The sequence below is a fragment of the Mycolicibacterium sp. XJ2546 genome (genome assembly GCF_053483195.1).
Genome location: NZ_JBEFRW010000001.1, coordinates 625,089 through 718,323 on the forward strand (window position 1 = coordinate 625,089; position 93,235 = coordinate 718,323).

88 protein-coding genes and 3 pseudogenes (1 of these 91 running past the window's edge) are annotated in these 93,235 nt (G+C 66.7%); 51 read left to right on the plus strand and 40 right to left on the minus strand.

Translation table 11 applies throughout. The annotated features are described in order from the left end of the window. A protein-coding gene (locus tag ABQE44_RS03085; RefSeq protein WP_448393338.1) for a class I SAM-dependent methyltransferase crosses the window boundary here: on the minus strand, positions 1-527 show its 5' portion. It extends 301 nt beyond the left edge of the window; only the first 527 of its 828 coding nucleotides appear in the window; the start codon lies at positions 525-527; the stop codon falls past the left edge of the window. A 50-nt stretch (positions 528-577) separates the two neighbouring features. Here ABQE44_RS03085 and ABQE44_RS03090 point away from each other — a divergent pair, with 50 nt between their 5' ends. Then, positions 578-1,021: a PPOX class F420-dependent oxidoreductase gene (locus ABQE44_RS03090; RefSeq protein WP_448393339.1), complete on the plus strand. Its 444-nt coding sequence runs from the start codon at positions 578-580 to the stop codon at positions 1,019-1,021. Positions 1,022-1,061: 40 nt separating this feature from the next. After that, entirely contained in the window at positions 1,062-1,232 is a 171-nt protein-coding gene (locus ABQE44_RS03095; protein WP_448428204.1) for a DUF5302 domain-containing protein, read from the plus strand. Here the strand turns inward: ABQE44_RS03095 and ABQE44_RS03100 are convergent. Next, positions 1,151-1,424 (minus strand): annotated as a pseudogene (locus ABQE44_RS03100) (hypothetical protein); the annotation flags it as partial. The gene ABQE44_RS03095 and the pseudogene ABQE44_RS03100 overlap by 82 nt on opposite strands. Before the next feature lie 134 nt (positions 1,425-1,558). Between ABQE44_RS03100 and ABQE44_RS03105 the strand changes: the two are divergent. The 8 genes from ABQE44_RS03105 to ABQE44_RS03140 are packed head-to-tail and all read left to right on the plus strand — an operon-like array spanning position 1,559 to position 10,715. Beyond that, on the plus strand, positions 1,559-2,179 hold the full coding sequence (locus tag ABQE44_RS03105) for a TetR/AcrR family transcriptional regulator (protein WP_448428206.1): 621 nt from the start codon (positions 1,559-1,561) through the stop codon (positions 2,177-2,179). Continuing rightward, positions 2,176-4,230 (plus strand): hydantoinase/oxoprolinase family protein, encoded by a 2,055-nt coding sequence (locus ABQE44_RS03110; protein WP_448428208.1) that lies wholly within the window; start codon positions 2,176-2,178, stop codon positions 4,228-4,230. The genes ABQE44_RS03105 and ABQE44_RS03110 overlap by 4 nt, the downstream gene beginning before the upstream one ends. After that, positions 4,227-6,050 carry a hydantoinase B/oxoprolinase family protein gene (locus ABQE44_RS03115; protein ID WP_448393343.1) on the plus strand — a complete coding sequence of 608 codons (1,824 nt, stop codon included), beginning with the start codon at positions 4,227-4,229 and terminating at the stop codon, positions 6,048-6,050. The genes ABQE44_RS03110 and ABQE44_RS03115 overlap by 4 nt, the downstream gene beginning before the upstream one ends. Positions 6,051-6,081: 31 nt before the next feature. Then, on the plus strand, positions 6,082-6,291 hold the full coding sequence (locus tag ABQE44_RS03120) for a hypothetical protein (protein ID WP_448428210.1): 210 nt from the start codon (positions 6,082-6,084) through the stop codon (positions 6,289-6,291). After that, on the plus strand, positions 6,291-7,892 hold the full coding sequence (locus ABQE44_RS03125) for a class I adenylate-forming enzyme family protein (RefSeq protein ID WP_448428212.1): 1,602 nt from the start codon (positions 6,291-6,293) through the stop codon (positions 7,890-7,892). Before ABQE44_RS03120 ends, ABQE44_RS03125 begins: the two co-directional genes overlap by 1 nt. Further along, a complete protein-coding gene (locus tag ABQE44_RS03130; protein ID WP_448393346.1) occupies positions 7,889-8,656 on the plus strand; it encodes an SDR family NAD(P)-dependent oxidoreductase in 768 nt (255 codons plus the stop codon). Before ABQE44_RS03125 ends, ABQE44_RS03130 begins: the two co-directional genes overlap by 4 nt. Positions 8,657-8,671: 15 nt before the next feature. Beyond that, entirely contained in the window at positions 8,672-9,454 is a 783-nt protein-coding gene (locus tag ABQE44_RS03135; RefSeq protein ID WP_448428214.1) for an enoyl-CoA hydratase/isomerase family protein, read from the plus strand. Between the two features lie 4 nt (positions 9,455-9,458). Beyond that, positions 9,459-10,715, plus strand: a complete 1,257-nt coding sequence (locus ABQE44_RS03140; RefSeq protein ID WP_448428216.1) for a thiolase family protein — start codon at positions 9,459-9,461, stop codon at positions 10,713-10,715. Between the two features lies 1 nt (position 10,716). Here the strand turns inward: ABQE44_RS03140 and ABQE44_RS03145 are convergent, their stop codons facing one another. Continuing rightward, complete coding sequence (locus ABQE44_RS03145; protein ID WP_448428218.1) at positions 10,717-11,961, minus strand: PucR family transcriptional regulator; 1,245 nt, start codon at positions 11,959-11,961, stop codon at positions 10,717-10,719. Between the two features lie 204 nt (positions 11,962-12,165). Here ABQE44_RS03145 and ABQE44_RS03150 point away from each other — a divergent pair, with 204 nt between their 5' ends. Genes ABQE44_RS03150 through ABQE44_RS03170 form a run of 5 tightly spaced genes read left to right on the plus strand, consistent with a single transcriptional unit; the run spans position 12,166 to position 19,397 of the window. After that, complete coding sequence (locus ABQE44_RS03150) at positions 12,166-14,007, plus strand: hydantoinase/oxoprolinase family protein (RefSeq protein WP_448428220.1); 1,842 nt, start codon at positions 12,166-12,168, stop codon at positions 14,005-14,007. Continuing rightward, on the plus strand, positions 14,004-14,336 hold the full coding sequence (locus tag ABQE44_RS03155; protein ID WP_448393351.1) for an acetone carboxylase subunit gamma: 333 nt from the start codon (positions 14,004-14,006) through the stop codon (positions 14,334-14,336). Before ABQE44_RS03150 ends, ABQE44_RS03155 begins: the two co-directional genes overlap by 4 nt. A gap of 8 nt (positions 14,337-14,344) precedes the next feature. Next, entirely contained in the window at positions 14,345-16,480 is a 2,136-nt protein-coding gene (locus ABQE44_RS03160; protein WP_448393352.1) for a hydantoinase/oxoprolinase family protein, read from the plus strand. After that, positions 16,477-18,633 carry a hydantoinase B/oxoprolinase family protein gene (locus ABQE44_RS03165; protein ID WP_448393353.1) on the plus strand — a complete coding sequence of 719 codons (2,157 nt, stop codon included), beginning with the start codon at positions 16,477-16,479 and terminating at the stop codon, positions 18,631-18,633. The genes ABQE44_RS03160 and ABQE44_RS03165 overlap by 4 nt, the downstream gene beginning before the upstream one ends. Beyond that, entirely contained in the window at positions 18,630-19,397 is a 768-nt protein-coding gene (locus ABQE44_RS03170) for a hypothetical protein (RefSeq protein WP_448393354.1), read from the plus strand. Before ABQE44_RS03165 ends, ABQE44_RS03170 begins: the two co-directional genes overlap by 4 nt. On the opposite strand, the gene ABQE44_RS03175 is transcribed toward ABQE44_RS03170, so the two are convergent. Then, positions 19,384-20,355, minus strand: coding sequence for an AraC-like ligand-binding domain-containing protein (locus ABQE44_RS03175; RefSeq protein ID WP_448393355.1), 972 nt, complete (start codon positions 20,353-20,355; stop codon positions 19,384-19,386). The genes ABQE44_RS03170 and ABQE44_RS03175 overlap by 14 nt on opposite strands. 242 nt (positions 20,356-20,597) lie before the next feature. Here ABQE44_RS03175 and ABQE44_RS03180 point away from each other — a divergent pair, with 242 nt between their 5' ends. The 5 genes from ABQE44_RS03180 to ABQE44_RS03200 are packed head-to-tail and all read left to right on the plus strand — an operon-like array spanning position 20,598 to position 25,732. Further along, the gene (locus tag ABQE44_RS03180) at positions 20,598-22,190 is read left to right on the plus strand and encodes a class I adenylate-forming enzyme family protein (RefSeq protein ID WP_448393356.1); all 1,593 of its coding nucleotides are present in this window, start codon (positions 20,598-20,600) and stop codon (positions 22,188-22,190) included. Then, the gene (locus ABQE44_RS03185) at positions 22,187-23,377 is read left to right on the plus strand and encodes a lipid-transfer protein (RefSeq protein WP_448393357.1); all 1,191 of its coding nucleotides are present in this window, start codon (positions 22,187-22,189) and stop codon (positions 23,375-23,377) included. Before ABQE44_RS03180 ends, ABQE44_RS03185 begins: the two co-directional genes overlap by 4 nt. Beyond that, positions 23,377-24,156: a crotonase/enoyl-CoA hydratase family protein gene (locus ABQE44_RS03190; protein ID WP_448393358.1), complete on the plus strand. Its 780-nt coding sequence runs from the start codon at positions 23,377-23,379 to the stop codon at positions 24,154-24,156. Before ABQE44_RS03185 ends, ABQE44_RS03190 begins: the two co-directional genes overlap by 1 nt. Positions 24,157-24,158: 2 nt before the next feature. Further along, positions 24,159-24,953, plus strand: coding sequence for an SDR family NAD(P)-dependent oxidoreductase (locus ABQE44_RS03195; RefSeq protein WP_448393359.1), 795 nt, complete (start codon positions 24,159-24,161; stop codon positions 24,951-24,953). Continuing rightward, positions 24,947-25,732: an SDR family oxidoreductase gene (locus ABQE44_RS03200; RefSeq protein ID WP_448428310.1), complete on the plus strand. Its 786-nt coding sequence runs from the start codon at positions 24,947-24,949 to the stop codon at positions 25,730-25,732. The genes ABQE44_RS03195 and ABQE44_RS03200 overlap by 7 nt, the downstream gene beginning before the upstream one ends. Positions 25,733-25,737: 5 nt before the next feature. Here the strand turns inward: ABQE44_RS03200 and ABQE44_RS03205 are convergent, their stop codons facing one another. After that, positions 25,738-27,357, minus strand: a complete 1,620-nt coding sequence (locus ABQE44_RS03205) for an AMP-binding protein (RefSeq protein WP_448428312.1) — start codon at positions 27,355-27,357, stop codon at positions 25,738-25,740. Positions 27,358-28,206: 849 nt separating this feature from the next. On the opposite strand from ABQE44_RS03205, the gene ABQE44_RS03210 reads away from it, so the two are divergent. The 8 genes from ABQE44_RS03210 to ABQE44_RS03245 are packed head-to-tail and all read left to right on the plus strand — an operon-like array spanning position 28,207 to position 37,404. Next, a complete protein-coding gene (locus ABQE44_RS03210) occupies positions 28,207-28,920 on the plus strand; it encodes an MlaE family ABC transporter permease (RefSeq protein ID WP_448428314.1) in 714 nt (237 codons plus the stop codon). Further along, positions 28,917-29,771, plus strand: coding sequence for an ABC transporter permease (locus tag ABQE44_RS03215; protein WP_448393362.1), 855 nt, complete (start codon positions 28,917-28,919; stop codon positions 29,769-29,771). The genes ABQE44_RS03210 and ABQE44_RS03215 overlap by 4 nt, the downstream gene beginning before the upstream one ends. A 3-nt stretch (positions 29,772-29,774) precedes the next feature. After that, positions 29,775-31,184 carry an MCE family protein gene (locus ABQE44_RS03220; protein ID WP_448393363.1) on the plus strand — a complete coding sequence of 470 codons (1,410 nt, stop codon included), beginning with the start codon at positions 29,775-29,777 and terminating at the stop codon, positions 31,182-31,184. Positions 31,185-31,202: 18 nt separating this feature from the next. Then, positions 31,203-32,231, plus strand: coding sequence for an MCE family protein (locus ABQE44_RS03225; protein ID WP_448393364.1), 1,029 nt, complete (start codon positions 31,203-31,205; stop codon positions 32,229-32,231). Further along, on the plus strand, positions 32,228-33,538 hold the full coding sequence (locus ABQE44_RS03230; protein ID WP_448428316.1) for an MCE family protein: 1,311 nt from the start codon (positions 32,228-32,230) through the stop codon (positions 33,536-33,538). The genes ABQE44_RS03225 and ABQE44_RS03230 overlap by 4 nt, the downstream gene beginning before the upstream one ends. After that, positions 33,535-34,821, plus strand: coding sequence for an MCE family protein (locus tag ABQE44_RS03235; protein WP_448428222.1), 1,287 nt, complete (start codon positions 33,535-33,537; stop codon positions 34,819-34,821). Before ABQE44_RS03230 ends, ABQE44_RS03235 begins: the two co-directional genes overlap by 4 nt. A 41-nt stretch (positions 34,822-34,862) precedes the next feature. Continuing rightward, a complete protein-coding gene (locus ABQE44_RS03240) occupies positions 34,863-35,948 on the plus strand; it encodes an MCE family protein (protein ID WP_448393574.1) in 1,086 nt (361 codons plus the stop codon). A 1-nt stretch (position 35,949) separates the two neighbouring features. Beyond that, positions 35,950-37,404, plus strand: coding sequence for an MCE family protein (locus ABQE44_RS03245; RefSeq protein ID WP_448428224.1), 1,455 nt, complete (start codon positions 35,950-35,952; stop codon positions 37,402-37,404). A gap of 28 nt (positions 37,405-37,432) precedes the next feature. On the opposite strand, the gene ABQE44_RS03250 is transcribed toward ABQE44_RS03245, so the two are convergent. From ABQE44_RS03250 to ABQE44_RS03295, 10 genes are all read right to left on the minus strand, one after another. Continuing rightward, entirely contained in the window at positions 37,433-39,010 is a 1,578-nt protein-coding gene (locus ABQE44_RS03250; RefSeq protein ID WP_448393367.1) for a class I adenylate-forming enzyme family protein, read from the minus strand. 23 nt (positions 39,011-39,033) lie between these two features. Beyond that, positions 39,034-40,188, minus strand: a complete 1,155-nt coding sequence (locus ABQE44_RS03255; RefSeq protein WP_448393368.1) for a CaiB/BaiF CoA transferase family protein — start codon at positions 40,186-40,188, stop codon at positions 39,034-39,036. Positions 40,189-40,284: 96 nt separating this feature from the next. Then, a complete protein-coding gene (locus ABQE44_RS03260) occupies positions 40,285-40,872 on the minus strand; it encodes a TetR/AcrR family transcriptional regulator (protein ID WP_448393369.1) in 588 nt (195 codons plus the stop codon). A 71-nt stretch (positions 40,873-40,943) separates the two neighbouring features. Continuing rightward, positions 40,944-41,705: an SDR family NAD(P)-dependent oxidoreductase gene (locus tag ABQE44_RS03265; RefSeq protein ID WP_448393370.1), complete on the minus strand. Its 762-nt coding sequence runs from the start codon at positions 41,703-41,705 to the stop codon at positions 40,944-40,946. Positions 41,706-41,747: 42 nt separating this feature from the next. Beyond that, positions 41,748-42,548: an enoyl-CoA hydratase/isomerase family protein gene (locus ABQE44_RS03270; protein WP_448393371.1), complete on the minus strand. Its 801-nt coding sequence runs from the start codon at positions 42,546-42,548 to the stop codon at positions 41,748-41,750. A 31-nt stretch (positions 42,549-42,579) separates the two neighbouring features. Next, on the minus strand, positions 42,580-43,467 hold the full coding sequence (locus tag ABQE44_RS03275; protein WP_448393372.1) for an SMP-30/gluconolactonase/LRE family protein: 888 nt from the start codon (positions 43,465-43,467) through the stop codon (positions 42,580-42,582). A 14-nt stretch (positions 43,468-43,481) separates the two neighbouring features. Next, positions 43,482-44,387 carry an enoyl-CoA hydratase gene (locus ABQE44_RS03280; RefSeq protein WP_448393373.1) on the minus strand — a complete coding sequence of 302 codons (906 nt, stop codon included), beginning with the start codon at positions 44,385-44,387 and terminating at the stop codon, positions 43,482-43,484. Beyond that, positions 44,384-45,517: an acyl-CoA dehydrogenase family protein gene (locus ABQE44_RS03285; RefSeq protein WP_448393374.1), complete on the minus strand. Its 1,134-nt coding sequence runs from the start codon at positions 45,515-45,517 to the stop codon at positions 44,384-44,386. The genes ABQE44_RS03280 and ABQE44_RS03285 overlap by 4 nt, the downstream gene beginning before the upstream one ends. Positions 45,518-45,554: 37 nt before the next feature. Further along, positions 45,555-46,316, minus strand: a complete 762-nt coding sequence (locus ABQE44_RS03290; RefSeq protein ID WP_448393375.1) for an SDR family NAD(P)-dependent oxidoreductase — start codon at positions 46,314-46,316, stop codon at positions 45,555-45,557. Positions 46,317-46,409: 93 nt separating this feature from the next. Continuing rightward, a complete protein-coding gene (locus ABQE44_RS03295; RefSeq protein WP_448393376.1) occupies positions 46,410-47,594 on the minus strand; it encodes a thiolase family protein in 1,185 nt (394 codons plus the stop codon). 233 nt (positions 47,595-47,827) lie between these two features. On the opposite strand from ABQE44_RS03295, the gene ABQE44_RS03300 reads away from it, so the two are divergent. After that, positions 47,828-48,970: an acyl-CoA dehydrogenase family protein gene (locus ABQE44_RS03300; protein ID WP_448393377.1), complete on the plus strand. Its 1,143-nt coding sequence runs from the start codon at positions 47,828-47,830 to the stop codon at positions 48,968-48,970. A gap of 124 nt (positions 48,971-49,094) precedes the next feature. Next, a complete protein-coding gene (locus tag ABQE44_RS03305) occupies positions 49,095-49,778 on the plus strand; it encodes a DUF1028 domain-containing protein (protein WP_448393378.1) in 684 nt (227 codons plus the stop codon). On the opposite strand, the gene ABQE44_RS03310 is transcribed toward ABQE44_RS03305, so the two are convergent. The 4 genes from ABQE44_RS03310 to ABQE44_RS03325 all read right to left on the minus strand — a co-directional run bounded on the left by ABQE44_RS03310 (position 49,779) and on the right by ABQE44_RS03325 (position 53,413). Continuing rightward, positions 49,779-50,954, minus strand: a complete 1,176-nt coding sequence (locus tag ABQE44_RS03310; protein ID WP_448393379.1) for an MFS transporter — start codon at positions 50,952-50,954, stop codon at positions 49,779-49,781. 46 nt (positions 50,955-51,000) lie between these two features. Further along, positions 51,001-52,644, minus strand: coding sequence for a monocarboxylic acid transporter (locus ABQE44_RS03315; RefSeq protein ID WP_448393380.1), 1,644 nt, complete (start codon positions 52,642-52,644; stop codon positions 51,001-51,003). Then, on the minus strand, positions 52,641-52,991 hold the full coding sequence (locus ABQE44_RS03320; protein WP_448428226.1) for a DUF485 domain-containing protein: 351 nt from the start codon (positions 52,989-52,991) through the stop codon (positions 52,641-52,643). Before ABQE44_RS03320 ends, ABQE44_RS03315 begins: the two co-directional genes overlap by 4 nt. Before the next feature lie 125 nt (positions 52,992-53,116). Further along, positions 53,117-53,413 (minus strand): DUF732 domain-containing protein, encoded by a 297-nt coding sequence (locus ABQE44_RS03325; protein WP_448393382.1) that lies wholly within the window; start codon positions 53,411-53,413, stop codon positions 53,117-53,119. A gap of 116 nt (positions 53,414-53,529) precedes the next feature. Here ABQE44_RS03325 and ABQE44_RS03330 point away from each other — a divergent pair, with 116 nt between their 5' ends. Beyond that, entirely contained in the window at positions 53,530-54,111 is a 582-nt protein-coding gene (locus ABQE44_RS03330) for an HhH-GPD-type base excision DNA repair protein (protein ID WP_448428228.1), read from the plus strand. Here ABQE44_RS03330 and ABQE44_RS03335 read toward each other — a convergent pair. Further along, positions 54,108-54,494 (minus strand): recombinase family protein, encoded by a 387-nt coding sequence (locus tag ABQE44_RS03335; protein WP_448393384.1) that lies wholly within the window; start codon positions 54,492-54,494, stop codon positions 54,108-54,110. The genes ABQE44_RS03330 and ABQE44_RS03335 overlap by 4 nt on opposite strands. Positions 54,495-54,577: 83 nt before the next feature. After that, positions 54,578-55,264: a nitroreductase family protein gene (locus tag ABQE44_RS03340; RefSeq protein WP_448393385.1), complete on the minus strand. Its 687-nt coding sequence runs from the start codon at positions 55,262-55,264 to the stop codon at positions 54,578-54,580. Positions 55,265-55,313: 49 nt separating this feature from the next. On the opposite strand from ABQE44_RS03340, the gene ABQE44_RS03345 reads away from it, so the two are divergent. After that, positions 55,314-55,460, plus strand: a complete 147-nt coding sequence (locus ABQE44_RS03345; protein ID WP_064891404.1) for a DUF1059 domain-containing protein — start codon at positions 55,314-55,316, stop codon at positions 55,458-55,460. 24 nt (positions 55,461-55,484) lie between these two features. Here ABQE44_RS03345 and ABQE44_RS03350 read toward each other — a convergent pair whose 3' ends face one another. Beyond that, on the minus strand, positions 55,485-56,447 hold the full coding sequence (locus tag ABQE44_RS03350; protein ID WP_448428230.1) for an Rv1157c family protein: 963 nt from the start codon (positions 56,445-56,447) through the stop codon (positions 55,485-55,487). 57 nt (positions 56,448-56,504) lie between these two features. Then, complete coding sequence (locus ABQE44_RS03355; RefSeq protein ID WP_448428232.1) at positions 56,505-57,074, minus strand: hypothetical protein; 570 nt, start codon at positions 57,072-57,074, stop codon at positions 56,505-56,507. 204 nt (positions 57,075-57,278) lie between these two features. Here ABQE44_RS03355 and ABQE44_RS03360 point away from each other — a divergent pair, with 204 nt between their 5' ends. Further along, positions 57,279-58,436, plus strand: a complete 1,158-nt coding sequence (locus ABQE44_RS03360) for a mannosyltransferase (protein ID WP_448393575.1) — start codon at positions 57,279-57,281, stop codon at positions 58,434-58,436. On the opposite strand, the gene ABQE44_RS03365 is transcribed toward ABQE44_RS03360, so the two are convergent. Continuing rightward, positions 58,417-58,698 (minus strand): 4a-hydroxytetrahydrobiopterin dehydratase, encoded by a 282-nt coding sequence (locus tag ABQE44_RS03365; protein ID WP_448393388.1) that lies wholly within the window; start codon positions 58,696-58,698, stop codon positions 58,417-58,419. The two genes, ABQE44_RS03360 and ABQE44_RS03365, sit on opposite strands and share 20 nt — an antisense overlap. A 27-nt stretch (positions 58,699-58,725) precedes the next feature. Here ABQE44_RS03365 and ABQE44_RS03370 point away from each other — a divergent pair, with 27 nt between their 5' ends. Beyond that, positions 58,726-59,124 (plus strand): (deoxy)nucleoside triphosphate pyrophosphohydrolase, encoded by a 399-nt coding sequence (locus ABQE44_RS03370; protein ID WP_448393389.1) that lies wholly within the window; start codon positions 58,726-58,728, stop codon positions 59,122-59,124. Between the two features lie 13 nt (positions 59,125-59,137). On the opposite strand, the pseudogene ABQE44_RS03375 reads toward ABQE44_RS03370, so the two are convergent. Then, positions 59,138-59,328 (minus strand): annotated as a pseudogene (locus tag ABQE44_RS03375) (hypothetical protein). A gap of 47 nt (positions 59,329-59,375) precedes the next feature. Here ABQE44_RS03375 and typA point away from each other — a divergent pair. Continuing rightward, positions 59,376-61,283 (plus strand): translational GTPase TypA, encoded by a 1,908-nt coding sequence (typA, locus tag ABQE44_RS03380; RefSeq protein WP_448428234.1) that lies wholly within the window; start codon positions 59,376-59,378, stop codon positions 61,281-61,283. 2 nt (positions 61,284-61,285) lie between these two features. Here typA and ABQE44_RS03385 read toward each other — a convergent pair whose 3' ends face one another. After that, positions 61,286-61,936 carry a GntR family transcriptional regulator gene (locus ABQE44_RS03385; RefSeq protein WP_448393391.1) on the minus strand — a complete coding sequence of 217 codons (651 nt, stop codon included), beginning with the start codon at positions 61,934-61,936 and terminating at the stop codon, positions 61,286-61,288. A 76-nt stretch (positions 61,937-62,012) separates the two neighbouring features. Here ABQE44_RS03385 and ABQE44_RS03390 point away from each other — a divergent pair, with 76 nt between their 5' ends. Then, entirely contained in the window at positions 62,013-63,920 is a 1,908-nt protein-coding gene (locus tag ABQE44_RS03390; protein ID WP_448428236.1) for an ABC transporter family substrate-binding protein, read from the plus strand. 100 nt (positions 63,921-64,020) lie between these two features. Here the strand turns inward: ABQE44_RS03390 and ABQE44_RS03395 are convergent, their stop codons facing one another. Both ABQE44_RS03395 and ABQE44_RS03400 read right to left on the minus strand, forming a co-directional pair. Then, positions 64,021-65,268 (minus strand): hypothetical protein, encoded by a 1,248-nt coding sequence (locus ABQE44_RS03395; protein WP_448428238.1) that lies wholly within the window; start codon positions 65,266-65,268, stop codon positions 64,021-64,023. A 406-nt stretch (positions 65,269-65,674) separates the two neighbouring features. Continuing rightward, positions 65,675-66,907 (minus strand): chloride channel protein, encoded by a 1,233-nt coding sequence (locus tag ABQE44_RS03400; RefSeq protein WP_448428240.1) that lies wholly within the window; start codon positions 66,905-66,907, stop codon positions 65,675-65,677. Positions 66,908-67,310: 403 nt separating this feature from the next. Here ABQE44_RS03400 and ABQE44_RS03405 point away from each other — a divergent pair, with 403 nt between their 5' ends. From ABQE44_RS03405 to ABQE44_RS03415, 3 genes are all read left to right on the plus strand, one after another. Further along, entirely contained in the window at positions 67,311-68,648 is a 1,338-nt protein-coding gene (locus ABQE44_RS03405) for a hypothetical protein (protein WP_448428242.1), read from the plus strand. A gap of 448 nt (positions 68,649-69,096) precedes the next feature. After that, positions 69,097-69,972, plus strand: coding sequence for an N-acetyl-1-D-myo-inositol-2-amino-2-deoxy-alpha-D-glucopyranoside deacetylase (gene mshB / locus ABQE44_RS03410; RefSeq protein ID WP_448393396.1), 876 nt, complete (start codon positions 69,097-69,099; stop codon positions 69,970-69,972). A gap of 107 nt (positions 69,973-70,079) precedes the next feature. After that, the gene (locus ABQE44_RS03415) at positions 70,080-70,508 is read left to right on the plus strand and encodes a hypothetical protein (RefSeq protein ID WP_448393397.1); all 429 of its coding nucleotides are present in this window, start codon (positions 70,080-70,082) and stop codon (positions 70,506-70,508) included. On the opposite strand, the gene ABQE44_RS03420 is transcribed toward ABQE44_RS03415, so the two are convergent. Further along, positions 70,505-71,551, minus strand: a complete 1,047-nt coding sequence (locus tag ABQE44_RS03420) for a hypothetical protein (protein WP_448428244.1) — start codon at positions 71,549-71,551, stop codon at positions 70,505-70,507. The two genes, ABQE44_RS03415 and ABQE44_RS03420, sit on opposite strands and share 4 nt — an antisense overlap. 191 nt (positions 71,552-71,742) lie before the next feature. Between ABQE44_RS03420 and ABQE44_RS03425 the strand changes: the two genes are divergently transcribed. Continuing rightward, positions 71,743-74,322: a bifunctional FO biosynthesis protein CofGH gene (locus ABQE44_RS03425; protein ID WP_448393399.1), complete on the plus strand. Its 2,580-nt coding sequence runs from the start codon at positions 71,743-71,745 to the stop codon at positions 74,320-74,322. 87 nt (positions 74,323-74,409) lie between these two features. Here ABQE44_RS03425 and ABQE44_RS03430 read toward each other — a convergent pair whose 3' ends face one another. The 3 genes and pseudogenes from ABQE44_RS03430 to ABQE44_RS03440 form a co-directional block, all read right to left on the minus strand. Beyond that, entirely contained in the window at positions 74,410-75,021 is a 612-nt protein-coding gene (locus ABQE44_RS03430) for a DUF1353 domain-containing protein (RefSeq protein WP_448428246.1), read from the minus strand. Positions 75,022-75,135: 114 nt separating this feature from the next. Further along, positions 75,136-75,222 (minus strand): annotated as a pseudogene (locus ABQE44_RS03435) (hypothetical protein); the annotation flags it as partial. Next, complete coding sequence (locus tag ABQE44_RS03440) at positions 75,219-75,773, minus strand: PadR family transcriptional regulator (RefSeq protein WP_448393401.1); 555 nt, start codon at positions 75,771-75,773, stop codon at positions 75,219-75,221. The pseudogene ABQE44_RS03435 and the gene ABQE44_RS03440, both read right to left, overlap by 4 nt. A 212-nt stretch (positions 75,774-75,985) precedes the next feature. Here ABQE44_RS03440 and fdxA point away from each other — a divergent pair, with 212 nt between their 5' ends. Further along, positions 75,986-76,309 (plus strand): ferredoxin, encoded by a 324-nt coding sequence (gene fdxA / locus ABQE44_RS03445; RefSeq protein ID WP_069407480.1) that lies wholly within the window; start codon positions 75,986-75,988, stop codon positions 76,307-76,309. 47 nt (positions 76,310-76,356) lie between these two features. Next, the gene (gene dapC / locus ABQE44_RS03450) at positions 76,357-77,457 is read left to right on the plus strand and encodes a succinyldiaminopimelate transaminase (RefSeq protein WP_448428248.1); all 1,101 of its coding nucleotides are present in this window, start codon (positions 76,357-76,359) and stop codon (positions 77,455-77,457) included. A 20-nt stretch (positions 77,458-77,477) separates the two neighbouring features. Here dapC and ABQE44_RS03455 read toward each other — a convergent pair whose 3' ends face one another. The 5 genes from ABQE44_RS03455 to ABQE44_RS03475 all read right to left on the minus strand — a co-directional run bounded on the left by ABQE44_RS03455 (position 77,478) and on the right by ABQE44_RS03475 (position 80,345). Beyond that, complete coding sequence (locus tag ABQE44_RS03455; RefSeq protein ID WP_448428250.1) at positions 77,478-78,065, minus strand: MPT63 family protein; 588 nt, start codon at positions 78,063-78,065, stop codon at positions 77,478-77,480. A gap of 102 nt (positions 78,066-78,167) precedes the next feature. Further along, complete coding sequence (locus ABQE44_RS03460; protein WP_448428252.1) at positions 78,168-78,320, minus strand: helix-turn-helix domain-containing protein; 153 nt, start codon at positions 78,318-78,320, stop codon at positions 78,168-78,170. A gap of 313 nt (positions 78,321-78,633) precedes the next feature. After that, positions 78,634-79,137, minus strand: coding sequence for an Rv2253 family sensor-like surface protein (locus ABQE44_RS03465; protein WP_448428254.1), 504 nt, complete (start codon positions 79,135-79,137; stop codon positions 78,634-78,636). 281 nt (positions 79,138-79,418) lie between these two features. Next, positions 79,419-79,796: a VOC family protein gene (locus ABQE44_RS03470; RefSeq protein WP_448393406.1), complete on the minus strand. Its 378-nt coding sequence runs from the start codon at positions 79,794-79,796 to the stop codon at positions 79,419-79,421. Positions 79,797-79,853: 57 nt separating this feature from the next. After that, on the minus strand, positions 79,854-80,345 hold the full coding sequence (locus tag ABQE44_RS03475) for an NUDIX domain-containing protein (protein ID WP_448393576.1): 492 nt from the start codon (positions 80,343-80,345) through the stop codon (positions 79,854-79,856). 78 nt (positions 80,346-80,423) lie between these two features. Between ABQE44_RS03475 and ABQE44_RS03480 the strand changes: the two genes are divergently transcribed. From ABQE44_RS03480 to ABQE44_RS03490, 3 genes are read left to right on the plus strand one after another with little or no spacing between them, the layout of a single operon-like run. Continuing rightward, on the plus strand, positions 80,424-81,830 hold the full coding sequence (locus ABQE44_RS03480; RefSeq protein WP_448428256.1) for an acyl-CoA synthetase: 1,407 nt from the start codon (positions 80,424-80,426) through the stop codon (positions 81,828-81,830). After that, positions 81,821-82,180, plus strand: coding sequence for a VOC family protein (locus tag ABQE44_RS03485; RefSeq protein WP_448428258.1), 360 nt, complete (start codon positions 81,821-81,823; stop codon positions 82,178-82,180). The genes ABQE44_RS03480 and ABQE44_RS03485 overlap by 10 nt, the downstream gene beginning before the upstream one ends. A 58-nt stretch (positions 82,181-82,238) precedes the next feature. Then, a complete protein-coding gene (locus ABQE44_RS03490) occupies positions 82,239-82,772 on the plus strand; it encodes a M15 family metallopeptidase (protein WP_448428260.1) in 534 nt (177 codons plus the stop codon). A gap of 102 nt (positions 82,773-82,874) precedes the next feature. Here the strand turns inward: ABQE44_RS03490 and dapD are convergent, their stop codons facing one another. Then, positions 82,875-83,828, minus strand: a complete 954-nt coding sequence (gene dapD / locus ABQE44_RS03495; protein WP_448428262.1) for a 2,3,4,5-tetrahydropyridine-2,6-dicarboxylate N-succinyltransferase — start codon at positions 83,826-83,828, stop codon at positions 82,875-82,877. Between the two features lie 34 nt (positions 83,829-83,862). Between dapD and dapE the strand changes: the two genes are divergently transcribed. The 4 genes from dapE (at position 83,863) to ABQE44_RS03515 (ending at position 88,290) form a co-directional block, all read left to right on the plus strand. Then, a complete protein-coding gene (dapE, locus tag ABQE44_RS03500) occupies positions 83,863-84,930 on the plus strand; it encodes a succinyl-diaminopimelate desuccinylase (protein WP_448428264.1) in 1,068 nt (355 codons plus the stop codon). An 81-nt stretch (positions 84,931-85,011) separates the two neighbouring features. Further along, positions 85,012-86,619, plus strand: a complete 1,608-nt coding sequence (locus ABQE44_RS03505; protein WP_448428266.1) for an ABC-F family ATP-binding cassette domain-containing protein — start codon at positions 85,012-85,014, stop codon at positions 86,617-86,619. 66 nt (positions 86,620-86,685) lie between these two features. Further along, complete coding sequence (locus ABQE44_RS03510; RefSeq protein ID WP_448428268.1) at positions 86,686-87,798, plus strand: hypothetical protein; 1,113 nt, start codon at positions 86,686-86,688, stop codon at positions 87,796-87,798. A gap of 15 nt (positions 87,799-87,813) precedes the next feature. After that, positions 87,814-88,290 carry a hypothetical protein gene (locus tag ABQE44_RS03515; protein WP_448428270.1) on the plus strand — a complete coding sequence of 159 codons (477 nt, stop codon included), beginning with the start codon at positions 87,814-87,816 and terminating at the stop codon, positions 88,288-88,290. A gap of 34 nt (positions 88,291-88,324) precedes the next feature. Here ABQE44_RS03515 and ABQE44_RS03520 read toward each other — a convergent pair whose 3' ends face one another. Next, entirely contained in the window at positions 88,325-88,648 is a 324-nt protein-coding gene (locus tag ABQE44_RS03520; protein ID WP_448428272.1) for an ESX-1 secretion-associated protein, read from the minus strand. 43 nt (positions 88,649-88,691) lie between these two features. Further along, entirely contained in the window at positions 88,692-90,773 is a 2,082-nt protein-coding gene (locus ABQE44_RS03525; protein WP_448428274.1) for an ATP-binding protein, read from the minus strand. Positions 90,774-90,801: 28 nt separating this feature from the next. On the opposite strand from ABQE44_RS03525, the gene ABQE44_RS03530 reads away from it, so the two are divergent. Then, entirely contained in the window at positions 90,802-91,362 is a 561-nt protein-coding gene (locus tag ABQE44_RS03530; RefSeq protein ID WP_448393417.1) for a cytokinin riboside 5'-monophosphate phosphoribohydrolase, read from the plus strand. A 57-nt stretch (positions 91,363-91,419) separates the two neighbouring features. Beyond that, entirely contained in the window at positions 91,420-93,198 is a 1,779-nt protein-coding gene (fadD6, locus tag ABQE44_RS03535; protein ID WP_448428276.1) for a long-chain-acyl-CoA synthetase FadD6, read from the plus strand. The last annotated feature ends 37 nt before the right edge of the window (positions 93,199-93,235 follow it).

The following is a 93,235-nucleotide window of genomic DNA, read 5'->3' on the forward strand; positions in this document are numbered from 1 at the left end:
CATTCGGCGATCAGCCCCAGCGCGTCCTCGGGTTGCAGGTACATCAGCAGGCCCTCGGCGGTGATGAAGACGCCGTGCTCGGTGTCGACGTGGTCCATCCAGCTGCGCTCCAGCGCCGACTGAGCCAGCGTCACGATGCGTTCATCGTGGGGCAGCAGCTTGTCGCGCAGCGCGATGACGGCCGGCAAATCGATGGAATACCACGTCAACTCGTCGGCGACGCCGGTGCGCTCGAGCCGCCAGAAGCTGGTCTGCAGCCCTTCGGCCAACGCCACCACCGAAGCCTTGGGATGGGTGGTGAGGAAGTCGCGCGTGGCGGTGTCGAAGGCCACCGCGCGCAACGCGTGCGTCGGGTTGGGCTTGCCGAACTTGAGGTAGTCGTAGTCGATCGCATCGAACAGCGCGACCGCCCACGGGTCGCGGATCACGCCGTCGGACCGCTTCGCCTCGCTGGCGCGGTTGTGCAGCGTCCACAGCGTGGTGGCCGAGACGCCGTCGAGCACGCTGCCGTCGACAGAAGAAGTCATCGACTTCGATCGTAGAGACGTAGTCGTTCGTAGAGACGTAGGCTCAAACCATGGGACGCGACGTGTTCGACGACAAGCTGTTGGCGTTGATCGGCGGGAACTCGCTGGGCGTGCTGGCCACGATCAAGCGCGACGGCCGACCACAGCTGTCGAACGTGTCCTATTACTTCGATGCGCGCGCGTTGACGATCCAGGTGTCGATCACCGAGCCGCGGGCCAAGACGCGCAACCTGCGTCGCGACCCTCGGGCGTCGATCCACGTCAGCTCCGACGACGGCTGGGCGTATGCCGTGGCCGAGGGTGACGCGGTGCTCACCCCGCCGGCCGCCGCGCCCGACGACGACACGGTCGAGGGTTTGATCGCGTTGTACCGCAACATCGCCGGTGAACATCCAGATTGGGACGACTACCGCCGCGCCATGGTCGACGACCGACGCGTGCTGATGACGCTGCCCATCTCACACGTCTACGGGATGCCGCCCGGCAGGCTATAAACCGCGCGACGGCAGTCGGTGCCGCGCTAGGCTGCCAGGCATGGCTGACACGCCGCGCGAAGACGACACCAAACGTAAGTTCCGGGAAGCGTTGGAGCGCAAGAAGGCCAAGGCGGCCGGCGGCGGCAATCACAAGGACGGCGGCGCTAAGCAACCGCGGGCGCACGGACCAGTTGAGCATCGCCGGGAGTTCCGGCGCAAGAGCGGCTGATTCCGCGCGGCGATGAGCGCGGCAAACATCACCGCCACACGAAGCAGGCCCTGATCCTCAGCCCCGGCCCACCGAGGCCAGCGTGGCTGCGCCCGCGACGCAGAGCAGCGCGCCGACCGTCGCGCTACGGACGCCGGGCCGGTCGACGAATCCACCATCCATTAGCGGCAGCGGGTTGTTCTCCAGCGGGCGCGGCGTGGGTGGATAGACCCAAGACCCAGCGGTAACCGCGGTACGCCGACCTCTTGACACCGCTGCGGAGGGCGGTTAACGTCGTCGCAACTTGACCGGCCGGCCGGTAAAGTAAGGAAGGGAACAGAACGCACGTGACCGAGACCGACACCCCCGATCAGAAGCCCCCCATTCCGGAGCGAATCCTCGTCGCGGCCGCCCGAGTGATGGGGCGCGAAGGCTTTGCCAACGCCTCCCTGCGTCAGATCGCCGACGAGGCCGGCATGACCAAGGCAGGGCTGTACTACCACGTCGCCAGCAAGGAAGTGCTGCTGTTCGCACTACATGAGCGGTTCGCCGGCAGGCTTTCTGTTTACTCCGAACGGATCGCGGCCGCCGACCTGTCCCCGACCGAAAAGCTGCGCCAGCTGATCAAGCACACCATCGAGACGGCGGTCGTCTATCAATCCGAGGGCACCGTGTTCCTGCGGGAGTACACCCACCTTACCGGCGAGATGGCCGCGACCGTCTTCAAGCAGCGCGACCGCTTCCGGTCGGTCTTCGAAGAAGTGATCGACGAAGGCCTCGCCACCGGTGAATTCCGGCCGGGCAATACGCGTTTGGATGCGCTCGCGATTCTCGGCGCATGCAATTTCACGGCCTTCTGGTTCGACCCCGAGGGCGCGGCAAGCATCGATGAAATCGCCGAGACGTTCGCGGACCGGTTGATCTACGGCATGGGCGTGCGAGACAACGACAAAGGAGGACGGTCATGACCGGCAAACCGGCACTGCGGATCGGAATCGACACCGGCGGCACCTTCACCGACCTGGTGCTTGCCGAAGGTGAGAACGTGCGGATCGGCACCAAATCGTTGACGACGTACGACGACCTCGCCAACGGTCTGCTGCGCACCGTGGAGAAGGCCGGTCCCGGCGACACCCCGGTCGAGCAGATCGTGCACGGCACGACGGTCGCACTCAACGCGATCCTGACCCGACGCGGCGCCGACATCGGCATGGTGACCACCCGCGGCTACCGCGACCTGCTCGACATGGCCCGGGGCTGGCGGCCTTTCGAAGCGATGGTGGACCCGCGATGGCGCCGGCCCCATGAACTGCGCCCCATCGTCGAACGGTATCGCCGCCGCACCGTCGGTGAGCGGCTGATGACCGACGGCGGGGTGCTGATGACCCTTGACGAAGTGGGCCTGCTGCAGGAGGTGGAACGCCTGGTAGCCGACGGGTGCCGGGGCATTGCAGTGTGCTTCCTGCACGCCTACAAGCATCCGCAGCACGAACAGCGTGCGGCCGAACTCATCCGCGACCGGTTCCCCGGCATCAGCGTGAGCACCTCGGCCGAGGTTGCCCCGTTCCCCCGCGAGTACAACCGGTTCTCTACCTGCGTGCTCAACGCCTATGTCCAGCCACTGATGGAGTCCTACACCACGCGGGTCGAGGACAGGCTCCGCGAGGCCGGCGTGGAGGCTCCTTTGACGTTCATGACGAACGACGGTGGCCTGGTCACCGCGGAACAGGTGACGTCACGACCGGTGGTGACGCTCAACAGTGGACCCGTCGGCGGAGTGATGGGTGTGCAGGCCTACGCCGAACGGCTGGCGATGCCCAACCTGGTCGGTTTCGACATGGGTGGCACCAGCACCGAGGTCGCCGTTGTCGTGGACGGCCGGGCCTCGGTGAAACGCGAACTCGAAATCGAGCACGATCTGCTCGTCAGCCTGCCTGTGGTGGAGATCCACAGCATCGGCGCGGGCGGCGGCAGCCTGATCGCGATCGATGAGGGCGGCGGACTCAAGGTCGGTCCGGAAAGCGCGGGCAGCGATCCCGGCCCGGCGTGTTACGGACGCGGCGGCACTCAGCCGACAGTCACGGACGCGTTCCTGGTGCTGGGCGTGCTGGATGCCAAGGTGCCGCTGGGAGGTGAGATCTATCCGGACGTCGCGGCCGCAGAGAAGGCGTTCGCGCCGCTGGCTGCAGCGTTGGATCTGAGCCCCGCCGACGTGGCGCGCACCGCGACCGAAGTCGCCATCCACAACATGGCGGAGGCGGTTCGCCGGCTCACGGTGTACCGCGGTGCCGACCCGCGTGAGTTCGGGCTTGTCAGCTACGGCGCGGCCGGCCCGCTGGTCGCCAGCCAGATCGCCCGCAGCTTGCAGATGCCGCGGGTCGTCATCCCGTCCCTGTCCGGGGTGTTCTCGGCGTTCGGTCTGCTGACGGCTCAGGCCTTCGAGGAGGAGGTCACGCCGGTGATGGCGACGGTCACCGCAGAGGTTGCCGACGACTTGTTCGCGCGGGCCCGCAAAAGCCTCGAGACCCTGGTCCGTCAACTGCGCGATCGCGGTAACAGCGGCGTAGTTGTGGAAGCCTGGCTCGACGCCACCTATCTCGGTCAGCGCTGGGAGCTCGCGGCCGTCATCGACCCGTCGCATGCGGAGCCGCTGCGGCATCTGACCGAGGCCTTCGCAGCCGCACATGAGCGTCAGTTCGGCTACAGCCTGCCGGCACCGATCTACGTGCAGACGCTGCGCACCCGCGCGGTGTCGACCGATCAACGTCGGCTGTTCCCGCCTCGGTTGACCAACAGCGAACCGGGGCAACCCAGGCGCCGTCGCGACATCACCTTGATGGGTCAGCTGATCCGGGATGTGCCGGTCTACAACGCCGACGAGTTCGCTTGCGATCAGGTGGTGGCAGGCCCGGCCGTGATCGAGGCGCAGACCTACACCGGCGTGCTTGTCGCCGGAGATGTGGCGAAAGTCAACGAATTCGGCGATGTGGTCATCGAGATCGAGGAGAACAACCAGTGACAACTCTGGCACCCCAACCGGTTTCAGTCCTTGGCGCCAAGGACGTCGAAGCTCGCTACGGCGTTGACATCACCACCGCCGAAGTCATCCGGCACGCTTTGGAACACATCGGCCTGCAGATGCAGATCAAGATCAACACCGCGTCGCTGAGCCCGCTACTCAGTGAGGTGAACGACTTCGGCATCGGGTTGTTGGCACCCCGAGATCCGGAGCGCGACCTGGACTTCGATGCGATCGCGATGGGTACCGCGGCGCCGGGGCACTACGTGATCAACCAGTTCTACGCGCGGATGGCCATCGAGCACTGGGGCGTGGAGAACTTCAAGCCCGGCGACGTCATCATCTTCAACGAGCCGTACCGCGGGGGCAGCCACATCAACGATGTCGGCACCCTGATGCCGATCTTCCACGACGGGGAGCTGGTCGGCTTTGCCGCCGCGATCACCCACTGGCTCGACATCGGCGGTCCGATCCCCACCGGGTTCGGGCCGGGCCTGCAGCGGGACATGTACGCCGAAGGGATTCGGATCTCTCCGCGGCACCTTTATCGCGAGGGCAAACTCGTACGTGAAACCGTCGAACTATTCACCGGGCAAACCCGGATCCCGGATATCAGCGTCAACGACCTCCAGGTCATCCATTCGGCGCTGGCGTTGGGCGCCGAAATGGTGTTGCGCTACGTCGACCGCTACGGACGCGACGCCTACGCGGGCGCGGTGCAGTACTCCCTCGACCACACCGAGCGCGCGATGCGCGCGGCGTTGAGCCAGATCCCGGACGGTGAATACACCGCCGAGGACTACATGGACAACGACATGAACGGTGATCCCATGCTGATCCGCTGCACGGTGCGCAAGCGCGGCGGTGAGGTAGAGGTCGACTACTCCGGCTCGTCGCGCAACGAATGGGGCGGCTTCGCCTGCACTTGGTCCGATGGGGTCTCCGGCGCCCATCTGGGGTTGCAAGTGGCGCTGCCGGAGTCGATCAGCCCCAACGCCGGTGCCTACCGTCCGGTTCACGTCGTATTGCCACCGGGAAGCTGTCTGCACGCGCTGCCCCCGATGGCCACCAACGCCGGGCACACCATGTTCATCGCCAAGGCGATCAATTTGGTGAAAAAAGCTCTATCGCAGGCAGACCCATCCATGGCAGTGGCCGAGAACTACGACGACGTGCTGTTCATGAGTTTCGCCGGTGCTGATACCCGCAGCGGCTTTCCCATTCCGTTCATTTCGATGAACCTGTTCCAGGGACCGTTCGGCGGTACGGCGCAGAGCGACGGCAGTTGCTACACCTTTCAGGAGGGCGGCAACTGCGTGGTGACCTCGGTCGAACTCGAGGAAGAAGCTTTCCCGGTGCTGCTGCTGGAACGCGAATTCGTTGCGGACACAGCCGGATCCGGGCAGTATCGCGGGGGTCCGGCCACCCGCTCCGTGATGGTCCCACTGGTGGATTGCGAAAGCTCGTTCCAGCTTGATCAGTGCCGGATCGGGCCTCGGGGTGCGATGGGCGGCGATAACGGAGCCACTGCTCACATCAAGGTTTATCGTGACGCACTCGACGCCTGGGCCTCCGGAGGCGACCTCGAGGAACCGGAAGTGCTCGCCGGCATCGTCGACGAGTCCGGCCAGCTGGTGAGCGAAGAAGTCCCCGGTGTCACCGAATTCCGGTCCAGTAAACAGGCCGGCGTGCTCATCGGCGCCCGCGACGTCGTCGTCCATCAGACCCCTGGCGCGGGCGGCTGCGGTGACCCCGCCCTGCGTGATCCGAACGCAATCGCGCGCGACATCCGCAACGACATTGTGACCGCCGGCAACTGACCCGACGCCGCTGCTATCTGGAGGAGTACCCGTGAAGATCTTCCCTCAGCCAACAGAGCTGTTCATCAGCGAGCCGACCGAGGAGGTTGACGATGGCTGTGAGCGCTGCGGTGTCCAGGCGCTGGCCCGCTACCGCGTGGTCGACTACCGCGGTTGGCTGCGTGTCGTCAAATGCCGGTCGTGCCTGCACACCGCGGATGAGGAGCGGATTGAATCCCCGGTGCTTTCCGGAGACCTGTAGTGGACACGCCGATAGGAGAGTTCGACATCCTCGACTCCGTGCTGAGTGCGGTCGTCGAACGGTGGGCCGCCCACGATCCCGATCGGGTGTGCATCGTGCAGGACGACGGGATCAAGGTCACCTATCGTGAGCTCGACCAGCGCGCGTCGGCTGTCGCCGCCGCGTTGCGGGACCGTGGGGTGGAGGCCGGCGACCGGGTGATGACGTTGGTTCCCAACGATGTTCGGTCCGTCTACCTGATGTTGGGCCTCAACAAGATCGGTGCCATCGAGGTGCCGATCAACCCGGGCCTGGTGGGTGCGAGCCTGCGCCACGTGTTGCAGGACGCCGCACCAAAGGCGGCCGTGATCGACAGCGGACACCGTCAAGTCATCGAGGAGGCGCTGCCCGAAGGCGTCTGCCGGCTGATCGTCGAGGTGATACCGGAACGCGGCGCGCCGGCCACCGGCCAAGAAGTGCTGGACACGTTCATCGCCAGCACCGGTGCGCCAGTGAAGACTTCCGCACTCGGCCCGGACACCGCATCGATCATGTACACCTCGGGCACCACCGGCCTGCCCAAGGGTGCGGTGCTGCCGCATAACGCCACCGTGCACATGGGTGCGCGCACCGGGCGGGCGCTGGGGCTGAACCCGGATGACACCCTGATCACCGTGCTGCCGCTGTTCCATGGCGGGGGCAAGTACATGAACGTGGGCGCGTGCCTGATGGCGGGCACTCGACTGGTGCTGGTTCGCAAGTTCAGCGCGAGCAAGTTCTGGGAACAGGCGCGTCACCACCGGGTGACGGTGGCCCACATGGTGGTGTCGATGGCGCACTTTCTACTGGCCCAACCGGAGTCGCCCGCGGACCGAACCAACGAAATCACCCGTGCGTTGATCGTCCCTGCTCCACAGGCGCTGATCTCGACCTTCGCGCAGCGGTTCGACATCCCGATCTTCGAGATGTATGGCGCCACCGAGATCAACATCCCGATCCTGAACTCGGCCGATGACACCGCTCCGGTCGGCTCGTGCGGGCGACCGGTCGAGCCCTACCGGGTGCACGTCGTCGACGAGTACGACCGCGCGCTGCCACCCGGCGAAGTGGGCGAACTCTGCATCAGCTGCGAGGAGCCGTGGGCGATGACCACCGGCTACTGGAATCAGCCCGAGGAGACGCTGAATGTCATGCGTAACTTCTGGTTCCACACCGGTGACGCCGGCCGGATCGACGGGGACGGCTACGTCTACTACGTCGACCGGCTCAAGGAGATGATCCGCCGCCGCGGCGAGAACATCTCACCGCGCATCGTCGAGGACGCGATCAACACGATCGACGGTGTGGTGGAGTGCGGTGCCTACCCGGTGCCGTCGGAGTTCGGCGAAGACGAGATCGCTGTTGCAGTCGTCGCGGAACCGGGCCGTACGCCCAGCCTCGACGACATCGCTGCGGTGTGCACAGAAGCGTTGCCGCGGTTCGCGATACCGCGCTACATCCGATTTGTCGACGAACTACCCAAGACCGAAACCGCCAAGGTCCAAAAGTTCAAGCTCAAGCAGCAGGGCCTGGCCAACGCGGTGGAACTGCCGCAACTCACCAATCAAGGAGCACGACGATGAAATTGGAAGGCCGCTGCGCCATCGTGACCGGCGCCGCATCCGGCATGGGCCGGGCCACCGCACAAACCCTGCATAAGGCAGGCGCCAACGTGGTGATGCTCGACGTTGCCGAGGAGTTACTGCAGCAGGCAGCCGCCGAACTGGGTGACGGCGCGATTGCGGTGCGCACCGATGTCAGCGACGCCGAACAGGTCGAGACTGCGGTGCGACTGGCCACCGAGCGGTTCGGCACCGTGCACGCCGCGGCCAACTGTGCCGGTATCCCGTCGGCGATGAAAACGGTGTCCAAGGGTGTCCCGCACAGCCTCGAGGTGTGGCAGCGCGTGATCGACGTCAACCTGACCGGGGTGTTCAACGTGATCCGGCTCGCCGCGGCGCAGATGGTGACGAACGAACCGGACCCGGAAACAACCGAACGTGGGGTCCTGGTCAACATAGCGTCCGGGGCCGCCTGGGACGGCACACGTGGCACCGTGGCTTACGCCGCCAGCAAGGCCGGCGTCGTCGGAATGTCGATGCCGATCGCCCGCGATCTCGCTAACGACGGAATACGCTGTGTCTCAGTCGTTCCCGGAGTCTTCGAGACCGGTATGGCTGGTGAGGTGTCAGAGGCGGTGCTTGCGTCTCTGCAGGATTCGGTGTTGTTTCCGAAGCGGATGGGTGACCCACCCGAGATCGGGCGGCTGATCGAGCACATCATCACCAATTCCTACTTCAACGCCACCTGCATCAGCTTGGATGCCGGACTGCGCGCCCGCCACTAGGAGCACATCGACCTCATGCCAACCATTTTGGAAACGTATCGTGACGGCCGGGTGGAGTGGCTGTGCCTCAACCGGCCCGACGTCCTCAACGCATTCGACAGGAACCTGCTTGTCGCACTGCGTGATGCGCTGCTGAAGGCGACCGCCGATCCCGATGTGCGCGTGATAGCGCTGACCGGCGCCGGGCGGGCGTTCAGCGCCGGTGGCGACCTCAAGCTCGTGCTGGCTGAGATGGGCCAAAGCATCGAAGGCCCGAATGCGCCAGCATCGAGCGTGGAGACGTTCTCCGCGCTGCGTAAGTGCCCCAAACCGGTGATCGCCGCGGTCAACGGCCCCGCCGTCGCCGGCGGGTTCGAGCTGCTGCTGTTCTGTGATGTGCTCTTCGCCGCGGAAAGCGCCACGTTCGCCGACGGACACGCCAAGTACGGGCTGCTTCCCGGTGGGGGCGGGGCGGCGGTCTTGCCCCGCCGCATCGGTGCGCAGCGCGCCAAAGCCCTGTTGTTCAGCGGTGAACCGATCTCGGCGGCGACGGCGCGCGATTGGGGCCTGGTCTACGAGGTGGTTCCCGACGACCAGTTGAGGACCACGGTCGAACAATACTGCGCGAAGCTTGCCGCCAAGAGTCCGCTGGTCCTCAGCGCGATGAAAGAGGTAGCCAACGCCGCTTTGGATCGCGACGAGGAGATGGGATTGCGCGAGGAGATGCGGGTCCTGCAGAACCACATGCAGAGCAAGGATTTCCAAGAAGGGCTGACCGCATTCATCGAGAAGCGCGAACCCGTATTCGAAGGACGATAGCGAGATGAACACCTACATACTCGGGGTCTACGCGACGAGCGTCGGCAAGTTCCCCGACAAAAGCCCCAAGGATCTCACCCGTGAGGCCTACCTCGGCGTGCTCGCCGACGCCCAGCTGGAGAACACCGACGTGATCGGTGCGGCGTGGTTCTCGAACATGCTGATGGAAAACCAGGGACAGCCGTATCTGAAGGGCCAGTTGTGCTTCACCCCGCTGGTCAATGACGGCTTGGCCCCGCGCGGTATGCCCATCACGAACGTCGAAGGCGGTTGCGCCGCAGGCTCGCAGGCCTTCAACAATGCAGTCAGAGAGGTGCAGTCAGGGCACAGCGAGGTGGCGCTGGCCATCGGAGTAGAGAAGATGTTCGACCCGGACAACCCCCGGGCGGCGCTACGCGGGATGGAGGGCGCGCTGGACTGGCTGGAACCGCAGTCGTGGCGTGACCTCTACCAACGCACCGCCGCGGCCAACGGTATGACGTTCGAGACCGCTCCGGAGCGGAGTCTGGCGATGGACCTCTACGGGATGTGGGCTCATACCCACATGCGGGCGTATGGGACCACGGCGGAGCAACTCGCCGTCGCGGCGGCCAAGAACCACACCAACTCCGTGCACAACCCGCGCGCCCAGTACCAATTCCCGCTGACGGTGCAACAGGTGCTCGAGGACCGGATGGTCAGCGACCCGCTGACTAGGGCAATGTGCGCGCCCGTCGGTGACGGTGCCGCCGCCGCGCTGGTCTGCTCGCAATCCTATCTCGACAGCTGCCCGGCCGAGGTGCGCGAACGGGCTATCCGAGTGCGGGCCAGCGAGGTCGCGTGCGGGGTGTTCGACACCTCCTGGGAAGACGAGCGCGCACCGGTGATAGCTGGGCGCCGTGCCTTTCGCAACGCCGGTCTGACTCCAGCTGACATCGATTTGGTCGAGTTGCACGATGCGAGTTCGTTCGCCGAAATCCATATCCTCGAGGATCTCGGCTTCTGCGAACGTGGCAAGGGTGGCGAGTTCACCGCCTCTGGTGCCACCGCGGTCGGTGGCGAGCTTCCGGTTAACGCGTCGGGAGGGTTGGTTTCGCGCGGGCATCCGATCGGGGCGACCGGGCTGATGATGCTCAATGAGATCACCATCCAACTGCGTGGTGAAGCGGGCGGTAACGCCGTGGCCAACCCCCGCTACGGCCTCGCGGAAAACGGCGGCGGGGTTATCGGCAACGACAATGCGGTCTGCGCGGTGACCATCCTGGAGGCTCCGGGCGCCTAGCTCACATCGCGCGGACGAGGGGGGCGAGTTCGACCGCCATCCGGAGGTTCAGGCTGCTCGAGGCGATCGGCCGGCCGAGGTGCTCCTCGATCCGTTCCAGGCGTTTGATCACCGTGTTCGGATGCACGTACATCCGGCGCGCCGTGCGGGTGGGGCTGGCCAACTCGTCGAGATAGATCTGCAAGGTTTCCAGCAGTCGGCAAGTGGCTTCGTCGGTGGCCACGAGCCGGCCGAGTTCGCGATCGACCAGGGCGCGGGCTGCGGCGAGATCACGTGTGGCCAAGGCGAGATGGGCGACGTCCTCGAATAACACAACACCGTTGCGCGACGTGGCGCCGGCGACGCGGTGGCCTTCCAGCGCTTCGGCCCGGGTCTGGCGGAAGCCGGACAGGCCTTCGTGCGGAGCGCCCATGCACAGTAGAACCGAGTCGGGTACCGCCAGGTCCTTCAGCGCCTCGCGCCAGTTGTCCCGTAGCGGACTGAACCAGCCGTAGCAGCCGTCCGGCTCCCGCATCGCCAGGTGATGCCGGGCGCCGAGGCGCGCGCCGAGGCGCGACAGCGTGGTGCCCAACCGGTCGGCCAGCTCATGATGACCCTCGAACGTTGCGACGTAAGCGATCTGCGTGGTGTTGAACTCGTGGCGTAGCAAGAGCTCGGCCTCGGCCTGTTCGAGTTCGCCGGCCAGCACCCGGGTGACCACCTCATGGCGGGCGGCCGCGTTGCGCATCTGATGGAGCGAGCGCGCCGCCTGGTAGGCGCGTGCGGTCTGGGTACCGACGGAATTGAAGTACTCGAACAGTCGTGCCGACGCGAATTCGAGTAGTTCTCCGCGATGCTCTGGCCGCACCCCGTGGTCCGGGCTGCGCAACGCCGTCAGCAACTGACCCCAGAGGTGGGCATGCATTTTGTCGAAGGACCTCAACAGCACCGACAGCGCAGGGGTTTCGTCACGGGCGAGTCGACGCGTGTAGTCGTCGAACACGGCGGGCAGAATCACCTGGGTCATCTCATCCGGCCTGCCCAGCACTTGACGCACGGTATCCACATGCGCGCCGATGGCCTCGCGGACATGGACTTCCGGACGGTGCGGGGCGAATGCGAGTTCGGGCAGTTCGCCCAGCACCTCTGTGGTGAGCTGATCGAGGATGGTGTCGTGTTCGCCGGTCATCCAGACGGACAGCCATCTCCACGGCTGTGACGACGCATCGTCTCGACACGCCCCCGGGGTGATGGTGGGAGTGCTCATTGCGCCGACGCTAGGAGGACCGCGTCCGGTCGCGCTTTCTGCGGAGCGCACGAAACCGCTCCCCGAGCGCACGGCGTTCGGTGCCTGCCCGGCCATTGGTCGCTGACACCACTCGACTGTGGCCGGGTACGACATTGTCGCTGCCCAGACCGGCCGCGAAGGTGGACCTCACGAACACCGCGACGATCCAGCGAAAGGGTCGCAATGGCAACAACGACGATCAGTATCGACACCGGTGGAACATTCACCGACGGGTTCGTCATCCACGACGGCCGGGTCCACACGGTGAAGACGTTGACCACTCCACACGACCTGCTGGTGTGTTTCCGGGCGGTCCTCGAAGCCGCGGCCGAATCGGTCGGTGTCAGCGTTGCGGAGATGCTGCGCACCACCGACGTGGTGCGGTACGCGACCACCGTAGGCACCAATCAGGTCCTCGAACGGACCGGGCCCCGGCTCGGCCTGTTGACCGCGCAGCCAGCCGAAACTTCCGCGGGAGTCGGCGTTTTCGTCGAACCGGAGATGGTGGCCGAGTTGGCATGCGGAGCCGATGACGAAACCACGGTGCTCCCGCCGATCAGGGATCTGCTGCATCGCGGGGCGCGCGGTCTGGTGGTGGCCATCCATGACAGCACCGATGACGACGCCGCGGCCGAACGGGTCGCCGAAATCTTCTTGCAGAACTATCCGCGGCACTGTCTCGACGCGGTGCCACTGTTGACTGCCGGCGCGGTGGCGGCGGATTCCGATGCGGCCCGCCGGACCGCGACCGCGCTGTTCAACGCCTACGTCCATCCGTCGGCGGCCGACTTCCTCTACCGCGCCGAGGACCACTTGAGGTCGCTGGGCTACCGCAGGCCGCTACTGATCGTGCACAACGACGGCGGCGCGGCCCGAGTGGCCCGCACCGTCGCGGCCAAAACCTACAACTCGGGTCCGATGGCAGGGCTGCTCGGCGCCCGCGAAATCGCCCGCGACTACGGCATCGATTCGCTGGTCACCGTCGACATGGGTGGGACGAGCCTGGACGTTGGCGTCGTCAGTGACGGCGTGGTGCGGATGCTCGACCACGGTCTGGTCGCCGGCGTCGAGGTATCCCTGTCCCTGCCGCAGCTGGAACCCTTTGGCGCCGGGGGCGGTTCGATCGCTTGGCTGGATGGCGACGAGGTGCGCGTCGGGCCGCGCAGCGCCGGAGCATATCCCGGGCCGGCCTGCTTCGGCCTGGGCGGCACGGAACCGACAGTTACCGATGCGGACGCGGTACTGGGAATCCTGCGGCCCGAGGCATTCCTGGGTGGCTCGATGCCGCTGGACGTGGCGGCGGCGCAGCGCGCCTATCAGGGGCTCGCGGAAGCGCTCGGACTTGGCGTCAGTGAAACCGCCGCCCGTGTCCGGGCCGCCCTGCATCGCCAGACCGGTCGGCAGTTGGCAGCGCAGCTCAGCGCCTGGGGCATCGACCCGGCCGAGTCGACCATGCTGGCCTTCGGCGGCAACGGCCCGACGCACTGTGTGGCGATCGCCCAGGCGGCGGGTATCCGGGACGTACTGGTGATGCCGTACGCACCGGTGTTCTCGGCGTACGGCGCGTCCACCGTCGACATCGTGCACCGCCACGAAGCGCCCGCACCCGGTGTCGGCGAACCCGATCCGCAGCCGCGACTGCGCGATGCGGTCTTGCGCGATATGCGGGGCGAAGGCTACAGCGCCGAAGTCGTCCAGATCGAGACGGCACAGTGCCTTCGCGACGGACTCAGCTACGTCACCGTCGAGGGACGTTATCCGTTGCCGCGGGCCCAATCGGCCGCAGTCGCCGGCGGTGCCGATGTCGCCGCCCGGTCGGTAGAGGTGTTCTGGGACGAGCACGGCCTTCTGCCCACCGCGATCATCGACCAGAAGCACACTTCACCGGAGTACGAGCTGGCTGGACCGGCACTGATCGACGGTGTCGCGTCGACCTGTGTCGTGCCACCCGGTTGGACCTTGACGATCGATGACCGCGGCGCATTCCGGTTGCGCCCCAACGGCGCCGGGAAGGACCAAGCATGACCAGCACCATCACGATCACCGAATACCTCGGCATCGATCCGAGAACCCGGCGTTGGGTGTGCCTGCGCTGCGCACACGACATCGGGCCGGCCGACTCCGACTACAAGCGCGGTCTGCTGCTCTACGACCGCGATCCGCGCGACATCTACCCCGCGGGTCTGCCCGGCGATCGCGGCTACCACCCGGATCCTCAGTGGTGCCGCATCGTCGAGTACTACTGCCCGGGCTGTGCCAGTCAGGTGGAGACCGAGTACCTGCCGCCAGGACATCCGCTGACGCGCGATATGGACATCGACGTCGATGCGCTGATCGCCGGCGACGAGGCATAGGAGAGCACATGGAGATCAACGTCGATATCGGTGGCACCTTCACCGACTGTGTGGCCACCGGCGAATGGCCCGGCGGCCCGCGCACGGCCAAGGCGCTCACCACCCATCACGACCTCGCGCTCGGCTTCTTCCGAGCGATCGAATCCATCGCTTCGACAGCAGGTCTCGATGTCGACGAGATGCTTTCGCAGACCGACACCATCCGGTATGCCACCACCTTGGGCACCAACGCGCTGATCGAACGCAACGGTCCACGCCTGGGCTTGTTGACCACCGCGGGCCATGAACACACCGTGCCGATCGGCCGCTGCCGGCAATGGGCCGACGGCCTGCCTGTCCAGGTCACCCGCGACCTGCCGCGGGCCCGGCGCCCCGAACCGCTCATCGAGCCCGAACAGATCGCGGTGCTCAAGGAACGCGTCGACGTCAACGGCCGGATACTCATTCCGTTGCGCGACAGTGAAGTCGCCGACCGGGTACAAGACCTCGTCGACGCGGGTGTACGCGGCTTCGTGGTGTCACTGCTGAACTCGCATATCAACCCCGATCACGAACTGCGCGTTCGCGAGATCATCGAAAGAGATTACCCGACAACCTATCTGGGTCGTTTCCCGGTGATCCTCACCCACGAGATATCGCGCCGGTCCGGCGAGTATGCCCGCACCATGACCGCGACAATCAACGCCTATCTGCACCGGTTCACCGCCGACCGGCTGTCGCACCTGCGCGACGAGTTGCGCCGCCGCGGCTACCGCGGCGGGCTGCTGCTGGTGCACAACAGCGGTGGGATGGGCACGCTGGCCGCGACGACCCCGATCCACACCGTGCACGCCGGCCCGGTGTCGGGGCTCTACGGATCGCGGCACGTCGCCGCCGCACACGGCTTCGACAAGGTGGTGACCACCGATATGGGCGGCACCTCGTTCGACGTCGGCACCGTGGTCGCCGGATCGGTGCGCTTCTACGATTTCAACCCCGTCATCGACCGGTGGCGGGTGCAGGTGCCGATGATGGACATCTCGGCGATCGGCGCCGGCGGCGGGTCGATCGCCCGGTTGGACGCGGTGGCCGGAATCGTGGTCGGTCCGGAGTCGGCGGGGTCGGATCCCGGCCCGGCCTGCTACGGGCAGGGCGGCACCGAGCCCACCGTCACCGACGCCGACCTGGTGCTGGGTTACCTCGACCCGAAGCGGTACCACGGTGGCGAACTCCCGTTGGACCTGCGCCGCGCCGAGCGAGCCATCGAACGGCGGATCGCCAAACCGCTGGGCATTCCGGTGACCGAAGCGGCCCTGCGCATCCGCCGGGTGGTGGACGAGACGATGGGCTCGGAACTGTTCAAATCGATCACCGTCAAGGGCTACGACCCGCGCGAGTTCACCGTGTTCTCGTTCGGCGGCGGCGGACCGCTGCACGCCTGCGGCTACGCCGGCTCGCTGAACGCCAACGAGGTCGTGGTGCCCCCGCACAGCGAGGTGTTCTCGGCCACCGGCGCCGCCGGGCTCGAGCGGCTGCACATCTACGAGCAGTCGGTCTGGCAGGTGCTGTTCAACCCGTTGATCAAGCAGGTGCTGACCGACTACACCGAATTCAATTCGATCATCGAAGAGTTCGAGAACAAGGCCTATCAGGACTTCGCCGGGCAGGGTTTCCGTCCCGACGACGTGGAGACCGCCGTCGAACTGGACATGCGTTCCACCGGCCAGCTCTTCGTCATCACGATCGCCAGCCCAGTCAAGCGGTTGCGCACCGAGGCCGACGTCGCCGCGGTGATCCGGGCCTATTTCGACGAGTACGGCGACCGGTTCGGCGACCTGGCGCTCACCCGGGAAGTCGGCGTGTCGATCGACGCAATCCGGTTGCGGGCATGGATCCCTCGCGCGGCACCCGAACCCGAGAAGCGAGTCACCACCGGCAGCACGTCGGGCGTGACGGCGGCGTGGACCGGATCGCGATCCTGCGTGTGGCGAGGGGGACCGGCGGAAACCGACATCTACGACTACGGCGCGCTGCAGCCGGGCCACCGGGTCAGCGGCCCCGCGGTCATCGAATCCGCCGACACCACAATCCTCGTCGAACCCGGTTGGACCGGCGAGATGGACGATTACGGCTTCTTCCGGATGCGACAGGAGAACACCCGATGAGCACGATGGATTCCGCCGTGAACGGCGAAATGGATTCCGCGGAGGCGCAGGAGTTCCTCTCCGACCTGATCAGCAACCAGCCGGTGATGTACGGACCCGACGCGGGTCTCACCGCCGAATACCGGTTGCGTGAGCGCACCGCACGCGAGGACGCGGCCATCCGGTCGATCACCGACCCCACCGACATCACCGTGGGGCTGAGCCGCATCGAAGCGGTGCTCGAGTCCGCGATGGAGATGCTGGAACAGATCTGCGCCTCGCCCGCCGCCAAGTACGGCGACCTGATCGTCGGAATCTACACTCGCGAGGGCGAGTTTGCAGTGGCCAGTTCCGGGGGCGTAAACATGTTCTCGGCGACTACGTCGCCGGTGCCGAAGTTCATCAACCGGTATTGGGCCGACGAGTCCACCGTCGGCATCGCCGAGGGTGACGTGTTCTACCACAACGACGCCAACTACGGCGGCACCCACAACCCCGACCACACCCTGCTGATCCCGTTGTACTGGCAAGGCGAGCACATCGCCTGGGTCGGCGCGATCGTGCACGAGGGTGAGAACGGCGCGGCCGTCGATCCGGGCGGCTTCGCGCTGCGCGCGACCACGAAATACGGCGAAGGGGTACGGATCCCGCCGATGAAGGTCGGCGAGAACTACACGTTCCGACGTGACCTGATCAACCTGTTTCAAAATCAGGTTCGCGATCCGCTGTTGTGGCTCACCGACTTCCGATCGAAACTGGCGACCGTGCGGATGGTCGAGCAACGCATGCACGACTTCATGGCCGAACGATCGGCTGACCTGTTGATCGCCACCATGCGCACGGTGCTGGAATCGACCGAGGCCGAAGTCCGGCGTCGGATCTCGGCTTGGCCCGACGGTATCTACCGTGGCAACCAGTTCGCGGACACCACGCTGCTGGAAGAGCGGTTGTTCAAGCTCACCGTCGAGTTGGAGAAGCGCGGTGACCGGCTCACCGTGCGCACCAAAGGCTCCTCGCCCTCGATCGACCGCGCGCTCAACGCGCAGGCCCATTTCACCCGGGCCATGGTTGGCAACCTATTCATGAACTTTCTGTTCGCGGACCTGCCCCGAACGGCCGGTTTCATCTCCGCACTCGATTTCGAGTTGGAGCCGGGTTCCATCGTCACCGCCGAGGCCGAGCAGCCGACCTCGCTGTCGTTGATGACGATGTTCTGTTTCAGCGCTGCACTGCACTCGGCGGTCACCAAGGCGCTGTTCGCCAATCCGGGCAGCGTCCGGCCGATGGCGCCGTGGTACGCCATGATCCCGACCCTGCAGTATGGCGGGCTCACCCAACACGCACAGCTCACCGCGAACGTGTCCACCGAGATGAACGCGGCCGGCGGCGGCGCCCGGTTCGACGAGGACGGTGAGCACGCGGCGGGCCCGGTGTTCGCGCCGGTTTCGGACTGGGGTGAGATCGAGTTGCGCGAGAACGAGATTCCGGTGCTGGGCATGTGGCGGCGCATTCCGCCGGACAACCACGGCTTCGGTAAGTACCGCGGCGGGTCATCGGTGGAATGGGCCTACATGCTCTACGGCAGTCAGATGTTCGCCTTCGGGATCACCAGCATGGGCGGAAAGTTCCCAGTGACCAGTGGGATGTTCGGCGGCTATGCCGGTCCGTGTATCCCGCTGGTCCGGGTGCGGCCCGAGGGCGGAGTGAACGCGGTCCTGCAATGGCTGGCGGACGGCGCGGACGGGTTGACCTACGACGCGCGCAGCATCATGCGGGACCAACCACTGGCTGGGACCTATGAGGTGAGCAACCCGGTGCAGGCCGCCGATCCCATTGTGGAAGGCGACATCTGGATTCAGCGGGTCGGCGGCGGCGCCGGTTACGGCGACCCGCTGGAACGCGAACCCGCCGAGGTGTGCAAGGATCTGCGGCGCGGGCTGATCAGCGAGGAGGTGGCGCACAATGTCTACCGGGTCGCCGCAGATGATCGCGGTGAGCTCGATGTGGAGCGTACCCGCGAGGCGCGCGCACAGGCCCGGCAGGATCGGCTTGACCGGGGGATGAGCTACGACGCCTTCGTCGCACAGTGGCGCGCTGACGATCCGCCCGCACACCTGGGCTATCTGGGATCGTGGGACTGGTCCGACGACGCGGACCGAGCAGCGGGCCGATGACGCACGGCCCCAACGCGTTCGCGCCGGTGCTCGACCGGGTGGCGGCCCGGATCGCCGGGGTCGATCCCTGCTGGAGATCCGACCCGACGCGTTGGGCCTACTGCCTGCGCGAGGCCGTCGCATTGGTGCGGCCGGACTGGGTGATCACCCACTTCGATCCGCACGCCGAGGCCGACGCGGTGACCGCCTCGGTGACGCAGACCACCGAGGTGGTCGACGTCGAGTTGGCCCGGACTCCAATTCTGGCTGCGGCACTGGAGCTGACCACGGTGCTGGCCGGCTTGTATCCCGCACAGCCGGTGGCAGCCTCGGTCACCGGACCCGGCCTATTGAGTCGTTTTCTGGCGGAACGTTTTTCGACTCCCGACGAGGACTTTGCGGATCTGATCGCCGATGTGGGCGACCTAATCGGTGTGCTCGTCGGCAGCTATGTGGCCGCTGGCGCCGACCGCATCCTGGTGTGGGAGCCGGCCGACGATTGTCACGGCGATCTGGTGGACGCGCATGCACCGCTGGTGAGACGGCTCGACACGATGGGCGTACCGGCCGTGTTGTGCGGCGCGCAGCGGCTCGACGGACTCGGCTACGCCGACCACGTGGTGCCGGGAAGGGGCCTGGCGGCGGCCGCCGACTTCGGCACCGTGCCGTTCGACCAGCTGTGGCCGGCCCTTGTCGGCGGACACGACGGACCGATCGTCTCCGACGGACCCATCCCCGGCGACGCCGATTTGAGCCTGCTCGCGGCCGCGGCTAACCGCCGCTGAGCGTTGCGCGCCGGGTTTCTTCGCGTAACTGCCGGGGGCTGCGCCCGTAGCGCTCGCGAAACGCCGTGCTGAACGCGCTCGGGGTGGCGAACCCCAACTCGGTCGCCAGCTCGCTGATGGAATAGGGCGAGCCAGGAGCCACCACTCCCGCGTACGCCGCGCTGAGCCGTTCGTCCTTGATCAGCTTGTTCGGTGTCGTCCCAGCATGTTTGAGCGCAAGCTGTACTTGACGAGGAGACCAGCCGAGGCCCGCGGCGATGTGATGGACCGACAAGTTGCGGTCGCCCAGATTCTGTTGAATGTACGCCCGGGCCGCACGCGCCACTTGGCTGAGCCGGCCCGGCGCGGCATCGGCGGCGACGCGTTCCTGAGTCAGGGTGAACAGATCGATGAGGCGATCGGCCACCGCGTCGAATTCGTGGGCGGCCAGCGCATCGGATTCGCGGATCAGGCTGGTGAGTAGCGCGTGTACCGAGCTGCCCAGTCCGGTGCGTAGATCGATGGGTTCAGCCGGTGCGCCGACGTCGCACAATCGCCGAGCGATCATTTCCGAATCGAGTGCCAGCGCGAGGATCTCGGCGCCCGGGCCGTGGCTGAGCGTCATCGGCCGCGCCATCGAGATCGGATAGGCCTGGCCGGCGTGGACCACCACAGTTTTCTCGTCGTGGGTCACCGTCAGTGAACCGCTACGGGGCACCATCAACCGGGCGCTGAGGTCGCGGTCCGTGGCGATGTGGCGCGATGTGCGTCGATAACTCGTAGCGTCGCATCGCCACGAAACGTACTGGAATCGGCTGGTGCGCGCCCGTACCGCCGAGCCGGTCACCCACTTCGGTTCGAAGCTGCAGTCGAACTCGGATTCGTAGGTCATCAGCAGCTCAGTCCACAGCGCGCGCCCCTCGGCGGGGTCGAGGCCGCAGGTGGTCACCCGCTCGATCTCGACGGTGTTCATCACCATGACCGGTACCTCACATCACGTGGTCCCTGCAGCTTTGCTGGACGGTGCTCATGGTAGCCGCCACGACGAGAAGCTATGACCGCGGTCACACGACACGGTGGCGCGGTAGATCGCGGGCCGCGTCGATGTGTCCGTTGGCCACCGGCTGGTGGCACCTCGTCCCATTGTTGGCCCGGTACCGCGCTCATAGCGTCGAAATCGACCCGAAAACCGGGTCTGTCAGCGCATAGAGAGGGGCAGCGATGGATCTGGCAACGCTGATCCGGCGTGGAGCAGAGCGATTCCCCGGCAATCCTCTGCTGCTCTGCGACCAACAGACGCAGACCTACGCCGACTGCTACCAGCGGGCCTGCCGACTGGCGCAGGCCCTGGCCGGGCTCGGGCTAAAGCCCGGCGACCGGGTGGCGACGCTCGCAGACAACTCGCCCGAGGCGCTCGAATTGATTTTCGGTATCGCGCTGGGCGGGTTCGTCCGAGCCTCGCTCTACACCCACAACACCCCCGAGATCAACGCCGAGCTGTTGACCGCGATCGGCGCCTCGGCGCTGATCGTCCAGCACGAGCACCATGCGACGATTGCACCGCACCTCGCTCGGGTGCGGGAGCTGTCACATGTGTTGATCTGCGACGGTTCCGCCGGGGGCGCCGCCCTGGACTACGCCGACGTGTTGGCAGCCGCCTCTGCGCAGGATCCGCACCTCGACATTGCGTCCGACCGGCCGCAAACCATCCGCTTCTCCGCTGGTACCACCGGACGCCCCAAGGCCGTCTTCCACGACGTGGCAGGCTGGACGGCCGTCGGCACCGAAACCGCACGGGTGCTACCTACTTTCACCCCTGACGACCGCTATCTGGCGGCTGGGCCGCTCTCCCACGCGAGCCTCATGCCGATGCCCGCCTTCGTCAGTACCGGCGGATCGATCGCGCTGATGCGCAGCTTCGACGCGGGCGCATACCTGGCAAACATCGCTGACCTGGGGTGCACCTTCAGCTTCGGTGTGCCCACCATGATCCATGCGGCCGCAACCCACCCCGCAGCGGCGACCACCGATCTGAGCACCCTCCGCTGCATCGCTTACGGCGGATCGCCGATCACTCCCGAGACCATGCGGCTGGCACGCAAAGCGTTCGGCGATGTGCTGCTGCAAATCTACGGGCAGAGCGAAGGCGCGCCGCTGGCAGTCCTGGGTCCGACCGACCACATCGCGGAGGGCGGCAAGTGGCTGCGTTCCGCGGGTAGGCCCGTTACCGGGTCGCAACTGCTGATCGTCGATGAGGACGGCCGGGAACTGCCCCGCGGCGAGGTCGGCGAGATCGCGTCTCGGACTCCCACCGCTTTCGCCGGTGTGTGGGGTGACGACGAAGCGACCAAGGCCCGTTTCCTGGCGAATGGCGCCGTACTTACCAGAGACATGGGCTATTTGGACGACGACGGCTATCTGTTCCTTACTGGCCGCAAGGAAGACCTGATCATCTCGGGTGGCTTCAACATCTGGCCCACCGAACTCGAGTTGGCGCTCACGGCGCACCCCGCCGTGGCGGAGGCGGCCGTTGTCGGAATCCCGCATGACCGGTGGGGTGAGACCCCGTTGGCGCTGATCGTGCCCACCGCGGGCGCAGCCGCCGTCACCGGACAGGAGCTCGTGGACTGGACTCGCGAGAAGCTCGGTCCGGTCAAGAAACTCGGCGCGGTCATGTTCGGTGAGCAGCTGCCGCGATCGCCGATGGGCAAGGTGCTGCGAAGCCGGATACGCGATCAACACAACGAGGACCCCAGCGGCACTTGGTTTTCCACGTCCACCAAATCGACGAGAACAGGAATGGCAACGCGATGAGAACCGCCCATGTCATCGGCGTCGGGATGACGCCGTTCACCAAGCCCGGCGCATCTCCGGCCGATTACCCTGATCTGGCCGGCGCGGCGATCAACGCGGCGCTGCTCGACTCCGGGCTTGAGTATTCGCATGTCGAGCAGGCGCTGGTCGGCTATGTGCATGCCGACTCGACAGCCGGCCAGCGCGCGCTCTACGACATCGGCAGAACCGGAATTCCGGTGCTGAACGTCAACAACAACTGCGCCAGCGGATCCTCGGCGCTGTTCGGCGCCCGCCAACTGGTCGAAGGTGGAATTGCCGAATGCGTACTGGCGGTGGGCTTCGAGAAGATGAGGCCGGGCTCTCTCGGAACGATGGCCTATCCCGACGTGGCCAGCCCTGTGCAGCCCTTTCTCGACGCGGCCGCAGGCCATCGCCCGGCCAGCGGTGCGCCTCCCATGCTGGAGTTGTTCCGCAACGCCGGGCTGGAACACCGGGAGAAGTTCGGCACCACTGCCGAGCAGTTCGGCAAGGTCGCCGAGAAGAACCATCGGCACTCGGCGAACAACGAACGGGCGCAGTTCCGTTCGGTGTACACACTCGACGAGATCATGGCCTCGACGCAGGTGTGTGAGATGCTGACCAAACTGCAGTGCTCGCCGACCTCCGACGGGTCGGCCGCCGCGATCGTGGCCTCCGAGGACTTCGTGGCCAAACACGGGCTCGAGGGCCAGGCAGTACACATCGTCGGACAAGCGATGACCACCGACACTGCGGCCACTTTCGAATCCGGCAGTTCGTTCGACGTCGTGGGGCGCGACGCCTCGCGCCGGGCCGCCACCGCGGTGTACGACCGAACCGGTTTGGGCCCGGCCGATATCGATGTCATCGAGTTGCACGACTGCTTCTCGATCAACGAGATATTGCTCTACGAAGCTTTGGGGTTGTGCGCCGAAGGCGAGGGCGGCCGACTGATCGACGACGGTGACACCACCTACGGCGGCCGCTGGGTGGTCAACCCCTCGGGCGGGCTGATCTCCAAAGGGCACCCGCTCGGCGCGACCGGGCTAGCTCAGTGCGCCGAGCTCGTCTGGCAGGTGCGCGGCGAGGCTGGCGACCGGCAGGTCGACGGTGCGCGTACCGCACTGTCGCACAACCACGGCCTGGGCAGCGCCTGCGTTGTGACGATGTATCGGCGGGTCGCCTGATGTCCGAGCCGAGCACTTCTGAACTGGTCCTCTTCGATCGGGTTGGGCACGTCGCGGTGCTGACCATAAACCGGCCGCAGCGTCGTAACTCCTTCGACCTGCCGACCGCGGAGGCGATGGAGGCCGCCGTCGACCACTTCGAGGCGGATCCCGATCTACGGGTGGCCGTCCTCACCGGCGCGGACGGGGTCTTCTCGGCAGGTCAGGACATGAAAGCCGCCGCCCGCGGCGAGATCGCCAGGACCGAACGGCGCGGCGGTTGCGGCATCATGCTCGACCCCCCGACGAAGCCGATGATCGCGGCGGTCGAGGGGCACGCCCTCGGCGGCGGCCTGGAACTGTGTCTGGCCTGCGATCTGATCGTGGCGGCGAAAGACGCGCGGATGGGGCTGCCAGAGGCGTCACGAGCGGTGCCGGCGATGGGCGGTGGCCTATTCCGGCTGCCGAGGCGCATTCCGTACCACCGGGCAATGGAGCTGGCGCTCACTGGAAAACCGTTGATGGCCACGGACTTCCACGCGCTGGGGCTGGTCAACCGACTGGCCGAGCCGGGGCAGAGCCTCGCCGTCGCGCTGGAGCTTGCCGAGGAGATCGCCGCCAACGGACCGGTGGCCGTGCGGGCCAGCACGGCCGTCATCCGCCGCTCCCAGGAATGGGAGGACCGGGCGAGTTGGGATCTGCAAGTCCCGTTGCTCGAACCCGTACTCGAGTCCGAGGACTTCAAGGAGGGGTTGGCGGCATTCGCGGAGAAGAGAGCACCGAAATGGAAAGGCCGCTGAGGATGAGTGAGGGCATGGACATGGCCGGCCGAATCGCCGTGGTCACCGGCGCCGGTCAAGGAGTCGGGTATCGCATCGTGCACGACCTGGCACGTTTGGGTGCCGGTGGAGTTGCTGTCAACGATATCGACGCCGACCGGGCTGAGCGCGTTGCCAAGGAGATTCGCGAAACGGGGGTGCCCGCTATAGCGGCTCCGGCTGACGTCGGCGACTTCGATGAAGTGGGCGAAATGTTCGGAACAATCGAACGCGAACTGGGGCCGGTCGGGATCCTGGTCAACAACGCAGGCAATCAGGGCGGCGGCGGTACGCCACCCCCTGCCATGCCGTTCTGGGAACAGTCGCCCGCGCAGTGGGACAAATCGATCCGGGTCAACCTCGGTGGGGTGTTCAACTGTGCGCGTCATGCGATCGAACAAATGGTGCGCGCCGGTAACGGTGGCCGCATCGTCACCGTCATCTCCGATGCCGGGCGCATGGGTGAGGGTAACGGGCTGGAGGCCTACTCCGGGGCGAAGGCCGGCGCGGCCGGGTTGACCCGTGCGCTGGCCCGGATCGGTGGACGCTACCTGATCACCGCGAACTCGGTGGCCCTCGGCGCCACCTACACCCCGGCGACCGCCGATATGCTCGCCGACGAGCGGGTGCAGCGAAAAGTGCTTGAACAGTACATGATCCGACGTATCGGCGATCCTGCTGACGGGTCGGCGATGATCTGCTTCCTGGCATCAGAGGCAGCGGGTTGGGTCACCGGGCAGACGGTGGGCGTCAACGGTGGCTATTCGGTGACATTGTGACCGCCGGGTTGTTCTCGGTCGCCGGTAAGAACGCCGTCGTCACCGGCGGTTCATCGGGGCTGGGTGAGATGATCGCCACCGGCCTGGTCGAGGCGGGCGCACGGGTGGTGATCGCCTCCCGGCGTGCGGCCGCCGGGCAGGCGGTAGCCGAGCGACTCGCCCAGCGGGGCGACTGCCTCTCGGTTGTCGCCGACGTCGGTGCGCCCGACGGCAGTGCCGCTATTGCGCACGCAGTGGCGACGGAGTTCGGCGGCCGGCTCGACCTGCTGGTCAACAATGCGGGTGCGACGTGGGGCGCACCGCTGGACGACTTTCCCGATGACGCGTGGCACAAGCTCACCAACGTCAACCTGATCGGCCTGTTTCGTTTGACGACAACGCTGTTGGGCCCATTGCGGCAGGCGGCGTCGGCCGACGACCCGGCGCGTGTTGTCAACATCGGTTCATTGGCCGGGCATCGGGTGACCGCGGTGGAGAACTATCCGTACAGCGCGACAAAGGCCGCAGTCCACATGTTGACCCGCCACCTCGCGGGACGGCTCGCCGGCGAGCACGTCACTGTCAATGCGATCGCCCCGGGCTACTTTCCGAGCCGGATGAGCGCATTCGCACTCGACGACGAGGCGACGCGGGCGGAACTGCTCTCGACGGTGCCGCTGGGCCGCACCGGAACGCCCGAGGACATCGTCGGCGCCGTGCTGTTCCTCGCGTCGCGCGCGGGGGCGTATCTCACCGGGAGTGTGCTCGAGGTCGACGGCGGGGCCGCCAGTGCGGGGTGAGCGCGCTAGGTGTTGTCGCTGAATTGCTGTCGGAGCCGAAATCGCTGCACCTTGCCGCTGGGTGTCCTGGGTAGCTCGGCTGTGAAGTGAACGCGGCGCGGATACGCGTGCGCGGAAAGGCCTTCCTTCACCATGTGCTGCAGCTCTTCGACGAGGGAATCCTCGGGTGACACGCCGGGAGCGAGGACGACGATCGCGATGAGCACCTCGCCGCGCAACTCGTCGGGCACGCCGATGACTGCGGCGTCGACGACTGCGGGGTGCTTGGTGAGCACGGATTCGACCTCGAACGGGCCGATGCGGTAGCCCGCCATGAGAATAAGGTCGTCCTCGCGTGACGCGAACCTGAAATGGCCGTCGACGTCGCGGGATACGACGTCACCGGTGAGGTACCAGCGCCCGTCGCCGCTGAATCGAGCGGCGCTCTTTTCGGGGGCGTCGCGATAGCCGCGGAATGTCATCAGTGGACTTCTGGTGATGTCGACGGCGAGCCGACCTGGCTCGTCGACGTCGGCGATCTCATCTGCTTCAGTCCGCAGCACCTCCAGGGCGAAACCCGGTAGGGCCGGGCCCATGGAACCGGATTTTGCCGCCGCCACCAGCTCAGGGTGCCAGGCGTTTGCGGCGATCATGCCGGTCTCCGTCTGGCCGTAGTGGTCCCGGATTTCAAGACCCAACGCCTGGCTGGCCCAATCGATCACTGATGGAGTGAGCGGTTCACCGGCGGACGAAAGATGCCGCAGCGCAAGATCGTTTGGTACCGGCGCACTGCGCAGCGCACGGTACACCGTCGGCGCGGCGGCGAAGTTGGTCACTCCGAAGCGCTGCAGAACCGACCAGGTGAGCTGCGCGTCGAAGGAAGCGCACAGCATCAGACTTCGGCGGCCGGACGCCAAGGGGCTGATGATTGCGTAGTAGAGCCCGTACGCCCACCCCGGGTCGGCGGCGTTCCAAAACACATCTTCGTCGGTGTGATCAAGCGCGAACTCGTTATAGGAGACCATCGCGGCCACCGCGCCCAGCGGTATGGGTACCGCCTTCGGTGTGCCGGTCGTACCGGAGGTGAACAACTCGACCAGGGTGCCCGTACCACCGCAAGCCACTGGATCAGCAAGCGGCGCAGAAGACTCCACCAGCTGGTGGAACGACAGGTCGTCGCCGGTGGCGGTGCCGGTGGTGATGATTCCCCAGTCACGTTCGGCCGGCAGGTCGGCACCTGGATCGAGCTTCGGCCGCTGGGCGGCGTCGGTGATGACGAACTTGGTGCCGTTGCCGGCTACCCGCACCGCTATTGCAGCCGGAGCGAAAGCGGTGAACAGCGGCACCTGCACGGCGCCCAAGCGCCAAAGCGCCAGCATCGAGACCACTAATTCCATCGACTTGCCCATCAACGTGGCGATCCGGTCTCCGGGGACCACTCCTTGAGCTGCAAGGCCGGAAGCCAACTGCTCGGAACGACGGCGCAGTTCGCCGAAGGTTATATCCAGACTGGACAGGTCCGTTTCGATGAGCGTGAAGGCCACCGCCTCAGGCGGATGACGGTCACACAGCAGATAAGCGGCGCACGCTCCGGCGCTGGCGTATTCGTTGCGGAGTTGCTGTATTCGCCCGTTGACGTTCGGCATTGCGATACCTCCATCGCGTCGGTTCGGGCGCCTTGGGACCGGCGCCGAAGTGTGGTCAATGTGGCGGCACAGCCCACTCAACAGTGTCCGGGCACTCCATTTCCGGTCTCGGCGCGAGGGACAAAGCTGGAAGCCGACACGCATCGCCGGCCAGGAGGGCCTCGATATCGATGAAACGGGACTGGGCATGGACCACCTCGTAACGCCGATCGACTCCTCGATTGTGGCGCGCCTGCGCCCGACCATCATAACTATACTAACGGATAAGGAAATGTTCGCATCGGGTCGCCGGAGCGTCGGCCGAACTCGAACCGTCACCCCCTCGATCCCGCCGGTCGCACCTTGCACACTCCGTGGCACCGGGCAACCGGATGAAGACGCGGCAAGACGGTGCCTTCTCCGCCTAATGGTATTCACTGCACCGTTTTACGACGTTGTCGTCTGCCACTGTGGCAGCGCGTCGACCCGTGCTGTGTGGCCTGAAACCCGTTATGGATGCGGCCCGCCTGGCCCTTGACAGGCGGCAATGGGGACGGTTAGCGTCCCCGAATAACTTTACTAGGTAGTAAGGCTTAATGAAAGGCAGCTCGGATGGCCGGACGCGAGGTGGCAACCCATGCACGCCGGCGAACCCTTGACTTCATTCGCGAGAGCGGCCTACGTTCGTGCCGACGACTTTACCGGCTGGCCGGTAAAGTCCTGGAAAGGACGGAATGTGCAGGCTGAGCTGAAGCGGGGCGTCGAGGGCGGTCTCAGCCGCGATCTTCGAGCATCCGGTCCGAGGGGGAACGGGCTGTGAGCGTGACGCAGGCCGCCACCAAGCCGGTGCGAGCGCTGGGCGACTTCTTCATGATGTCGTTTGACACCTTCATCTTGATGTTCAAGCCGCCATTCGCGTGGCGCGAGTTTCTGACCCAGAGTTGGTTCGTGGCACGGGTTTCCATCGTTCCGACGGTCATGCTCGCCATCCCGTTCACCGTGCTCACCGTGTTCACCCTGAACATCCTGTTCGTCGAGATCGGTGCGGCCGACTTCTCCGGCACCGGCGCCGCGCTCGGTGCAGTCACCCAAATCGGGCCGATCGTGACCGTCCTGGTGATCGCCGGCGCCGGTGCCACCGCGATGTGTGCGGACCTGGGGTCGAGGACCATCCGTGAAGAGATAGACGCGATGCGGGTGCTGGGAATCAACCCCGTGCAGGCGCTGGTAGTGCCGAGAGTGCTGGCCGCAACGCTGGTTTCGCTGCTGCTGGCCTCGGTGGTCACCATCGTGGGCATCGTCGGCGGCTTCTTCTTCTCGGTCTATGTCCAACACGTCACGCCCGGCGCGTTCGCGGCGGGCTTGACGCTGTTGGTCGGCATGCCGGAAGTCATCGTGTCCCTGGTCAAGGCCTCGATTTTCGGGCTGGCAGCTGCATTGATCGCCTGCTACAAGGGTATTTCGGTCGGTGGCGGTCCAGCCGGTGTGGGCAATGCCGTCAACGAGACGGTGGTGTATTCGTTCATGTCGTTGTTCGTAATCAACGTGGTCGCCACTGCCGTCGCGGTGAAGGTGACGCTGTGACCCTCAATGTCGCGAGCTCGCAGTTCCCCAGGATCCGGCGCAGCTGGTCCGGATGGGTCGAGGGATGGCGACGCCTGGGCCGACAGACCCAGTTCTACGGCCTGACGCTCAAGGGCCTCGGGGACGCGCTGGTGCGCTACAAAGTCGAATCGCTGCGGCTCATCTCGCAAATGAGCCTCGGGCTCGGCGCGCTGGCCATCATCGGCGGCACCCTCGTCATCGTCGGATTCCTGACGCTGTCGGCCGGAGCCTGGATCGCCGTGCAGGCCTACAACCAGCTCGCCGATGTCGGCGTGGAGGCGCTGGCCGGCTTCACCTCCGCCTTCCTCAATGTCCGCATCACCTCGCCGCTGGTCGCCGGCATCGGGCTGGCCGCGACCGTCGGCGCGGGCACCACCGCCCAACTGGGGGCGATGCGGATCAACGAAGAGATCGATGCGCTCGAGGTCATGGGCATCCGGTCCATCGCGTACCTGGCCTCGACCCGGGTGCTGGCCGGTGTCATCGTGGTGATCCCGTTGTACTGCATCGCGGTTCAGGTGGCCTTCGTGGCCGCCCGGATCGGCACCACCTTCTTCTACGGCCAGTCGACCGGTGTCTACGACCACTACTTCAATACGTTCCTCAACCCCGTCGATGTGATTTGGTCGTTCCTGCAAGCTATTTCGATGGCGATCGTGGTGATGCTCGTGCACACCTACTACGGCTTCACCGCGTCGGGTGGCCCGGCCGGCGTGGGAGAGGCCGTCGGCCGCGCGGTGCGGGCATCGCTGGTGGTGTCGTCATTTGTGACCTTGCTCGTCTCACTGGCCATCTACGGCCAGTCCGGCAACTTCAACCTCTCGGGCTAGCAGATGGATTCGATACGGCAGGACAAAGGGATCGACCCGGCGTGGTGGACGCTGGTGCTGTTCGTCGTCATCATCGCGATGGTCCTGGGTGCCTGGGGGTTGTTCACCCGCTCGTTCAAGCCCACGCTGAGTGTCACCGTCACCTCCGAGCGCGCCGGCCTGGTGATGGAATCGGGTGCCAAGGTGAAGATGCACGGCGTAGCGATCGGACGTGTCAGTGCCGTCGAGGGCGGCAAAGATCCGGTGCGCCTCAAGCTGGATATCGACCCGAAGCAAGCCCAGTTCATCCCTGCCAACGTCTTTGCGGAGATCAAGGCGACCACCGCATTTGGTGCGAAGTACGTCGATCTGGTTTCGCCGGCCATGCCCGCTTCACAGCAACTCAAGGCCGGGGCGGTGATCCAGTCGCACAACGTCAGTACCGAGGTCAACACGGTATTTCAGAACCTGACCGACGTCCTGCGACAGATTGATCCGGTCAAACTCAACGGCGTGCTCTCCGCGGTGGCGGAGGGATTACGGGGCGAGGGTGACGCCATCGGGCGGGCCACCACCGACGCCAATGCGGTTCTGCTGGCGCTGAACCCCCGCAGTGAAACCATCCGCGAAGACTGGCAGGCGTTACAGGGCTTCAGCGACACCTACAGCGCCGCGGCCCAAGACATCCTGGACACCCTCGACGCCGCGACCACTACCGGTGCCACCATCACCGCCCATGCCGACGAACTCGACGCGTTGCTCGTGAGCGTCGTCGGAATGTCGCGCAGCGGCACGGACCTCATCGGTCCCAATAAGGACAACCTCGTCGACGCGGTCAACAAACTCGAGCCGACGACACGGCTGTTAATGAAGTACAACCCGCAGTTCACCTGCATGCTGGTGGGTGGCCACTGGTTCCTGGAGAACGGCGGCTACGACGTCACCGGCGGCGTCAACGGCAAGTCCATCACCACCGACGTCGCGCTGCTCCTCGGCGACGACCAGTACCGCTATCCGCAGAACCTACCCATCGTCGGCGCCAAAGGCGGTCCGGGCGGCCAACCCGGGTGCGGCTCGCTACCCGTCGTCGACGACAACTTCCCCCTCCGCCAGCTGATCACCAACACCGGCTGGGGCACCGGACTGGATATCCGTCCCAACCCGGGAATCGGATTCCCCGGCTACGCCAACTATTTCCCGTCCACCCGAGCGGTTCCAGAACCACCGAGCATTCGCAACCTCGGACCGCCGGCACCCGGGCCGATCCCGTATCCCGGCGCGCCGGCGTACGGCGCGGCGCTCTACGCGCCGGACGGGACGCCGCTGTGGCCGGGCCTGCCGCCGGCACCGCCGCCCGGCCAACCTCGGGAACCGGGGCCGCCACCGCCGGGCAGTGAGCCGTTGCACCCGTCGACGCATGGAACGGCGCCGTAGTGAAGGGAGGCCGCCGCGATGAGAGCTGATCTGCGCCACGTCGTTTGGCGCCTGGGCGTCTTCGTGACGGTGTGTCTGCTCGGCGTCTTTGCGATGTTCGCAGTGTTCGCCGAGTTGCGCTTTCAGCCCGAGCAGACCTATGCGGCCGAGTTCCGCAATGTCAGTGGCCTGGAGAGCGGCAACTTCGTGCGAATCGCCGGCGTGGAAGTCGGCAAGGTCAGCTCACTGACGCTGCAACCCGATTCCACGGTGCTTGTACGGTTCACCACCGATGACTCGGTGGTCCTGACCAAGGGCAGCCGGGCCGTCATCCGCTACGACGACCTGATCGGCGGACGGTATCTGGGCCTCGAGGAGGGCCCAGGCGATACCGAGATACTCAAACCAAACGGGACCATTCCCCTGGACCAGACCGCGCCGGCACTGGACCTCGACGCGCTCATCGGCGGCTTCCGGCCACTGTTCCGCGCCTTGGACCCAGAACAGGTCAACGCGTTGAGCGCGCAGTTGATCCGCGCGTTTCAAGGGCAGGGACAGACGATCGGTTCGCTGCTGTCGCACACCGCTGCGCTGACCAACAAACTGGCCGACCGGGACCAACTGATCGGGGAGGTGATCGCAAACCTGCACACCGTACTCGGCACGTTTTCAGATCAGAGTAAGCAGTTCGACAAGGGGGTGGGCGCGCTGGCTGAACTCGTCGACGGCCTCGAAGCGCGCAAATCTGACATCAGTGCCGCAGTGGGCCATGCCGATTCGGCCGCCATGTCGATCACCGACTTGCTGCGCCAGGCGCGGCAACCGCTGACCAAAGTCGTCGCGGAGACGGACCGAACGGCGGGGCTGGTGGTGGCCGACCACGAGTACGTGGATGAGCTGCTCGCGACCTTGCCCGAGGCATACCAGGCGCTGGGCCGCCAAGGTCTCTACGGCGACTTCTTCAGCTTCTATCTGTGCGACATCGTGTTGAAGCTGAACGGTAAGGGCGGCCAGCCGGTGTTCGTCAAGTTGGTCGGCCAGAGCACGGGCAGGTGCGCATCGAAATGAAGTTCTCCGCGAGACGAAACCCCGTCGTGACCGGTGCTCTGGGAATCTGCCTCATCGCCGTGCTGGCGCTGGGTGCGTTGCAGTACGACAAACTGCCGATCTTCAACCGGGGCAACGACTACTCGGCCTACTTCGCCGAAGCCGGAGGAATCACTGTGGGCGCAGACGTCCAGTTATCTGGATTGCGGGTGGGGCAGGTGTCCAGCCTCGAGCTGGCCGGCCCGTGGGCGCTGGTGAAGTTCCGGCTCGCGCCCGACGTCCGACTCGGCGATCGCACCGAAGCAGCGATCAAGACGCAGACCCTGCTCGGTTCCAAGATCGTCGAGCTCACCCCGCGCGGCGACGGGACTCAGGACGGCCCGATCCCGCTGGAACGCACGCGCTCGCCCTACCAGCTGCCCGAGGCGCTCGGCGACCTCACGACGGCGATCAGCGGGCTCGACACCCACCAGGTGTCGGACTCGTTACGGGTGCTGGCGCAGACGTTTTCCGACACGCCGCCCGAACTGAAGATCGCCGTAGCGGGAGTGGCCCGGTTCGCCGAGACGTTGAACAAACGCGACGACCAGTTGCGCAATCTCCTGAGCAACGCGAACAAGGCGACGACGGTACTCGCCGAACGCGCCGGCCAAGTGGTCGACCTGATCGCCGACAGCAACGCGCTGCTGGTGCAGCTACAGGCCCAAAGCGATGCCCTGGACCGTATTTCGGGCGATATCTCCGCCGTGGCTCGCCAGATCGAGGGCTTCATTGCGGAGAACCGCCAGACATTGAAGCCGGCATTGGAGAAGCTGAACGGGGTGCTCGCGATCGTCGACAACCGCAAAGCCGAGGTGCAGGAGTCGATCAAAAGGCTCAACGCGTACGCGATGTCGCTGGGGGAGTCGGTGTCCTCGGGCCCGTTCTTCAAGGCCTATATCGCCAACCTGCTGCCTGGTCAGTTCGTGCAGCCATTCGTCGACGCCGCATTCTCCGATCTCGGTCTGGACCCCCATGTGTTGCTGCCGTCCCAGCTCACCGATCCGCCGGTGGGCCAGCAGGCCAGTCCCGCGCTACCGGTTCCGTTTCCGCGCACCGGGCAGGGCGGTGAGCCGAGAATGACGCTGCCCGACGCGATTACCGGCAACCCCGGTGATCCGCGTTACCCCTACCGCGAGCCGCCGCCGGCTCCGGCTCCCGGTGGCCCGCCGCCCGGTCCGCCCGCCGAGGCACCACCGGAGTTGGCGTCCACGCCGGCACCCACCCCCAACCCGCTCTATGTACCGGCACCGAACGAGGTAGCACCGTCCGGGGAGGCAGCACCGTGAAGAAGCTTGGCCTGGTTCGGGTGGGTGCCGCGATCACGCTGGTGGCCGTCCTGTTCGGCGGGCTGATCGTTGCGCTGTCGACCGAAACGCTCCGACGCACCACCGTGGTGGCCTACTTCGCGAACAGCAACGGAATCTTCGCCGGCGACGAGGTCCGAATCGTCGGTGTACCGGTCGGCACGATCGAGCGCATCGAACCCGAACCGACCCGGGTCAAGATCACCTTTTCCGTCGATGCCAAGCATCCCGTCCCGGCCGACGTCAACGCCGTGATCCTGTCCCCGTCGTTGGTGACGGCGCGGGCCATCCAGCTGACCCCCTCCTACACCGGCGGGCCACAACTGCAAAGCGGTGCAGTCATTCCCGAAGAGCGCACCGCCGTCCCGGTGGAGTGGGACGACTTCCGGGAGCAACTCGAGCGGCTCACCGAGGCGCTGCAGCCAACCGAACCGGGCGGGGTCAGCACCCTGGGCTCCTACGTCAACACCGCCGCGGCCAACCTCCGCGGCGAGGGAACCAACATCAGGAACGCAGTGGTCCAACTGGCGCAGACGTTCTCGATGCTCGGTGACCACAGCGGCGACCTGTTCGCCACCGTCGAAAGCCTGTCGATCCTGGTTTCCGCGTTGTACAACAGCACCGACCTGTTGCGATATCTGAACCAGAACATCGCCTCGGTGACCGCCCTGCTCGCCGACGACCCCGACGAGGTCGCCAACGCGGTGCGGGACCTCAACGCGGTGGTCGACGACGTCGGTGCCTTCGTAGCCGATAACCGCGAAACCGCCGGAACCACCAGCGACAAGTTGGCATTGGTGACGCAGATGTTGCACGATAGCCTCGGCGACATCAAGCAGACACTGCATCTGGCCCCCAACGCATTTCAGAACTTCCTGAACATCTACCAGCCCGCGCAGGCCACCATGACCAGCGCACTGGCCGTGACCAACTTCGCCGACCCGATCGGGTTCTTGTGCGGAGCCGTGCAGGCAGCGTCTCGCCTCGGCGCCGAGGAGTCCGCCAAACTGTGCGTGCAGTACCTGGCGCCGATCGTGAAGAACCGCCAATTCAACTTCCTGCCCCTGGGCGAGAACCTGTTCGTCGGCGCGACGGCTCGACCTAACGAGGTCACCTACAGCGAGGACTGGCTGCGGCCCGACTACATCCCGCCGCCGGGCAGCACCGAATCGACCGCTGCGCCGCCGCTGCCCGCCGAGGCTGCGCCGACCGATCCGGCCGGCGGTCTGGAAGCAATGATGGTGCCGCACGGGAGTGGATCGTGAGGCGCACCAATGTGATCGCGGTGCTGGCAACCGCGAGCATCATGTCGGTTGCCGGCTGCGCGGACTGGCATGGCGCAAACTCGCTGCCGCTGCCCGGCACCGAAGGCGGCGGGCCCGGGGCGTACACCGTGCAGGCGCAGCTCCCGGATGTGGACAACATCGAACGCAACTCGCGCGTACGCGTCGGCGACGTCACCGTCGGCAACGTCACCGGCATCGAGCGGCAGGACTGGCACGCGCTGGTCACCATGGAGCTCAACGGCGACGTGCGGCTGCCTGCCAATGCGACCGCGACGGTCGGCCAGACCAGCCTGCTGGGTTCGTTGCACATCGAGCTGGCGCCACCCGTTGATGTGCAGCCAGAAGGCCGGTTGCAGGACGGATCGCTGATACCGCTGTCGTCGGGCAGCCGGTACCCGTCCACCGAACAAGCGCTGGCCGCGGTGTCGCTGCTGCTCAACCAGGGTGGCATCGGCAGCATCCACGACATCACCCAAGCGTTGAGCAGAGCGTTCGCCGGCCGCGAGGACGATCTGCGCAGCCTCATCGAGCAGCTCGAGCAGTTCATCGGGCACGCCGACGATCAGACCGACGAGATCATCGCCGCCACCGAGAGTCTCAACGGGCTCGTCGGTCAGGTCGCCGAACAGGATCCGGTTGTCGAAAGCGCGCTGCAGACCTTGCCGGACGCGTTGACCGTGGTGAAGGACCAACGCGACCACCTCACCGAAGCCCTACACCAGCTCGGTGAATTCAGCGCGCTGGCATCGGATTCGGTCAACCTGACCAAGGAGAATCTGGTCAAGGAGCTCAAGGATCTCGGGCCGGTGCTGGAGTCCCTGGCCAACGCGGGCCCGTCGCTGACCCGGTCGTTGAGCTTCTACTCCACCTTCCCGTGGCCAAAGGAGACCATCACCAAGTGGCAGCGCGGTGACTACGCGAACCTGACCGCCGTCATCGATCTGACGCTGAGCCGGCTCGACGCGTCGTTTCTCACCGGCACCCGATTCGAGGGTGAGCTGACGGAACTGGAGATGCAGTGGGGCCGCACCATCGGACAGCTGCCCAGCCCGTACACCGCCGGCAATCCGCTCGTTGTGCCCTACCGCACGGACCAGGGGCGTTGACATGCGCATGACCAGACGGAACTGGATTCAGCTGGGCATTTTCGGCGTCGTGGCTGCGCTGGCCTTCACGTCGCTGATGTTGATCTACATCAAGTTGCCCGGCCTGATGCTGGGTGTCGGCCGGTACACGGTCACCGTCCAATTGCCGGAAGCCGCAGGCCTTTACGAACGGGCCAATGTCAGCTACCGGGGTACCGAAGTGGGCCGGGTGACGGCGGTCAACCTCACCAGAAGCGGTGCGGAAGCGGTGTTGTCGCTGGATTCGGACACCCGAATCCCGGCTGACCTCGACGCGCAGGTGCGCAGCCAGACTGCTGTCGGCGAGCAGTTCGTCGCGCTGCTGCCGCGCAGCGAGGACGGTCCGGTACTCGAGGACGGCGACATCATCGCGCGTGACCGCACATCGGTGCCGCCCGACATCAACGAACTGCTCGATGCGACCAACCGAGGGCTGCAGGCCATCCCGCAGGAGAACCTGAGAACCGTCGTCGACGAGGCCCACCTCGCGCTCGGCGGGTTGGGTCCCGAATTGTCGCGCCTGGTAAGGGGATCGACCACGTTGGCGATCGACGCCCGCGAGCATCTCGATTCGTGGACCGCGCTGCTTGATCGAGCCGGCCCGGTGCTCGACAGCCAGACGCAGACCTCGGATGAGGTGCGGGCCTGGGCGGCAAATCTGGCCAGTGTCACCGATCAGCTGCGCACCACCGACACCGATGTGCAAGGCGTGCTGACGCGTGGCGCGCCGGCCGCCGACGAAGTGCGCCGGCTGTTCGACCGGGTACAGCCCACCCTGCCGATCGTGCTGGCCAATCTCGTCAGCGTCGGCGAGGTGGCGCTCACCTACGACGACAGTCTCGAGCAACTGTTGGTGCTGCTGCCGCAGGGCGCGGCGGCGATGCAAGCGATCGGCGTGGCCAACCGCCACACCAAACAGGACTACAAGGGCGCCTTTCTCAGCTTCAACCTCAACGTGAACCTGCCGCCACCGTGCACGACCGGCTTCCTGCCGGCACGACAGCAGCGGGTGCCGACCTTCGAGGACTACCCGGACCGGCCGGCTGGGGACCTGTACTGCCGGGTGCCGCAGGATTCGACGCTGAACGTGCGCGGCGCCCGCAACACTCCGTGTGCCACCCGGCCCGGAAAGCGGGCACCGACGTGGCAGATGTGCGTAAGTGACCAAACCTACGTTCCGCTCAACGACGGATTCAACTGGAAGGGCGACCCGAACGCGACGTTGTCGGGCCAGGACATCCCGCAGCTGACCGTGGATCCGAACGCGAGTGCACCGCAGGCGCCCGCACCGGCGCCGATCGCGGTGGCCGAGTACGACCCTGCCTCCGGTACGTACGTCGGTCCGGATGGGCAGATCTACACCCAAAGCGACCTGGCGGTCACTGCCGGCGGCGAGCAGACATGGCAGTCGATGTTGCAGCCCCCGGCCGGCAACTAAGGCAGGCCGACCGGGGGCGCGCCCACCGTCATTGTTGTACTCCTTGATCGTTTTCTGCGGCTGCAGCGAACCGGTCGCGGATCTCGCGGCGCAGGACCTTGCCGATGGGGGTTTTCGGTAGCGCCGTCACGAACGCGACGCTGGTGACCTTCTTGTAGGAGCCGAGCCGGTCCCGCGTCCACTCGACCAGGTCCTCCACGGAAACAGTGCCGGCACAGCCTGATTCGAGGACCACGTCGGCGTGTGGCGTTTCGATCCATTTGTCGTGCGGAATCCCGACCACCGCGGCCTCGCGCACCGCCGGGTGTTCCACCAGGACGTTCTCGAGTTCGGCAGGCCAGATGTTGAACCCGCCGGAGATGATCATGTCCTCCTTGCGGTCGGCAAGGAACAGGAACTGTTCGTGGTCAAGCCATCCCATGTCACGGGTTCGCACCCATCCGTCGTCGGTCACCCGTTGCGCGGTGACATCCGGCGCCCGCCAGATCTCCTTCATCCGACCCGGCGACTTGACGACGATTTCGCCGACCTCTCCCGGCGGCAGCACATTGTCGTTCTCGTCGACGATGCGGATTCCAGATCTGGGGGTCGCCTTACCGGCCGACCGCAAGCGCCGCCGCTGCGCCGGCGACCCGTCGACGACGTGGTGCTCTGGTAGCAGCGCTGCCACCGGAACCGCTTCGCTCTGCCCGTAGCTCTGGTACATCACGTTGCCCCACAACTTCAGTGCGGCAACAAGGGTGGTCTCGGGTATCGGGGACGCGCCGTAGAAGATCGCCCGCAGGCTCGACAGATCCCGCACGGTTGCGTCGGGATGCACAGTGATCATCTGCACCATCGTCGCGACGAGAAGGGTCACCGTCACCCGCTCTTCTTCCACCAGTCGCAGGAACCCGCCGGTGTCGAACGCGGGCATCACCACGACGGTGCCGCCTGCGGCCAGTATCGGCCACACCGGAATGCTCGCCGCGTGGGTCAGCGGGCTGGCCGCGAGATAGCGGTCTGCGGCGGACAAGGGCGGCGAAACGTCGGCCAGGGTCTCCTCGCCGACTGCCATCCAGCCGCCCAGGGTGTGCAGGATCCCCTTGGGCAAACCCGTTGTACCCGCCGAGAATCGGATCTGGTAGGGGTCGTCCGGCCGAAGCTCGAATTCCTGGTCGGCGGGCGAGGCGTCACGCAGCAGCACCTCGTAGTCCAGGGCCGAGTGCGCGGATTCGGAGCCGATGACGACGACCGCACGGATGGACGGTGCCGCGGCGAGCACCGGTTCCAACGCGCCGAAGTACTTGTCCTCCACGATGATCGCGGCGGGTTCGGTGAGTTCGATCAGGTAACGATGCCGGTCCGCGGTATCGTGGGTGTACAGCGGACACCGGACGTAGCCACCGACGGTCAACCCGGCCAGGATCTCCAGCGTCTCGAAACTGTTGTCCGCGGCAACCGCCACCCGATCACCGCGCTCAATACCGTGCTCACGCAGCGCGTTCGCTAGCCGGTTCGCCCGTTCGTGCAACTCGCGATAGGTCTGCGTCCGTCCTTCGAATCGCAAGGCGGCTTTGTCGCTCGCGGCAACAGCATTGCGGCGCAGTACCGCAGCGGGGTCCATCACGGTGCAATCTCCTCAAATCTCTACTCGCGGGTGGATTTCGTTGTGGCTGGGTCATCGAGGTAGCGGTCCACGTCGGAAGTGCTCAGCCCCCAGTCGATCAGCGCCGAACGGGTGTCCGAGCCCGGTTCGGGCGCCGGCGACGGCAGGCCGACGATCGAGCGACTGAATCGCGGCGCGGGCGCGGGCTGCAGGTGGCCGTCGATGTCGACAAACGTGTTCCGCTCGATGTTGTGCGAATGCTGTGCGGCCTCGCCGAGCCGGTACACGGGGGAGATGCACGCATCGGAGGACTCGAATGTGCGGGCCCATTCATCGCGCGTCCTGGTCCGGAACACCTGAGCCAACCGATCTGACAACTCGGGCCACCGGCTGCTGTCCCACTGTGGCCACTGATCCGCTGGCAGACCCAGCTCGCGAAGCATCGCCGCATAGAACTGCGGCTCCACCGCGCCCACCGCAACGAAGCCGCCGTCGGAAGTTTCGTAGACGTTGTAGAAATGCGCGCCACCGTCGAAGTAATTGGTCCCGGGCTCATCGGAAGACATGCCCGCATTACGCAGGGCGTGGAACACGGTGCTCAACAACGCGGTTCCTTCGACCATGGACGCATCGACGACCTGACCCAGGCCCGATTGCCGTGCCTCGAGCACGCCGCACAGCAATCCGAATGCGACGAGCATCCCGCCGCCGCCGAAATCGCCGAGAAGGCTGAGCGGGAACGTCGGTTTGGTTCCGGGTCGGGCGATTGCGCCGAGAACACCGGCGATCGAGATGTAGTTGATGTCGTGACCGGGCCGTGCGGACAGCGGCCCGTCCTGGCCGTACCCGGTGGCGCGGCAATAGACCACTCGCGGGTTCCGCGCGTGGATCACCTGCGGGCCCAGCCCGTGCTTCTCCATGACGCCGGGGCGGAAGCCTTCGATCAGCGCGTCGGCGGACTCGACGAGGGTCAGGACCAGATCACGCCCGGCGGCGGTGCTCAAGTCGCATTCGACTGAAGGCCGGCCGCGATGCATGTGGTTCCAGGCCCCGCTGCCGATGCTCTGAACTGCCGAGCGCTCGAGTCGGATGACCTCGGCGCCCATGTCGGACAACAGCATTCCGGCGAATGGGGTGGGTCCAAGGGCGGCAATCTCGATGACCTTGACGCCTGCTAGCGGGCCCATTCCTTTCATCGGTCCTCCGAAGGGCGCACGACCCGAACGTAATCAATACTGCGCGGTTAGATTAACGCTGATGTAGTGCTGTTGTTGGTGCAGATGGATAGCCGGTCAGCGCGAGTCGACGATGTAGCCGCTCAACATGCCCAGCACTTGATGGACGAGTTCGTCGGCGTTGACTCGCCCAGAGGTGTGAAACCAGCGCGCGATGGACAACAGCATTCCGTTGAGCAGGTTCGCCGATGTTCCGATGTCGAGATCGTCGCGGATGACTCCGGCCTCGACGCATTCATGCAGAAGCTTCTCGGTGGCATGGTTGACGTCGCGCGCCCACGACAGATAATTGCGTAGCGCCTGTGGGGAAAGTTGGTGCTGGTCGGCGGTAAGCACTGCGTAATAAGTCCGATAGGTGATTGCGGATTCGATCTGAACACGGATGAACGCGATGAGTTTGTCTCGCGGCGACTGATCACTGGTCAGGATCTGTTCGATATTGTGCCGCAGCGGATAGATGATCTGCTCCACGATCGTTTCCAGTAACCAGCGCTTGGAGTCGACGTACTGATAGACGGTCGGCTTGCTGACCCCGGCCTCTGCGGCGATGTCGGCGATGGTCGCATCGACGTAGCCGACCCGCTCGAACACCCGCGCTGCGGCGTCCACCAGCTCCTGCACGGAGGTGACGCGTCGGCGTGCCATTCGAACTCCCTCCGTTTGCGCCGGGCGCATATGAGTCGCACGGGTAAAGATAACTGTACCGGGTGCGCCGCTCATCGTGGCTGCATCCGGGTCGCGGCGTCGAGGCGAACGCATTCGGCGTTGAGGTACTCGTTCTCGACGAGGTGTCGAACCAGGCGGGCGAACTCGGCCGGCCGGCCGAGTCGCTTCGGTTCCAGCACCGATTCGAGCAGTCCGTCGCGGACCGCGTCTGGTAGCGAGGCCGACATCGGGGTGTCGAACAGCCCTGGGGCGACGGTATTGACCCGAATTCCGCTGCCGGCCAGGTCCCGTGCCGCTGGCAGGGTGAGACCGATGATCCCTGCCTTGCTCGCGCCGTATGCGGCCTGCCCGCTCTGGCCGTCGAACGCCGCGCCCGATGCCGTATTGACGATGACGCCCCGCTCGCCGTTCTCGGGGTCGTGGCGCATCATCGCGGCGGCACTGACCCGCATCGCGTTGAAGGTGCCGACGAGGTTGACGGCCACCGTCCGTTCGAACTCGCTCAGGTCGGCGGGTCGGCCTTTCGACACGAGCTTGGCAGCCGACACCACACCGGCAGTGTTGACGTCGATGTGTAGCGCGCCAAACGCATGCAACACGGCGTCCACCGCAGCCTCCATCGAGTTGGCGCTGGTGGTGTCCGCCTGCACCGCAAGTGCATCCGGTAGACCGTCGGCTACCCGCTGTGCCGCGTCGGCATCGCGATCGAGCACTGCGATACGACCGCCGGCGGCCGCGAACTCCTCACACACAGCCGTGCCCAGCCCCGAGGCGCCGCCGACCACGACGACGACCTTGCTGTCGATATTCACAAGGGTCCCTTCGTATTACAAACCACCGCGCTACTCCCCGGCCTATCGCCCGGTGAACGTCGGTTCTCGTCGATCACCAAAGGCCCGAAGGCCTTCGGAGAAGTCAGCGCTCTTGGAATACGCGGTGCATTCCGCGAGTTCGAGTGCGAGCGCATCGGCCAGCGGCCGGTCCGCGCCCTCGTCGACAACCCGCTTCATCCCGGCGATGCCGAGCGGACTGTGCCTGCCGATCGCGTCGGTCAGCGCCGACACGGCGCTCGCCAACTCCTCGGCCGCAACCACCTGCGATACCAGCCCGGCGTCGAACATCCGCTGCGCCGTCCAGCGGTCCGCGGTGAACAGCAGGTGCTTGGCGCGGTTCATCCCGATCTTGCGCGGCAAGCGTGTTGCCCCGCCGGCGGCCGGGAAGAGCCCGTAGCGGGCGTGTCCGTCGCTGAAGACGGCCTCGGTGGTGGCGACCACCAGATCACAGGCCAGCACCAGTTCCAACCCGCCCGCAATCGCGGCACCGTGCACCGCCGCAATGACCGGTTTTGGGTGGTTCGCAACCTGATCGAACAGCGCGGCAGCTGTTTTCAGGAAGGCCACCACGTTGCCGTGGTCCTCCATTGCGCCCACCCGCTTGAGATCGGCCCCGGCGCAGAATGTGGGTCCGGTTGCGGCTATCACCACGGCCCGAACGCCGGTGTCCTCGGCGGCGCGGGTGAGACCCGTTCCGATCAGGTCGAACACTTCGCGGGACAACGCGTTGCGGGCATCCGGTCGGTTCAGCGTTATCCACGCCGCGCTGTTGCGGACGTCGTATCGAACTTCCTCGGCGGCCACGTTGTTGCTGTCAGTCATTTTCGGCTCCTGCGGGGTCAGCGGTGTCGGATCAGGCAGCAACGTCAACGGGCGTCGACAACAATGCCGCCGTCCCGCCGACACCGGCAATCGCCTCGAAGAAGCCCGCGGCCGCGGCCATCAGCAACTGCCGGCCGTCGTGGCCGCCGAGGGCGCAGGTGTACACGTTGACGCCATCGGGGTGGGCGACTTCGTCAACGATCTGACCGGCAGGCGAGACACGCACGCAGCGTTGGTGATTCGCGTCGGCAACCCAAATATGGTCCTGCGAGTCGATGGTCATACCGTCGGGGGCGAGTTCGGTGGCGGCGATCATCTGTGCCGGCCCGGCAAGTTGCGGTGCCGGGCCGAACTGCGCGAAGACGCGGCGGTCGCTCAAGGTGCCGTCGGCTCCGATCGTGAACGCCGTGAGCCGGGCGGCGAACGACTCGGCGACGATCAACGTGCCGCCGTCGGCGCTGACGACGACACCGTTCGGGCACCAGAGGTCACTGGCAGCCACGGTGACCGTGCCGTCGGGATCAACCCGGAAGAGCTCAGCGGGCCGCGGCGTTTCGCCTTCGTGGATCGCGAAACCGATGGTGCCGACCCAGGCGCGACCCAACTCATCGACGAACATGTCGTTGATCCAGTGCGGTGACAACGCTGACAAGTCCGAATGACGCGTCACCGCCCCGTCGACGCCGCGCGCGAGCAGCGACCGGTCCTTCATGGAGACGACGAGCAAGGTGCCGTCCGGCATCCAGCCCAGCCCCGAGCACAGCGCGTCGACCTGCATGAGATCCTCTCGGCGACCGGACTCGTCGAAGGCGCAGACCACGCCCTTCAACGCGTCCGAGACATACCAACGTCCGTCGCGCCAGCGCGCGCCCTCGAAGTAGTCGCCGCCTTGAACCACGGTGGTGTACTGCCGTTGCATAGCCGTCTCCTCGGTTAATCGGTCTCGGGTGCGGGTAGGTTCATGAAGCTGGGCCGCGGCCGGGTGCGGCCACTTCGGGCGTCGGCGCGGATCAGGTCGGCACCGCCCGGGTCGACGAGGTGGTCGTAGAGCTCCCGGTTGTGCGAGTGCGCCAAATGGTGGGCATCGAAGGCGGATTGGACCGCTGCGCGTTGGCCCTGCAGATCGAGCGCGTTGTTGACGGCCCGCTTGGCGAGCCGGAGTCCGAAGCTGGGACGCGTGGCGATGCGCTGCGCCAGCTTGAGCGTTTCGGCTTCCAGCTGCTGGCGCGGTACGACGCGGTTCACCATGCCCAGCGATTCGGCGTCGAACGCGTCGATCGGCTCGCCCGTGAAGAGCATCTCCTTGGCTCGGCGATGGCCCAGTTCCCAAGGGTGGACGAAGTATTCGGCAACCGCGCAGCCGAATGCGCTGATTGGATCGTGAAAGACGGTGTCATCGGCGGCGATGATCAGGTCGCACGGCCAGATCAGTTCCAGGCCCCCGCCGATCACCCGGCCGTGCACCTGAGCGATGGTAGGACGCGGGATGTCGCGCCAACGCAGACACAGCCCGAGGAACAGTTCTTCCTCGGTGGCATACCAGCCCTCTGCCCCGGGGTCTGCGAAGCCGCCGGTGAGCGTACGCGGCGTGATGCCGTCCATGTCGTATGCCGTCTCGAACCGTAGGTCGTGCCCGGCAGAGAAATCCGGGCCGTCGGCCGCCAGGATTATGACCCGAACGGACTCATCCTGCAGGGCCCGCAGATACGCGTCGTCGAGCTCGTACAACATGGCCCGGTCCTGGGCATTTCGCTTCTCGGGCCGGGCGAGCACAATGCGCGCCACGCCGGGACTGGGTTGCTCGTAACGGATCTGGGCCGCTTCGTTGTCGCCGCTCACAGTCCGTACGACTTTCCGATGATGTCGCGCTGGATCTCACTTGTCCCGGCGTACACCGTGCCGATGATGCTCTCGCGCAGATGACGTTCCATATCGTGGTCGAGCGTGTAACCGGCTCCGCCCATGAACTGCATGCCCTCGACGGCAAGCCGTTTCGCGGTTTCGGTGACCTTCAGCTTGACCATCGACGCCTCCCTTGGGATCTGTCGGTCGGGGTCCTCGTCGAGCTTGCTCGCCAGGTTGTCGACGAGAAGCCGACAGCATTCGAGCTCGGTGGCCAGGTCGGCGATCCGGTGGCGTAGCGCCTGAAAACTGCCGATCGGCCGGCCGAACTGTTCGCGCTCCTTCAGATAGGACAGCGCATCGTCGAAGGTGCGCCGCGCTCGGCCGAGGAACATCGCCCCGCACATCAGCCTGTCGGTGTTGAGCCCCCGCATGATCTGATGCCAGGCGCGTCCCTCGGTGCCGATCACCCGGTCGGCGGGCACCACGACGTCGTCGAAGAACACATCGTTGACTTCGTCACCGCCCATGCTCGGGATGGGCCGGATCGTCATGCCGGCAGCGTCGGCCGGCACATCGAGCATCGTGATGCCTTCGTGCTTGTCGGCGCCGGTATCGGTCCGGCACATCAACAAGATGCGAGAGGCGATGTGCGCGCATGAGATCCACGTCTTCTGGCCGTTGATGACATAGGAGTCGCCGCGGCGCTCGGCGCGGCAGATCATCGAACCGGGGTCCGACCCGGCGCCGGGCTCGCTGATTGCCGTCGCGAGCACCTCACCACGGCACACCCCACCGAGGATGTCCTGCTTCTGAGCTTCGGTGCCGAAACGTTCGACCATCGTCGAGCTGACCAGGCTCACACCGAGGCCGAACAACGGCGCCAGACCGTAGGCCATCTCCTCGACCAGCCGGCAGGCGTCACTGGGCTTTCCGCCGCCGCCCCCGTAGGCGACCGGTATCGCGCAGCCGATCCAGCCGAGGTCGGCGACCTTCGCGTAAAGCTCGGGGTTGTGGGTGAGCGAACCGTCGCCGCGCAGCTTTTTGCGCTGCTCGGATGTGCCGCATTCCTTTTGCGCAAAGGCGCGCACCGATTCGACGAAGGTGTTGTCTGTGGTGGTTGGCATCGTGGCGGTTCCTCTCAGATCGTGGCGTGCTGGCCGGTCAGGGCAGCAGCGTCGCGCCGTTGTCGAGCAGATAAAACATTCCGGTGGTGAACGACGCGTCATCGCTGGCGAGGTGGGCCGCGACGGCGGCCACTTCCTCGGGCTCGCCCCAGCGATGCTGTCGATCGGCGACATAGCGGTCGACGTCCATGCCGAGGCCGGGCGCGAGCGCGTCTTTGGCTGCACTGGCGGTTTTGGTGCGGATCATGCCGGGGACAATGGCGTTGACGCGAATGTTGTCTGAGCGCAACTCCAACGCCGATGTCCGCGTCAGCGCCTCCACGCCGGCCTTGGCAGCACTATAGGAGGCCATCGACCGCATGGCAGTGCGACCGGCCACCGACGAGATGTTCACGACAGCGCCGCCGCCGCGTTCCCGCATGTGCGGCGCGGCGTGCTTGATGCCGTGGAACGTTCCGTTCAGCGTCACGCCGAGCACCCGATCCCAGTCGGCTCTGGAGGTTTCGGCCAGCGGGGACGTCGAACCGAGCGCGGCGTTGTTCACCAGCACGTCCAGGCCGCCGACTTCGGCGACGACAGCGCCTAAGGTGTCGGCCACCTCGTCTTCGTCGGCGACATCGCAACGCCTGGCCATCGCGGGTGCGCCGAGTGTAGCGGCACATGCCTCCGCGGCGCCCATGGACACATCAGCGACCACAACCGTTGCGCCCTCGGCCGAAAACCGTTGCGCGATCGCGGCTCCGATGCCACGACCCGCACCCATTACGACCGCAACTTTCTGCGTCAGCAGGCCCGCCACCGCCACCATCCTTGTCCAATAGGTTGGTTTACCAGTTAGTTAGAATACTAGCCGTAGTCTACCTCGATAACCGGGGTACGCAAGGCCTGTTCGTCATCGGCCCAGGATCATCACCGTCGCCACCGCGGCGTCCGGGCCGAGATAGCCGCCGGCGTTCTCCGACAGCCCGATCCGGGCGCCATCCACCTGTCGGGTTCCGGCCCGGCCGCGTAGCTGGTCGGTCAGTTCGACGATCTGGGCCAGTCCAGTCGCACCCAACGGGTGTCCCTTGGATTGCAGTCCGCCGCTTGGGTTCACCGGCAATCGCCCACCGATTCGAGTCTGGCCCGATCTCAACAGATCGACAGCGCCGCCCGGCTCGCACAACCCCAGCTCCTCGAGGACAATGAGCTCAGCCGGCGAGGCGGCATCGTGACATTCGACGACATCGATGTCGGCCGGGTCGATGCCGGCACCGTCGAAGGCGCGGCGAGCAACGGCCGGCACCAGTTCGCCGTACCCGCCCGGTCGACCCGAACCGAGCGCGCTGGCCAGGATTCGGACCGGTGCCGCACCGCATCGTCGTGCAACGTCTCTGCTCATGACCACGGCGGCCGCGGCGCCGTCGCTCATCGGTGCGCACATCGGCACGGTGAGCGGGCCACTGACGCGCCGGGCGGTCAACACGTCGTGAACGGTCAAAGCACCTCCGTACTGCGCCTTTGGATTGGCCCCGCCGTGCTCGGAATTCTTCACGGCGACCCTGGCGAAATCTTCTGGGGTGGCTCCGGAGCGTTCCATGTACCAGGTGGCGAAGCGGGCGTAGATGTCCATGAACACCGAGCCTGACCCGGTGCTGCCCAGGTCGGCGATCACATCATCGAGGCGGTCCTGGTCCAACGCTGACGTCAGCGCGCCTATCGCCTTGGCTTTGTCGTCGAAATGAAGCTTCTCCGCTCCCACCGCGACGGCCACGTCCACTTGGCCCGACGCCACCGACAGCCACGCCTGACTGAATGCCGTTGCGCCCGAGGCACACGCATTCTCGACATTGATCAGGGGCGCGCCGCGCAACGCGGTGTCACGGACCGCGTGCTGGCCCCGATTGGATTCCTGACCCAGCAGAAGCCCGGCCATGACATTGCTGAAGTACACCATCTCGACCGAGTCGCCGCTGTCCGCAAGGCCGGCGTCGTCGAGTGCTTCGGCAACCGCTTCTGCCACGAGGTTGGCCAGCGTCCGGCCCTGATGTTTACCGAAGGACGTCATCCCGACGCCGGCGACCACGGCTTCCCGCATATTCGACGAACCCGCCTTCCACTCTGATGGCAATCGAAGCTAAACTTTACCAAACGGTTCAGATTGGATTCGTGGCCGGTAGCCGCGGCTCGCATGGGGTCTCCCGACCCTGAAAAGTGGGGTATGGAGACATTTCCGAGGTCGTGCATCACCGGATATGGTTCGCGCCGACCGGCGCGTCAAGCTGCGGTGGCGAAACCCAATAATGACCAGTGAAAGGGGAAGGCGACTTGATGAGCAGCTCATGGCGCAGCGACGAGACCGAGGCGGTCTACGAGCTTGCGCTGGAATTCTTTGAGCGTGAGGTCGTTTCACACAACGACGTGTGGGATGTGAAGCATTGCATCGATCGGCAGGTGTGGCGCTCGGCAGGCGAGCTCGGCCTACTGCTGTGCTCGGTACCCGAGCGCTACGGCGGCGGAGGCGGAACGTTCGCGCACGACCTCGCCGTGTTCGAAGCGCAGGGATACGCAGGTGATCTGAGCTTCGGAATCTCGGTGCACAGCGGCATTGTGCCGCACTATCTGTTGGAGTACGGCAGTGAGGCGCAGAAGTCGGCATGGCTGCCCGGCATGGCCAGCGGAGAGGTCCTCGGCGCGATCGGGATGACTGAACCGGGCGCAGGCTCGGACCTCAAGGCGATCCGTACCACCGCGATTCGCGACGGCGACCACTACGTCGTCAATGGCTCGAAGACGTTCATCACCAACGGATCTTCGGCCGACATGATCGTGCTGGCGGCCAAGACCGATCCTGGCGCCGGGGCCAAAGGGGTGTCGTTGTTGATCGTCGACCTGCGTGACTGCCCGGGGTTTTCGGTCGGCCGGGTGCTCGACAAGGTGGGCCAGCACGGCGCGGATACCTCGGAGCTGTCGTTCACCGATGTGCGCGTACCGGTGGACAATCTGCTCGGCGGGGCAGAGGGCCGCGGGTTCGGTCAGCTGATGGCCCAACTGGTCCAGGAACGGTTGATCATCGGTGCGCAGGCCAGCGGCGCCATGCAGCGGGCGGTACGAGAAACGCTGCGCTATACCCAAGAGCGCCAAGCGTTCGGGCACCGCCTGTTCGATCTCCAGAACACGGCATTCGAGCTCGCCGAATGCCACACCATCGCCACCACCTCTCGGGTATTTCTCGACCACTGCATCGAAAAGCACCTACGCGGACAACTCGACGCCGCTGAAGCCGCGATGCTCAAATACTGGCTCACCGACCGGCAGTGCGAGGTCGTCGACCGCTGCGTGCAGCTACACGGCGGATACGGCTACATGCGGGAGTACTTGATCGCCCGCATGTATGAAGACGCTCGTGCCCAGCGGATCTACGCCGGCGCGAACGAGGTGATGAAGTCGATCATCGCCAAGTCGCTGAGGTGAGTCCGGCTCCTAGACGTGTTTCGGGCTTATCGGGCACGACCCGGCGTGGACGCAGCGCTGACGCCTTCGGGTTTCATTGCCCGCACAGCTGGGAAGGATAGAGAACTAAGTCGAAAGGATTTCGGTGACGTTCTCCATCTGTGCGTACGATCCCGCCACCGGGCAGCTGGGCGTCGGCGCCATCACCGCCATGCTCGGAGTCGGCAAACTCGTCTCGCACGCTCGGACCGGTGTTGGCGCGGTGGCGTCGCAGGCCATGATGAACCCGTACCTGGCGATCGACAGTCTCGAGTTGATGGCCGCGGGCCATTCCGCCCAGGAGGCGCTCGACGAAGTGATCGGCCGCGACGACGGACGCGATTATCGGCAGGTCGGCGTCGTCGACGCGCAGGGCAACACCGCCGCGTGGACCGGCGCCCGCACGGAACGCTGGGCCGGGCACGTGCATCGGGGCGACACGGTGGCACAGGGCAATCGTCTGGTCGGCGTCGAGACGCTCGAGGCGACCTTGGACGCCTTCTATGCGAATCAGCACCTTGACCTCGCGCACAGACTTCTACGCGCGCTGCAGGCCGGGGAAGCCACCGGCGCAGACCTGAAGGGCTCCCTGTCGGGAGCGATCTATGTGGTCGACACTGAGGAATACCCGCTCTGGGATGCGCGCGTGGACCATGCCGAAGATCCTGCGGCCGCCCTCGAGTCGCTTGTCGACGAGTTCCAGGACGGGCTCCTGCCACAGGTGTTGAAGTTGTCGACTCGCGCGGACTATGTGGGGACGATGGCTCGCGAGGCCATGGCCGGAAATTAATCACTTCACGCTGTAGCGCGATTTTTGCACCAGGATCGCGACCAGGCAGATGGCCGACAGCACCGCGACTGCCACCGCGAAAATCACACCCGCGGTGCGCAATCCCCAGGCTTCGGCGGCTAAGCCCTCGCCGACCACCGGCAGCGAGATGGCCACATAGCCGACGACGAAGTAGGTCGAGTTCACCTCCGCGCGACGCTCCGCCGGGGTGCGCTCGGCGATCGCGGCGAGCCCGCGGCTGAACGCGATACCGTGGCCGACGCCGGATATCAGCCCGGCGGCGATCAGCCCGAGCAGCGATGAAAGTCCAAGCGCGCCAGCCAAAAGGACCATGCCCGCGATGAGGATCACGCAGCCGATTGCCACCGCGCGCTGCGGCTCCATGCCGCCGACAACCACCTGGGTCACCGCCGACGCGATGAAGATCGAGCTGGCGACCAGACCGGCCACGGCGTCGTTGTCGATTCCGGCGACGTCGGCGACGAAGGCCGGCGCCACCGCCATGAACAGACCGGTCACCGCGAAACCCGCGAACCCGGCGAGCGCGGCGATGGTGAACACCGCGCGCACCTCGGCGGGCACCGACAACCGCTGCATGCCGAGTCGGCCGGTGCGCTCCGACGTCTCGGGTGCGATCAGCACGGCGACGCCCGCCAGCAGCGCGAGCACGATGTGCACGACGAAGCTCAAATGCAGCGGTCCGGGTGCGTACTGGACGAGCACGCCGGCCACCACCGGTCCGGCGCCCAGCCCGCCGATGTTGGCGATGGTCGCGACCGCCGCCGCCCTGGTCCGCCAGTTCGGCGGGGCCGCCTCGATCACCGCGGCGGTCGCCGTCCCGGTGAACAGCCCCGCCGACAACCCCGACAACACCCGGCCGACCGACAGCAAGGTCACCGAGTCGGCCGTCAGGAACACCGCGGCGCTGAGCACCGCGGCCAACACCCCGGCCAATAGGATCGGTCGCCGTCCGATGACGTCGGACCAGCGGCCGAACGCCACCAGGGCGAACAGCACTCCGCCCGCATACATCGCGTAGATGACGGTGGTGGTCAACACCCCAAAACCCAGCTGTTCGGCGTAGAGCGAATACATGGGCGTGGGCATCGTGGTGCCGAGCATGATGGCTGCGAAGGCATAGGCCAGCAGCGGAAAAGCGAACCGGCTCCTAGTCACGACGGGAAGCAACTCGGTGGGCTGCAACCCTATTCCAGTGCGCCGATTAGTGCGCCACCGCCTGCTCGGCGCCGACGCCGGTCAACGTACGCACCTCGAACTCGGCGTTGATCTGCGGGTCGCCGCGGTCCTGTGAGGTCAGCGTGCCGACGATGCCGAGCGCGAACGCCAGCGGAATCGACACGATGCCGGGATTGGCCAGCGGGAACCACGCGAAGTCGACGTTGGCGAGCATCGCCGTCTTCGCACCCGACACCGCGGGGGAGAAGATGATCAACACAATGGTCGAGATCAGCCCGCCGTACATGCTCCACAGCGCTCCGCGGGTGTTGAAGCGCGGCCAGTACAGCGAGTACAGGATCGTCGGAAGGTTGGCGGCGGCGGCGATGGCGAACGCCAGCGCGACCAGGAACGCGATGTTCTGCTCGGCGGCCAGGACGCCGAGGCCGATCGCCAGGGTGCCGAGCACCACCACGGTGATCCTCGAGACCCGCACCTGCTGGCGTTCGCCCACGTCGTCGTCGCCGTGGCGCCGCAGCACGTTGGCGTAGATGTCGTGCGCGAACGACGTTGCGGCGGTGATGGTGAGCCCGGCGACCACCGCCAGGATCGTGGCGAACGCGACCGCGGAGATGACCGCGAGCAGGATCACCCCGCCCAGTTCGAAGGCCAGTAGCGGGGCGGCCGAGTTCTGCGCGCCGGGTGCAGCCAGGATGACGTCGGGCCCGACGAGCGCGGCGGCACCGTAGCCCAGCGCCAGCGTGAATAGATAGAACGCGCCGATCAACCAGATCGCCCAGACCACCGAGCGGCGTGCCTCCTTCGCCGAGGGCACGGTGTAGAAGCGCATCAACACATGCGGCAGACCGGCGGTGCCGAGCACCAGCGCCAGCGCCAGTGAGATGAAGTTGATCTGCGACGTCAGCGAGGCGCCGTATTGCGCGCCGGGAGCCAGTACGTCGCGGCTGGCGACCGCTTCGTTCGCCGAACCTGATACCGCCGACTGGGCGGCGCCGAGAATCGACGAGAGGTTCACCCCGAACTTGGCCAGCACCATCACGGTCATCATCGCGGCGCCGCCGATCAGCAGGACGGCCTTGATGATCTGCACCCAGGTGGTGCCCTTCATGCCGCCGATCAGCACGTAGAGGATCATCAGCACGCCGACGACGGCGATCACCACGGCCTGGCCGAAGTCGCTGGACACGTTGAGCAGCAGCGCCACCAGACCGCCGGCGCCTGCCATCTGCGCCAGCAGGTAGAACAGGCAGACCGCCAGCGTGGTGGTTGCCGCGGCCAGGCGTACCGGCCGTTGTCGAAGCCGGAAGCTGAGCACGTCGGCCATCGTGAATTTACCCGCGTTGCGCAGCAATTCGGCCACCAAGAGTAGCGCCACCAGCCAGGCCACCAGAAAGCCGATGGAGTAGAGGAAGCCGTCGTAGCCGTAGACCGCGATGGCGCCGGCGATGCCGAGGAAGCTGGCCGCCGAGAGGTAGTCACCGGAGATCGCGATGCCGTTCTGCGGTCCGGTAAACGACCGACCCGCGGTGAAGAACTCCGTCGCGGTGGCGTTGCGTTTACTCGCCCTGATCACGATGTAGAGCGTCACGGCGACGAACAGCGCGAAGATGGCGATGTTGGTGACGGGGTTACCGACGGCCGCGGCCTGTGCCAGCACGTCGACGTTCATGCGGCGCCGCCCTCGAGTTTGGCGGCGATGGCCTCGGCCCGCGGGTCGAGGTCACGGTTGGCGAACCGGACGTAGATCCAGGTAATGACGAACGTGGACACGAACTGGCCCAACCCGATCAACAATCCGACGTTGATGTTGCCCCGCACCTTGATCGCCATGAAGTCATGGGCGAACGCCCCCAACAGCACATAGGCGGAGTACCAGATGAGAAACAGCGCGCTCATCGGAAACACGAAGCGGCGCAATCTACTTCGTAAGTCGGCGAATTCGGGGCTGGCCGCAGCGGCAAGGTAATCGTTGCCGCTGATCGGTGCCACGCGCGGCGTGTAGTGGGTCTCGGGCAAGGCGGCTCCTGACCTCGATGTGCAGATGTGCGTGCGCCAGCCTATGAGACGTGCGTCACATTCGGCTCGTTCCCACAGGATGTGCCGTTCAAACTTCGCACCTGGACAGCCGCGGCCGGGTTCTCCTATTGAACCGGGCAGGCGTACTTTCTGGCCACGTCGAACACCCGCTCCTGTGCTCCTGGGCCGATGACTCCTTGAGCGGCCATCTCCAAACCGATGTAACCGGGCAGACCGCCTACACACGCTTGGTGAGCAACGCGCCAGGCGGTATCCGGATTGAAGTGATAGCCGTTGCGTTCCAGGCCTTGCATGTATTCGTCGAACGCCGGTGTGCCCTGGTCCGGTATCGCTTGAGCCGGGCTGGCCAACGCGAGGGCGGCGACCACCGCGGCAACCAGAGCTGCAATCACCCGTTTCATGTCGGCCTCCTAGGGGTGTATCCAGCGGTTACGTCGCTACGATCGCACACCTCAGCGACATGACGTGCCGGTTCACTGCAGCCGATCACTCGCACGCGTCGTCCTAGACTGAGGAGGTGGCGAAACTGCAGCTAGTACAAAATCCTGCGGCCGACGCGCTGCTGGAGTCCAACCCGTTTGCGCTGCTGGTGGGCATGTTGCTCGATCAGCAGTACCCGATGGAGGCGGCGTTCGCCGGTCCGAAGAAGATCGCCGACCGGATGGGCGGCGAGCTCGACCCGCATGAGATCGCCGCCTACGACCCCGAGAAGTTCGCCGCGCTGTGTTCGAAAACCCCTGCCGTGCACCGGTTCCCGGGCTCGATGGCCAAACGGATCCAGGCGTTGGCGCAACTCGTCGTCGACCGCTACGACGGTGACGCTGCCGCAGTGTGGACCGCCGACGACCCCGACGCCGCGGAGGTGCTGAAGCGGCTCAAGAGCCTGCCCGGCTTCGGCGAGCAGAAGGCGAAGATTTTCCTGGCGCTGCTGGGCAAGCAGTACGGGGTGACACCGGACGGTTGGCGCAAGGCCGCGGGCGACTACGGCAAGGATGGCTCCTACCTGTCGATCGCCGACGTGGTCGATGCCGGCTCGCTGGAGAAGGTGCGCAGCGCCAAGAAGCAGGCCAAGGCCGCCGCGAAGGCCGCAAAGGGCTAGTCCCGCGCCCCGAGGGCTTCGGAGTCCAGCGCGGCCAACGCCGAGACGATGCTGGCGACCACCCGTCCGGTCGTCGTACCGGTGTCCAATCCCTCCTTGAGGGTGCGCAGCCTGATTCCGCGGTCGGTGAGGTTGGCGATCGTGCGGGTCACCTCTGCGGTCGAGACGCCCAGCCGGTCCAGGGCGACGACGATGATCGTGTCTCCCGAGCGGGCGTAGCTCAACATCGCGTGCAGGCCGGCGCGCACCCGGTCGGCCGATTCGGACAACGTGTCGGTGAACACCCGACGAGGGTCGACGCCCGCGTCGGAGAGCGCCGCGAGCTGACCTTCGAGGTTCTGCCCGACGGCGCTTGCTGTGGCGTAGCCCAGCATGCAGGTCACCTTGACAAGGTCTCATGGCAAACGGCGGTTGGGAACCAGACGCGCTCATCGAGTCGGCTCGGCAGCCGAACTGTAACCCGTTGTCAACCTGGGTTGGCTGCGGGTTGGCTTACGGCCCCCAGCGGTTCCCCGTCGAAGCGCTCCCGGGTGGCGATCTGGGACACCGGTTTGCGGCTGAGCTTGCTGAGCTGGCGGGTCGGCTTGCCGAGCGGCAGCAGCGCCGCAACCGCATAGTTGTCCGGGATGCCGAGCAACTCTCGGACACGCGGCTCCTCGGCCACGGCCGCGGTGGTGAGCACACCGCCGTAGCCCTCGTTGCGGGCCGCCAGCAGGATGTTCCAGACGAACGGGTACACCGACGCGCCCGCGATCAGGCCGACGCGGTCCAGGTGCTGGTCGAACGCCGCGACTACGCCTAGGTCGACGCACACCACCAAGACGACGTCGGCCCCGCGCAATGGGGACTGCGTCGGCACCTCGACCGCGGCGATGGTCTCCTCGTCGACGCCGGTTGGCTGCAACGCATTCCACGGGTTTTCCCCGTGTCTCAGCTGGGCGATGTAGCGCTTGGTCCCGGGAACCGTGCATTCGATCAGCGATTCGCGCGTCTGGGGATCTCGCACGGCGATGACGCGGTTGCCCTGGCGGTTGCCGCCGCTCGGCGCGAACCGGGCGTTGTCGAGGATGCGGACGAGCACGTGGTCGGGCAGCGGATCGCCGGTGAACTCGCGAACGGCAAACGTTGAGCGCATGACGTTGTAGAGGTCCATGCTCTCCATCTTTCACGTCGCGTATACCGACCTATGCCATGGTGATCATATGAAGACGCATCTGAACTGCCCGTGCGGCGAAGCGATCACCGGTAAGGACGAGGACGATCTGGTCGAGCAGGCGCAGGCGCACCTCGCGGACAAGCACCCCGGCCTCGAGTACGACCGGGACGCCATCCTCTTCATGGCCTACTGACCCTTTAGCGCGGGTCAAAAGGCATTACGGCACCACCGTGGAGCCGATGGTCGGCATGAACTGACACTGCTTCTCGGTCGTGGTGACCTGGCCGAAGATCGTCGAGAGAACGCTGCCCGACCCGGTGTCGACGATCGCGGTCAATGTGGTCGGGCCCTCCGGGTTGATGTCGGCACGCGGCTTGAGCGTCGCGCTGCCCGATTTGCCGGTGCTCAGGTTGACCCAGGTGACGTTGAGCGGCAGTTTCTGTTCGGCCGCGGGCCCCGGCGTGCCGACCGCGGTGAACACATAAGCGGTCTGGCCAGGCCCGGGACCCGGCGTCGGAATCTTGGCGGGTCCCGCCACCGAGATCGCGGTGGCCAACACGGTTCCGCCGTCTTTCATGCACCCATTGCTGATCGACGGATACATGAAGTCCTGTGTCGGCGGCGCGTCCGGACCGAACGCCGGGTCCGAGGCGGCCGCCGGAGCGGGCGGTGGTGCGGCTTCGGGTGCCGGCGCAGGCGCGGGTGCGTGTGCGACGGGCGCGGCCTCCGGGGCAGGGGCGGGTGCGGGTGCGGGTGCGGCTTGCGGCGCCGGAGCAGGCACCTCGACCGCTTCCGGCGCCGGCCCGACGGCATGGGCCGGGTTCACGCCCGCCGGCAAATGCGCCTGCGTGCCGGGCACAGCGCCGGGCGCAGGCACATGCGCGACGAACTCGTTGACGGCCGTCGCGACATTGCGCGAATCGGCCGGGACCACCGCATCGCCGGCGAATACCGCCGCGGCGGCCATCAACGTCGACGCGGCGTTGGTCGGATCGGACGCCGCCTGCTGAATGGCCGGGCCGATACTCTGCACCGCCGACAGGCCGGGCGCCTGCAGCCCGTCGGTCGGCGGCGGCGGTGCGGGTTGAGCGTTGGCTACACCGGCCACGCTGCCCAAGAGCAGCGTGGCCGATGAGCCGATCGCGACGGCGACGGTGGCGAACATCGTCCTAGATGACATGGCTCCCCCAAGGTGTGCTGGTCGTGGTCTGGTCGTGAGCTACCGTCGCCGTCGTCGTCAGGGCAGCGCCGAGAGCGGGGTGAACACCGGTGGCAGGCTCGTGCCGGGCGCCGGAGCTGCCGGGGCCGCCGGAGCCGCCGGCACGGTAAGCGCGGGTGCGGGAGCCGCCGGTGCTGGGGCAGATGCGGGTGCGGGCAACAGGTTCACCAGCGGTGTGCCCTCCGGCAGCAGCGACGCGAGGCTGGTGGGGATGGTGGTCAGCAGGTCCTGCGGCGCGGTCGCCATGGCGGTGGTCGGCGCCGCAGGCGCAGCATCCGGCATTCCCGGCAGCGACGTCGGAGGCTGCGGAAGGGTCACCGAGGCCGTGGCCGACGGCGGCGTGGCGGCCGGCGCCGCCGCGGCCGGTGCCTGCGCGGCACCGAGCAGGGACGTGACGCCCTGCATGAGCTGCGACGCAGCGGCCGGGTTGCTGGCGAGCTGCTGGATGAACGGGATACCCGGCACGTTCGGCGCGGGTGCGGGCGCGGCGGGTTGGGCCCCGGCGGAGGCGCTGAACGCGAGCGCCGCGGCAACCGCCCCTCCTGCGGCGATCATTGAGGTCGTGAATGCTTTTCCGATCTTGTGCATGGTGTTTCCAATCCGTTGTAGGCACGCCTCCGCCCGAAGCTAGGCCTGTTACTAGTGAGGCTCGTGTGACACGTGGGGCGGTTATTCAACCGTTACGGATGCGAAGGGTTTTGGTGACCACGGTCGGCCGCTGGTTAGAGTCGGCGCATTGACATCAAAAAGGCCCCGCAAAAGGGTGCGCCCGTGCCGCTGACCGCGACGCGCATGGCTGACTGTGTGGCCGCCGCGGGGCCGCTCCTTCTTCTCCTCAGCATTGCCGCGCGTCTGGCGTGGACTTACGTGGTGCCCAACGGCGCGAACTTCGTCGACCTTCATGTGTACGTCGGCGGGGCCGGAACGCTGGACGGGCCCGGCGCGCTCTACGACTACGTCTACGCCGAGCAGACGCCCGATTTTCCGCTGCCGTTCACCTATCCGCCGTTCGCGGCGGTGGTGTTCTACCCGTTGCACCTGTTGCCGTTCGGGGTCGTCGCGTTCGTCTGGCAGCTCGGAATCATCGCGGCGCTGTACGGCGTGGTGCGGATCAGTCAGCGGCTCTTGGGTTTCGACGACCGGCGCATCGCCATGCTGTGGACGGCGGTCGGCATCTGGACCGAACCGCTGCGAAGCACGTTCGACTACGGACAAATCAATGTGCTGCTGGTGCTGGCGGTGCTGTACGCGGTCTACAGCACCCGATGGTGGCTGTCGGGACTGCTGGTCGGTCTGGCCGCGGGGATGAAGCTCACGCCCGCGATCTCGGGGCTCTATTTCGTCGGCGCCCGGCGTTGGGGCGCGGCGGCGTTCTCGGCGGTCGTTTTCTTTGCCACCGTTGGCATTTCGGCGCTGGTGATCGGTGGCCCGACGCGGTACTACTTCACCGAGCTGCTCGGCGACGCGGACCGGGTCGGCCCGATCGGCACGTCGTTCAACCAGTCGTGGCGCGGCGGCATCTCGCGCATCCTCGGTTACGACGCGGGTTTCGAGCCTGCGGTGCTGATCGCGGTCGCGGCAACGGCGGTGCTGGCGGTCTTCGCGTGGCGCGCGATCGGCGGGGCCTCCGACCGGCTCGGCGCGATCCTGGTCGTGCAGTTGTTCGGCCTGTTGCTGTCGCCGATCTCATGGACGCATCACTGGGTGTGGCTCATTCCGCTGATGATCTGGCTGCTGCACGGCCCGCTGCGCGACCGCTGGGGCGCACGGATCCTGGGCTGGGGGTGGCTGGTGGTGAGCCTGGTCGGCGTGCCGTGGCTGCTGAGCTTTGCCCAGCCGAGCATCTGGGACATCTCCCGACCGTGGTATCTGGCCTGGGCAGGCCTGGTCTACATCATCGCGACGTTGGCGACGCTGGCGTGGATCGCAGCTAGCCGACGAGCCCGTTGATCTCGCGGGCCATCTCGACGTCCTGTTCGGTGATACCGCCCTCGGAATGGGTGACCAACGCGAAAGTCACGGTCCGCCAACGGATATCGATATCCGGATGGTGGTCCTTCTCCTCGGCCTTCTCGGCGACGCGGCGCACCGCGTCGATGCCCTCGAGAAAGGCGGGAAACTTGATCGAGCGGCGCAGCGCCCCGTCGGCTCGCTCCCAGCCGGGAAGGTCGGGCAGTGCGGCGTCCACTTGTTCGTCCGTTAACACAGCCATGGTTTCGACCGTATACCGTCACTGGCAGTGTTGAACCAGAAGCCGAACCAGATCGTCGTCGCGGGTGCGCTGATCACGGGAGCATCACTGCTGGTTGCCCAGCGGGCCCGGCCTCCCGAACTCGCCGGGCTGTGGGAGCTGCCCGGCGGCAAGGTCACCGTGGGGGAGACCGACGAGGCGGCGCTGGCGCGTGAACTGCACGAGGAACTCGGCGTCGAGGTGACGGTGGGCGCGCGTCTGGGCGCCGACGTTGCGCTGAACGCGACGACGACGTTGCGCGCTTACCGGGTCACGCAGACCGGCGGCAACCTGCATCCCAACGACCATCGCGCGTTGCGGTGGGTGTGCGTGGATGACCTCGACGGGTTGGCCTGGGTACCCGCCGACCGGGCCTGGCTCGGCGAACTGCGGGATGCATTGCGCTGAGCGCGCCGCTGAGTCAGCTTCGTCGGGCCCGTTTGTGAACCTTTTCGAGGGCCTTACCCCGGATCCCGTGGCGCTCGGCCTTGCGTAGCTTGGCCACCACCACCGGGCTGGGGCACCTCCCGCTTGCGGGGGACGCTTGCACCGCGGATCGCTGCGGCAGCACTTTTTCTTCGGTTTGAGGTCGGCCAACTTACTGGCCTTCACGTGAGATGGCTCTCTCGTTTTCGCGATCGACGGTTTGCGCTGCGACAATGGCCGACGTGAATTTTCGCAACGTCGCCATCGTGGCACATGTCGACCACGGTAAGACAACTCTGGTCGACGCGATGCTGCGGCAGTCGGGCGCATTGACGCACCGGGGCGACGACGCCACTGAACGGATCATGGACTCCGGTGACTTGGAGCGGGAAAAGGGCATCACGATCCTGGCCAAGAACACCGCCGTGCACCGCCATCACGCCGACGGCACCGTGACCGTCATCAATGTGATCGATACGCCCGGACACGCTGACTTCGGCGGCGAGGTCGAGCGCGGGCTGTCCATGGTCGACGGGGTGGTGCTGCTGGTCGATGCGTCCGAGGGGCCGCTGCCGCAGACGCGGTTCGTTATGCGCAAGGCGCTGGCCGCGCACCTGCCGGTCATCCTCGTGGTCAACAAGACTGATCGGCCCGACGCGCGCATCGCCGACGTCGTAAACGCCAGCCATGACCTGCTTCTCGACGTCGCTGACGATCTTGCCGCCAGCGACCCGGCCGCGCAGAAGGCGGCAGAACACGCGCTGGGCCTTCCCACGCTGTACGCATCGGGTCGCGCTGGGGTGGCCAGCACGGAGGAACCGGCCGACGGTCAGGTTCCCGACGGTGACAACCTCGACCCGTTGTTTGACGTTCTGCTGGAACACATTCCACCGCCGAGCGGCGATCCCGACGCGCCGCTGCAGGCACTCGTCACCAACCTCGACGCGTCGGCGTTCCTGGGCCGCCTCGCGCTGATCCGCATCCACAACGGCAGGCTGCGCAAAGGCCAGACCGTGGCGTGGATGCGGCTCGTCGACGGCGCGCCGGTCATCACGAACGCGAAGATCACCGAGTTGCTCGCCACCGTCGGTGTCGAACGCAGCCCCACCGACGAGGCCGTCGCCGGGGACATCGTGGCCGTCGCCGGGTTGCCCGAGATCATGATCGGCGACACGCTGGCCGACCCCGAACACGCGCACGCGCTGCCGCGCATCACCGTCGACGAGCCGGCGATCTCGGTGACCATCGGCACCAACACATCACCTTTGGCGGGCAAGGTATCCGGGCACAAGCTCACCGCGCGGATGGTGCGCAACCGGCTGGACCAGGAACTGGTCGGCAACGTCTCGATCCGCGTCGTCGACATCGGCAGGCCCGACGCGTGGGAGGTGCAAGGCCGCGGCGAACTGGCGCTGGCGGTGCTGGTCGAACAGATGCGCCGGGAGGGTTTCGAGCTGACCGTCGGCAAGCCGCAGGTGGTGACCAAGACCGTCGACGGCAAGCCGCACGAGCCGTTCGAGGCGCTCACCATCGACTGCCCCGAGGAGTTCGTCGGCGCCATTACCCAGCTGATGGCCGCACGCAAGGGCCGGATGGAGGAGATGGCCAACCACGCCGCGGGCTGGGTGCGGATGGATTTCATCGTGCCCAGCCGTGGGCTGATCGGTTTTCGCACCGACTTTCTCACGCTGACGCGGGGTACCGGGATCGCCAACGCGGTGTTCGACGGCTACCGGCCGTGGGCCGGTGAGATCCGCGCCCGCCACACCGGCTCGCTCGTCTCCGACCGCAGCGGCCAGATCACGCCGTTCGCGCTGATTCAGCTGGCCGACCGCGGGCAGTTCTTCGTCGAACCCGGCGAGGACACTTACGAGGGACAGGTGGTCGGGATCAACCCGCGCGCCGAGGATCTCGACATCAACGTCACCCGCGAGAAGAAGCTGACGAACATGCGCTCGTCGACCGCCGACGTGATCGAAACGCTCGCCAAGCCAATACGATTGGATCTCGAACAGGCGATGGAGTTCTGTGGCTCCGACGAATGTGTCGAGGTCACACCGGAAGTGGTGCGGGTGCGCAAGGTCGAGCTGAACGCCGCGCAACGGCTGCGGGCCAAGGCACGCGCCAAAGCCCGCGGATAGCACTACCCGTCGAGTACGCCCGTTCGGGTCAGCTTGTCGAGCATGATCTCGGCCATCAGGTCGGCGCGCTTCGCACACGACAACCGGGCGCTGTCGGGGTCACGTCGGCAGATCGCCGAGATTTCCTCTTCGTAGACCGAAAGGAAATCGCTATGGCTGTCGGGGTAGTTCCAGAAACTATTCGGCACGAAGCTCTGCAACGCGCGGATCGCCGCCTGCAAGCGGGGACCGGCGTACTCCTCGTTGAGGGGAAGCCGATACGCCCAAGCCGCCTCCTGAAACTGGATCGGATCGTGGGCGGCCCGCAAGACCCGCAGTGAGGAGTCGAGGTGGGCCAGAATCCGCGGAGTGGGGTTGGCCGCCGCACGCGCCGCGACGATGCCGGTGAGCAGGCCGTACAACTCATGATGTTCGCGAACGGTGGATTGGTCGAAACGGTCGACGAAGGCACCCCGGTGATAGCGCGTCGTCAGGATGCCGTCGTGTTCGAGTTGGGATATGGCCTCCTGAACCGGTATGCGGCTCAAGCCAAGTTCCCTGGTGATCGCGGTGCGGTCGATCCGGTCTCCGGTGCGCAATTTTCCGTTCAGGATCAGGTCGATGATGTGATCGACGACCTGATCCTTTTCCTTCACCCCGTAGATCTTCGGCATTTCCCCATCCCCCCTGCCGTTCGCTGAGCAAGTTTCTCACCGGCGGTCGGGTTTCGCGGGCGCAACATCACCAAAAATGGGCGGAACAGCTGATGCCGATACCCTGAACACCGTGTTGGGAGCCCTACGCGTCATTACCGCGCTATCCGCGCTGGTGACAGTGTTGGCGGCGTGTACGGTAAGCCCCCCGCCCGCGCCCCAGAGCACCGACACCACCGAGGTGGCGGCCCCGCCCCCGCCCCGGCTGACCCAGATCATCATGGCCATCGACTGGATCGGCCCAGGGTTCAACCCGCACCTGCTGTCCGATCAGTCACCGGTCAGCGCGGCGATCAGTTCGTTGGTGCTGCCCAGTTCGTTCCGCCCGATCCCTGATCCGAACACCCCGACGGGCTCGCGGTGGGAGCTCGACACGTCGCTGCTGGTATCTGCGGAGGTGACCGACGAGAACCCGTTCACGGTCACGTACCAGATCCGGCCGGAGGCGTCCTGGACCGACAACGCTCCCATCGTCGCCGACGACTACTGGTACTTGTGGCAGCAGATGGTCAGCCATCCCGGTGTCGTCGACCCGGCCGGCTATGACCTGATCACCGGCGTGCAGTCAGTGGAGGGCGGCAAGACCGCGGTGGTGACCTTCTCGCAGCCCTATCCGGCATGGCGCGAACTGTTCAACGACATCCTGCCCGCCCACATCGTCAAGGACATCCCGGGTGGATTCGGCGCGGGGCTCGCGCGGGCACTGCCCGTCACCGGCGGCCAGTTCCGGGTCGAGACCATCGACCCACAACGGGACGAGATCCTGCTGGCACGCAACGACCGTTACTGGGCACAACCTGCCAAACCCGACCAGATCCTGTTCCGCCGCGGCGGTGACTCCGCAGCGCTGGCCGACTCGATCCGAAACGGCGACACCCAGGTAGCGCAGGTGCACGGAGGCGCTGTCGTTTTTGCGCAGCTGTCCGCGATTCCGGATGTGCGCACGGCCCGCATCGTCGCTCCCCGGGTCATGCAGTTGACGCTGCGCGCCCAGCAGCTTCCGCTCGCCGACACCCGGGTGCGCAAGGCGATCCTGGGCCTGCTCGACGTCGATCTGCTCGCCTCGGTCGGTGCCGGTGACGACAACACGGTGACGTTGGCGCAGGCGCTGGTCCGCTCGCCGTCCGATCCGGGTTATGTGCCAACGGCACCACCGGCGATGACGCAGGGCGCGGCGCTGGACCTGCTTTTCGACGCCGGTTACGAACTCGAACCGGGCCAGACCGTGCCCGGTGCGCCCGGGCCGGTTGACACGCGCGGCAGCATTACCAAAGACGGTGTGCCGCTGACCTTGGTGCTGGGTGTGGCCGCCAACGATCCGACGTCGGTGGCCGTCGCGAACACCGCGGCCGACCAGCTGCGCAACGTCGGCATCACCGCGTCGGTTTCGGCACTGGATCCGGTGGTGCTGTACGGCGAGGCGTTGGCGAACAACCGCGTCGACGCCGTCATCGGCTGGCGTCAGGCCGGCGGTGATCTCGCGACCGCGCTGGCGTCGCGCTTCGGGTGCCGCGCCCTCGAGGCGACCGCGGTGGCGACCAAACCGGGCGCCCCGGCGGCGCCGGACGGAACGGGTGAGCCGACGGTGCCGCCCACGGACACACCGCCGCCGGAGCCGCCGGTGACCACGCCGACCGCCGCGACCACCACACCCAACCCGGAGCCGGAATCCGGTGAGCTCGTGCAGGCGCCGAGCAACATCACCGGCATCTGCGATCGCAGCATCCAGCCGAAAATCGATGCGGCACTGGATGGTACGGAGGCTATTGCCGACGTGATCACCGCCGTCGAACCGCGGCTGTGGAATATGGCGACGGTGCTGCCGATCCTGCAGGACACCACGATCGTCGCCGCTGGGCCCAGCGTGCGCAACGTCAGCCTGTCAGGTGCCGTGCCGGTGGGCATTGTGGGTGACGCAGGCAACTGGATCAAGACGCCGCAGTAGCACGGCGACGCCCGACCTCAGCGCCGAGTGTGGGCTTGATGCACGCATTTTTGCGCAGGACGTGTCCCAACCCCACACTCGGCGGTCGGTTAGCCGATTTTCACTCGCTGTCGGAGCCGTCGCCCGAATCGCTGTCGGTATCCGCGTCTGACTCCGCGGTGTCGGACTCTGCGGCGTCACCGGAATCGGCGGACTCGGTGTCCGCGTCGTCGCCGGCTGTATCGCCCGGGCTCACCTTGTTGCCGTCCGAGAGATCCGTTTGCCCGTTGTCGGATTCGGTCTCTTCCTCGGCTGCTGGGTTCTCGACGTTGACCTCTTCGTCAACCGCGGACTCGGTGGTGTCGTCCTCTTCGGCCGCTTCTTCTTCCCCAGCATCCTCGGCGTCGTCGGCCTCTTCGGTGGCGTCGGTTGCCGGAGTCTCGCCGCCCCGGTCGTCGCCGCCCGTGGTCGCCGTGCTGGTGGACGCCGCTTGCACCTCCGCGGCAGGAAATGCCGCCTCCACGTCAAGGTTGACCGTCAGGGCCGGGGAAGTGGTGGTGGCGGTGACGGCTGCGGTCTCCGGAGTGGCCTCGGTTTCTTCTGCCTCGTTCGCCGTGTCCGGGGTGATGGCGCCGAGGATCATGTCGCGGATGTCGACGATGACGCCGAGCGCACCGCCGCTCGGTCCGATGAGGCCGGGGAAACCGTTCTCGGGGTAACCGTTGATCACCCCGTTGAGGATGGTCGCCGGGGCGTTGATGAACGCGTTGACGACGCCAGTGAAGTCGCCGGCACCCACCGCGTCGACGACGTCCTGAACCGCCTCCGCGGTGGCCTGGAACAGCGAAAGCGGCGGGCTGATCAACCCGATGCCCACCATCGGAATGACTTGCGGAATGAGATCGATGACGGCGACGAGGTTGTTGATCGGCACCTGCAACGGTGGAAGTAGCGGAAGCGCCGCCAAAATCACGCCGGTGGACAACGTTTCGGCAGCCTGCTGGATCTGCCCGGCGGCTAGTTGGTCAATCGCCGTGCGGAACGTGGCGGGAATGCCGACGGGGTTGCTCGCTTCGAACAGGCGGTGAATGGCTGCACCGAGGTCCTGCACCATCGTGAGTTGATTGACGGCCACCTGCTGAAGAATCGGCGCGATGCCTTCCTCGAACAGGTCGTTGCCGAGATAACCCAAGCTCGACAACGTGTTGTCGAACAGTTCGGCGTATGTCGCGGTCAGGGCAACAGGTGGGGAGTAAATCGGAGTTGCTGCTATTTCGGGTACCGGCGGCGCGACCGGAGCGACGGCGATGACACCGGCACCGATCAAGGCAACACCTGTGGTGACAGTTGAGCGAACAGCAACTTGCATTGCATCTCCTTTGTTTCCACCGCGAACCGGACAGCCATGAAGGCTTGAGCAAGCCTAGGGCAAATGTACGTAACCCGTAAACCCAATGAACGCAGTATCTTTCGCGGGTGAGGCAATCTTGAATGAACTTTCGTGAGCTGTACGGTCGTAGCAAAGACCGCGTAGCGGTATATGACGTCGACGCACTGGATGTCATTTGTTGAGCGGTTCGTTGCGTGGATCCGCAAAGTACGTCACAAGCGCACCAAAACCGAATGGGTGTGACGGTAAACGAGGTTGCTGATAATGAGTGGTTGCGGTGTATGCATCGTCAACTGGCCGGGTTCCGCGCGTCAAGCGGCGCACTTGGCAATCTGGGCGGTCGAGCGCGGGATCGAAGTATTCGCCCGGCGTGCCGACGGCGCGGTTAACGGTTGTCGGTCGCGTGTCGTTCGCGCAGCAGGCGCAGTGCGTGGGCCGCGTAAGCGGCGACGGCGAACACAACCAGCAGCCAGTACGGCGGGTGTGCCAACTCCCAGACGAACAGCGCGGCAAAGCCAGGTGCACGCTGGGTGATGGCGAGGACGCCGGCCGCACAGGTCAACGACACTGCCGGCGCGTCGATGTTGGTGCCTGCCAAGCCATTCAGGCCGAGCACGACCACCGATCCCGCCGCTGCGCCGGTCGCCAGGGCCGGCGTGAGCATGCCGCCGACCGCGCCCGCGCGCAGGAACAACGCCGTCAGCAGCGGCTTGAGGAGCAGGATCACGGCCGCCGAGCCCAGCGTCAGGCTGCTGTTGATGCTCACCGTCAAGATGCTTCGGCCGTTGCCGGGTAGTTCGGGCCACCAGATCGAGCAGATTCCGATCGCCAGCCCGGCCGCCGCGATCGAGGGGATCAGCAGCCATGAGCGCAGTTGTTGGTGTGGCCGGGCTACCGCCATGATGCGGTCGAAGGCCAATCCGACCGCGGCCGCAAGCGGCGAGATCGCCAACGCCAGGAACACGAACAGGTAGGAGAGATCGTCGTCCGGCCAGGTCAGCGCATGCTCGAAGTGCGTGACTGGGGAGGCTACTGCGACCGCGATGCTCGACGTGATCAGCGCCGTGCCCACCACCCTGGGATGCCACGTCCCGAGCAGGACCCTGGCGGCGAACAAGGCGCCGCCCAGCGGGACGCTGTACACCGCGCCCAGCCCGGCTCCGGCTGCGCATATCAACAGGATTTCGCGGTCGCGCGACGTCAGCGCCAGCCGGGCCGTACCGAAATCGCTGAGCGCGGCGGCGAACTGGCGGGGCGCACCTTCGCGACCGAGCGATGCGCCCGAGCCGACGAGCAGCACTTGAAGTGCCGCGTCGATGGACAACGGCCACCGGGGCAGCCGCCGGGGCGCGGTGATCGCCGTCGACAGCGGCGGAACATCGGCCCGTCGCCGAAGCAGCCACCAACCGAACCCGGCGAGCGCGCCACCGACCGTCGGCCCTAGCGCACGCCGGACCGGGCTGCTGCCGCCGACACCGGTCAGCAGCGCGCCGAACGAATAGTGATAGGTGAGGTGTTCGACGCCGTGCAGCAGCAGCGTGGTGGCGGCACCCGCCAGACCTGCCAGCAGGCCGACGACGACGATCGCGCAGCAGAACTCCAGGGTGCGCCGCGACACCACGTGAATCTATGCCAGGCGCGGGGCCGGCTGGTGGGAATGGGCGCGAAGCCCCAACAATGTTTGCTGAGAGGAGGTTCGCAGACCGCCTAATATTTGCATCATCAAAGGTGGCGCCGGTGTTGGCCGGGCGAACGTGCGGGCAGGCCAGCTCCGCACTATTTGCTCGGTAGGTCGGGCTGGACTGCATGGAGAAGGGATGGCGCGGGGGTACTTCAGCTATCCGTGATCGCTGTGCGCACTGTGCGTAGCAAACGGTCGGTCGGCCCGGTGTGTGCTGAAACGGCCGCTGCGAACGCGGTGCGGAACTCGCTGAAAGCAAAATTTACTAAATCGTTAACAGTTAACTGACTCTCGGGTAACGTGTGCTTGACATGGTCGACGTCTACGTAAAGGAGAAGCCATGCAGGGAGCCGTTCGCCCCTACGTAACCGCGGGGGTGGCGTTGGTCGGAGCCAGTGTCATCGCCGTCAGCCCGGTGGCGCCGCCAGTTCCGGACATCAAGGTTGCAGCAGCACCGAGCGTCAGCACGGCGATGCAGCTCACCTCGACGTCCAACCCGCTGCTCGCATTCTCGGAGCTCTTCGCTAACACCCTGACCAACACGTCCGGGTTGTTCGAGCAGTTCGCAGCCTCCCCGGCGCCGATCCTGCAGCAGGTGCTGATCAACCAGGGTGCCAACTTCGGGCTGATCGCCGCGACGGCCGAACAAATCGCTTTCTTGCTTCCCGGCCTGGTGGAAGAGGTCGGCACCAATCTGCGTGAGGTGGCCACGCAGATAGCCGCTGGCGACTTCGTCGGCGCGGGAGAAACGCTGAACCAGACGTTGATTCTGGCGGGCCTTCCGCTGCTCGGCCTCATCGGGCCGCCGCTGACCATCTTGCAGAACACCACGCAGAATATCGCCAACGTGTTCGCCGAACTGCCGAACCAGGTGTTCCCGCTGCTCTCGGCGATCGTCCTGTCGCCGGTGAACTCGATCATCAACGGGACGGCCGATATCGCCCAGACGGTCTTCGACGCCGTCACCGCGGGTGACTTCCTCACCGCGGCAGGCGCGGTGATAAGTGCGCCCATCGTCATGGCTGATGTGGTCCTCAACGGCTTCAACGGTGTTCCGAGTCTGCTGACCCCGCAGGTGAACCCATTCACGGCAGGTCCGATCGGTGCCTTGCTGGGCCTGCGCAACGTGATCGCGGACGCGTTGCAGCCGATCGTCGTGCCCTCGAGCGCCGGGTTTGCGGCGAACGAGGCCCCCGACGTGGAGGCCGAGGTTCTCACGCTCAACGTCGACGCCGGCGCGAGGACCGCAGAGATCGCCGCCGCGTCTTCGGCCGAGGTCGAAGGTGACGAAACCGGCTCGGTCGCGGCCACCGGGGGCACCGACGGGTCCGGCGCCGCAGGCGCGCTCGATGAGGACGGCGAAGTCGAAGAGGTCGAAGCGGAAGAGGAGAAGGTCGTCGACGACGCGGCAGCGGACGAAGAGGCCGAACCCGTGACCGAGGAGACCGAGGAAACGGAGGAGAAGCCCGGCACCGGCGAGGTCCGTGAGAGCCTGAAGGCCGCTCCCGGCCAGACGGGTCTGAGCAGCGGCGGCGAAGCCGGCGACAGCGGTGACGCGTCGGACGACGGGCAGACGACCAACGCGGCCGACACCACTGCCGGCGACTCAGACAACGACGGTGACGCCGGTGACGGCGACACCGGTGGCTCGGAGTCCGGTTCGGGCGGCGACGAGTAACCAGGCACCAAACAGATCGGTCCCCCTCCAGTTTCGACAGGAGGGGGACCGATTGCTCTCAATTCGGGGCCGATGCCGAGTCCTCGGGGCCCGTATTCCCGCCGATATGTTAGCCAGGGTTAGGTTCGGCTAACTCGAAGTCTGTGCAACCATTTCTCTTGCTGGGTCGATCACGGCCTTATTTCGGCCATCGAACGGCAAATAGACACGGCCGTCAAGCCGGATATGCAGCACCGGTGATGTTGCCTGGCTAGCTATTACAGCGCCCGCCACGTGGTGGAACCGCGCTCTGGGAGGTGTCAGACCGCTCGATCTGTCTCGGTCGACAATCGGCGCAATTTTGTATATCGCGCCGATGCGGTAGCTGGAAATCGAGCGCGAGGGTCGAAAGTGCCGATCCACCGATATGGCTGGCGGGTGCGCGCAGCCACCGGGCAAGCTGTTGCGAATGGAGACCCCGCGACTGCTCTTCGTCCACGCCCATCCCGACGACGAGACCATCGCCACCGGCGCGACGATCGCCCACTATGTCGCCCGGGGAGCGCAGGTGCGGGTGGTCACGTGCACGTTGGGTGAAGAGGGCGAAGTGATCGGCGAGCGGTGGGCGCAACTCGCCGTCGACGAAGCCGACCAACTCGGTGGCTTCCGCGTCGCCGAACTGACCGCCGCACTGCGCGCCTTGGGCCTCGATGAACCGGTCTATCTGGGTGGCGCTGGCCGGTGGCGCGACTCAGGCATGGCGGGGACACCGCCGCGGCACAGGCAGAGATTCATCGACGCCGACCCGCGTGAAACGGTCGGCGCGCTGGTGGCGCACATCCGCGAGCTGCGCCCGCACGTCGTCGTCACCTACGACCCGCAAGGCGGCTACGGGCATCCGGACCACATCCACACCCACGAGGTGACGATGGCCGCCGTCGCCGCCGCCGCCGGTTCCGAACATCCCGGCGAACCGTGGAGCGTGCCGAAGGTCTACTGGTCGGTCTTCGCGAGATCCGCGGTCGCCGAAGGGTTGGCGGCCCTGACCGACGTGCCGTCCGGATGGATCCGGGTGTCCGCCGACGACCTGGGGTTCGGCTTCGAAGACGACGCGATCGACGCGGTCATCGACGTCGAAGAGCAGCTGTCCGCCAAGACCGCGGCGCTGCGTGCCCACGCCACACAGGTCACTGTCGCGCTCGACGGACGGTCTTTCGCGCTGTCCAACAACATCGCGCTGCCGATCGGCGCGATCGAGCACTACGTCCTTGCGGCGGGCACCGCGGGACAGCGCGATGCTCGCGGCTGGGAGACCGATCTGCTTGCGGGGCTCAACCTGCAGTAGGCGAAGGGGTAAGCTGCCGACAACACCGGCGCGTGGAAGGGACGACAGATGGACCAGGACCTCGATCCCAACCTGCAGCACTGGCAGGACCGGTTCGACAACTTCCAGTGGGTGATCGGCTCCATGGTGTCGCTGCTCGACAGCATCCCGACCTGACCCCTCCGGCCACCACCACCGATCGTCTGCGCGTGGTGGTTCTGACGTTGCTTGCGCTCGACGGCGTGCTGTGCGCCATCGCCGCGGCGTTCCTCCTGCCATTGCGGATCGGCTCGGTGCCGTTTCCGATCAGCGCACTTCTCGCGGGCTTGGTCAACGCGGCGCTGGTGTGGGCGGCGCTGCACTGGACGTCGTCGCCCCGCATCGCCGCGCTGCCGCTGTGGACCTGGCTGGCCACGGTGGCCGTGATGTTCTTGGGTGGGCCGGGTGACGACGTCGTCTTCGGAGGTTCCGGGGTCATGGCGTACGCGGTGTTGCTGCTGCTCGTGCTCGGTGCGCTGCCGCCGGCCGCGGTGCTTTGGCGGTACGTGACGCCCTAGGCCTGACCACCATCCCCGTCGTCGCCTGCGTCGCCTGCGTCGCCTTCGTCACCGCTGTCGCCATCGGCCGCATCGACGCTGGGTGACTGCGTCACGGTGTCGCCGCTGTCGGTCGAGTACTCGGCCGCCTCGTCGGCGTCGTCGATCTCCGCTGCTTCCTCGACATTCTCGATCTCTTGGGCTTCGGTGACCTCGGTGGCGTCCTCGATGTCCTCGAGCTCGTCGACCTCGGTGGCCTCGGTGGCCTCGGTGGCCTCTTCGGTCTCTTCAACTTCCTCGGCCGGCCCCTCGGCCTCTTCGGTTACCTCGACCGGCTCCTCGGCCTCTTCGGCTTCGTCTGTTGATTCGGTGGTCTCGGGGGCCGATTCGGCGGGCTCTTCGGAGGCCTCTTCAGGCTCGGCTTCTTCGGGCACCGTTGTCTCCTCCTCGGTGGCCGCGAGCGACATCGCCGACATCGGCTCCTCGACCGCTGACTGCAGCGGCGGGATCGGCGGGAGCGGCGGGATGAGCCAACCGAAGAAGAAGTTGAACTCGGCGATCACGAAGTTCTGCAGCGAGTTCCACGTCACCGAGCCGAGCGTGGACAGCCCGTCGATGTAGCTGTCGAGGTTGAGTGGGTCGTCGACGACGGGCGCGACGAGATCCACCACAAAGCTGTTGGCGATCGGCCGGATCAGGGTGAAGTAGAAGATGTCGATCTGAGCGCTGATGTCGTAGCCGATCGGGATGAAGTAGCCGAACGGGATGAAGTCGGCGGCGTAGGCCGCGAGCTCGACCCAGTAGTCGATCCAGGGCAGCACCCTGTTCCAGGCGTTGATGATGGCGTCGCCGGTGGCGTTGAGCGTTACCGGGTCCGCGGTCGCCGTGACCGGTTGGACCGCCGCGAGCAGTTCGATGAACTCATCGGAGACCACCCGAACGGGGGCTGAGTGATAGCTGGTGCTGATATCGGGTGGCGGCGCCTGAACCGGGGCGATCGCGATGGCGGTGGCTCCGACGACGGAGATGCCCGACATCAGAACAGACTTGACGGATACGGCCATTCGAGGCTCCTCTGGTGCCTGCCACCGCGGTGGGTGGAACTTACGTTGCTGTCAATCTACGGGGATTATCGCGCAGATGGGGTGTACGCCACGGCGGACCGACCGGACTACTGTGGCCGGTATGCCAGGCGCAGTCGTTTCAATATGTGAGACAGGCGGATGATCGCCGCCGACGTCGGGGTTACACGAGAGTGGCTCTGAACCCGCAGCGCGGCGCCGACCTGCCCAATCCGTTGCTCCCACCGAAGTCCGACGTACCGAGTTCCGCCGCCCTGCGGCGTGTCCTGCGCCGTGCTCGCGACGGCGTGGCGCTCAACGTAGACGAAGCCGCGATTGCGATGACCGCGCGCGGCGACGACCTCGCCGACCTGTGCACCAGCGCGGCACGGGTGCGTGACGCGGGACTCGAGGCGGCCGGCCGACGCGGCCCCAACGGCCGCCTACCGGTCACCTATTCACCCAAGGTGTTCATCCCGGTCACCCATCTCTGCCGCGACACCTGCCACTACTGCACCTTCGTCACCGTTCCCGGCAAGCTGCGCGCGGCCGGGCTGGGCATGTACATGGAGCCCGACGAGATCCTCGACGTGGCGCGCCGCGGGGCCGAATTAGGTTGTAAGGAAGCGTTGTTCACGCTCGGCGACCGACCCGAGACGCGCTGGGACGAGGCAAAGCAATGGCTCGACGAACGCGGCTACGACTCCACGCTGGACTACGTGCGGGCGATGGCGATCCGGGTGCTGGAGGAGACCGGCCTGCTGCCGCATTTGAACCCCGGGGTGATGAGCTGGTCGGAGCTGTCGCGGCTCAAGCCGGTGGCCCCGTCGATGGGCATGATGCTGGAAACCACGTCGCGGCGACTGTTCGAGACCAAGGGCCTGGCGCACTACGGCAGCCCGGACAAGGACCCGCAGGTTCGCCTGCGCGTGCTGGCCGACGCGGGCCGGTTGTCCATCCCGTTCACCACCGGCCTGCTCGTCGGCATCGGCGAAAACCTGACCGAACGTGCCGAAACCATCCACGCGATCCGGCGCTCCCATAAGGAGTTCGGCCATGTGCAGGAAGTCATCGTGCAGAACTTCCGCGCCAAGGACCACACCGCGATGGCATCGTCGCCGGACGCTGCGTTCGACGACTTCATCGCGACCGTGGCGGTCACCCGGCTGGTGATGGGGCCCAAGATGCGGGTGCAGGCGCCGCCGAACCTGGTATCGCGCTCGGAGTGCCTGACGTTGGTCGGCGCGGGTGTCGACGACTGGGGCGGCGTGTCACCCCTGACGCCCGACCACGTCAACCCGGAGCGCCCGTGGCCGGGGTTAGACGAGTTGTCCTCGGTCACCGCCGAAGCCGGCTACGACCTGATGCAGCGGCTCACCGCCCAACCGCAGTACGTCCAGGCGGGCGCGGCGTGGATCGATCCGCGGGTGCGTGGCCACGTCGACGCGCTCGCCGATCCGGCGACCGGGTTGGCAGCCGATGTCAATCCCGTGGGGCAGCCGTGGCAGGAGCCCGACGAGGCATGGGAGTCCCTGGGCCGCACCGACCTTCATTCGGCCATCGATACCGCGGGACGGTTGACCGACACCCGCAGCGATCTTGGCAGCGCGTTCGGCGACTGGGAGTCGATCCGGGAGAAGGTGAACGAACTGGCCGCTCGGGCGCCCGAGCGCATTGACACCGACGTGCTGGCCGCGCTGCGCAAAGCCGAACAGGATCCGGCGGGCCTGTCCGACGACGAGTACCTGGCGCTCGCGGTGGCCGACGGACCGGCATTGGACGCTGTTGGGGCCCTGGCGGATTCGCTTCGTCGCGACACCGTCGGTGACGACGTGACCTTCGTCGTCAACCGCAACATCAATTTCACCAACATCTGCTACACCGGATGTCGGTTCTGCGCGTTCGCGCAGCGCAAGGGCGACGCCGATGCGTACTCGTTGTCTGTCGACGAGGTCGCCGACCGAGCGTGGGAGGCGCACGTGGCCGGCGCCACCGAGGTGTGCATGCAGGGCGGTATCGACCCCGAACTGCCGGTGACGGGCTACGCCGACCTGGTGCGCGCGGTCAAGGCGCGGGTTCCTTCCATACATGTGCACGCCTTCTCGCCGATGGAGATCGCCAACGGCGTTGCCCGCAGCGGGCTCTCGACGCAAGAGTGGCTGACGGCGTTGCGTGAGGCGGGTCTGGGGAGCATCCCGGGCACGGCGGCGGAGATTCTCGACGACGAGGTGCGCTGGGTCCTGACCAAGGGCAAGCTGCCGACGTCGATGTGGATCGAAATCGTCACCGCCGCCCACGAAGTCGGGTTGCCGTCGAGCTCGACGATGATGTACGGCCATGTCGACACCCCGCGGCACTGGGTCGGCCATCTGCGGGTGTTGCGCGAGATCCAGGACCGCACGGGCGGATTCACCGAGTTCGTTCCGCTGCCGTTCGTCCACCAGAGCTCGCCGCTGTATCTGGCCGGCGGTGCGCGGCCGGGGCCGACGCACCGCGACAACCGCGCGGTGCACGCGCTGGCGCGTATCATGTTGCACGGCAGGATCGCCAACATCCAGACCAGCTGGGTCAAGCTCGGCACCGAGCGCACGCAGGTGATGTTGCGTGGCGGCGCGAACGACCTCGGCGGGACACTGATGGAGGAGACCATTTCGCGGATGGCCGGTTCGGAGTTCGGCTCGGCCAAGACTGTCGAGGAACTGACGGCGATCGCCGAGGGTATCGGCCGCCGCGCTCGGCAGCGCTCCACGACATACGACCCGCTGGCGGCCTAGCCCGCACTTTTCGGTGCGCGAGCGTGCGTGTCTGCGCACCGCCACGCGGGCTCCGAGCCGCATTCCGTGCACCCTCGCGGAAAACGGTCAGGTTTTCAGCTGAATCCGCGGCCGTGCCTCGTCGGGAACCACGACTGCGATGAGCATCTCGAGAAACCAGAACACGAACGTCGAGGCGAGGATCGCGACGGCCGGTAGCAAAACGATGGGCAGCGCAACGAACACTAACAGCATCAGCGCGCCCAGCACATCCTTTTGCCATCCGGCGCCGCCCCTACCCTGCACAATCGCTGCCATCCGCACCGCGGCCCACATGACCCAGCGCCGCAGCAGGCTCACGCCGTCGCGTTGCATCTGGCGGCGGAACCGGTAATCGGCTTGGCGGCGGTCGCAACCGGTGCGCTCCGGGTAGCGCCACAGATAATCGTGCAGCACGGCCGCCCGTGCATAGCGGCCGGCGCGCGGGATGAACCACGACACCACACCCGGGACCGACACCAGATCGGTGGCGAAATCTCTGGGTACTTGGAAGGTTTCGTTGAACTCATCGAAGATCAGCGGCTGGGTGGTCCGCCACTCGTCCCAGGCGCTTTCCTTGAAGACCTTCTTCGCCGCGCGCAAGCTGTCCAACTCGTCGGCGGTGAGCTGGCGGACATGCACGACGGCGTTCCGGTGGATGGGTGCACAGCGCTGCGTCATTCTGCAGGTATAGCAAGGCTGTCGCCGCAATACCGCGATTTCGAAACCAGGGTTGTGGTCGCCGTGAAATCACAACCCTGCGGCAGTTCGCGGACGCTACAGCCAGGGCGCCGGGCCGGTGTGCATAGCTCCCATCATGACGCGGTTGCGCAGCGTGGTGAACCCAAGAGCCAACGGCGACAACAAGTTCGGATAGCTCATGTGGCCTCCAACGCCGCAGCAACTTCGTCGAGCCAGCCGATCGCGCCTTCCTCGGCGCGGATACGGCCGCGCAACACCAGATACTGGTGCAGTGCACCGCCTTTGAGGTTCACCGGGTTGGGAAACTGTCGCTTCTGGTAACCCCGGTAGGTGTTGAGCAGGTCGACTCGTTCGGCACGCAGCGCGATCACCTGGGCGTGCAGCGCGGTGACGTCGCCGTAGGTTGCGCCACGGACCTTCACGGCCAGCTCGCGCGTGCGGTTGTCGGCCACCGTGTTGCCCCGGCCGGACAACGGTTCGGCGATCCATCGCGCCAGCTCGGCGTGCCCGGCGTCGGAGACCGTGTAGACCTTCTTGTCCGGTCGGCCCTGCTGGACAACCGGCGTCGCATGGACCCAGCCGTCGTCTTCCATGGTGCGCAGCGTCCGGTAGATCTGCTGGTGCGATGCGGCCCAGAAGTAACCGATGGACCGGTCGAACCGACGGGCAAGCTCATAGCCGGAACCGGGCTGTTCGCTCAGCGCCACCAGGATGGCGTGGGGTAACGCCACGTCGGCAGCATAGAACCTGCGGCAGACATATGCAATTTGTTGCAGTGCACTGAGGCGCATAGGGGAGTCGCGGTAGGCGGCCTGTATGTGCAACGTTTAGTATCAGTAACCACGCGCCACCCTTAGCCGAGGGCGAGCGCGGACATAAGGCACACTGAGACCACCGTCCAAGAACGAACAGCCCCGCTGGACAGGAGATCGAGGAGCAACCTGTGACGTACACGATTGCCGAACCCTGCGTCGACGTCAAAGACAAGGCGTGTATCGAGGAGTGCCCTGTCGACTGCATCTACGAGGGTGCACGCATGCTGTACATCCATCCGGACGAATGCGTCGACTGCGGCGCATGCGAGCCGGTCTGCCCGGTCGAGGCCATCTACTACGAAGACGATGTGCCCGACCAGTGGAGCGAGTACACCCAGATCAACGCCGACTTCTTCGTCGAGCTGGGATCGCCGGGCGGCGCGTCCAAGGTCGGCATGACCGAGAACGACCCGCAGGTCGTCAAGGACCTGCCGCCCCAGGGCGAGGACTGATAACGGTTCGTCAGCGGGGCGGGCACATGTCCGTGGAGCAGCGCGCGGTGCGAAATCTCCGCTCGGCGTCGCTGCCGGTGTTCCCGTGGGACACCCTGGCCGACGTCACCGCGCTGGCCCGCTCGCACCCTGACGGCATCGTCGACCTGTCGGTCGGTACCCCGATCGACCCGGTGGCGCCGGTGATCCGCGAGGCGTTGGCGGCCGCCAGCGCCTCGCCGGGTTATCCGACGACCGCCGGCACGTCGGCGTTGCGGGAATCGGCCGTCGCGGCGTTGGCCCGTCGCTACGGGGTCACCGGGCTGTCGGAGGCGGCGGTGTTGCCGGTGATCGGCACCAAGGAGCTGATCGCCTGGCTGCCGACGCTGCTGGGGCTGGGGTATGAGGACACCGTCGTGGTGCCCGAATTGGCCTACCCCACTTACGATGTGGGCGCGCGGCTGGCCAGAGCGCAGGTGCTGCGGGCGGACTCGCTGACCCAGCTCGGCCCGCAGCGGCCCGCGCTGGTGTACATCAACTCACCGAGCAACCCGACGGGCAAGGTGCTGGGCGTCGACCATCTGCGCAAGGTCGTCGGCTGGGCGCGAGAGCGCGGCGTGTTGATCGCGTCCGACGAGTGCTATCTGGGGTTGGGCTGGGACGCCGAACCGCTGTCGGTGCTGCATCCGTCGGTCAGCGAGGGTGACCACACCGGGCTGTTGGCGGTGCACTCGCTGTCCAAGTCGTCGTCGCTTGCGGGGTACCGGGCCGGTTTCGTGGCCGGCGATGCGGCGCTGGTGGCGGAGTTGTTGGCGGTGCGCAAGCACGCCGGAATGATGGTGCCGACGCCGGTGCAGTCCGCGATGGTCGCCGCGCTCGACGACGACGAGCACGAGCACGAACAGCGTGCCCGCTACGCGCGGCGACGCGATGTGCTGCTGCCGGCGCTGCGCGCGGCCGGGTTTACCGTCGACGACTCGGAGGCGGGGTTGTATCTGTGGGCCACGCGCGGCCAGCCGTGCCGAGACACCGTCGCATGGCTGGCAGGGCGTGGCATCCTGGTGGCGCCGGGTGAGTTCTACGGTCCGCGCGGGTCACACCACGTGCGCGTCGCGTTAACCGCACCCGACGAGCGCATCAACGCTGCCGCACAGCGACTCTCGGCCTGAACCACAACCACGACCGTCTACTACTGCTCTTCGGTGATCTCCTCTTCCACGATCACCTCGGTCTCGGTCTCGGTCTCGGTCTCGGTCTCTTCGATGATGACCTCGTCGACGACCTCTTCTGGTGCAGCCGTAGCACCAGTCCAGACCAACAGGTCTTGGCCGCCGGCGTTGTAGATGACGCTGTTTGGAACCGGGCCGGTGACGTCGAAGAACAGTTCGCCCTCCGATGATGCGCCCTCGGTGAGGGTGGCGGGGTTGACGCCCTCCGGTGTCGGCACGGTGAAGATCGCGCGATACGTCTCGCCGTTGGCCGCGCGGGCGTTGAAGTTGGAGATGATCGGCGTGACTGTGCCCCTGACCGCTGTGACGGTGGCGTCGGCCTCATACAGCGTACCGACCGGCTGGTAGCCCGGCAGAACGTCGTCGCTCGGCTCCAGTTCTTCAACCGTCCAACCGGTGACGACAACACCGCTGGCGTCGATGAGTTCTTGAGCCGCGCCGAAGGACGCGGTGGTGGGGTAGCTGTCGGCGGCAGCCATGGGCGCCATGGCGATTCCAAGCGTCGCGATACCCGCGACGGCCATGGGTGTCATGATGCTGGTTTTCATGTGTGCTCCCAAATCGGTCGAAGGATGCTGACGAGAACGCGGCCGCCCCAATTGCACTCACGGCCGCCTCCTTTGCAAGCTTAGTATCCACGATCGGCGTCGTCAGGAGGTAGCTCGCAGATTCAGCGACAACAGCAGTTGCACATCGGGATCCGGCAGTGACGTGGACAGCAACTGTTCGGCACGGCGCACCCGGCGACGAAACGTGTTGGGACGGATCTGCAATCGCTCGCTCGGCCGCCGCGACGATGTCACCGCTTTCTACCTGCGGTGCCTGAAGATACCGATGGCCTGCGATGGCTATCCCTTGGGCGCCACACACGACCGCGGGACCGTGCACGTGGTATCTGGAATCGCGGTCCAAAACGACAGGCGAACAACGGTTTCGAATACCAGATGCTCTGAGGCATTCGCGACAACGAACAGCAGCGGCATACCGACGACGGCAACCGTGTCCGCAGCTACGTGCCGGTTAGACACCCAGCGTTATGCCTACTTTCTGCGCCGACCGGCCGAACGCCCGGCCCCACCTCGCGTTCTTCCCACGTGCGTTGGTCGAACGCGGACGCTAGAGGGCGTACGCGGCGACCGGCATGGTGACGGTGCCGCGGCACGGGCCGGAAAGGATCTCGGTGCGCCACGTTCCGAACATCGACCCGTCGACATCAGGAGCGTAGAAAACCCGTGACTGCGCCGGCGCGTACTGCGTGGGCAACCCGTCACCGCGGAAGCATTCCCACTGCCAGTTGTACGAATACTGCCACCGCGACCCGTCCCAGGTGTACCGGACAGGTTGCGGGATGGTCGGATTGCTCGGTGCGGGCCCGTCCACGACAGTGGCCACGCACAGCCCGCTCGAACAGTCGGTGGACAGCACATACTGGGCGCCGAAGTCCGGCTCGGCCTGAGCTGCGGCCACACTGGTGCCCATCTTCTCGGACGCGAAGGTGACGATCTGATAGCGCCCGTTCCATTGCGCGTCTGCCGCCGCAGCGGTCGGGACCGCCGAAACCCCTATCCCGGTCGCACAGACAAGACCGAGCAGCACGCTGGTCACGGGACGGGCAGACATGCCCGCCAGCCTATTTGGCACGCTCGCCAAGACGCGCCAGGACACGGTTTGCCGAAGGCTACGACGGGGTCACAGATTCGTATCGGCGAACAAGCGATGCACGTGCGTCACGACCACAACGCCCAGCGCGCCTGCGCAATCCGATCGTCAGCCGCAACCGAACCAGAATCAGCCCTGAGATTATGCGGGTTTGCCGCAACGCAGCAGCGCCCGCGCAGCGCCGAACTCGAGTGCCGATCGCCGCTTCGGCACACATCGGCCCGACAGCGGCCACCGGACACTCATTCGGGCCGAGGAGAGAAGATCCGGAAGGTGTTGTCTTCGGTGTCGCGAAAGACGACCCAATCCAGACCGTCGTCATGGTGATCGCTGACTCGGAGCGCGCCGAGCGATTCCACCCGGTCGGCATGGTGCGACCAAGACGGTCCGCCGTCGAAGTCGATCATCAGCCGATTCTGCCCGCTGGGTAGCTGCGCATCGGATCGGCGCTCGAACATCCACGTCACACCGCCGTCGTTGAGGCCTATGGTCGCGAAGTCCGCAGAAGCGCCGTCGTCCACCGGCCGGTTGAGCACCTTGGCCCAGAACCCCGCGAGCGTCGCGGCGTCGCGGCAAGCGAACGAATACATACCGATCCGCATCGTGCCGATTCCCGTCATGCTGCCTCCAGTTGTCGTGTGCACGTCCAGGAGGTAGACCGCGGTACGGGCGGAAAGTCACCGCATCGGCAAATGCTCGGCGAGCAACAGCAGCGCCCACGCCGCAACCGACTGGGCGTCGGTGATCTCGCCGTCGCGGATCATCCGTGCCACCTCCGCGCGGGCGAACCACTCGCTGTGCATGTCCTGTTCTTCATGCTCGCGTTCATGCTCGCCCTCGGTGATGCCCGTGGCGAGAAAGACCCAGCCGCGCTGGCTGCTCATCCCCGGGGCGACGTCGAGCTGACCGAGCACCCGCATATCGGAGGCCCGCAACCCGGTTTCCTGGCGCAGCTCGAGCGCGGCGAGGTCCGCAGGCGCCATCTCGTCGGCGCCCGGCGCGGTGCCCTGCGGAAATTCCCAGCGCCGTAGCCCGATCGGATAGCGGAACTGTTCCACGAGATGGAAACGGTCGCCGTCACACGCCATCACCAGCGCATACGACGGCTTGTCGACCACGGCGTAGACGCCGTCGCTGCCGTCCGGGTGGCGGATCGCGTCCTCGCGCATCGTCAACCAGTTGTTGCGGTACACCTCGCGCGACGCGATGGTCTGGATGGAGTTCACGCGCCCAGTATCCTCACGCACGTGTTGCTTGCCTCGCTGAACCCCGCGGCCGTCGCCGGCGGCGCCGATATCGGCGACGCGGTCCGCATCGACGGAGCCGTGCTGAGCCGCAGCGATCTGGTCGGCGCGGCCACCTCGGTGGCCGAACGGGTCGCGGGGGCAAGCTGCGTCGCGGTGCTGGCCACCCCGACCGCGTCCACGGTGCTGGCAATCACGGGCTGCCTGATCGCCGGCGTGCCCGTCGTTCCGGTACCCGCCGACGTCGGCGCCACCGAACGCAGGCACATCGTCACCGATTCAGGTGCGCAAGCCTGGCTGGGCGAGAAGCCGGCAGACGACCACGGCCTACAACACGTGCCGGTGCGGCTGCACGCGCGGTCGCGGCACCGCTACGTCGAACCGCCCGCCGATGCGCCCGCGCTGATCATCTACACATCGGGCACGACTGGCGCGCCCAAGGGTGTGATTCTGGGCCGACGCGCCGTCGCGGCCGACATCGACGCGCTCGCCGAGGCTTGGCAATGGACCCCTGATGACACGCTGGTGCACGGACTGCCCCTGTATCACGTGCACGGCCTGGTGCTGGGGCTACTCGGCTCGCTGCGCATCGGTAACCGGTTCGTACACACCGGAAAACCGGAACCGGCGGCCTATGCCGCCGCCGGTGGTTCGGTGTACTTCGGGGTGCCCACGGTATGGTCGCGGGTGGCCTCCGACCGCGCCGCGGCGCGCGCATTGGCGTCGGCTCGACTGCTGGTGTCGGGCAGCGCGCCCCTACCGGTTCCGGTGTTCGACAAGCTGGCCGGCGTCACCGGGCACCGGCCGATCGAGCGGTACGGCGCCACCGAGTCCCTGATCACGTTGAGCACCCGGGCCGACGGCGAGCGCCGGCCCGGCTGGGTGGGCCCGCCGCTGGCGGGGATCGAGACCCGACTGGTCGACGAGCACGGTGCCGATGTGCCTCACGACGGCGAAACCATTGGGCGACTGCGGGTTCGGGGCCCAACCCTGTTCGACGGGTACCTCAACAGACCGGAGGCCACCGCCGAGGTGCTCGACGACGACGGCTGGTACCGGACCGGTGACGTCGCGGTGATCGACGGTGACGGGATGCACCGCATCGTGGGCCGCGAATCCGTGGACCTGATCAAGACTGGTGGGTTCCGGGTCGGCGCAGGCGAAGTCGAGACGGTGTTGCTTGGGCATCCCGGGGTTCGGGAGGCCGCCGTTGTCGGCGTCCCCGACGACGACCTGGGCCAGCGCATCGTCGCGTTTGTCGTCGGCGACGCCGACCCGTCGACGCTGATCAATTTTGTGGCGCATGAACTCTCGGCGCATAAGCGGCCGCGTGAGGTGCGGCTGGTCGATGCGCTGCCGCGCAACCCCATGGGAAAGGTGCTCAAAAAGGAGTTGGCACAATGGGACTGAGGTTCGACGAGATTTGCATCGACGCACACGACGCGACGATGCTGGGCTCCTGGTGGGCGCAGGTGTTGGGCTGGCAGAAGCACGTCGACGACGACGGCGACGTCGTGCTGCACGCCCCGCCGGGCGCGGGACCGAACTGGCTGTTCCTGTCGGTGCTCGACGCCAAGGTGGTCAAGAACCGCATCCACTTCGATTTCCGGCCCGACGATCAGCAGGCCGAGGTGCAGCGCGTGATCGGGATGGGTGCCCGGCATGTCGACGTCGGGCAGCGCGACGCCAGCTGGGTGGTGCTCGCCGATCCGGAGGGCAACGAATTCTGCATCCTTCCCTCCGCGAGCGTGCGTGGCTGAGGGCGACTCGCCGACCAAAGTCCGGAGTTTGCGCACGCTCGTGACCCTGGCAGCCGCGGTGGCATTCTCATTGTGCGCGTGCGGGACCGCGCCGCCACCGCCGAAACCGGAGCGCACAGTTCCCGTCGAGCCGCTGAGTATCGGCGCCGCGGCCACCGACACGGTGGGCGGCTGGCTGCCCGCGGGTAGGACACTGTCCGCGTTCGACGTATCCAACCCGATCGTGGGGTGGCTCGACCCGTTGCTGCTCAAGGCGGTTCAAGATGCCGCCCGGGCCGCCGCGGCCGACGGCATCGACATGCGGATCACCTCCGGCTGGCGGACATTGGGCTTTCAACGGCGGTTGTTCGACATTGGCGTGCAGAAGTACGGGAGCGTTGAGGCCGCCCGGGAGTTCGTCGCCGCGCCGGAGGCGTCTAAGCATGTCACCGGTGAAGCCGTCGACATCTCACCCGTGCAGGCCGACATGTGGTTGATTCGCAACGGGTCTCGGTACGGGCTGTGTCAGATCTACGCCAACGAGATCTGGCATTTCGAGCTCGCGGTGGTCGACGGGCGCTGCCCGCCGTTGAAGCCCAACGCGGCGAGCTGAGGCTGGCGAGCGTGCGTAAACTTCGGGTTTTCGACGGCGTGTCGTCCTCAAACACGCCCGCTCGCGGCAAAGGGTAGCTCGCGCCCTAGTGAGCCAAACGGGCTAGTTCTGGTGCAGCGCTTCGTTGAGCGTGATACCGCTGCCGTCGCGCTTGACCACCTCCACCGCGCCGGTCACCGAATTGCGCCGGAACAAAAGGTTGTTGGCGCCCGAGAGTTCCCGCGCCTTGACGGTCTGGCCGTCGCCGGTCTGCACCTTGGTGCCCGCGGTGACATAGAGACCCGCCTCGACCACACAGTCGTCACCCAACGAAATGCCAAGGCCAGCATTGGCGCCGAGCAGGCAGCGCTTGCCCACCGAGATCACTTCGGTGCCACCGCCCGATAGCGTGCCCATAATCGACGCGCCGCCGCCCACGTCGGAGCCGTCGTCGACGACCACACCCGCCGAGATCCGGCCCTCCACCATCGAACTGCCCAGCGTCCCCGCGTTGAAGTTGACGAACCCCTCATGCATGACGGTGGTGCCCGACGCGAGGTGGGCGCCCAGCCGCACCCGGTCGGCGTCGGCCACCCGCACCCCCGCGGGCAGCACGTAGTCGACCATCCGCGGGAATTTGTCGACGCCGTAGACGGTGACCGGGCCGCGGCGGCGCAGCCGGGCGCGCACCATCTCGAACCCCTCCACCGCGCACGGGCCGTGGTTGGTCCACACGACGTTCGTCAACAAGCCGAAAAAGCCGTCGGCGTTGAGCCCGTGCGGGGCGACCAACCGGTGCGACAGCAGGTGCAGCCGCAGGTACACGTCGTACGCATCGGCCGCCTTGTCCTCCAGCGACGCGCTGACGGTGCGCACCGCGACCATCTCCACGCCACGGTCGTCGTCGCGGCCGGTGAGCTCACCCAGTTCCGCGGGCACCTCGGCCGTCGAGAGCCGGGTGGTGCCGGAGGAGCCGGAGGGGCCGTCCCCGCTGAGTTCGGGGGCCGGAAACCAGGTGTCGAGGACGGATCCGTCGGCGGCGATGGTCGCAAGGCCGACGCCAGAAGCAGAAGTCACGTCGCATGAGGCTACTCGACTAACCTCGGACGGTGTGGGCCTGGACTTGCACGCTGATCCGGTCGCGTTGACCGCGGCGCTGGTGGACATCCCCAGCGAGTCCCGCAACGAGCAGCGCATCGCCGACGAGATCGAGACCGCGCTGCGCGAGCAGACCAGCGGCTTCGAGATCATCCGCAGCGGCGACGCGGTGCTGGCCCGCACCCACCGCGGCCTGCCGTCGCGCGTGCTGCTGGCCGGCCACACCGACACCGTGCCGATAGCGGACAACGTGCCCGGCCGGCTCGAGGGCCCGTATCTCTACGGGTGCGGCACCTCCGACATGAAATCCGGGGACGCGGTCTTTCTGCACCTGGCCGCGACGGTCGCCGAACCGCAACACGACATCACCCTGGTGATGTATGACTGCGAGGAAATCGAAGCGAGCGCAAACGGTTTGGGCCGCATCGAGCGTGAACTGCCCGACTGGCTGGCGGCCGACGTCGCGATCCTCGGCGAACCGTCCGGCGGGTACATCGAGGCGGGCTGTCAGGGCACGCTGCGCGTGATCGTCACCGCCTCGGGAACCCGTGCCCACTCCGCGCGATCCTGGCTGGGCGACAACGCGATTCACAAACTCGGCGACGTGCTGGCGCGGCTCAAGGACTATCAGGCCCGCAGCGTCGACATCGACGGCTGCGTCTACCGCGAGGGGCTCTCCGCGGTCGGCGTCGACGGCGGAATCGCGGGCAACGTCATCCCAGACTCGGCATCGGTGACGGTGAATTTCCGCTTCGCACCCGACCGCAGCCCGCAACAGGCGCTGCACCACGTGCACGAGGTGCTCGACGGCCTCGACGTGCAGATCGAGCTCACCGACTCGGCGGCGGGTGCGTTGCCGGGGCTGACCAAGCCGGCCGCCGCGGCGCTGGTGGCCGCCGCAGGCGGACAGGTGCGGGCCAAGTACGGCTGGACCGACGTCGCACGCTTCGCCGCGCTGGGCATCCCGGCGCTCAACTACGGCCCCGGCGACCCGAATCTCGCGCACCGCGCCGACGAGCGGGTGGAGACCGCGGCCATCACCGCCGTTACCGACATGCTGCGGCGGTATTTAACCGGTTGACCGGATCCGTACGCTGAAAGCATGCGGTAAGACGACGACTCCGGTGTCCTAGTCGTTTTTCGTTATCGAGAGCTCTCTCGCATGTCTTCCATCGTCTGCTCGAATCTGTCGTTCGCCTGGCCGGACGACACCGCTTTCTTGGAGAACCTGTCGGTCAGCGTCGGGCCCGGCCGCACCGGGCTGGTCGCGCCCAACGGTGCCGGCAAGAGCACACTGCTCAAGCTCATTGCCGGCGAGTACCGGCCCACGACGGGATCGGTGGCCGTCGACGGCACGCTCGGCTACCTGCCGCAGACGCTGCCGTTCGTCGCCGAGCGCACCGTGGCCGAGGTGCTCGGCGTCGCCCCCGTCATCGCCGCGCTGAACGCCCTGGCCGACGGTGACGCCGGCGACGACGTGTTCGCCGCGATCGGTGACGACTGGGACGTCGAACAGCGCTGCCGGGCCGAACTCGACCGGCTGGGATTGGGGCACATCGCGCTGGACCGCGCACTCGGTTCATTGTCCGGCGGCGAGGTCGTCTCGCTCGGGTTGGCCGCCCAGCTACTGCAGCGCCCCGACGTGCTGCTGCTCGACGAGCCGACCAACAACCTCGACGCCGACGCGCGCCACAAGCTCTACGACGCCGTCGAGGATTTCACCGGGTGCCTACTGCTGGTCAGCCACGACCGGGTGCTGCTGGACCGAATGGACCGTATCGCCGAGCTGCACCGCGGCGAAATCCTGTGGTACGGCGGCAATTTCACGATGTACACCGAGACCGTGGCCGAGGCGCAGCGCGTCGCCGAGAACAACCTGAGCCACGCCGAACAACAACTCAAACGCGAAAAGCGCGACATGCAGCTGGCGCGCGAACGTGCCGCGCGGCGGGCCAATACCGCCGCGCGCAACCTCAAAGACGCCGGGCTGCCGAAGATCGTGGCAGGCGCGATGAAGCGCAGGGCCCAGGAATCGGCGGGCCGCGCCGACGACGTGCATGCCGCCCGAGTCGGTGACGCCAGGGCGCGCCTCAACGACGCCCAGCGCCGCCTGCGCGACGACGACGCCATCGTGCTCGACCTGCCGCAGACCGACGTGCCCGCCGGTCGCACACTGCTGCGGCTCGAGGACGTCGCGGCCCGACGTGGCGCGCGCACCCTGTTCACCGGCGTCGACCTGAGCGTGCGCGGACCCGAACGCATCGCGCTCACCGGCCCCAACGGCGTCGGCAAATCCACCCTGTTGCGGATCGTCGACGGCACGCAGGCGCCCGCCGCCGGCACCGTGGGGCGCACCGACGGACGGGTGGCCTACCTGTCACAGCGGCTCGATCTGCTGGACCCGCGGCGTTCGGTCGCCGAGAACCTCGACGTGTTCGCGCCAGGCCTCTCCGAGACCCGGCGGCGGCATCTGCTCGCGCAGTTCCTGTTCGGCGGCGGCCGGATCCACCTGCCGGTCGGCGCGCTCTCCGGTGGCGAGCGGCTGCGCGCCACGCTGGCCTGCGTGCTCTTCGGCGAACCCGCACCCCACCTGCTGCTGCTCGACGAGCCGACCAACAACCTGGACCTGGCCAGCGTGGCGCAACTTCAGTCCGCGCTCAACGCCTACCGCGGCGCGTTTCTCGTCGTCAGCCACGACGACCGGTTTCTCGACGAAATCGGCGTTCAGCGCAGGCTCCGGCTATCTGACGGGCGCCTGCAGACGGCATAGTCGGCCCTGATCGGCGCCGATTTAAGCGGTCCGGTAGCTACCGCAGGCACGGTAAATTCGACCGTTATGGGGATCATGCCCGACGTCAGCCCGTACGGGTCGCAGACGGTGACGGGCCCGGGCTGGCCGAACGTCGACGAAGAGGTTCTGGCTGCGGCCGCCGCGGCGTATGAAACGTTCGCAGCCAAGGTGACCGGCACCGTGGTGCCGCAGCAGCAGGGCCAGTTGATGCAGCTGTCGGACACCTGGGAAGGGGCCGGATCGGTCGCCGCGGCCGGGGAGGCCAGCACGATCATCGGCGGCCACGAAACCAACGCCGCACAGGCCGCCGCGATCGCGGCCAAGCTGCGCGCGATGGAGGCCACCGTCGTCAAGACGAAGATGCTGGCCAACACCATCGCCCAAGAGGTCCAGCACGAGTGCGAGGCCATCGCGGCGATGCCGTTCGGCAACGCCCAGCAGCTGGTGCAGAGCCGCATCAAGATGGGCCTGTCGCAGAACATCGCCAACGTGACGACGAATACGACCGAGCTGGCCAACACGCTCGGGGTGCCGCCGAGCATCCCGTTCGTCGGCGCCCCGCCGGTGCCCGGCACCAAAGAAGCCCAGGACAGCGGGGAACAAGCCGCGCAGAGTCCGCAGCAGGCCATGCAGATGGCCACCCAGATGGGCTCGATGGCCACCCAGATGCCCATGCAGATCGGCCAGGCGCTGATGGCCGTACCGCAGCAGATGGGCCAACAGCTCTCGCAACCGTTGCAGCAGCTGACGTCGCTGTTCGGCCAGGGCGGCAAGGCCGACGCGCTGGGCTCGGCGGGCCTGCCGTTCTCGTCGTTCTCCAACCATCCGCTGGCCGGTGGCTCGGGCGCGGGTGGAGGTTCGGGCATGGTGCGCGCCGCGGGCCTGCCGGGCGCTGGCGGGATCCCGCTGCAGACCCCGCAGATGGCGAACCTGGTGGGCAGCAAGCCGGTGAGCTCCGCCCCCGCCGAGGGCGCGGCGGCCGGGTCCGCGGTGGCGGGCGGCGTCGCGCCGGCGGCCGCCGGGGTAGGCGGCGGCATGGGCGGGATGGCGCCGATGATGGGCCAGCGCGGCACCAGCGGCGGCACCGTGGCCGGGATCTCGGTGCCGGCGCCGCTTGAACACGACCTCGACGAAGACGATGTCGACGACGACTGGTGAGGCAGGAGATACGCAATGTCTAGTCCGCTGAGAAAGCCCGAGGCCATCGGCTGGAACGCGGCTGCGGTCGAATTACCGCAGATACCAACGATTCCGGCGGGCCAGGACGCGATGAGCTCGACCATCTCGGCCGTGCTGCCGACGCTGGGCGCGCAGCTGGCCGCCAACGTGGCGGCGCTGTCGGCCAAGGAGAACACCTTTTCCGGCAAGGTCGGCGCCGCGCAGGCGGCATACGCGAGTTCCGACGACGCCGGTTCGCAGTCGGTGGGTCAAATCGTCGGGATGCTGGGCCAACTCGGCCAGCAGGGCATGCAGGTCGGCCAGGGCGGTCGCGGCGCCAGCGCCGCAGCAGACTCAGCGCAGGAACGCGAACCGCTGCAGCGCGCGGATGAGGACCGCGCGGAACCGGGCGAGCGCCCAACCGAATCGGCCCCGGTGGCACCGCCGCAGCAGCCGGAAACCGGCGACGACGACGTCGCGCGCAGGGTGTAACGCGTCGGGCGTGGCCAGCCCTCAGCGCAAAATTTCAGTCAGTCGAGGGCTCCGCCGCGGCCCGCACCCGTTCGGCGCCCGTGCGGTCGCCCTGCTCATACATCTGGGCGGCCTTCTGCAGAAGTTCGGCGATGGTGCTACCCGAGGTGGCGGTGGTCTGCATGGTGCCGTGGCGGGTGCCCAGCACCCCCGCCAGCGCGGTGCTCACCGCGGACGCGATGGCCCCGTGGCTGGTCTGCACACCGGTCGCGTCGGTCGCGCCCGGGCCCATCAACTGTGACAACCCGCCCACGACCCGCTCGTGGATCTGCGCGCAGGACCGCACACCGTCGGTTTGTACGTACAGGTTGGCGCTCATGACCAGAGTCTAAAGCTGCGACTACAGCGGTCGAGACACCAATTCAGCCGCTCTGCGCCGACGCGTCCTCGGCGGCCCGCATCATCCCGATCGCGGCGTAACGCTGCGCGACGTCGGCCAGCGCGTTCGCGTCCCGATCCACCAGCGCGTGGGCGTGCGCCAGCGCCACCTGGCCCACCGCGCACTCGCATTCGGCGCCGACGCGGGCGAGCCCGTCGACCGCGCGGATATCGCCGAGCCGCACCGCGTCCAGCAGCGCGCGCAGCGCCACCGCCGACTGCCCGCCCCGCTCGGCGCTGCGCACCGCATCGCGCGCGGCGTCGACCGCAGCGTGCCGGTTACGGCGCGCAGACATCGTCCACGCCCGCGCCAGCGCGAGCTCGGGGGCAAACAGCATGGACTTCAAACCGTGCCGGGATTCCGCGCGCGACAACGCTTTGCCGGCCTCGACCGTGGCGCCCAGCTGGCCCAGCGCCTGTGCCAGCAGCATCCACGCCAACGGGCCCCACGAATAGCCGGTCGGGGCCAGCGCGGCCGCCGCCGGCCGCAACAGCGCCACGGCCTGCTCCAGCTCACCCTTGGCGATCAGCACGTCGGCGACCAGCACCTCACCGATCGCGCGGCCGGGCTGCTGCAGCTGCGCGAAATCGGCGAGCCGCCGGCCCAACGCCTGCGCCTCGTCCAGCTCCCCGCCCATCACCAGCGCCGTGGTCTGGCCGAAGCCGCTGGTGAACCGCAGCAGGCCGGGATGCCCGGCGGCGATCGCGCGCTCGGCCAGCGCGTCGACCTCGCCGAAACGTCCCATTCGCGCAGCGCTCAACGCCGCGGCCGCCGCCGCCCAACCGACCGCGGTGTCGTCGGCCGCAGGGGACGTCAGAACATCGTCGGCGATCTGCTTGGCCCGCGCGGGGTTGCCCGCGTTCATCGCGAACGTCGCCGACAACGCGTCCAGCGTCGTCTGCGCCGTCGGCGAGGCGACGCGGTTGCGCGTCGCCCGCAGGAACGCCGTCGCCCGCTCCGGTTCGGACAGCATCCAGAACTGGTTGGCCGCCCGCGGCAACGCCCACGCCATCAACTCGGTCTCCGACAGCGCCGACGGATCCACCGCGTCGAGCACCGCGTCGGCGTCGCGGCCCCTGCCCTGCCACGCCAGCGCGTACCCCAGCGTCAGCCGCGTGCGCAGCTGGGGTGCCCGCTGCAACGCCACCCGGCCGAGCCGCTCGGCGAGCACCAAATCGCCGAGCCGCAATGCTTCCTCGGCCGCGGCGGCCACCTCGTCCGGTGGCTGCGGGCTGTCGCAGTCCAGCGCCAACACGGCGCGCCGCAACCGGGCGACCACCCCGTCGACGGGCGCGGCGGCCAACCGGTCGACCACCTCGGTGCGTAACCTGCGCAGCTCGGGCCCGCCCAACGCGTCACGCACCGCGTCGACGAACAACGGATGCGCCGGACGCGCCCACCCCGCGTCGACCACGACCGCGGCGCAGGACTGCGCCTCGGCCAGTGCGTCGCCGCCCAGCAGCTCCGCGAGCGAGCGTTGCGGCAGCGGGTCGTCGACGGCCAGGAACTGCAACGCCCGTCGTCCCGCATCCGGAAGCGAGCGCACGAAGTCACCGATCACGGCGGCCAGCCGGTTGTCGTCGTGCCCTGGGGGCTGCAGGTCGACGCGCTCGAGCAACCCGTCCTCCCACAGCGTCGAGATCTCCTCGGCGACAACACCGTTGGGCGCGACCGTCACGATCAGCTTCGCGGTCCCGGCGACGGCCAACTGGTAGATCAACGCCGCGGACAGCCGGTCCAACAGATGCGCGTCATCGACCACCAGCAGCCGACCATCACCCAGCGTCTCGCGCGCGGTGCGCAGCACCTCCGCGGTCTTGCCCGCGTCGGGGATATCGATCAGGTGGCCGACGGCGGCGAACGGCACCGCGGCCATCGGCGTCGTCGCGGTCACCCAGTCGACGCGGTCGAACCGAGAGCCCAACCGCTGCACGGCCGCACGGGCCACCGTCGTCTTGCCCACGCCTGCCGGGCCGATCAACACCGCACCGGCGTGCCCGGAAACGCCGGTGTCGACGGCATCCAGCACGGGCTCGGGCGGTGCGGTGACCCACTCAACTGGCACGGCCGGATCATATGGTCAGCTTGTCCGCATGTCCGCAGAACCCGACCGCGAATGGGCGGTGTGTGTCTACTGCGCCGCAGGACCGACGCATCCAGAACTACTCGAGCTGGCCGCGCGTGTCGGCGAAGCGATCGCCATGCGCGGGTGGGCCCTGGTGTCCGGCGGCGGAAACGTCTCGGCGATGGGCGCGCTGGCCAACGGCGCCAGGGCGCGCGGTGGGCGCACCGTCGGTGTCATCCCCAAGGCGCTGGTCCATCGCGAGGTCGCCGACGTCGACGCCGACGAGCTCGTCGTCACCGACACGATGCGGGAGCGCAAATCGGTCATGGAGGATCGCGCCGATGCGTTCATCGCGCTGCCCGGCGGCATCGGCACGCTCGAGGAGTTCTTCGCTGCCTGGACTGCCGGATATTTGGGTATGCATGAAAAACCGGTGGTGATGCTAGATCCCGTCGGACATTACGACGGCTTGATCGCGTGGCTGCACGGCTTGGTCGAGAGCGGGTATGTCGCCCAGGAGGCCATGGACCGGCTGGTGCTCGTCGACGACGTCGAGGTGGCGATGGAAGCCTGCGCACCCCGCGAGTGAAGTTGAGCACCGGTAATTAGGGTGAGGCGCACATGGAGCAGTTGAGGGGAGCCGAGCATGACTGAGGACACGTCAGGGACCCGGACCAACGTCGGGCTGCTGGATGTTGCCGGCAAGTTGCCGGGCCTGCTTCTCGATGTGCCGACCATCCTTCGCGGCGTGGTCACCGGGTTCGGCGCCCGCCCGTCGGCCAAGACATCCATCGGCAAGGTGTTCCAGGACCGCGCGGCCAAGTACGGCGACAAGGTGTTCATCAAGTTCGCCGACGAGCAGATCAGCTATCGCCAGGCCAACGAGGCCGCCAACCGCTATGCGGCGGTGCTGGCGGCCCGCGGGGTCGGCCACGGCGACGTCGTCGGGATCATGTTGCGCAACTCGCCGGACGCGGTGCTGATCATGCTGGCGGCTGTCAAGTGCGGCGCGATCGCGGGGATGGTCAACTACAACCAGCGCGGCGAGGTGCTCAAGCACAGCTTCGGGTTGCTGGGCGCCAAGGTCGTCGTCGCCGAGACCGGCTTCGTCGACCCGATCACCGAAAGCGGCGCCGACACCAGCGGGCTGATGACCGACGATGAGCTCAAGCGCCTTGCCACCACCGCGCCGACAACCAACCCGCCGACCACCGCGGCCGTGCTAGCAAAGGACAAGGCGTTCTACATCTTCACCTCGGGCACCACCGGCATGCCCAAGGCCAGCGTGATGACGCACTATCGGTGGTTGCGCGCGCTGGCCGGGTTCGGCGCGCTCGGCATGCGGCTCACCGGCCGCGACACCCTGTACTGCTGCCTGCCGCTGTACCACAACAACGCGCTGACCGTGGCGTTGTCGTCGGTGCTCAGTACCGGTGCCACGCTGGCGCTGGGCCGCTCGTTTTCGGCCTCGAAGTTCTGGGACGAGGTGATCCGCTACGACGCCACCGCGTTCGTCTACATCGGCGAGATCTGCACGTACCTGCTCAACCAGCCGCCCCGCGCGGCGGACCGTCAGCACAAGGTTCGGGTGATCTGCGGCAACGGATTGCGCCCGGCGATCTGGGACCAGTTCACCGAGCGGTTCGGCATTGAGCGGATCTGCGAGTTCTACGCGGCCAGCGAGGGCAACACCGCATTCGTCAACGTGTTCAACATCGACAAGACCACCGGCATCTGTCCGTCACCGGTGGCGTTCGTCGAGTACGACGCCGACACCGGTGAGCCCGTGCGGGGCGCCGACGGCCGGGTTCGCAAGGTGCGCAAGGGTGAGCCGGGCCTGTTGCTATCCAAGGTCAGCAGCTTCCAGCCGTTCGACGGCTACACCGACAAAGGGGCCACCGAAAAGAAGTTGGTGCGCAACGCTTTTCGGGACAACGACGTGTGGTTCAACACCGGCGACCTGATGCGCTCGCAGGGCTTCGGCCACGCGGCGTTCATCGACCGGCTCGGCGACACGTTCCGGTGGAAGGGCGAGAACGTGGCCACCACCGAAGTGGAGGCGGCGATCTCCGCCGACCCGCAGGTCGAAGAAGCGACGGTGTTCGGCGTCGAGGTGCCCGGTGCCGGCGGCCGGGCCGGGATGGCCGCGATCCAGTTAAAGGACGGCGCGGAGTTCGACGGCAAGGCGCTGGCCAAAGCCGCCCATGAGCAGCTGCCAGGCTATGCGGTTCCGCTGTTCGTGCGGGTGGTCTCCGAACTCTCCCACACCTCGACGTTCAAGGCGCAGAAAGTCGACCTGCGCAAGGAGGGTTACGGCGGCGACGTCGACGACGCCATCTACGTACTGGCCGGCCGCGACGAGGGCTACATCGAGTTCTACGACGAGTACCCCGACGAGGTGAAGGCCGGCAAGCGCCCCATGTAGTGGTGATTACGGTGCGCAAACCATCGCGTAGCGCAAG

Bases quoted from the DNA above. Each gene is read 5' to 3' on its own strand.
- ABQE44_RS03180 (WP_448393356.1), top strand. From the start codon at position 20,598: ATGGATCTGGCAACGCTGATCCGGCGTGGAGCAGAGCGATTCCCCGGC.
- ABQE44_RS03185 (WP_448393357.1), top strand. From the start codon at position 22,187: ATGAGAACCGCCCATGTCATCGGCGTCGGGATGACGCCGTTCACCAAG.
- ABQE44_RS03390 (WP_448428236.1), top strand. From the start codon at position 62,013: ATGGGCGGAACAGCTGATGCCGATACCCTGAACACCGTGTTGGGAGCC.
- ABQE44_RS03325 (WP_448393382.1), bottom strand. From the start codon at position 53,413: ATGAAACGGGTGATTGCAGCTCTGGTTGCCGCGGTGGTCGCCGCCCTC.
- ABQE44_RS03190 (WP_448393358.1), top strand. From the start codon at position 23,377: ATGTCCGAGCCGAGCACTTCTGAACTGGTCCTCTTCGATCGGGTTGGG.
- ABQE44_RS03515 (WP_448428270.1), top strand. From the start codon at position 87,814: ATGTCTAGTCCGCTGAGAAAGCCCGAGGCCATCGGCTGGAACGCGGCT.
- ABQE44_RS03260 (WP_448393369.1), bottom strand. From the start codon at position 40,872: ATGGCACGCCGACGCGTCACCTCCGTGCAGGAGCTGGTGGACGCCGCA.
- ABQE44_RS03420 (WP_448428244.1), bottom strand. From the start codon at position 71,551: ATGGCCGTATCCGTCAAGTCTGTTCTGATGTCGGGCATCTCCGTCGTC.
- ABQE44_RS03385 (WP_448393391.1), bottom strand. From the start codon at position 61,936: ATGCCGAAGATCTACGGGGTGAAGGAAAAGGATCAGGTCGTCGATCAC.
- ABQE44_RS03205 (WP_448428312.1), bottom strand. From the start codon at position 27,357: ATGCCGAACGTCAACGGGCGAATACAGCAACTCCGCAACGAATACGCC.
- ABQE44_RS03130 (WP_448393346.1), top strand. From the start codon at position 7,889: ATGAAATTGGAAGGCCGCTGCGCCATCGTGACCGGCGCCGCATCCGGC.
- ABQE44_RS03170 (WP_448393354.1), top strand. From the start codon at position 18,630: ATGACGCACGGCCCCAACGCGTTCGCGCCGGTGCTCGACCGGGTGGCG.
- ABQE44_RS03315 (WP_448393380.1), bottom strand. From the start codon at position 52,644: ATGAACGTCGACGTGCTGGCACAGGCCGCGGCCGTCGGTAACCCCGTC.
- ABQE44_RS03285 (WP_448393374.1), bottom strand. From the start codon at position 45,517: ATGCCAACCACCACAGACAACACCTTCGTCGAATCGGTGCGCGCCTTT.
- ABQE44_RS03210 (WP_448428314.1), top strand. From the start codon at position 28,207: ATGATGTCGTTTGACACCTTCATCTTGATGTTCAAGCCGCCATTCGCG.
- ABQE44_RS03350 (WP_448428230.1), bottom strand. From the start codon at position 56,447: ATGTCATCTAGGACGATGTTCGCCACCGTCGCCGTCGCGATCGGCTCA.
- ABQE44_RS03365 (WP_448393388.1), bottom strand. From the start codon at position 58,698: ATGGCTGTGTTAACGGACGAACAAGTGGACGCCGCACTGCCCGACCTT.
- typA (WP_448428234.1), top strand. From the start codon at position 59,376: ATGGCCGACGTGAATTTTCGCAACGTCGCCATCGTGGCACATGTCGAC.
- ABQE44_RS03110 (WP_448428208.1), top strand. From the start codon at position 2,176: ATGACCGGCAAACCGGCACTGCGGATCGGAATCGACACCGGCGGCACC.
- ABQE44_RS03505 (WP_448428266.1), top strand. From the start codon at position 85,012: ATGTCTTCCATCGTCTGCTCGAATCTGTCGTTCGCCTGGCCGGACGAC.
- ABQE44_RS03270 (WP_448393371.1), bottom strand. From the start codon at position 42,548: ATGACTGACAGCAACAACGTGGCCGCCGAGGAAGTTCGATACGACGTC.
- ABQE44_RS03340 (WP_448393385.1), bottom strand. From the start codon at position 55,264: ATGGACCTCTACAACGTCATGCGCTCAACGTTTGCCGTTCGCGAGTTC.
- ABQE44_RS03300 (WP_448393377.1), top strand. From the start codon at position 47,828: ATGAGCAGCTCATGGCGCAGCGACGAGACCGAGGCGGTCTACGAGCTT.
- ABQE44_RS03195 (WP_448393359.1), top strand. From the start codon at position 24,159: ATGAGTGAGGGCATGGACATGGCCGGCCGAATCGCCGTGGTCACCGGC.
- ABQE44_RS03175 (WP_448393355.1), bottom strand. From the start codon at position 20,355: ATGGTGATGAACACCGTCGAGATCGAGCGGGTGACCACCTGCGGCCTC.
- ABQE44_RS03510 (WP_448428268.1), top strand. From the start codon at position 86,686: ATGGGGATCATGCCCGACGTCAGCCCGTACGGGTCGCAGACGGTGACG.
- ABQE44_RS03165 (WP_448393353.1), top strand. From the start codon at position 16,477: ATGAGCACGATGGATTCCGCCGTGAACGGCGAAATGGATTCCGCGGAG.
- ABQE44_RS03230 (WP_448428316.1), top strand. From the start codon at position 32,228: ATGAAGTTCTCCGCGAGACGAAACCCCGTCGTGACCGGTGCTCTGGGA.
- ABQE44_RS03155 (WP_448393351.1), top strand. From the start codon at position 14,004: ATGACCAGCACCATCACGATCACCGAATACCTCGGCATCGATCCGAGA.
- ABQE44_RS03140 (WP_448428216.1), top strand. From the start codon at position 9,459: ATGAACACCTACATACTCGGGGTCTACGCGACGAGCGTCGGCAAGTTC.
- ABQE44_RS03095 (WP_448428204.1), top strand. From the start codon at position 1,062: ATGGCTGACACGCCGCGCGAAGACGACACCAAACGTAAGTTCCGGGAA.
- ABQE44_RS03275 (WP_448393372.1), bottom strand. From the start codon at position 43,467: ATGCAACGGCAGTACACCACCGTGGTTCAAGGCGGCGACTACTTCGAG.
- ABQE44_RS03160 (WP_448393352.1), top strand. From the start codon at position 14,345: ATGGAGATCAACGTCGATATCGGTGGCACCTTCACCGACTGTGTGGCC.
- ABQE44_RS03150 (WP_448428220.1), top strand. From the start codon at position 12,166: ATGGCAACAACGACGATCAGTATCGACACCGGTGGAACATTCACCGAC.
- ABQE44_RS03295 (WP_448393376.1), bottom strand. From the start codon at position 47,594: ATGCGGGAAGCCGTGGTCGCCGGCGTCGGGATGACGTCCTTCGGTAAA.
- mshB (WP_448393396.1), top strand. From the start codon at position 69,097: ATGGAGACCCCGCGACTGCTCTTCGTCCACGCCCATCCCGACGACGAG.
- ABQE44_RS03145 (WP_448428218.1), bottom strand. From the start codon at position 11,961: ATGAGCACTCCCACCATCACCCCGGGGGCGTGTCGAGACGATGCGTCG.
- ABQE44_RS03345 (WP_064891404.1), top strand. From the start codon at position 55,314: ATGAAGACGCATCTGAACTGCCCGTGCGGCGAAGCGATCACCGGTAAG.
- ABQE44_RS03520 (WP_448428272.1), bottom strand. From the start codon at position 88,648: ATGAGCGCCAACCTGTACGTACAAACCGACGGTGTGCGGTCCTGCGCG.
- ABQE44_RS03090 (WP_448393339.1), top strand. From the start codon at position 578: ATGGGACGCGACGTGTTCGACGACAAGCTGTTGGCGTTGATCGGCGGG.
- ABQE44_RS03250 (WP_448393367.1), bottom strand. From the start codon at position 39,010: ATGGACCCCGCTGCGGTACTGCGCCGCAATGCTGTTGCCGCGAGCGAC.
- fadD6 (WP_448428276.1), top strand. From the start codon at position 91,420: ATGACTGAGGACACGTCAGGGACCCGGACCAACGTCGGGCTGCTGGAT.
- ABQE44_RS03135 (WP_448428214.1), top strand. From the start codon at position 8,672: ATGCCAACCATTTTGGAAACGTATCGTGACGGCCGGGTGGAGTGGCTG.
- ABQE44_RS03475 (WP_448393576.1), bottom strand. From the start codon at position 80,345: ATGCGCGAGGACGCGATCCGCCACCCGGACGGCAGCGACGGCGTCTAC.
- ABQE44_RS03355 (WP_448428232.1), bottom strand. From the start codon at position 57,074: ATGCACAAGATCGGAAAAGCATTCACGACCTCAATGATCGCCGCAGGA.
- ABQE44_RS03455 (WP_448428250.1), bottom strand. From the start codon at position 78,065: ATGAAAACCAGCATCATGACACCCATGGCCGTCGCGGGTATCGCGACG.
- ABQE44_RS03430 (WP_448428246.1), bottom strand. From the start codon at position 75,021: ATGACGCAGCGCTGTGCACCCATCCACCGGAACGCCGTCGTGCATGTC.
- ABQE44_RS03360 (WP_448393575.1), top strand. From the start codon at position 57,279: ATGGCTGACTGTGTGGCCGCCGCGGGGCCGCTCCTTCTTCTCCTCAGC.
- ABQE44_RS03485 (WP_448428258.1), top strand. From the start codon at position 81,821: ATGGGACTGAGGTTCGACGAGATTTGCATCGACGCACACGACGCGACG.
- ABQE44_RS03465 (WP_448428254.1), bottom strand. From the start codon at position 79,137: ATGTCTGCCCGTCCCGTGACCAGCGTGCTGCTCGGTCTTGTCTGTGCG.
- ABQE44_RS03530 (WP_448393417.1), top strand. From the start codon at position 90,802: ATGTCCGCAGAACCCGACCGCGAATGGGCGGTGTGTGTCTACTGCGCC.
- ABQE44_RS03255 (WP_448393368.1), bottom strand. From the start codon at position 40,188: ATGAAAGGAATGGGCCCGCTAGCAGGCGTCAAGGTCATCGAGATTGCC.
- ABQE44_RS03225 (WP_448393364.1), top strand. From the start codon at position 31,203: ATGAGAGCTGATCTGCGCCACGTCGTTTGGCGCCTGGGCGTCTTCGTG.
- ABQE44_RS03245 (WP_448428224.1), top strand. From the start codon at position 35,950: ATGCGCATGACCAGACGGAACTGGATTCAGCTGGGCATTTTCGGCGTC.
- ABQE44_RS03220 (WP_448393363.1), top strand. From the start codon at position 29,775: ATGGATTCGATACGGCAGGACAAAGGGATCGACCCGGCGTGGTGGACG.
- ABQE44_RS03240 (WP_448393574.1), top strand. From the start codon at position 34,863: ATGTCGGTTGCCGGCTGCGCGGACTGGCATGGCGCAAACTCGCTGCCG.
- ABQE44_RS03395 (WP_448428238.1), bottom strand. From the start codon at position 65,268: ATGCAAGTTGCTGTTCGCTCAACTGTCACCACAGGTGTTGCCTTGATC.
- ABQE44_RS03470 (WP_448393406.1), bottom strand. From the start codon at position 79,796: ATGACGGGAATCGGCACGATGCGGATCGGTATGTATTCGTTCGCTTGC.
- ABQE44_RS03405 (WP_448428242.1), top strand. From the start codon at position 67,311: ATGCAGGGAGCCGTTCGCCCCTACGTAACCGCGGGGGTGGCGTTGGTC.